This window comes from Rickettsia endosymbiont of Gonocerus acuteangulatus (assembly GCF_964026435.1).
Classification (GTDB): Bacteria; Pseudomonadota; Alphaproteobacteria; order Rickettsiales; family Rickettsiaceae; genus Rickettsia.
In genome coordinates this window covers 1,091,260-1,205,842 of record NZ_OZ032147.1, presented here as the reverse complement: position 1 = coordinate 1,205,842, position 114,583 = coordinate 1,091,260, and the positions used below count along the sequence as shown (strand labels likewise).

Below are 114,583 nucleotides of genomic sequence, written 5' to 3'. Positions count from 1 at the left end.
TATGTTGTTACCAATAACAAAACTCACAAATCTTCTAAAGCTGCACAAGATGAGTGTGGCTTTCGATGGGTAATTGAGAGCATGCACAGAGAAATTAAGCAACTTACGGGATAGAACGTTGTCAATGCAGGAAACAGCGTATTCAACGTAATCATATTAGTTGTGCATTTTTAGTTTGGGCATTTCTCAAAAGGACTGCAAATACAATCGGTAAAACGGTTTACCAAATAAAGTTAGGGCTTTTAGATGACTATATGCAACAACAGCTGCGTTCTCCATCTTTACGATATTTAGAACCAAACATAGCGTAAGTTTTGTTATACAAAACTTACGCTATGTTATAGCAAATATGCTAAAAACCCTTACTACAAAGCTATGTTTTTACAGTGCATCACTTTATAATATCCTTTAATTTATAGGAATTATATCAAACATAGCGTAAGTTTTGTTATAAATAAACGAAGCAAGTACGCAAGAAATCACACGCATATCCATAGGGTCGGATCTGCTGGTTAGAATAATCGGCACTTTAGCTCCAAGTACGATACCAGCCATAACTGCTTGACCTAAATATTTAAGCTGCTTTGCAAGCATGTTACCCGACTCAAGATCCGGAACCACTAATATATCAGCATTTCCTGAAACAGATGAGCTAATGCCTTTTGCCTCTGCCGCAAATAAAGATATAGCATTGTCAAAAGCAAGAGGACCATCAACTATAGCGTTGATAATTTGTCCACGATATACCATCTTAGATAAGCTAGCTGCATCAAGAGTAGTGGGGATTGCGGAAGTAACAGTCTCAACAGCCGATAATACTGCAACTCTAACCTGCTTATCTTCTTTTAGGATATGCATTAAATCTATAGCATTCTGCACTATATCACGCTTATCTTCTAAAGTAGGGCGGATATTAATAGCAGCATCGGTAATAATAAAAGGTTTAGGGAAAGTAGCCACTGCCATTAAGAAAGCATGGCTTATTCGGCGTTCGGTACGCAAGCCGTTTTCTTTATGAACTACTGCTGACATAAGCTCGTCAGTATGCAGAGACCCTTTCATAATGGCAGCAACTTCTCTTTTCTTTGCAAGCTCTACAGCTTTTTTTGCTGCATCGTGACTGAAAATACTATAAGTATAGCATAAATCATTAAGATACTGACAATTTAATAGTATTAAAAACAGCATCATAAAATGTTTCAAAATCTCCTACAACTTTCCTAATTTCATTTTTTATCTTAAACCAGTAATGCTCTATAGGATTTAAATCAGGAGAGTAAGTTGGTAAATACAATATGGTACAACCAACGGATTCAATGAACTCTTTAACTTTAGAATTTTTATGAAAATTAATGTTATCCATAATAACGGTTTGCCCAGGTTGTAATTCTGTAATTAATACATCTCTAATATAAGTTTTAAAGACCTCTGTATTACAATTACCTTCAAATATTACAGGAGCAATAAGATTACCATTACAAAGACCAGCTATCATACTTATTCTAAATTTATGTTGATACACCTTTTCTCCATAACACCTTTGTCCTATAATGCTCCATCCATACTCTTTGCAAGCATTATCCTCTATTCCAGATTCATCAAGATATACTAATTTGTCTTTTGTGATGGTTTGTATCTTTGCTATAAATTCATTTCTTAATTTAATATCTCTTTTCGGATGAAAATGAGTTTTTTTATAGCTATAGCCAAGTTTTCTGATTTGTCTTAAAATAGTTACAGATGCAATATTACCCCATTGCTTTGCTAACTCCTTTGATGTTTTATTCATATTAGCTTTAAAAAATTCTTTAAAAGATTCTGAATCTTTTATCTTATGACTATGTCCTTTCTGATAACCAGTTGCTGCTTCTAAAGTACCTTGCTTATCTTTTAATTTTTTCCATTTATATATAGTATCACGACTTACATTAAATAATTTACTTACCTTACTTATTCGTATCCCTGCTTCTACAGCTTTTATAACTCTTAGTCTTAGTTCTATTGCATATGCTCGTGCCATATCTCTTTACATGCTTGTTAATATTTGCTTACTATAACATGATACTCTCGCTCTGTCAGTACCTTAATGACTTATGCTATAAGTAGAACAGAACCTATTTAAAATAATAAGATTTTAAATAGGTAATGATGAACAGAAAATATAGACACTTATCTCGAGAAGAGAGATATGAGATAAAAAGAATGTATGACCTAGGAGTCAGTATTAATAAGATAGCACAACATCTTACGAGGTCTAAAAGCGCTATTAGTATGGAGCTAAAAAGAAATAAGGTAAAAGATAAGTATATGCCTTGTGTTGCTCAGGAAAAATATGAAAACAGGATGTATCAGCAAGAGTTATTAAAAATAGAAAAGAACCCTATGTTGTTAGATTATATTAAAAATGCTATGATTCGCAAGAAATGGTCGCCGGATGCTATAGCCGGAAAGTTAAAACTAGACAAAAATACAGCTTTGTGTATCAGTACAGAAAGTATATATAGATTTGTTTACACTTCTGCAGTAGCAGCTAAATTAAAGTTATATAGCTATTTACCTTCTAAAAGATATAAAAGGCAAGAAAGAGGGAAGAGGCGTCAAAGGATCATTATACCACAAAGGATCTCAATACATCAGCGTGATGCAATAGCTACGAAAAAGGTAGAAGTAGGGAATTTTGAGGCAGATCTTACATTTCATAAAGGTAATCAAAGTATGAATATTGGTGCACTGGTGGATAAAAAGAGTCAAAAGATTATTTTAGTGCTGAATAACTCCAAGAGAGCTACAACAGTTACCAATGGTTTTTTAAGAAAGATAAAAACTCTTCCAAATAGTGTGAGAAAGACTATTACTATGGATAATGGCAAAGAGTTTGTGGGGCATGTTGCCTATAGACTATCTGGGTTTCAAACTTTCTTTTGTGATCCATACCGCCCTAGACAAAAAGCATTAGTGGAAAAAATGAATTCTATGATTCATAGAATTTTACCTAAAAATACAGATATTACTACCGTTACACAAAGAGGTCTTGACAATGTTGCTGAGATTTTAAATAACATGCCAAGAAAGATTTTTGGTTATAAAACCCCCAATGAAATTTGGGCAGAAAATTTATAGGTTTTGTTCTACTTAGTCCTTGAATTTTCACGGTGTTACTATAAATGAATGCAGTAAAATATTGCGAGCAGCAGGAGCAAAAGAGGTTAAGGTAGTGTCTGTGGCGATGACATAAAACGTCATTGTGAAGAGGCTTGCTTGTGGAGACCACTTTCGTCTCTGTCATCTCGTGGCTCTTATGTCATTCCCGCGTAGGCGGGAATCTAAAATAAAGCGAGATAAATCGAGCTTTATTTTTTAAGTTTTGATGTATTTATATTTATTTTTTTCTGGATTCCCACCGTTGCTAAGAATGACATTGAATTCATACAACAAGACCTTACCTAAGCGGAAATGATATAAGGAAATTAGAATAACAGGAGTAGTTTATGCAAAATGAAATAAAAAAGGTTTGTGTTATCGGTTCAGGGGTGATGGGGTCAGGGATCGCTGCTTTGATTGCTAATTCATCTCATCAAGTTGTATTGCTTGATATTGCTGATAAAAATTCAGATGACCCAAATAAAATATTAAAAATTGCTATAGAGAATTTGCATAAACAAAAACCACCTCCTTTAACTTTTCCTGATAAAGTAAATTTAATTACTATCGGTAATTTAGAGCATAATTTAGATCTAATTAAGGAATGTGATTTAGTAATTGAAGTTATTGTTGAGAAGCTAGAAATCAAACACCAATTATATAACAAAATTATCCCTTATCTTAAAAAAGATGTAATCATAGCCTCTAATACTTCTACTCTGCCGCTTAAGAGGCTAAAAGAAAACTTACCAGAGGATATTAAATCTCGGTTTGTCATTACGCATTTCTTCAATCCGCCAAGATATATGGAGCTTCTTGAGTTAATCATCGACCCAGTAGTAAAACCTGAAATAATAGATAGAGTTTCAGGGTTTTTAATAAAGACCCTTGGTAAGACTATAGTAAAATGTAACGATACGTCTGGCTTTATTGCCAATAGAGTAGGGTGTTTTTTACTTGAGTTAGTAGCCAGAAAAGCAATAGCCGAAAAGCTTGATTTTGTGACTATAGATAAAATTTTTACGTCATGTTTAGGTTTGCCAAGTACTGGAATTTTTGGGCTATATGACCTAATTGGTCATGATGTGATGAAGCTAATTTCTAGCTCGCTGCTAGCTAGCCTGCCTAGCGATGATGCCTATCATAAAATATATGTAAATATTCCTTCACTAGATAAGATGATTGAGCAGAAATTAATAGGGCGTAAAGGTGGAGGCGGTTTTTATCGCTTATCAATAGTAAATGGCAAAAAAACTAAGGAAGTTATAAATATAGGCGATCTATCATATAAGCCTGCCCAGAAAGCTGATATTTCATTTAATAGTCTTGATGAGCTACTTGCTAGTAATTCGGTTTATGGTAAGTTTTTTAATGAGATTATTACAGAATTTTATCTTTATTTAGCAAGCTTAGTGCCATCAGTTACCGATAATATTTATGATATTGATGCGGCTATGAAACTTGGTTATAGCTGGAAATATGGACCATTCGAATTGCTAACTTCACAAGCTAAAAATGGCTGGGATTTAATAGTTAAAAATGCAAATTCAATATCGCTTCCACCATATTTAGTAAATAAAGAATATCAAAAAATCGATAAACAGAAATTTAATGCCCATAAAGATATTTTAAAGGAAAGTAAAATAGTTTTGGAAAATGATTCGGCAAAGCTGTTAAATTATAAAGAAAATCTAGTTTTTGTTATTACTACGAAAATGAATTGTCTAAATCATGATGTGTTCTATTTACTGCAAGAATCAGCAACAAAAGCAGAAGAGCAGGGAAAGCATCTATATATCTACCCGCAAGGTAATAATTTCTCAGCTGGAGCAGATTTAAAGATGCTACTTTCATATATTGAAGATGAAAATTTCCATGATTTAGAGAATTTGCTAAAAGTAGGGCAGCAAACTATGCTACATTTAAAATATTCTGTGGCTCATATTATTAGTGCTGCGAAAGGTGTAGCACTTGGCGGTGGGTGTGAAATATTGCTGCATTTAAGCCATATTGTTGCAAATGTAGATTTAAATGCCGGACTTGTGGAGCTTGGTGTTGGTCTAGTGCCAGGTTGGGGCGGAATTACCGAAATGTTTGTAAGAAGCAAAGGTGATAAAGCTAAATTAATTAGAAATATCAGAAATATTTTAGAGCAAAATAAATCAAGTTCAGCGGATTATTTTAAAGCAGATTACAGTATAGAAAATATCTCTATAAATATGAATAAGCATTATATTTTAGACGAAGCACTAGAGTTAAAATTACCTAAGAAAATAGTGCCAGTTCCTCATAAGCTTACTTTGCCTAAAATAAATTTAGCGAAAGAAATAGATAACTCAAAATATGATGATATGCAAAACAAAGTACTTAGTAAGTTCCAGAATATTATAGATAAGCATAGTGAAATAAATGAAGAAGAATTAATGGAATATGAACGCAAAATATTTTTAGAACTCGCTAAAGACCCTAAGACAATAGAGAAGCTGAAAGTGATTATTTAGAAATATTTCATCATTGTAAGGAGGTTATTTTAATAACCGACGCAGCAATCTCATAAAGCAATATAAAACTCCTGAGATTGCTTCGTCAATTACTTCGTAATTTCCTCGCAATGACGAGTCCGATACTACAAAATATTTTACCTGCTCATACCCGTAGATTTTTGATTAGATGCTTTAATATTTTGTGCATGTGAAATTGTGCGAGCAATACGAACGTTTGATGCAATTAATTTTATTATCGGTTATTCTTTTTTAATATTTTGTCCTTCTTCAGTTTGGGAAAATTGTTTCTTGTAATCTTTATTTGGATATTTAAAAAATTCTTTTGGGGTTAAATATTTTAATTTCTTTTCTTTCTCATCAAACTTAATAAGGCTACGTCCATCTGCGTAATCTTCTATTTTTTTTGTTGATTCACCTGGTCCCCAACGTAAAGAATCATAAATCGCTCCATCTGCTGTTGTTGCTCCACTGCCTAAAATATTTACTGTATCACCAAGTTCTTTTATATTGTTTGCTTTGTGTACCATTAATGCATTTACCGCAGTAGAATGAGTAAAAGTTTTACGATGTATATTATCTGGTCCAGTTATAAATCTTAACCTATGTATTTCACCGGAATTTAAATCATGTTCTAAATAGTAAGATGCATTATGTTTAAATTTATCAACCTGATTTAGGTCAGCTCCTTTATCTTGTAGTAGTTTAATAGTTTCTACTATTTCCTGATTTTTAGGTGATGAAACTAATCCTAGCTGCATTGTTAATACAGTTAATGCTGTAAAACCATATTGATCTGTACCATTAGGATCAAGCCCCCTCATTTAATAATTTTTGTACTAATTCATATTGTTCATGTTTTGCTGCTAAAGTTAATGGAGTATTTATATAGCAATCTGTTCTAACTGAGTTTTTAGTCGGGTCATTATATCTATAATTAATAAAATCTAGAAATTCTTTATCATCAAGCTTTTTACGTGCGTCATCAATTAATAACTCAGCTATTTTATTCTTGTTCGCTGCTATAGCGATAAGTAAACAATTATTGCCAGGAGGATCTTGAAAATCATGATTTATTGAATTAAAGTCATCCGAATAAATTTCTTTATAACATTCTCCGTGTGTATCTTCTGACAAAACTTTTTTTATTTCTTCGATTCCTGATGGGTCATTAGATGAGAGGCTAATTTGTTCTCTAAGCTTAGACATATAGGTGTTTTTTTAATTAATCCTAACTATCAAATTAACTGATAAATAAATTTTGTCAATTTAAATGAAAGAATATTAACTAAATAGTTATATTACATGATTTTTATTTTAATTTTTGATTTGGCAATATATTTTATAATTAGTGTATTTCTTGAAACCTAATTTCTGAGCTAGGCCATTTGCCATAGGTGAGGTTTGTATAACCGCTTTATCAACACCTATTTCTCTTAATATATTAAACCTAGATTTATATAGACTGCTTGAGATTCCACGGCTTCGATATTCCAGTAAGGTTGAGCCATTATAAAAACCTGCAATATTATTTGCAAAAATTATTGAGTCAGTTGCTATAATTTTATCTCTATCATATGCTGCAAGCGGAATAAATATTTTATTATCTCCAATATATTTTAATAATTTATTGAAATATATATCACAAACATCATCACTAAACCCAAAGCTTTGAGCAAGTGCCTGAATCCATTTTTTAAATTCTTTTATTTCAGTAATAACCCTAATGTCTTGATTATCTAGCTGCTCGTAATAATTTCTAAGTTCACAAACCATTCCTGATACATCACTGAAATTAGTATAATTACCGATTTCAAAATGCTTAAGCATTCCAGAAGATAAGTTTTTCTCATCAATCTACCAAGCAAAAGGTAATTTTTGCTTCCTAAATATTTCCTCCATTTGGTCCATCTGATCAGTTGTTACTTGCTCAGGCAATACTACCATATTCCATAAAGGGTGATTGCAACCAGTGTGAATCAAATAATATTTAGCTTTATCTATTTGTTTTTCTTGTAACCCAAAATACTGACACGTTCCTATTAAACTCTGATCTATTAATTTAGCATTATCTAACATAATCCTCTTAAATTTTCTGTGCTATAAATATACTAAACGGCGATATTATTTTCTCATTTATCCAATTATATCCGTCTTGATCAGTCCCTAAAGGCTTATGTATATTTAATATTTTAAAGTTTGCTTGATCTAACATAGATCTATCTCTATTATAAGTATTCTCATTACAAACTAGCATAATAAAGATACCATCGTTTTTTAGAACTCGTGCAATTTCTTTAGCAATCTTTGCTAGCTCCTCTTTGCTTGCTACCTCCATCATAACCCAGCTAGAAAACACTAAATCAAATGTATTTCTTCCGCCGGAATATTACCGCTTTTTATTATATTATATATTCCTACAGGGTCATTAGAGTTTGCTATTTTTATCATCTCTTCATTAATATCGACTCCGGTAACATCTAATCCTAAAGACTTCAAAAAAATAGTAGACTTGCCTGCACCACAACCATAATCTAATACTTTATTACCTATAATATGATTTTTTATTATATCAACAAAACTTACGCTATGTTTAATATAATGCCCATGAATTAAGGGATATTATGAAGTGCTTCACTATAAAACATTGCTGTGTAATAAGAGTTTTTAGCATATTTGCTATAACATAGCGTAAGTTTTGTCAAAACTTACGCTATGTTTGGTTCTAAATATCGTAAAGATGGAGAACGCAGCTGTTGTTGCATATAGTCATCTAAAAGCCCTAACTTTATTTGGTAAACCGTTTTACCGATTGTATTTGCAGTCCTTTTGAGAAATGCCCAAACTAAAAATGCCCAACTAATATGATTACGTTGAATACGCTGTTTCCTGCATTGACAACGTTCTATCCCAGTAAGTTGCTTAATTTCTCTGTGCATGCTCTCAATTACCCATCGAAAGCCACACTCATCTTGTGCAGCTTTAGAAGATTTTTGAGTTTTGTTATTGGTAACAATATACTCAACTCTGTTGGTAGAAACAGTAAATTTAAACAAATTAACATGCTTATTTTTAGCAAAGCCTTTTATATGAATCTCTACTCCATGCCTGATCTCTTCATCTGAAAATGTCAACTCTTTTACAGCTTTATAAGGTTTAGAATCGTGTGTTTTACTAACGTTTCTATTGGCTTTAATAGGGGCATAATAATATTTCCCCAGAGAGTCAACATGTTGCATAATTTTGTGTGTAGAATACCATGTGTCAAAAAGTACTGTTTGAAAAGGAATCTTCTTGCTATAAACAGCATTATTTAACATGTTTAATCTCTTTTGGGTATATTCCCCGCCGCTTGCGGCGTAATATGGCGGAATGAGCAAATATATACATAAAAGTCATAATGTTACGGTACTGCTGTATCACATGGTATTTCCAGCAAAATATCGCCGAGCAGTGTTTGACGTATCAGTTGATCAAGTATTACGAGAAATATGTTTAGAGATAGAAAAGAGATATCAAATAAAATTTTTAGAAATAGGGGTTGATGAAGATCATGTCCATTTTTTGGTACAATCTGTACCAACCTATAGCGTAACAAAAATAGTAACAACAATTAAAAGTGTTACAGCTCGTCAAATATTTAGACAGTGTCCACAGGTAAAGAAACAATTATGGGGTGGAGAATTTTGGACTGATGGATATTTTACGAGTACGGTAGGTAAGCATGGAAATGAGAATATGATAGGAAAATACGTAAAAAACCAAGGCAAGGAATATCAGAAACTGCATGAGGATCATCAGCTAGCTTTCTTCTAAAATACCCCGCTGCTTGCGGCGGGGATTACTTTTATTAGGTGTTCTAGTTTTGTTGCTCCATCATGATCAGGTGCAAAAATTCGATAATCTATTACCCAAAACTTATTAATATCAGGGTTATAATATACCAGACTCACTACTCCTATACCTTTAGTAACTCTACCTGTAGCTCCACTGTACTGCGATCTTGCAATTTCTATTTGCTTCGTATTCCTTTTATTTAAAACCGTATCATCAAATATTGTATATCCATTAGATGAAAAAATAACATCATTCTTGATGTGTTCCCATAACAAAGAAGGTGTATATTTTTTATTCCTTAAAAATCTATTAATAACATCATGACTACATTTCTTTGCATGTTCAGCGTAGTAGGTTAAACTATAATTCTTTTGGCTAACTATTAAAAATTGACAATAATCTGTCCTATTAATTGGTATTGCTTGCAACTTTATCCTCTTTGACATGTTTAATTATTTTTACAATAATTTATCACTTTTTTACTCATAGCGTAAGTTTTGACCTTATAAAGCTGTAAAAGAGTTGACATTTTCAGATGAAGAGATCAGGCATGGAGTAGAGATTCATATAAAAGGCTTTGCTAAAAATAAGCATGTTAATTTGTTTAAATTTACTGTTTCTACCAACAGAGTTGAGTATGTTGTTACCAATAACAAAACTCACAAATCTTCTAAAGCTGCACAAGATGAGTGTGGCTTTCGATGGGTAATTGAGAGCATGCACAGAGAAATTAAGCAACTTACTGGGATAGAACGTTGTCAATGCAGGAAACAGCGTATTCAACGTAATCATATTAGTTGTGCATTTTTAGTTTGGGCATTTCTCAAAAGGACTGCAAATACAATCGGTAAAACGGTTTACCAAATAAAGTTAGGACTTTTAGATGACTATATGCAACAACAGCTGCGTTCTCCATCTTTATGATATTTAGAACCAAATAGCGTAAGTTTTGTTATAATTCCTGCAGAGGCGTTGTCGTATGGGTCAAATATGTCATCCCGTGGCTTGTCCTATAGTACCGGACATTTTTTAAAAAATGTTATATTTTTTTCAGGTATAGGTGACCTTATATGTCATTCCCGACTACGCGGGGATGACATTAAGAGTGTTTCCCAATCCATGCAACAACACCAGACAAGCCACGGGATTGTGACATTGAATATCTTTTTAGAGTCATGCAACAATCTAGGTCAAGCAATAAGGTTTAAGCATACTTCCTCATTAAGCTCTTGTGTAAAAGATAATTCTATATTTAATACGGCAAATATCTGTACTAATGCTATAGATAAGTCGTTAATCATTTCATCGGTATGTGCGGGAGTTGGGATAATTCGGAGACGTTCAGTTCCTCTTGGCACTGTTGGGAAATTGATATGCTGAACGTAAATACCATAATCATTAAGCAGCATGTTAGAAGCTTTGGCAGCCTTGATAGGATCACCTATAATTATTGGCACTATATGGCTTTCATTTTTAAGGTAAGGAATATTAAAACGGTCAAAAGAGCTTTTGAGTTTTGCAATTACTTTTTGATGCGTTTGACGCTCTATATTTGATTCTTTAAGATGCCTAATACTATGCGTTGCAGCAGTAGAAATTACCGGCGGCAATGAGGTAGTAAAAATAAAGCCGGAAGCTGTTAACCTGATAGCATCAATTAGGCTATGGCTTGCGGTGATATAACCGCCAATAGTGCCATATGCTTTGGCAAGCGTTCCTTGGATAATATCGATTTCATCGCTACAATCAAGAAGCTCAGCAATACCTGCACCGGTTTTGCCATATAAACCTACTGTATGAACTTCATCAATAAAGGTTAAAGCATTATATTTTTTAGCTAAATTGATTATATCTTTAATAGGAGAAAAGAAGCCGTCCATGGAATAAGCCGACTCAAAAACGATAATTTTCGGTCTATTAATATCAACCAATTGCAGTAATTCTTCTAAATGCTTAACGTCTAAATGTCTGTATATATGTTTCTCGGCTTTAGAGTCAGTAATACCGGCAATGATCGATGCATGATTTAGCTCATCGGAAAAAAAGACAAGATCAGGCATAATTTTAGCAAGGGTTGCAAGGGTTGTGTCATTTGCCACAAAGCCGGAAGTAAAAACTAAGGAGGCTTCTTTGTTATGCAAACTTGCTAGCTCCTGCTCAAGCTCAAGAATAGCTATATTGTTACCGCCGATATTTCTTGTACCGCCTGAACCAACACCATATTTCAGTACTGCATCTATAGAAGCTTGCACTACTTTTGGATGTTTGCTCATACCTAAATAGTCATTAATACACCACATGACTATTTGTTTATCATCACACATAGCGAAAGGAAAATTATCGGCTTGCCTTTTTAAAGCTTTAAATTCGCGATATCTTCCCTCGCTTTTAATTTTATCTATATGATTGCTAAATATAGTATCGTAATAAGACATTAGATCTATTATCTTGTTTGAAAATGTCACGTGAGGTGTAACGGTTATGTCATTCCCACGTAGGCGGGAATCCATAGTAAAGCGGAATAAATTGAGCTTTTATTTTAAAAACTTGCTGTGTACATATTTTTTATTACTGGATTCCCGCTTTCGCGGGAATGACACCAAAGACGTTTTCTTATACATACAATAACATTGCCGCACGGTTACACCGATTCACATTGCATCCATTCTACATTAAAATAGAATAATTTTAAAGCTATAATATAGCTTTTTGTACAATATCATTAAGTCTTTTTGAGAAAGCCCCTGTATCTGCTACCGGTTCACCCTCTAAAATACAAGCTTGATCAAATATTAACTTAACTAGCTCATCGTTATTTTTATTATTCGCTTTTAAGTCATTAAATATTTTTTCTATGATCTTATTTTTAGGGTTTAGCTCTAAATTTTTAGTAGAAGCATTTGCTATTTGTTTCTGCTCAATTAAAAATCGCTCCATACGAATATCCATAGCGGCTTCACTAACGGCAAGACAAGCAGGGCTTGAAGTCAGCTTTTTAGATATTTTAACATCCTTAACTAAACTCCCTAAAGTCTCTTTAAAATAATCAGTTAATGATTTATATTCATCATCAGATTTTTTCTTATCTTTATCTTTTTCCTCAGATGATAAAGTAGCTTGGTCTACATCAATATCGCTTCTTGTAGCCGATTTAATCGCATGTCCTTTATATTCGCTATTAACATTTACCCAAAAATCATCAACAGTATCGGTAAATAATAACACATCGATATTTTTACTTAATAACCCTTCAATTTGCGGGCTTGAAAGTAGCTTATCAGGATTATCACCACTTAAATAATATATAGTATTCTGTCCCTCTTTAAAGCCTTTTATATATTCATCAAGGCTAATCATTTTATTATGCAAGGCACTTCTAAATATACATACTTCTAATAACTTTTCATGATCGGTGGTAGCTTCACATAACCCCTCTTTTAAAGCTCCGCCGAAATTAGCCCAAAAATTATTATATTCATCAGGCGAATCTTCTTTCTTTTTCTTAAGTTCGCCTAGGACTCTTTTGGTAATAGCGTTTTTAATTTTCTCAAGTACATTATTATGTTGCAACGATTCACGGCTTATATTCAGCGGTAAATCCTCTGAATCTACCACTCCTCGTAAAAACCTTAAATATGATGGGATTAAATCAATATTCTCATCAGAAATAAATACTCTCTTAATATATAATTTCACTCGTCTTTTGCGATCAGGATGGAATAAATCATAAGTTTTGCTTGATGGGATAAATAGTAGGTTCGTAAACTCTATAGCTCCCTCGTTTTTATTATGCATCGTAATCCAAGGATCATCCACAGCATAAGATAAACTTTTATAAAATTCTTTATATTGTTCTTCTGTAATTTCTGACTTTGATCTTGTCCATAAAGCTGAGGCAGAATTTAGCTGTATTTTGTTATTATCCCCCTCATCAAAGAAATATATCGGCACAGCTATATGATCGGAATAACTTTTAACTATATGCTTTAATCTGAAATGATCAAGAAATGTATCCTCTTCTTTTTTAATGTGCAAAGCAATTTCCGTGCCTCTGCTAAATTCTCTGTCAGAGTCTGATACAATATATTCCCCTTCTCCTTCCGATTCCCAAACATATACTTTATCTTCGCCAGCTTTTCTTGAAGTTACAGTGACCTTATCAGCTACCATAAAGCTTGAGTAAAAGCCAACGCCAAACTGACCAATTAGCATATTATCTTTTTTAGAATCACCTAAGAGATTTTTAAGGAAATTTGCCGTACCTGATCTTGCAATAGTGCCTAAATTCTCGATTAAATCCTCTTTATTCATACCGATTCCGTTATCACGTATGATAACCTGACTATTGTTTTTATCGACTTTAACAGTAATCTTAAAGTTAGAGTCACCAGCTACTAATTCAGCTTCACTTTGGGATAGATAACGCAGCTTATCACAAGCATCAGAAGCGTTAGAAATCAACTCCCGCATAAAAATCTCTTTATTACTATAAAGAGAGTGAATCATTAAATTTAAAATCTTGCCAACCTCGGCATCAAATTTCTTTTTTTCTTGTGTCATTACTTAAATCCAATTTAAAAATTCTTGTTTTTAGTTTTGTTATTTAAAAATGTCATTGCGAGCGACTGCAAGGAGCGTGACAATCTCATGAGAGCTCCTGAGATTGCTTCGTCGACGCCTATAGCGTCTCCTCGCAATGACGGTAAAAACAAAACTTTATTTATTTAATATAGGATTTTAAAATTAAATTTAAATACTCTTCGTCAATATTTTTTATTAAAATTGTCTTTAAACTGTTAGTTATCTCAATATTACTTCGCAATAATTGCCATTCTTTTGCTAAAAAATTTATGATTTCTTCGTTAGCTTTGCCTTGTTGTGCATGTGCTTTTATAGATAATTTTAGATAGGGAATATCATTAATTATAATAAATTCTTTAATGTTATTATTTTTTGCAGCCGCCTTAACTTTTATATTTAAAAATGCTAATTTTGATAAAGAATTATAGGTAAAAAATTTCATGGTAAATAACGTAACAGTTGAAAATTATAAAATTTAATTTATAATGCCTTGTGAAAATTCAACTAAATCTATTTATGAGTTCTACAAACAAATATCAAGCACTTATCACTCAATTAGAAAAAAATGATCCTAAACTTGTACATCTTGACCTTAAAGATATAGATTTAACAATATTGCAGTTAGAAGAAATAGCAAGTAAAATTCAGAACAATGATTTTATCGGTAATGTAAGTTGGGGTAAAATGCCCAAGCTTTCAGTTGATTTTGTAGAAAAAATAGAAAGTAAAATCATTTTAAACAATCAAAATTATAAGCAATATCCTAATGATTTTATTCATGGGTTACTTAGTTTGCATTCCTATATAGATTCTAAAGCACAGGAAAAAGTAGCCTTTGAAGAAGCAAAATATAATCAATATTTAGAAGATTGGAAAATATTTAAAATATTTAACGAGCCTAAAATAGGTAGATATTACGCAGTAGCATATGTAAATGAAAAGAAAAAGCAATTAGTACTTGCTCATAGAGGTAATACATTTGAGGGATGGGATTTGCTAAAAACTGATTCCTCAATGAAAAATCATTTTAAGAGCGTTTTAGGAGGGCAGATAGTAGCACAGCAAGCAGCAGCATATCAGGCTACGCAGGAAATCACCGAATATGCTAAAAAGCATGACTATAATCTATCTTTTACGGGTTATTCTTTAGGTGCGTGGTTTGCAGAATTAAGCTTATATTTTGCTTATCAAGATTTTAACTATTCCAAAGCAAAAGCCATAACGTTCGATAGCCCTGGCTCTGCAAAAGTTATGGATAGTTTTAAATCAAATGTACTCAGCCATGAAACTCATTTTGATATAAGAAATTTAGACATAACTACTTATCTATCTGCTCCGAATTTTGTAAATACTAGTAACCCTCATATCCATAAGGCATATAGATTATTTCCTGAAATTACGGCTACCGAGTATAGCAGTAAAATAATAAATGTCCTAAATAAAACCATCCCAATTGTTTCTATATTAACTTTAAGCAGAGATTTACTTGATTCAATGCTGGATGTTTTTGATCCTGAAACAGGAATACCTATAGAATATGAAAAAATATTAGATTGGCCATGCTTACAATATGATTCTACAGGTGACACGCTAGGGGCTAAGTTACTTGATTCTGTACCTGTTGGCGGTAGCATTAAACATTTGACGAGTAATTTAATAAGAAGAGGTATGACGGCAACAACGTTAGGTAGCTTTTTAGAAGTATTTGATCATTTTATAAGCGGTAATGTCGCAATTGAGCAAATTTTAGAATTTTATAAACATTTAGAAGATCCTACACAAACAGAGGGAAAGAAACAATTTGAACTTTTTTATCAAGGACATTACAAATCGCAAAAAGTAAATTTATCTGAAGATATAGTAAATATAGATAATAAAAGAAATGGTGATTGGCATTTATGCCAGTTAGCAGACCTAAACCTTGAAATAAAAGAAATACCAGACTTAGCTAGAAAGCAATTAAAAACCATAAAAGAACAATATAAGATAGAAGAAATAGAGGAAGAAAATCATAAAAACTATATATTTACAAACTCACCTAATATTAATGTTGATGATTTAAGAGAACAAATTCTAAGAGTAGTTAAAGTTAGCAAAGAAGCAAAAAAATATTGAAAGATCGCAATGCTTATTCTGCCAATTATACAAGGAGTATAAACAGTAATTTACCTACTTTATCAGTTTATAACCTTATTCATCGTGAAGCTGTATTTAAACAAATCGATAATGCTTTAAGTAAAAACTCATGTGTAGCAATTAATGCTTTTGCCGGAACGGGTATGACTACTTTAGCTAAAGATTACGGTCGTAAACAAATAGAAGAAGCAAAGAAAATAGTACGCTTTATTAATGCTGATTCTGTCTATAAAATTAAAGAAGCATATAGGCAACTTGCTAAAGAGCTTGCCATTTATATAACAGATAAAAAAGAGGGAGAGATAATAAGATTAGTCTGTAATAAAATTGCAAATTTAAATCTCTTTTGGGTATATTCCCCGCCGCTTGCGGCGTAATATGGCGGAATGAGCAAATATATACATAAAAGTCATAATGTTACGGTACTGCTGTATCACATGGTATTTCCAGCAAAATATCGCCGAGCAGTGTTTGACGTATCAGTTGATCAAGTATTACGAGAAATATGTTTAGAGATAGAAAAGAGATATCAAATAAAATTTTTAGAAATAGGGGTTGATGAAGATCATGTCCATTTTTTGGTACAATCTGTACCAACCTATAGCGTAACAAAAATAGTAACAACAATTAAAAGTGTTACAGCTCGTCAAATATTTAGACAGTGTCCACAGGTAAAGAAACAATTATGGGGTGGAGAATTTTGGACTGATGGATATTTTACGAGTACGGTAGGTAAGCATGGAAATGAGAATATGATAGGAAAATACGTAAAAAACCAAGGCAAGGAATATCAGAAACTGCATGAGGATCATCAGCTAGCTTTCTTCTAAAATACCCCGCTGCTTGCGGCGGGGATTACTTTTATTTCAAATACATTATTTATTTTTGATAATGTCGAAGCATATAAAGATATTGAACTTTATATTAACGGTATAATGAATATACCCAAAGATAAAGTACAAACCATAATTACTACTAAAAATAATAAATTAAGTGAAGATATAGAAAACATTATATTAGAACCTTTTAATAAAGATGAAGCAACATCCTACATAAAAGCATCTTTAGAAAATAGATTAAATGATCAAGATATTAACGATTTAATAAAAGAATTTGGCAGCAAAGATGAAGTATTGCCATATAGCTTGTCCAAAGCGGTAGTATATTTAAAAGAAAATAAATTACTTAAAGTAAACGATTATATCAATTTTATACGTAGTAACAAAGATGAACACCCTGAAACAATATTGCTATTAGAAATATTAAAAAAATCACCGATAGCTTGGCAGATGCTACAATACTCAGCACATTTAGACCCTGACTTTATCAGTATAGATATTTTCAAAGAATTATTTTTATTAGATGAAGAAAAGCTGCAAGAACCTATAAAAAAATTAGACAAAACTTACGCTATGAGTAAAAAAGTGATAAATTATTGTAAAAATAATTAAACATGTCAAAGAGGATAAAGTTGCAAGCAATACCAATTAATAGGACAGATTATTGTCAATTTTTAATAGTTAGCCAAAAGAATTATAGTTTAACCTACTACGCTGAACATGCAAAGAAATGTAGTCATGATGTTATTAATAGATTTTTAAGGAATGAAAAATATACACCTTCTTTGTTATGGGAACACATCAAGAATGATGTTATTTTTTCATCTAATGGATATACAATATTTGATGATACGGTTTTAAATAAAAGGAATACGAAGCAAATAGAAATTGCAAGATCGCAGTACAGTGGAGCTACAGGTAGAGTTACTAAAGGTATAGGAGTAGTGAGTCTGGTATATTATAACCCTGATATTAATAAGTTTTGGGTAATAGATTATCGAATTTTTGCACCTGATCACGATGGAGCAACAAAACTAGAACACCTATTAAACATGTTAAATAATGCTGCAAAACTTACGCTATGTTTGGTTCTAAATATCGTAAAGATGGAGAACGCAGCTGTTGTTGCATATAATCATCTAAAAGCCCTAACTTTATTTGGTAAACCGTTTTACCGATTGTATTTGCAGTCCTTTTGAGAAATGCCCAAACTAAAAATGCACAACTAATATGACAAAACTTACGCTATGTTATAGCAAATATGCTAAAAACTCTTATTACACAGCAATGTTTTATAGTGAAGCACTTCATAATATCCCTTAACTCATGGGCATTATATCAAACATAGCGTAAGTTTTGATGATTACGTTGAATACGCTGTTTCCTGCATTGACAACGTTCTATCCCAGTAAGTTGCTTAATTTCTCTGTGCATGCTCTCAATTACCCATCGAAAGCCACACTCATCTTGTGCAGCTTTAGAAGATTTTTGAGTTTTGTTATTGGTAACAACATACTCAACTCTGTTGGTAGAAACAGTAAATTTAAACAAATTAACATGCTTATTTTTAGCAAAGCCTTTTATATGAATCTCTACTCCATGCCTGATCTCTTCATCTGAAAATGTCAACTCTTTTACAGCTTTATAAGGCAAAACTTACGCTATGTTTGATATAATGCCCATGAATTAAGGGATATTATGAAGTGCTTCACTATAAAACATTGCTGTGTAATAAGAGTTTTTAGCATATTTGCTATAACATAGTGTAAGTTTTGAAGGTTTAGAATCGTGTGTTTTACTAACGTTTCTATTGGCTTTAATAGGGGCATAATAATATTTCCCCAGAGAGTCAACATGTTGCATAATTTTGTGTGTAGAATACCATGTGTCAAAAAGTACTGTTTGAAAAGGAATCTTCTTGCTATAAACAGCATTATTTAACATGTTTAATAGGTGTTCTAGTTTTGTTGCTCCATCATGATCAGGTGCAAAAATTCGATAATCTATTACCCAAAACTTATTAATATCAGGGTTATAATATACCAGACTCACTACTCCTATACCTTTAGTAACTCTACCTGTAGCTCCACTGTACTGCGATCTTGCAATTTCTATTTGCTTCGTATTCCTTTTATTTAAAACCGTATCATCAAATATTGTATATCCATTAGATGAAAAAATAACATCATTCTTGATGTGTTCCCATAACAAAGAAGGTGTATATTTTTCATTCCTTAAAAATCTATTAATAACATCATGACTACATTTCTTTGCATGTTCAGCGTAGTAGGTTAAACTATAATTCTTTTGGCTAACTATTAAAAATTGACAATAATCTGTCCTATTAATTGGTATTGCTTGCAACTTTATCCTCTTTGACATGTTTAATTATTTTTACAATAATTTATCACTTTTTTACTCATAGCGTAAGTTTTGATATTTTTAATCAAAACTTACGCTATGTTTGATATAATGCCCATGAATTAAGGGATATTATGAAGTGCTTCACTATAAAACATTGCTGTGTAATAAGAGTTTTTAGCATATTTGCTATAACATAGCGTAAGTTTTGACTAAATGATAATAGTATTAGCATTGATAATATTACTAAAGTTGATAAACTTAGAAAATCGGTTTATATAATGAATATGTATTATATAACTTTAAGAAATCATTAGAGTATAAACAAGAAGCACTAAAAATATTCCAAGAATTACATCAAGGCAATAACCCTCTCATTGCTAGTTTACTTAATAATGTCGGTATGTCTTATGAACAGTCAGGTAATATTTCCAAAGGACTGAAATATTTAAAAAAAGCATTAAAGATGAAGCAAGCGTTATACCAAGACAACCACTCTGATATTGCTGAATCTCTTAATAATGTCGGTGGATCTTATGAACGATCAGGACAATATTCAAAAGCAGTAAAATTTAGAAAAAGCATTAAAGATGAGGCAAGCGTTATACCAAGGTAATCATCCTAAGATTGCTGAATCTCTTTATAATGTTGGAGCGGTTTATGATACATTAGATTACATTTTTGAAGCACTAAAATATCAAAAAAAAGCATTAAAGATGAGGCAAGCGTTATATCAAGGCAACCATCCTCAGATTGCTAACTCTCTTGGTAATATTGGAGCGGCTTATAATACATTAGGTTACACTTCTGAAGGACTGAAATATACAGAAAAATCTTTAAAGATGTATAAAGCTCTATATCGAGATAATCATCCTAAGATTGCTCTCTCTTTATAGAGTTGGGTTAGTTTACATAAAATCAAAAAATAATCATAAAGGGCTAGAATATTTAAAAGAAGCTCTAAAGTTGTTTCAGGAATTATATAGCTTAATGTGATAAGGTAGTGACTTATAGTATGAGTTGGATTATACTAAATGAAAAACTTATGGCAAAGGCATATTCATACGATTTAAGAATACGAGTAATAAAAAGTTTAATAGATGGTAAAACAATAAAAGAGACTTCAGAGATATACTCTATTAGTAGGAAGACTATAATAGAGTGGAAAAAATTAAAGAAACAAACTGGGGATGTCAAAGCAAAAAGTGGTTATCATACAGGACATCGTAGAATAATAAGAGACATAGAGGGATTTAAAAAATTTATAGAATTAAATTTTGATAAAACCACCATGGAGCTAGCTAATAACTGGAGTCAAAAAGTATCTGCAAGTACGATATCAAGATTGCTTAATAAATTAGGTTATAGTTATAAAAAAAACTTTTCTTCATCCCAAAAGGGATATTGGTCTAAGGAATGAGTTTATATTGAAACTAAAAACTATAGATAAACAAGATTTAGTATTTATCGATGAGTCTGGGATAGAAGATAATAGCTGTAGAGAACACGGGTGGAGCATTATCGGTCAAAGATGTTATGGTGAAAAGGTCTATCAACATAAATCACGGATTAGTATGATTGCTGGGCTGTGTGTCAAAGATATTATTGCCCCAATAATATTTGATGGGATATGTAATAAGGACATTTTTGAAACTTATGTACAAGAGATATTGATCAAGGAATTAAAGGCTGGTCAGATAGTAGTAATGGATAATATTAATTTTCATAAAAGTACAAAAGTGAAAACGTTAATTGAATCTGTTGGTTGCAGTATTTTATTTTTACCAACTTACTCTCCTGACTTAAATCCTATTGAGCATTACTGGTTTAAAATCAAGAATGAAATAAGAAAAACTATTTCTAATTTTGAGCACTTTTTTGATGCTGTTTACTATGCTCTTAAAAAAGTCACTACCTTATCGCATTAAGCTATATCAAAGCAACCATCCTATGATTGCTGAATCTCTTAAAAATATAGGTTTCACTTATTGTCAGTTAAGTGATGTCTCTGAAGGATTAAAATATTTTGAGTTAGCTTTGAAGATAGAGCAACAATTATACCAAGGTAATCACCGTAAAGTTGCTCTCTCTCTCCATAATATTGGTTTTACTTATTATAAATTAGGTAATATCTCTAAAGGAATAAAGTATTTTGAAGATGCATTAAAAATGTATAAAGCTTTATATCAAATTAACCATCCTTATATCGCTACTTCTCTCGATAATATTAGTGTGATTTACCAAGACTTAGGCGATGCAAACAAAGTTGTAGAGCTTAAAAAACAAGCTTACTTGATATTTATTCGAAGTTTAAGTTTAGATCATCTTGTGACTAAACTTATAAAAAGTTATCTAGAAAAGGCTTCCCCAGAATTCATAAAAAACAACGAGACTAGGGAGTTTATATTACAACGGGGGGATTTTGAGGAAGTTACTTTAGAAGTCAAACAAAGAATACAAAAAAAGTTTTAAATAAAATATATACTAATGCTGCTAAAGGCAAGTGGAACTACAAAAGTGAAAATACTCAAATATTAAGTATACGTTCCGTGCATCGCCTTATACTATCCTTGCTATTTGTCATTGCTAAAATAAAAGGGACCAGTAAATTGCACGAAAAAGGGACCAGAGAAGTTGGTGTGACCTAATAAGGTTAATGTGCAATATTCACTAGATAATTAAGCAAGTAAATATCTAGTGATACAATGATAAGAATAAATATGTATACAACAATTATCACCCTTTATAAACAAGGCAATAGTCAAAGGAATATTGCCAAACTAACAAGAACAGACCGCAAAACAGTACGAAAAATAATAAACCGCTATGTAGAGGCTGGTACAGAATCCCCAGCAATCTATGAACGATCTTCAGTTTTGGATTTTTGGCACGAAAAAATAATTGAGTTATTAGAAAAAAATCTGAGTTACATAAGAATTTTTGAGGAGTTAAAAAATCAAGGTTATACAAGCAGTTATACTTCTTTGACCCGTTATATCAAAAAATATAAAATTAAGGATAACAGTTGCATTCGTTTTCATACTTTAGCAGGAGAGGAAACACAAGTAGATTTTGGTGACATAGGCTTACAGTATAATTCTAAAGGGCGTAGAGTTAAAGCATATGTATTTAATATGCGTTTAAGCTATAGTCGCCTTGATTATTATGAAGTAGTGTTTGATCAAAGTTGTCAAACATGGATTCAATGTCATATCAATGCATTTAATTATTTTGCTGGTAGTCCAAAAGTAATAAAACTTGATAATCTTAAAGCTGGAGTAGTAGATGCCAATTTTTATGAGCCAGTATATCAGAAGGAATATAAGTGCTTAGCCGATCATTATGGAATTTTACTTTCTCCTTGTCGAGTGTATCAACCGCAAGAAAAAGGCAAAGTTGAGTCGGGAATAAAATACGTTAAAAATAATTTTTTTGCTGGTCGTAAATTTGATAGATATGAAGAATTAACAAATGGTCTTGCAAATTGGTTAAATAAGGCCAATAGCCGAATACATGGTACTACTAAGAGAATACCTAGAGAACTGTTTGAGCAAGAGGAAAGAAGTAGTTTGATTCCTTTACCATTAGAAACTTTTGATTTGTCATCTTGGCATAATCGAAAAGTAGCAAAAGATTGTCATATTACCATAGATAATAATTATTACTCTGTACCAGCAAAATATATATACAGTGAGGTAATGGTACAATTGTCCCCAAAACTTGTTCAAATATTTTCTATACAAAATGATTTAATAGCAAGACACGTTAGAACAGAGGGCAAGGGGATATTTACCACTAATCCGTCTCATTATGCTAAATACAAACGTCTATGCCCAGGTTTTATAGAATATAGTGAACATTATCAACAACAAATGCAGCAGATAGGGAATAATTGCAGTTTATTATTAGAATCATTACAACAAACAAGAGTGAATGATTGGCAACGTTGTGCACGAGGTATCATTTCTTTACGTAAGGTTTACAATGATGACTTAATAGATAAAGCCTGTCATAGAGCACTACATTATGGTATAAGTTCTTACTCTAAAATTAAGAATATTTTAAATAGTAATGCAGTAAACTTACCATTACCAGAGTTTGGAGGTAATAATGCAGAACTTATTTAATGACCTACGAAGCTTTAGATTATCAGGTATAGTCAATAGTTTAAATGAAAGGATTATTTATGCTCAAAATAATAAACTAGGATTTAAAGAATTTCTATCACTATTATGTGAAGATGAAAAATCTAACCGTAAGGATAATAATTACCGTCGCCGTAAAAGTGCTGCTAAATTGCCGGTAACTAAAAATTTAGAAGACTTTGATTTTAATTTCCAACCAAGTGTTGATGCCAAAGTAATAAGTGATTTATCAACTTGTGATTATATTAATACTAAGGGAAATGTAATATTCATAGGTGATTCAGGAACTGGGAAAACTCATCTTGCCATTGGGCTAGCATTAAAAGCTTTAACACGAGAATACTCTGTATATTTTACTACGGTATCGGATATGCTTTATAATTTACATATTGCAAGAGCAGATAATAGTTATCACAAAAAGGTTAAATTACTCCTATCGTTTGATTTATTAATTCTTGATGAGCTCGGGTTTAAGCAATTGCCAAAACATTCAGTAGAAGACTTTTTTAATATTATTGCTAAACGATATGAAAATAAATCTACCATTATTACCACAAACAAGGATTTTGAAAAATGGAATGAAATATTTGCTGATGAAGTATTAACTCATGCAATTATTGATCGAGTGGTACATCATGCTCATATACTAAACATAAAAGGTAAAAGTTATCGTATTAATAACTATAAATCTGGAGGTAATATGGCATAAAAATTTTTAAATATAGTGGTTCCTTTTTCGTGCAATTTACTGGTCCCTTTTTAATTGACAATGACACTATTTTCCAAATTGATCTTCGTATCTCGCTTTTAGATATTGGAGGGATAAAAGATCATTTATGTGATAAATATTTAGCAAAGCAATTAAGGGATTTATCAAGTGCTCAAAATATAGAAACTGCTAAAATATTATGTTTTGAAGCGATTTGTTTAGGAGCTATTAACCATCCTAATAAAGATTTTATTTGTGCTATAGAATTTACCAAAGCCTATCCTGAACTGACACAAAAAATAACAACCGAGCATCCTGAATATTTTATTGATGGCTCAATATTACGAGCATGCATTAAATGACGAAGCAATTTTGAGTAAATTGCTCCATTCTTTAAATTCTAATGCTTAAAGGCAATTTTTTAAGCAAATTTATGATATTCTAAACTACTGTCAACAGCGGTCGAAAAATGATACAGATTTTTAATATGCAACGGCTGAAAATTGATACAGTATAGCATAAGTCATTAAGGTACTGACAGAGCGAGAGTATCATGTTATAGTAAGCAAATATTAACAAGCATGTAAAGAGATATGGCACGAGCATATGCAATAGAACTAAGACTAAGAGTTATAAAAGCTGTAGAAGCAGGGATACGAATAAGTAAGGTAAGTAAATTATTTAATGTAAGTCGTGATACTATATATAAATGGAAAAAATTAAAAGATAAGCAAGGTACTTTAGAAGCAGCAACTGGTTATCAGAAAGGACATAGTCATAAGATAAAAGATTCAGAATCTTTTAAAGAATTTTTTAAAGCTAATATGAATAAAACATCAAAGGAGTTAGCAAAGCAATGGGGTAATATTGCATCTGTAACTATTTTAAGACAAATCAGAAAACTTGGCTATAGCTATAAAAAAACTCATTTTCATCCGAAAAGAGATATTAAATTAAGAAATGAATTTATAGCAAAGATACAAACCATCACAAAAGACAAATTAGTATATCTTGATGAATCTGGAATAGAGGATAATGCTTGCAAAGAGTATGGATGGAGCATTATAGGACAAAGGTGTTATGGAGAAAAGGTGTATCAACATAAATTTAGAATAAGTATGATAGCTGGTCTTTGTAATGGTAATCTTATTGCTCCTGTAATATTTGAAGGTAATTGTAATACAGAGGTCTTTAAAACTTATATTAGGGATGTATTAATTACAGAATTACAACCTGGGCAAACCGTTATTATGGATAACATTAATTTTCATAAAAATTCTAAAGTTAAAGAGTTAATTGAATCCGTTGGTTGTACCATATTGTATTTACCAACTTACTCTCCTGATTTAAATCCTATAGAGCATTACTGGTTTAAGATAAAAAATGAAATTAGGAAAGTTGTAGGAGATTTTGAAACATTTTATGATGCTGTTTTTAATACTATTAAATTGTCAGTATCTTAATGATTTATGCTATACCGACACAACAAAATGTCCTTGATTAGCAAATTTTTGTGCTTGAATAAAACCATCATCATGATTTGCAGTCTTGATATAACTCCATCCATTTTTTACCCCTTCTGTTTCAAGCCATTCAGCCTGTTTATTTGACAAAGCAGGTATAAATTCCTTATCACCCTCAGGGTGAGGAAGTAGCGACTTATTCGGAAGACCTAATGCCTTAGAAGCAGCATACGCAAAACAACTACAATGTGATAAACGCTTTAACTTGGGAGAGTCGTATTTTTCTGTTTCTGCTAATAAAGTTTCACCTGTCCTACAGTTTATTACTCTACCTTTCTGCCATTTTCTTTCAACATTTAAGGAGTTAATTATCTCTAGATTCTTTTTGGCAGTTTCCGACATATTTTCAGCTTGTGCGGTAATATTAATACCAAGCAAACAAACTATAATTAGCTTAAAAATTTTATGCATTTTCTTTCTCTTATTAATTATGAAACTTTATATACAATATCCGAAATAATAATTCAACTATTAATTATAATTATTTTTATACAAAACTTACGCTATGTTATAGCAAATATGCTAAAAACTCTTATTACACAGCAATGTTTTATAGTGAAGCACTTCATAATATCCCTTAATTCATGGGCATTATATCAAACATAGCGTAAGTTTTGTATATTTTATTGTTTTTTAAGAAATGGAATTATAACATATATTCTTAATAAATGAAAAGTCAGTAGAGGAAGTTTTATTTGGAAAGATTGAGTATAAATCGTTAACCTGAAGTGTTTCTTGACAAACTATAAGCTTTTATATATGCTTCTTTAGGATTTAGCACCCGTAGCTCAATTGGATAGAGTATATGACTACGGATCATAAGGTTAGGGGTTCGACTCCTCTCGGGTGCACCACTCTTCAATTTTTGCTATTTGTACGAATGTATCAAACGGCGGACGTAGCTTAAAATCAAGGTTTTGAGGTTTTAGCATCAGGTTAGTAAATTTGCTTCTTACTTTTATTTGAACATCTAATTATGCTGAATAAGGTATATCTCCTGTAAGCTTATATTCACTATCATCAACAGTATATATATGTATTTTATCAGATGTATTATTACTTAGTTCAATTTCAGGTTCTATAATTACTCTAGCATGCGGTTCTAAAATTATCTCGGATACATTTTCTTTCATACGCTGAGATATTCTAAGCTTATCATTTACTTTAACTTTTACCTTATATTTTATCGGCTCATCATCACTTGTGTGTTGCATAATAAATTCTTTTAAATAGATTAGAAAATTAAAAATGTACTAATATATAAACATATAGAATAAGTCAATCTGAAATTTAATTAGTTTGTAGTTAAATTTAATAATAATTTTTCCTATTTTGCACTGCTATAGTAGAAATAAGTGCCAGAATTATACTTATTACAAAGAAAATACCTAATATTAAAGGAGATTGATATCTCTGTAATAAATAAGAAGCTATGATTGGAATAAAGCTTGCTACTGAATAAGCACTATTATAAATTAATGCTGTAGCCGTATAACGCAATTTAGTAGCAAATAAACGTGACAATATAGGCATATAGCTAGTAAAAAATAGGGCAATAAATAATTGATAGATTATAAAAAATATTTGTAATGACCAAAAAGTACCCTTATTAAGCAAAGTCGGTGATACCAATAGAAATATGGTAAAAAATAATAAAGTTAGCAATAAAATTTTAGATTTTGAAATATAATCCGATAACCAACCAGTAATAATTATAAAAACAAAAGAAGCAATCATGCTAACTGTCATACTACTGTAAATATCAGCTAACTCATAATTAAAATATTTATTGATATAAAAAGGAAAATATAAATTTATAATAACCAAATTAGCATGGAAAAATACTAATCCTAAACCTATAGCTATTGCGGATAAATTTTGTGATAATAATAATTTCAATGGTATTAATAAGTTAGTCTTGGTTCTTTCCTTATCTTTTTCTTGTAAAAATTCAGGAGTTTCGCTTATATTTTTACGAATAAAATAAGAAATTATGGCTAATATTCCTCCTAATATAAAAGGTATTCGCCAAGCCCATTCAATAATTTCTTGATAAGTATAGAGCTTATTTAATATAGCTACCATAACTGTAGCCATTAATGCTCCTATACTGATACTTGATAACATGACGCTACATAATCTACCTAACTTACTTGCCGGAGTATATTCGCTAATAATAGTGGTAGCACCTGGCAGCTCAGCCCCTAATGATATACCTTGACATAAACGAAATATTAATAAGCCTATAGGAGCGAGTATTCCTATTTGCTTATAACTGGGTAATAAGCCGATTCCCATCGTAGAAAATCCCATTGATAACATGACTAAAATAAATGTTTTTTTCCGTCCATAAGTATCAGCTATCATTCCTATAATAGTTCCTCCAAACTGTCTAATTAAATAACCTACGGCAAAAACTATAAAAGTTTGAATCATACTGCTCAGACTATCATTTACAGAAAAGAAAATATCGGATAAATATTTAGCCATCATTCCATATATAACAAAATCATAATACTCAAGACCTGAACCTAAAGAGGTAAATAATGCTACTTTTAATGGAATATTGCCGTTTGTATTTTTTCTGTTTAACATCTTATTAACTTTATTATCTTGGATAAATTATTCTATTTTTTTAACAAAGAATATATTATTAATGAAAGCAGCTCAAGAATTAATTCTAACGCCTAATCTTTTAAATATTGAAATATTAAATTTGATCCTATTTTCTTCCTCTTTTTCTAATATCGGTAATAATTTTGATTCTTATGGATCATTAACATCTAATAATTTAGAAGAACATTCAAAATGCACCCCCGAAAGAATAGCTATCCCTTTATTGCACTTAATTTCCACCATTGCCGGTAGATAATTATTACTTTTTCAATATGATAATATGCTAATACATTTACATCTTTATAAGAGTCAGCAGGCCCTGTTGCAAATAGGAAATATTATAGCATAAATCATTAAGATACTGACAATTTAATAGTATTAAAAACAGCATCATAAAATGTTTCAAAATCTTCTACAACTTTCCTAATTTCATTTTTTATCTTAAACCAGTAATGCTCTATAGGATTTAAATCAGGAGAGTAAGTTGGTAAATACAATATGGTACAACCAACGGATTCAATGAACTCTTTAACTTTAGAATTTTTATGAAAATTAATGTTATCCATAATAACGGTTTGCCCAGGTTGTAATTCTGTAATTAATACATCCCTAATATAAGTTTTAAAGACCTCTGTATTACAATTACCTTCAAATATTACAGGAGCAATAAGATTACCATTACAAAGACCAGCTATCATACTTATTCTAAATTTATGTTGATACACCTTTTCTCCATAACACCTTTGTCCTATAATGCTCCATCCATACTCTTTGCAAGCATTATCCTCTATTCCAGATTCATCAAGATATACTAATTTGTCTTTTGTGATGGTTTGTATCTTTGCTATAAATTCATTTCTTAATTTAATATCTCTTTTCGGATGAAAATGAGTTTTTTTATAGCTATAGCCAAGTTTTCTGATTTGTCTTAAAATAGTTACAGATGCAATATTACCCCATTGCTTTGCTAACTCCTTTGATGTTTTATTCATATTAGCTTTAAAAAATTCTTTAAAAGATTCTGAATCTTTTATCTTATGACTATGTCCTTTCTGATAACCAGTTGCTGCTTCTAAAGTACCTTGCTTATCTTTTAATTTTTTCCATTTATATATACAAAACTTACGCTATGTTATAGCAAATATGCTAAAAACTCTTATTACACAGCAATGTTTTATAGTGAAGCACTTCATAATATCCCTTAATTCATGGGCATTATATCAAACATAGCGTAAGTTTTGTATAGTATCACGACTTACATTAAATCTCTTTTGGGTATATTCCCCGCCGCTTGCGGCGTAATATGGCGGAATGAGCAAATATATACATAAAAGTCATAATGTTACGGTACTGCTGTATCACATGGTATTTCCAGCAAAATATCGCCGAGCAGTGTTTGACGTATCAGTTGATCAAGTATTACGAGAAATATGTTTAGAGATAGAAAAGAGATATCAAATAAAATTTTTAGAAATAGGGGTTGATGAAGATCATGTCCATTTTTTGGTATAATCTGTACCAACCTATAGCGTAACAAAAATAGTAACAACAATTAAAAGTGTTACAGCTCGTCAAATATTTAGACAGTGTCCACAGGTAAAGAAACAATTATGGGGTGGAGAATTTTGGACTGATGGATATTTTACGAGTACGGTAGGTAAGCATGGAAATGAGAATATGATAGGAAAATACGTAAAAAACCAAGGCAAGGAATATCAGAAACTGCATGAGGATCATCAGCTAGCTTTCTTCTAAAATACCCCGCTGCTTGCGGCGGGGATTACTTTTATTAATTTACTTACCTTACTTATTCGTATCCCTGCTTCTACAGCTTTTATAACTCTTAGTCTTAGTTCTATTGCATATGCTCGTGCCATATCTCTTTACATGCTTGTTAATATTTGCTTACTATAACATGATACTCTCGCTCTGTCAGTACCTTAATGACTTATGCTATAGTATATAAGAATAGGGAATAAATTGTTATAGATAAGCTTTATGAATTTTTTTAAGAGACGTCATTTTAAATACGATATAATAATATGGGCAGTAAGGTGGTACTGTAAGTACGGTATTAGCTATCGAGATTTAGAAGAGATGTTAGAGGAAAGAGGTGTAGAGGTAGATCACTCTACAATTTACCGTTGGGTTCAGTATTATGCCCCAAAGATATTAGATAAATTAAAATGGTGCTGGAAGCCTAAGTCAGGGTTTAGTTGGAGAGTAGATGAGACATACATTAAAGTAAAAGGTAAATGGGCATATTTGTATAGAGCTGTAGACAAATATGGGGATACAATTGATTTTTACCTATCATCTACTCGTAATGCTAACGCTGCTAAGCGTTTCCTAGGTAAAGCCTTGAAATCAATCCCAGAATATTCACATCCGGAAACAATTAATACTGATAAGAACCCAGCTTATAGTAAAGCAATTACTCTACTCAAATCAGAAGGCAAATGCTCACAAGAGTTAGAACATCGGCAGATTAAGTATCTGAATAATATAATAGAATCTGATCATGGTAAGCTGAAACGACTGATTAAACCTACTCTTGGTTTTAAATCAATGAAAACAGCTTATGCAACTATTAAAGGATTTGAGATAATGCGAATGTTTAAAAAAGGAAGATTTGAATTATGGAAATATGGTCAAGGTATTCACGGCGAAATCAGAATTATTACTGAAAATCTATTAGCCTTTTAATACATAACATATTTCACTCCCTTCACAAAATACACCCACAATACCTATTTGCAACAGTGCCCAAATATGATAATAAAGTATAATAAATTTTTTATAAACATATGAAAACCTTAGGGAATTAAATTAAGGAAGAGTAAGACTATTTTTTATAAATTGATATCCATATATTATTAATATCACAATATTTCTAATTTTTCAATTAAAAGTTAAATAAAATCTTCTTAAAGCTTAATATTAAAAATCTTTACAAAATTTAGTGAAAAAAGATAAAATCTAATATATTATAGATAATTATATCTTTAGCTCATTACATGGTAATTTTTAGTATAGTTTTTTTTAAAACCGTTTCAGTGTTATTAAGTGTAGTAATCGGGTTTTTAGCGGGTAAATACTCAAATGTTGAAAGGGACAGTATCTCTTCTTTATTATTCTATTTTATATCGCCTATAGTATTCTTTACTATTCCTGCTAGCACAACTTTGACATTTTCAGCATTAAGTGTTACGGTTGTAACCTTTGTAATTGCGACATTGTTGTCATTATTTTCTTACTATTTTTTTGGTAAATTTTGGCAAGATCACACACGTAATATTATAGCTTTATCTGCAGGTACGGCAAATGGTGGATATTTCATGTTGCCTATAGCTGCTGCACTTTTTGATGATTATACGCTAAGTATTTACATGATGGCAGTGATAGGCGTTAATATTTACGAATGTTCAGTAGGCTTTTATATTTGTATGCGAAGCTTTACAAATACTACTGATAGTATATTGAAAGTAGTAAAATTGCCAATTTTGAATGCATTTTTTCTAGGTTGTTTATTTAGTTTTTGTGGTTTTACTTTACCTGATTTCTTAGATGATTTTATATATAATATGAAAGGTTCTTTTTCTATACTAGGTATGGTTATGGTAGGTCTTGCTCTTTCATCACTTCAAAAATTCGAAGTGGATATAAAATTTACTCTAGCTACTTTTGCTGCTAAATTCTTATTTTATCCTTTAGGGGTAGGGCTATTTATCATGTTTGATCATTTTGTAACAAAATGGTATAATAATGATTATTATAATGCGTTAAAGCTTCTTTCTACAGCACCCTTAGCTGCAAATACTATAGTTATAGCAAATTTACAAAAATTTTATCCTGAAAAGGTCGCTGCCACTGTGTTTTTATCACTACTTTTTGTAGTGGTGTATATGCCGACAATGGTCAGTATATTTTTAAGTGATTTAAATTAGTAGGTTTATATGAAAATTAACTCAATTAAAGTTGGTCCATATATTAACTTTCTTCCTCTTCAATATATACCAGAACATAAAATTTCTTATGTAGAATTTGGCGATCCCCAAAATAAAAACGTAATAATATGTGCTCATGGCTTAACAAGAAATGCTCATGATTTTGATAAAATAGCTAGAGAATTAAGTAAAGATTATAGAGTAATCTCTCTAAGCTATCCTGGACGTGGGGATAGTGAAAATTTAAAAAAACCCAGCCATTATAACTATACTACTTATATTAAAGATACGTTACTGTTTTTAAATAAGTTAAAGATAAAAAAAACTATTTGGCTTGGTACTTCAATGGGCGGAATTATAGGTATGGTTCTTGCCAGTAAATTTAAAAATATTTTTAAAGGTTTAATATTAAACGATATAGGAGCATTTATCGATTCTGCTCCTTTAGTAAAAATTGCTGCTTATGCTAAAAAAACTGTCATATTAGAAGATTTAGAAAGTGCAAAAGAACATTTAAAGCTTATTTATGGTCAGTCAGGAATTAAAAATGAAGAAGATTGGGATTATTTAACAAAATATAGCGTCATTTCTACGTTCGGCGGAAAATATAAAATGAATTATGATCCTGCTATAACGAAAGGTATAAAAAATGTCAAAAGCCAAAAAGATGTAGACTTATGGTCTGTATGGAATAAAATAAAATGTAAAATATTACTGATTCACGGTGTTAAATCTCAAGTTCTAACAAAATCCACTGTTGAAAAAATGCAAAAAACAAAGGATTTTGATCTTTACGACATTAAATATGCAGGTCATACTCCCTCCTTAACAAATTCTAATGAAATTGAACATATAAAATCTTGGTTAGAAAAATTATAAAAAGAAAATAAATTATGAAAATTACTACTAAAGTACTAATAATCGGCTCAGGTCCTGCCGGTTTAAGTGCTGCTATTTATGCAGCAAGGGCATCTTTAAATCCAATATTAATTAATGGTATTCAGCCTGGTGGTCAGCTTACTATTACTACCGATGTTGAGAATTATCCAGGATTTGCAGAAAGTGTACAAGGACCTTGGCTAATGGAACAGATGCGGATGCAAGCTGAAAATGTCGGCACTAAAATTGTTAACGATTATGTTGAGAAAGTGGATTTGTCACAAAGACCTTTTAAAGTATTTACAGGTTCTGGGACAGAATACGAAGCTGAAAGTATAATTATTTGTACTGGTGCGGAAGCAAGGTGGCTTGGCATCCCTACAGAGCAAGAATTTATGGGCTTTGGGGTGTCAGCTTGTGCTACTTGTGATGGTTTCTTTTTCAAAAATCAGGAAGTAGTAGTAGTTGGTGGCGGTAATAGTGCTGTTGAAGAGGCTCTATATCTAACTAATCATGCAAGTAAGGTTACTATAGTACATAGACGAGATAGTTTTAGAGCTGAGAAAATATTACAAGAGCGGCTATTTAAAAATCCTAAAATAACTGTGATTTGGGATCATGTAGTAGAAGAGATAGTTGGTAATAATAACCCAAAATCTGTTACCGGAGTTAAAATTCAAAATGTTCATACTAAAGAAACAAGCTTAGTAAATTGTAGTGGCGTATTTGTAGCTATCGGGCATAAACCAAATACTGCTTTATTTGCAGGGCAAGTTACAATGGATAGCGATAATTATATTATTACTACCCCTGGAAGCACTAAAACTAATATAGATGGTGTTTTTGCTGCTGGTGATGTTCAAGATAAAATCTATAGGCAGGCTATAACCGCAGCAGGCACTGGCTGTATGGCTGCCCTTGAAGCAGAGAAATTTTTGAATAAGTGATGCATTCCATGACTGTAAATAGGTTGTTGCATAGCTCTTATGTCATTCCCGCATGAGGCTTGCTTGCGTAGATCGAAAAACGTGATCGATGTCATACCATGGCTTGGGAACTAGATCCAGAAAAAAATAAAAAATACTAATTTTATTAGTATTTTTAACTGGCTCTAGTTCATAAATCACGGAATGACAGAAGAAAAATTGATCCACGCGGGTAAGCCGCCGCGGAAATAACATAAGAGTCATATAGTAAAGTTTACTATTATTCTAAGTCTATAGTCGGTGTATGTTATTCACCCATTAAAGTACCAGCAATAATTATATTGGACAATCCCTATCTGATGTTTTTCAAGTATTGGTTCATCATTTCCATAATAATCAATTAAGTATTTGTAAACCATTTCTCTTTCTTCAGGATATCCCTCATAATCGAACTTAACTATAAACCTGGTAATTTATCAAAATTTTCTTGCTTTAAACCATCGGCTTTTATATTTAAACAGGTAAAACAAAATAATACAACAAAACTTACGCTATGTTATAGCAAATATGCTAAAAACTCTTATTACACAGCAATGTTTTATAGTGAAGCACTTCATAATATCCCTTAATTCATGGGCATTATATCAAACATAGCGTAAGTTTTGACAATAAATATTATACTTTTAATTTGCTTTTTCAATAATTTTTATATTTATTATTTCTACTCTAAGATGACAAAATTAAATTGTCTATAAAATTTTAATAAATTATTTTACTTTATATATTTATATAAACAAAAAACATATATAACTATTTAAAGACCTTGAGATTGTTTTGCTTATTCACTTAAACGATTTTCTAAATTTTCTTTTACTCTAATTCGTATTTTTTTATAACTATAAATTTTATTCAAATTGAATTATTGGGCAGAATTTTATATTTTATGAGTGTACCCACAAATATGATAAATTATGTTAGAACCAGAAGCCACAAGGCAGCAAGAACAAGCGGTTTTAAATAATATAGAATCTACGCCAAATATTATATACATATATAATGATGAGGGGGCAGGTGAAAATTCCGTCAAGTATATTCTTGATACCTTAACAAAAATCGCTACTGCATATAAAATTAATTTTATAAATGCCCAAGATATTTTAGCTAAAGAATGGATTAAAAATGCTGTTTTATTAGTAATGCCCGGTGGTGCAGATATACCTTATACTAAAAAACTTAATGGTGAGAGAAATAAAATTATTAAAGAATATGTAGAAAATGTTGGGGAAGTTATTTAGGATTTTGTGCAGGAGCATATTATGGTTCTAATTTTGTTGAGTTTGATAAAAATGGTAAATTAGAGATTTTAGGTGAAAGGTAGTTAGCATTTTTTCCTGATAAATCTGTCGGTCCTATTCTTGCTAAATATGACTATAAAACAAACAGCGGAGCTAGAACGGCACTACTAAAATTAAATATGCCTGATGATAATGACTTCCCTAATATAAGTGTTTATTATAATGGAGGAGGATACTTTTATAATGCTGACTGGCACTGTTGCAAATAGGTATTGTGGGTGTATTTTGTGAAGGGAGTGAAATATGTTATGTATTAAAAGGCTAATAGATTTTCAGTAATAATTCTGATTTCGCCGTGAATACCTTGACCATATTTCCATAATTCAAATCTTCCTTTTTTAAACATTCGCATTATCTCAAATCCTTTAATAGTTGCATAAGCTGTTTTCATTGATTTAAAACCAAGAGTAGGTTTAATCAGTCGTTTCAGCTTACCATGATCAGATTCTATTATATTATTCAGATACTTAATCTGCCGATGTTCTAACTCTTGTGAGCATTTGCCTTCTGATTTGAGTAGAGTAATTGCTTTACTATAAGCTGGGTTCTTATCAGTATTAATTGTTTCCGGATGTGAATATTCTGGGATTGATTTCAAGGCTTTACCTAGGCAACGCTTAGCAGCGTTAGCATTACGAGTAGATGATAGGTAAAAATCAATTGTATCCCCATATTTGTCTACAGCTCTATACAAATATGCCCATTTACCTTTTACTTCAAAACTTACGCTTGGTTCTAAATATCGTAAAGATGGAGAACGCAGCTGTTGTTGCATATAGTCATCTAAAAGCCCTAACTTTATTTGGTAAACCGTTTTACCGATTATATTTGCAGTCCTTTTGAGAAATGCCCAAACTAAAAATGCACAACTAATATGATTACGTTGAATACGTTGTTTCCTGCATTGACAACGTTCTATCCCAGTAAGTTGCTTAATTTCTCTGTGCATGCTCTCAATTGAAAATACTATAAGTAAGTAGAACAGAACCTATTTAAAATAATAAGATTTTAAATAGGTAATGATGAACAGAAAATATAGACACTTATCTCGAGAAGAGAGATATGAGATAAAAAGAATGTATGACCTAGGAGTCAGTATTAATAAGATAGCACAACATCTTACGAGGTCTAAAAGCGCTATTAGTATGGAGCTAAAAAGAAATAAGGTAAAAGATAAGTATATGCCTTGTGTTGCTCAGGAAAAATATGAAAACAGGATGTATCAGCAAGAGTTATTAAAAATAGAAAAGAACCCTATGTTGTTAGATTATATTAAAAATGCTATGATTCGCAAGAAATGGTCGCCGGATGCTATAGCCGGAAAGTTAAAACTAGACAAAAATACAGCTTTGTGTATCAGTACAGAAAGTATATATAGATTTGTTTACACTTCTGCAGTAGCAGCTAAATTAAAGTTATATAGCTATTTACCTTCTAAAAGATATAAAAGGCAAGAAAGAGGGAAGAGGCGTCAAAGGATCATTATACCACAAAGGATCTCAATACATCAGCGTGATGCAATAGCTACGAAAAAGGTAGAAGTAGGGAATTTTAAGGCAGATCTTACATTTCATAAAGGTAATCAAAGTATGAATATTGGTGCACTGGTGGATAAAAAGAGTCAAAAGATTATTTTAGTGCTGAATAACTCCAAGAGAGCTAAAACAGTTACCAATGGTTTTTTAAGAAAGATAAAAACTCTTCCAAATAGTGTGAGAAAGACTATTACTATGGATAATGGCAAAGAGTTTGTGGGGCATGTTGCCTATAGACTATCTGGGTTTCAAACTTTCTTTTGTGATCCATACCGCCCTAGACAAAAAGCATTAGTGGAAAAAATGAATTCTATGATTCATAGAATTTTACCTAAAAATACAGATATTACTACCGTTACACAAAGAGGTCTTGACAATGTTGCTGAGATTTTAAATAACATGCCAAGAAAGATTTTTGGTTATAAAACCCCCAATGAAATTTGGGCAGAAAATTTATAGGTTTTGTTCTACTTAGTCCTTGAATTTTCATGATCTAGTAGGTGGGAAAATATTAGTCGATTGGTTTGATAAAAACGACAAAACTTACGCTATGAGTAAAAAAGTGATAAATTATTGTAAAAATAATTAAACATGTCAAAGAGGATAAAGTTGCAAGCAATACCAATTAATAGGACAGATTATTGTCAATTTTTAATAGTTAGCCAAAAGAATTATAGTTTAACCTACTACGCTGAACATGCAAAGAAATGTAGTCATGATGTTATTAATAGATTTTTAAGGAATGAAAAATATACACCTTCTTTGTTATGGGAACACATCAAGAATGATGTTATTTTTTCATCTAATGGATATACAATATTTGATGATACGGTTTTAAATAAAAGGAATACGAAGCAAATAGAAATTGCAAGATCGCAGTACAGTGGAGCTACAGGTAGAGTTACTAAAGGTATAGGAGTAGTGAGTCTGGTATATTATAACCCTGATATTAATAACAAAACTTACGCTATGTTTGATATAATGCCCATGAATTAAGGGATATTATGAAGTGCTTCACTATAAAACATTGCTGTGTAATAAGAGTTTTTAGCATATTTGCTATAACATAGCGTAAGTTTTGATAAGTTTTGGGTAATAGATTATCGAATTTTTGCACCTGATCATGATGGAGCAACAAAACTAGAACACCTATTAAACATGTTAAATAATGCTGTTTATAGCAAGAAGATTCCTTTTCAAACAGTACTTTTTGACACATGGTATTCTACACACAAAATTATACAACATGTTGACTCTCTGGGGAAATATTATTATGCCCCTATTAAAGCCAATAGAAACGTTAGTAAAACACACGATTCTAAACCTTATAAAGCTGTAAAAGAGTTGACATTTTCAGATGAAGAGATCAGGCATGGAGTGGAGATTCATATAAAAGGCTTTGCTAAAAATAAGCATGTTAATTTGTTTAAATTTACTGTTTCTACCAACAGAGTTGAGTATGTTGTTACCAATAACAAAACTCAAAAATCTTCTAAAGCTGCACAAGATGAGTGTGGCTTTCGATGGGTAATTGAGAGCATGCACAGAGAAATTAAGCAACTTACTGGGATAGAACGTTGTCAATGCAGGAAACAGCGTATTCAACGTAATCATATTAGTTGTGCATTTTTAGTTTGGGCATTTCTCAAAAGGACTACAAATACAATCGGTAAAACGGTTTACCAAATAAAGTTAGGGCTTTTAGATGACTATATGCAACAATAGCTGCGTTCTCCATCTTTACGATATTTAGAACCAAACATAGCGTAAGTTTTGACGATATAGATGGAAAATATAAATTATGGTTAATGAATAATGAAGAAAAGCGAGTATATGCTGAATATTTAAACTTAATAGGATGGTATTATTTAAAATCTCCTAATTATCAAAGGTCTATAGAATATTTTAGGAAAGCTAATAAAAGTAATCCCCGCCGCAAGCAGCGGGGTATTTTAGAAGAAAGCTAGCTGATGATCCTCATGCAGTTTCTGATATTCCTTGCCTTGGTTTTTTACGTATTTTCCTATCATATTCTCATTTCCATGCTTACCTACCGTACTCGTAAAATATCCATCAGTCCAAAATTCTCCACCCCATAATTGTTTCTTTACCTGTGGACACTGTCTAAATATTTGACGAGCTGTAACACTTTTAATTGTTGTTACTATTTTTGTTACGCTATAGGTTGGTACAGATTGTACCAAAAAATGGACATGATCTTCATCAACCCCTATTTCTAAAAATTTTATTTGATATCTCTTTTCTATCTCTAAACATATTTCTCGTAATACTTGATCAACTGATACGTCAAACACTGCTCGGCGATATTTTGCTGGAAATACCATGTGATACAGCAGTACCGTAACATTATGACTTTTATGTATATATTTGCTCATTCCGCCATATTACGCCGCAAGCGGCGGGGAATATACCCAAAAGAGATTTAAAGGACAATTCTGATAAAACAATGTTATATAGTGCTAAAGCAAAATTACTTTTTTTAGAAGGAAAATATAATGAAGCATTAGAACAAAGCAATCAATCTATTCAAGTTATTATTTCAGTTGGATTATCTCCAGATGCTTTATTTCTCACTGGTAATTATTTAACCAAAGCTGAAATATTAAGTAAACTTGGTAGATACCAAGAAGCTCTTAATCAAGTAGAGCAAGTATATAACATGCAAAAGCGTGTAAAAAAAGAAACGAATATAATATTTGGTAGAATATTTACTCAAAAAGCAATAGCATTATTCGGTTTAGGTGAAAAAGATAAAGCTTTAGAATATGCAAATAAGGCATTAGAGATCTTTAAGAATAATGATAAAAGTTTTATGAGTAGAAGAATGCCTGATGTATTCAACTCTGCAATAGCCATTACATGCACAATAAGAGGGGATATATTATTTGCAAGTAGTAAGCTTGAGGAAGCTTTGGATAGCTATCCTGATTCAATTGAAATGCTTGAATATTGTAAAACTTACGGTATAGGTTTAATTAGTAACAAAGCTTATATAGATAAATCTAAAAAATAGGAAAACTATTTAGAAAGATATTCTAAATATTTACCAAAAATTTAAATATTATTTTATAAGCAGGGAATTTTTTGAAAAAATATGTAATTATATTTTAGCTTCTTTTACCTGTAAACTATAAGGAGTAAAGGGGTTTTTAGGTTGGCGGATAGGGTGGGATTCGAACCCACGGTACGGTTGCCCGTACGCCAGTTTTCAAGACTAGTGCCTTAAACCGCTCGGCCACCTATCCAAAAAGATTCATAGCAAAAAATATAGCATAATTCAAGAAAAATCGTAAAAAATCTTTGACTATGTTCGTTTTTTCTGGATCCCGTGAATAAATCAATAGTACCGGACAGTTTTAAAAAAATGTTATATTTTATTCAGGTGTAGGTAACCTTATATGTCATTCCCGCGTAGGCGGGAATCCAGAAAAATAAACATAAAAGCAGCAAGTTTTTAAAATTAAAAGCTTAGGTATCTCGCTTTACGCTGGATTCCCGCCTACGCGGGAATGACATGCCAGCCATGAATTGACAGTATCACTCTTCATATCACAAATCCAAATTGTTCTTTCAGCTCGTTTACAGTTTCAGACGCTCTAATTCTTGCTTTCTCTGCACCTTGGTGAAGTATTTTGAGTAAATATTCCTGATCATTCATTAACTCTAAATATTTATCACGCATTGGTTGCAGGTTAGTAATAATAATTTCTGCTAAATCTTCTTTAAATTTGACAAAGCCTTGATTTTCATAGTTCTGAATTATATTCTCAAGTTTTTCTTCTGATAAGCTCGTATAGATATCTAATAAATTACTAATCTCTGGTCTTGCTTCTTTATCATAACTAACAAAACTTAAATGATCTGTTTTGGCTTTTTTAATTTTTTGATGAATAAGATCATTATTATCTCTTAAATTAATACGAGAAAAATCTGAGGAGTCGGATTTGCTCATTTTTTTACTGCCATCTCTAAGACTCATAATTCTTGTTCCTGAGCCGCTAATTAAAACATCTGGTACTTTTAAAATTTCCTTATTAAACTTCCTATTAATTACGCCGGCGATATCTCTAGTTAGTTCCAAATGCTGCTTTTGGTCCTCACCAACAGGCACTATATCGGCCTTATATATCAGTATATCAGCAGCCATAAGTACCGGATAGGAAAAAAGCCCAAGGCATGCTTTTTCTTGATCCTTTCCAGCCTTATCCTTAAACTGCGTCATGCGTTTTAACCAGCCGAGCGGTGTCACGCAATTCAGTAACCAAGCAAGTTCAGCATGCTCTTTTACCATACTCTGAGCAAAGATTGTGACTTTATTATGATCAAGCCCAGCTGCTAAATAAATCGCAAGCGTCTCTATAACCGATCTTTTAAGTTCACTAGGTGCTATATCAACAGTAATAGAATGCAGATCAGCCAAAAAGAAAAAACAATTATATTCTTCCTGCATTTTAACCCAGTTTCGAATCGAGCCTAAATAGTTACCAAGATGCAAAGAACCAGTGGCTTGCACACCTGAAAGAACAGTTTTTTTCATTTTATACCTTTATTATTGTATTCATTAACAAATATATGTTATATATACCGCAAATACTTCAAAAGTTGGTAAGTCAAATAAGCGGTGAGTCTGCGGAACGTAGATAAACTACGTGAGCAAAGACGAATCCCGAAATTTGGCTTATACGAAGATCAACTTCATAAAGAGTAATCGGTTCATAAGACGAGGAGCGGCAGCAGTTACTTAATACGTGGCTACCTGCGTACTTATAGAACATTGTCACCAATTTTTGAAGTTCTATCTGAGTATTTACCAAATCTTGAAGTATTAAAGGTATACCAAATTAATATTTAATTTTTACTATATGCTTTGGCGTTTAAGAATTTTATCATTTTACGGATTATTATCGTTATTTACTTTTATATTTTTTCTTATATGTTACATACCCGTAACGTTTTTCAATGTCAACTATCAAATAAGATATAGGATCGCTGTTATCTTTTCTTATGCTTTTGTGTGGCTTGCAAAAATTTGTTGTGGTTTGAAATATGAGGTAGAGGGGCTTGAGAAATTGCCTAAAACCATTTCAATAGTTGTTTCTAACCATCAATCCTTTTGGGATCAGATGTTTATGCAACTTATTATCCCTAAACATTCATGGGTATTAAAACGTGAGTTATTTAATATACCGCTACTTGGTTGGGGACTTCGTATGGTTAAACCGATTGCAGTAAATCGTGGCACTAATAGTTCAGTTGCCCAAATTTTAAGAGAAGGTGAAGAAAAAATCAAGGAAGGTTTATGGTTAATAATATTTCCTGAATCAACAAAAGTTCCGCCTGATAGAACAGTAAAATTTAAGCCAAGTGCTGTAAAGCTTGCTTCTATTACTAAAGTGCCGATAGTAATGATGGCACATAATGCCGGCTTATTTTGGCCTAGAGGCTTTTGGTTTAAACAGCCAGGAACTATAAAGGTAAAAATTATTGGAGTAATAGAAAGGGAAGAAGTAGAACAGACCGAAGTACGTATTCTTAACGATAAGATTGAAGAGATAATTAATAGCGAAAAGCAAAAATTATTAAATTAATACTTACTCAATAGAAAATTACATTAGTAATTTGCTATTTGTATTAAATTAGTCTTGGATTAAGAAATAATTAGTATTATCATACAATTACCAACAATTCTTATGGAGGTATTATGAATAATACAACAGCATTAAAATTAATTGCAGTTATCGATAGTAAGCAAATGATGCTTTACGATGCTCAAGGAGTTAAAATTACTAATAATAAGCCTTTAAAGTTACCTTTAGATTTGGAAGAGCATCACCACCATAGAGAAAAAAGACAGAGTTTATACCAAAATAAATCTACGCCTGCTTCATTGTTTGAGCCTCATACTTCTTTAAAAGATATAGAACATAAAGAAGCAGCAAAAAGCGTTATAAAACATTTAGAAAAAGCAGTATGTCAAGATCAGGCTAAATATAAAGAACTAATTATAGTTGCTGAACCGCAAATGCTCGGTTGCGTTCGTCATGAGCTTAAAAATGGTCTAAAAAAGATGATTACTAAAGAAATAGCGAAAGATTTAGTGCAGCATAATGCTGAGGCAGTCGAGAGGGCAGTGTTCTCTTGATGAGTCGTCATTGCGAGGAGGCATTGCTTATGTGAATAAAAGAATGTTGTCATCCCGTGGCTTGGAAACTAGATCCAGCTTAAAATACTAATAATTTTAGTATTTTTTTACTGGATTGCTTCGTCAAAAATTGTAGTTTTTCCTCGCAATGACGCAAAATTTATTAACAAAAACAAATTAAATATTACAAATAATTATGTCGCGAATTTATTTTAACGGTCCTGAAGGGCGAATCGAAGGAATATATGTAAAAGCAGAAGCATATAATGCTCCTGTTGCATTGGTTCTTCATCCTCATCCTTTGCATGGCGGTGATATGAATAATACAGTAGTGTATAACGCCTATAAAGTTTTATCTGAGCATGGCTATACAGTTTTACGTATTAACTTTAGAGGAGTAGGGCATTCAGAGGGTAACTTTAATAATGGGGTTGGTGAGGTTATAGATGCCGGAACAGCTCTTGATTGGTTACAGCAAAATAATCCAAATGCTCAGTCTAATTTAGTATTAGGGTTTTCATTCGGGGCATGGATAGCTATGCAGCTGGTTATGAGACGCCCTGAAATAAATAATTTTATTGCTATTTCACCTCCAGTAAATAAATATGATTTTTCATTCCTCTCGCCTTGTCCTATTCCAGGATTTGTATTACAAGGTGATAGTGATAGTATAGTTTCAGCTGAAGCGGTAAAAGATTTAGCAAGTAATTTATCTAAACAACAAGCTCATATTAAGGTTGGATGTAAAATTATTAGCAGTGCTGATCATTTCTTCCGTTACAAAATGGAAGAATTGTCTAAAGCAATAGGGGATTATTTGAAAACATTAGATCATGGTTATCCGCAAAATAATAATAATGTAAACGAAGAGTCAAAAAGTCAAAAGAAGTTGTTTTTGTATTAAATGGATGTCATTGCGAGCCACTGAAAGTGGCGTGGCAATCTTATGAAGTAAAATTCTTAAGATTGCTTCGTTGGTTATTACATAACTTTCTCACAATGACAGAAAAATCAAGCCATGCAACAGCAAGAGAACTTAATCAAGACATTAAACAGTTATTATCACTTACAGTGTTTTTACCTGTTACAGTTACTAAATCCTGTTCTTCCTCCAATATCTCAAAAGATGATAACGTTAAATCAGGATATTCAAATTTACAAAAATTCCATTCTTCTTTAAACTGCTTATTACAATTCCTAATGATTTTTTTTAATATCTTCCCCTATACATCTAAAATTAGAATAATAAAATAAGGTATTAGAAGTAATAATAATAGCTAGATCTTCTAACTGTTTATCAAAATATTTAGTATTAGTGATAAGTTGCAAAGGTATATCATTACATATTTCATATTCAAGTTTTCGACCCAGCAAAATAATGTAATCACTGAAGACCAAATCCGGCAAAATACCATAAATAGTACCTTTAGAATAAAGTTGTGCAAGTGGCAAAATAGCTTTTTCTTCGCCAAGCAGCATAGCACAGGTTAGATTTTCAACAGCCGACTCAAATAATAAATTTATCGCTTTTTCAGCATAAGAATCCCAAATTGTCTCAAAAATAGATAATATCTCAACTTGCCGTAGAGCTTTTTTAAGTAACTGATTTTCAGGCATTAAATAGAAAATTTCTTTATTATTTATTTCTACGATTTTCAAAATATACCTTAATAAAAATTATTATATTATTAAACAAGTACATCCTTGTTTATGACCTAATATTGAAGTTTCATCATCATCATTTTCGATATTTATTGTGTTTCGTAGTTCTTGTGTATTAACAAGTTGTTCATGATAATAATTATTGCCTCTTGATACTAAAGTTTTTTCTTCAACCTTTTTAGTAGTAGTAGAGTTATAATTTACTTCGCTTTGTGTTTTTAATATATTAGTAAGTTTGTTGCTTGTTAATACTGAATTTGTTTCTTCATCTTTTTCAAAGTTAATATTATAATCTATTGTACTTTTTGTTTTTTTTATATTAGTAGTTTTTTTATTTTTGAAATCTTTTATATCGCTTTGAGTAGCTCGCCTTACTGTATTAGATGGTTGGTGCGTGGTACTAGGTAAAGGAGCTAAAATTGTAGGAATAATAGTCAAAACTTACGCTATGTTATAGCAAATATGCTAAAAACTCTTATTACACAGCAATGTTTTATAGTGAAGCACTTCATAATATCCCTTAATTCATGGGCATTATATCAAACATAGCGTAAGTTTTGTAGTTGATTCTGAACTATTAAATATGTCTTTTAAATCAGTATTGTTTAAATGTATATTAATAGCTTTTTCTGCATTTAGTTTCATTGTATCATTAATACCTGTTCGGTATACATATCTATTATTAGAAATAGAATTAGCACAAACTGTAACTAATTTTTGGAGGCAATCTGCTAAAATATCTTCACCTTTATAATCGCTATTAGAGCATTTTTTAGATTCAAAATGCTTTCCTATCGCAAGTATAAAATCTCCATAAATAATATTTTTTCCGACCAACCAGCCGTTATAATAAAATTGAGCTAAGTACCAAGCGGCATTTTCTTGACCACAAACTAAAGCTTCTTTTAATTTTACGTATATTTTGGAAATAATATATTTATTATCTTGTGTTATTGTTAATGTGCTATCTTTTGATTGAGTAAGAGGTAATTTTATATTTTCAGAATAATATTGTAGTGCTTCTTGTAATATGTCTAAAGAAGTAGGAAAAAATTTTGGTTCAAATATATTTTTTAATTCAGTATTTTCTAAATTTCTTTTAAAATTAGATTCGGCATTTTTCTTTATTTCGTCAGTAATAATACTATTTATATCTAATTGATATTGATTTTTGGTATTTTTAATAGTTTTAGCACAATCTTTGGCTAAATTTTTTAAATCTTTTGATATGTCACCTTTAAATCCATTATTTGCACATCTTATGGAACCAAGCTTTATTCCTATTGCAATAATAAAATTGCCTATCGTACAATCTTTTTCAAATAACCAACCATTATAATAGAATTGAGCGAGATATAGCTTAATGCGATAAGGTAGTGACTTATAGTATGAGTTGGATTATACTAAATGAAAAACTTATGGCAAAGGCATATTCATACGATTTAAGAATACGAGTAATAAAAAGTTTAACAGATGGTAAAATAATAAAAGAGACTTCAGAGATATACTCTATTAGTAGGAAGACTATAATAGAGTGGAAAAAATTAAAGAAACAAACTGGGGATGTCAAAGCAAAAAGTGGTTATCATACAGGACATCGTAGAATAATAAGAGACATAGAGGGATTTAAAAAATTTATAGAATTAAATTTTGATAAAACCACCATGGAGCTAGCTAATAACTGGAGTCAAAAAGTATCTGCAAGTACGATATCAAGATTGCTTAATAAATTAGGTTATAGTTATAAAAAAAACTTTTCTTCATCCCAAAAGGGATATTGGTCTAAGGAATGAGTTTATATTGAAACTAAAAACTATAGATAAACAAGATTTAGTATTTATCGATGAGTCTGGGATAGAAGATAATAGCTGTAGAGAACACGGGTGGAGCATTATCGGTCAAAGATGTTATGGTGAAAAGGTCTATCAACATAAATCACGGATTAGTATGATTGCTGGGCTGTGTGTCAAAGATATTATTGCCCCAATAATATTTGATGGGACATGTAATAAGGACATTTTTGAAACTTATGTACAAGAGATATTGATCAAGGAATTAAAGGCTGGTCAGATAGTAGTAATGGATAATATTAATTTTCATAAAAGTACAAAAGTGAAAACGTTAATTGAATCTGTTGGTTGCAGTATTTTATTTTTACCAACTTACTCTCCTGACTTAAATCCTATTGAGCATTACTGGTTTAAAATCAAGAATGAAATAAGAAAAACTATTTCTAATTTTGAGCACTTTTTTGATGCTGTTTACTATGCTCTTAAAAAATCACTACCTTATCGCATTAAGCTATACCAAGCTGCTTTTGCTTCGCCATAAACGAATATTTCTTTTAATCTTCTCAATTAGAACTGCTTCATTATGTTGTGTTATTTCTAAATCCTTTGATGTTCTAAGAGGTATTTCAATATATTCATCATAATCGCTTAATGCCTTTTTTATTATTTCGTAAAGATGAGGTAATTTTTCTTTCATCGTTTTCATTCCTTTTTTAAGATATAGTGCAAAGTACTGCACCATCTAGTAAGTCTAGATTTTCTCCCATTAATTTTGTTGATTTGTCATTAAATATTTGTTTTTTCACTACCCCAGAAGCAGTATCGTTAATAAAAGTAATCCCCGCCGCAAGCAGCGGGGTATTTTAGAAGAAAGCTAGCTGATGATCCTCATGCAGTTTCTGATATTCCTTGCCTTGGTTTTTTACGTATTTTCCTATCATATTCTCATTTCCATGCTTACCTACCGTACTCGTAAAATATCCATCAGTCCAAAATTCTCCACCCCATAATTGTTTCTTTACCTGTGGACACTGTCTAAATATTTGACGAGCTGTAACACTTTTAATTGTTGTTACTATTTTTGTTACGCTATAGGTTGGTACAGATTGTACCAAAAAATGGACATGATCTTCATCAACCCCTATTTCTAAAAATTTTATTTGATATCTCTTTTCTATCTCTAAACATATTTCTCGTAATACTTGATCAACTGATACGTCAAACACTGCTCGGCAATATTTTGCTGGAAATACCATGTGATACAGCAGTACCGTAACATTATGACTTTTATGTATATATTTGCTCATTCCGCCATATTACGCCGCAAGCGGCGGGGAATATACCCAAAAGAGATTTAATATAGTGAATGAACTTAATAGCTTTTGCTCTTTTTCTTCTTCTTCCGTTCTATTTTTTTAAATACTTCCTCCCTACCATCAAAAACGCTTATATTAGTAATTAAGTGACCTTCAGGAGGTAAAGGATTATTAAAATCTCTTATAATGGTTGTATATTAGCAAGAATTAAGTACTCAGGAACAGGGATTTTATCCCAGCTTTTGGATGCAATATTAATTATTCCTGTTTCTATAAAAGCTAGCTCTTTAAGATCAGAATCACTGGTTATTCCAAAATTCTTTAAATATATGGAATTTGTCCTATTTATATGATCCGTATATTTTGTTATAGTACTCAGCATTTTTGTTAAATTACTTGCATATTGATTGTCGATTCCTAAATGATTTCTGTTATAAAATGCATTCAAATGCACAAGCATCTTTACTTCCTAAAAGCATAGCTCCTTGAAAATATATTATGGCTTTAAAATAAGTTTCTATGAAAATTCAAGGACTAAGTAGAACAAAACCTATAAATTTTCTGCCCAAATTTCATTGGGGGTTTTATAACCAAAAATCTTTCTTGGCATGTTATTTAAAATCTCAGCAACATTGTCAAGACCTCTTTGTGTAACGGTAGTAATATCTGTATTTTTAGGTAAAATTCTATGAATCATAGAATTCATTTTTTCCATTAATGCTTTTTGTCTAGGGCGGTATGGATCACAAAAGAAAGTTTGAAACCCAGATAGTCTATAGGCAACATGCCCCACAAACTCTTTGCCATTATCCATAGTAATAGTCTTTCTCACACTATTTGGAAGAGTTTTTATCTTTCTTAAAAAACCATTGGTAACTGTTGTAGCTCTCTTGGAGTTATTCAGCACTAAAATAATCTTTTGACTCTTTTTATCCACCAGTGCACCAATATTCATACTTTGATTACCTTTATGAAATGTAAGATCTGCCTCAAAATGCCCTACTTCTACCTTTTTCGTAGCTATTGCATCACGCTGATGTATTGAGATCCTTTGTGGTATAATGATCCTTTGACGCCTCTTCCCTCTTTCTTGCCTTTTATATCTTTTAGAAGGTAAATAGCTATATAACTTTAATTTAGCTGCTACTGCAGAAGTGTAAACAAATCTATATATACTTTCTATACTGATACACAAAGCTGTATTTTTGTCTAGTTTTAACTTTCCGGCTATAGCATCCGGCGACCTGAAAATTCAAGGACTAAGTAGAACAAAACCTATAAATTTTCTGCCCAAATTTCATTAGGGGTTTTATAACCAAAAATCTTTCTTGGCATGTTATTTAAAATCTCAGCAATATTGTCAAGACCTCTTTGTGTAACGGTTGTAATATCTGTATTTTTAGGTAAAATTCTATGAATCATAGAATTCATTTTCTCCACTAGTGCTTTTTGTCTAGGGTGGTATGGATCACAAAAGAAAGTTTGAAACCCAGATAGTCTATAAGCAAGATGCCCTACAAACTCTTTGCCATTATCCATAGTAATAGTCTTTCTAACACTACTTGGCAGCGTTTTGATCTTTTTGAAAAACCCAGTGGTAACTGTTTTAGCTCTCTTGGAGTTATTCAGCACTAAAATAATCTTTTGACTCTTCAAAACTTACGCTATGAGTAAAAAAGTGATAAATTATTGTAAAAATAATTAAACATGTCAAAGAGGATAAAGTTGCAAGCAATACCAATTAATAGGACAGATTATTGTCAATTTTTAATAGTTAGCCAAAAGAATTATAGTTTAACCTACTACGCTGAACATGCAAAGAAATGTAGTCATGATGTTATTAATAGATTTTTAAGGAATGAAAAATATACACCTTCTTTGTTATGGGAACACATCAAGAATGATGTTATTTTTTTCATCTAATGGATATACAATATTTGATGATACGGTTTTAAATAAAAGGAATATGAAGCAAATAGAAATTGCAAGATCGCAGTACAGTGGAGCTACAGGTAGAGTTACTAAAGGTATAGGAGTAGTGAGTCTGGTATATTATAACCCTGATATTAATAAGTTTTGGGTAATAGATTATCGAATTTTTGCACCTGATCATGATGGAGCAACAAAACTAGAACACCTATTAAACATGTTAAATAATGCTGTTTATAGCAAGAAGATTCCTTTTCAAACAGTACTTTTTGACACATGGTATTCTACACACAAAATTATGCAACATGTTGACTCTCTGGGGAAATATTATTATGCCCCTATTAAAGCCAATAGAAACGTTAGTAAAACGCACGATTCTAAACCTTATAAAGCTGTAAAAGAGTTGACATTTTCAGATGAAGAGATCAGGCATGGAGTAGAGATTCATATAAAAGGCTTTGCTAAAAATAAGCATGTTAATTTGTTTAAATTTACTGTTTCTACCAATAGAGTTGAGTATGTTGTTACCAATAACAAAACTCAAAAATCTTCTAAAGCTGCACAAGATGAGTGTGGCTTTCGATGGGTAATTGAGAGCATGCACAGAGAAATTAAGCAACTTACTGGGATAGAACGTTGTCAATGCAGGAAACAGCGTATTCAACGTAATCATATTAGTTGGGCATTTTTAGTTTGGGCATTTCTCAAAAGGACTGCAAATACAATCGGTAAAACGGTTTACCAAATAAAGTTAGGGCTTTTAGATGACTATATGCAACAACAGCTGCGTTCTCCATCTTTACGATATTTAGAACCAAACATAGCGTAAGTTTTGGAATTTTTTAAAGCTAATATGAATAAAACATCAAAGGAGTTAGCAAAGCAATGGGGTAATATTGCATCTGTAACTATTTTAAGACAAATCAGAAAACTTGGCTATAGCTATAAAAAAACTCATTTTCATCCGAAAAGAGATATTAAATTAAGAAATGAATTTATAGCAAAGATACAAACCATCACAAAAGACAAATTAGTATATCTTGATGAATCTGGAATAGAGGATAATGCTTGCAAAGAGTATGGATGGAGCATTATAGGACAAAGGTGTTATGGAGAAAAGGTGTATCAACATAAATTTAGAATAAGTATGATAGCTGGTCTTTGTAATGGTAATCTTATTGCTCCTGTAATATTTGAAGGTAATTGTAATACAGAGGTCTTTAAAACTTATATTAGGGATGTATTAATTACAGAATTACAACCTGGGCAAACCGTTATTATGGATAACATTAATTTTCATAAAAATTCTAAAGTTAAAGAGTTCATTGAATCCGTTGGTTGTACCATATTGTATTTACCAACTTACTCTCCTGATTTAAATCCTATAGAGCATTACTGGTTTAAGATAAAAAATGAAATTAGGAAAGTTGTAGAAGATTTTGAAACATTTTATGATGCTGTTTTTAATACTATTAAATTGTCAGTATCTTAATGATTTATGCTATATGACATGGCTTTTAGTTCTTTAATATCATCAATGTTAGGAGTTGTGCTAAAGTTCAGTTTTTTTATTTTGTTAAATTGTTCGTTATCGTTAGCCTTATTCATAAATATTTGTGAAATAAGATTAGGGTTATTGTTTTGAGGCATATGTTATTACTTTTTAATTAAAGGGCTTAAGCTTTTATTGTTATTGCGAGGAGGCATTGTTACGTGGATCAGAAAATGCTCGCAATGTCATTCCCGCGTAGGCGGGAATCTAGGGTAAAGCGAGATAACATCGAGCTTTTAATTTTAAAAACTTGCTGTTTTTATGTTTATTTTTCTGGATTCCCGCTTCCGCGGGAATGACATAACTAATCCACGCAGGCAATGCCTTGCGAGGGACACAGCGACGAAGCAATCTCAGAAATGTTATATTGCCTTATGAGATTGCTGCGTTGAAACTTGCAGTTTCTTCTCGCAATGACGGAAAAATAATTAACAATAATTAAATTTATAATTTAAATTTAGTAATATTTTTGCTAAAAGGAAAGTTCGGCAGTGGAAAAAGAGAGTATTTTTTTGGAAGGTAGTTGTAATATTATTCTACCTATGGAATCGATACCTTGAAAAGTGCCTGTAACAATGTCATTTTGATATTTAACACTAATATTTTTATGTAACTTATAAGCATGTTTTAGCCATGTTTCTCTAATAAATGAAAAGCCTTCTTTCTCCCAAATTTGATAATATTTTTCAAAATTTTCTATTAATATTTCAAGTAAAGCTTGAGGGGTGATAATGGGGAGTTCTTCAGCTACTAAGCTAGTAGTAGGTTGGTCGATATTTATTGGGTGATAAGTAATATTAATACCAACACCTATAATAAGATAATAAGCATCTTCTACTTTAACCGATTCAAGAAGTATACCGGATATTTTTTTACCACCTACTAGAACATCATTTGGCCATTTGAGATGTATTATGTCATTCCCGCGTAGGCGGGAATCCAGAAATATATTAGAAGAGTTATTATATAAATCTTTATCAGAGTGGCTTTGATTTTTTACTGGATTCCCGCCTACGCGGGAATGACATAGAGTGCTTACACTATCATAAACCGCTAGGGCTGTAACGAAAGACAATTGTGGTAGTAATTCAAGCTCTTTATTTGGCTTAATTAGTAAACTAGCATGTAAATTGCCGGAAGTAGATTGCCAGTTTTTACCGCTTCTGCCACGTCCTTTATTTTGAGATTTAGCAAGTATGATATAATCTCTATCAGGTTTGTTACTTTTAGCTATTCTAATGGCTTCAAGGTTTGTGCTATCTAATTCATCAAAAACAAATAGCTTATATCTATCTAAATTCATTTAAACCTAAGACGAAATAATGAAAGATCCGAAAAGTAAAAACCCTATTACTACAAAATTAATTAATAATAATCCGTAGGAAATAGGTATTTTTGTTGGATTAGGTTTTTCAGCAAAATACATCGTTTTAATTATTTTAAGATAGTAAAAAGCTGCAATGACGCTAGTAAATATACCAAAATAAGCAAGCAGAAACTCTCCTTGGGTAATTGCTTGGTAAAAAAGATAATATTTTCCAAGGAAGCCAGCAAGTGGAGGGATACCTATCATAGAAAACATAATTATACAAATTGCAGCAGCTATAGCTTTATGATTTTCTGCAATTCCTTGTATGCTTTCAAAATTAGCTTTATCTGTCTGTTTTCCGAGTAACATAATTAGGCAAGTAAAGAACCCTATACTTGCTGCTGCATATATCAACATATAGAGCATAGCAGCTTTATTGCCGTCTTCAGTACGCAACAATACGCCGATTAATACATAACCGATATTTAGAATGGTACTATATGCCATTAATCTTTTTAAGGAAGTTTGACGAATAGCACCAAGAGCACCAAATATCATAGATAATAAAGCAATTATTTTTATCAGATTATAGCTAATAGGATGATAGTTTTTAATAATTAAATTTTCGATATTTAATAAAATGGCAACAGCTCCAATTTTTGAAGCCGCTGTAAAATAAGTAACAGAAGCAATAGGCGATCCCTCATATACATCTGGTGCCCAGAAATGCAATGGGGCACTTGAAAGCTTAAAGAAAATACTGCTTAAAAATAGCACTACACCAATTACTAAACCTAAATTTACCGAAGAGCTATCATTTAGCTTATAAAATATATCTGAAAATTGTAAGCTTCCGCCAAATCCATATATAAAAGAAATACCGAATAATGATAAGCAGCTAACTAAACTGCCTAATATAAAATATTTTAATGCTCCCTCTGATGATTTAATATCGCTCAATTTAAAACCAGCAAGTATATAAGAAGTTAGAGCAGTAAGCTCCATAGCACAGAAAAGTAATAAAAAATTCTGTGCTGAAATTGCCACAAAAATCCCAACTGTAGATAATAATATCAAAGTTATAAATTCAAATTTTAGTTGCTCACCGCTACGCACCGAATAATCTCGATAAATTATCATAGGTATTATAGTAAATATCAATATGATAGCCTTATAATTAGCAATATTTGCATTAGTAGTAAACATTACATAATCTAGGTATAATACACTTTCAGAGTAAGAATATTTTAGAATAATGAAAATTGTTAATATGGTAAGTAAAATAGTTATATTAGCAACAATTCTATTTTTACCTTGCAGCATTACGGCAAAGAATTGGCTTAAAAGTGCCGTTAAAGTTAAAGTTATTTCAGGAAGTAGCATATAAAATTAATATTGTTTATCGAAATATAAATATTAGTAAATAAATAATTTTTTATCAATAAACTTATATATAAATTAGACTTTAATACACTAAAAATTTGCAATTTTCTATAATAATACGCTATATTACTGCTGTTTATGTATAAAAGTTTAATAAAATAATGTATCTGTTATCATATATATTAGGAGGATTGAATACATTACTCCGCCAATTACGTCTATCAATTAGCTCTATAGAGTTCTATAAAGACGTATATCAAAAATATCATGGTTATGGAATAAGGTATTTATTTATTGTGTCTTTCATTCCGGCAATAATTTATTGTATCTTTATATTAAATTATTTAATAACCTTGAAAGATAGCTTTAACGGAACAAAACAGACAAAAACGACCGATAATATTGAATATATCATCAATCAATTACCGGAAATGCAATATGCTAATTCACGAATTTCTGTAAAAGATGAAGAACCTATTTATTTATATAATAAAAATAATGATAAAGTAGCTGTTATTGATACAAAAAATCAGGTTTCAATTAGAGAAAAAAGCAAGATACCATTTGTAATTGAGGCAGATAAACTTACAATAAATTTTGCAATAGATAATACTAAAAAAAGCTTTCCTCGTACAATTAATTACTCAAGTTTATTCGATCAAAGTCAGATAACTTTAACTCCTGAAATAATAAAAAAATATTTTGCCGATAATTTAATGCATTTACCAAATTTATTTATTTATCTTGGTATGCCAGCTATTATATTATTTTGGTTTGTAACATTCTTTTTAGAAAGAAGTATTATAATATTATTAGTATGCGTCACATTCAAATTATTATTTAATAAAGTCTCAGTACAAGATGCTACAAGATTAGTAATGTTTTCAAGTGGAGTGCCGATATTACTGCAGCCGGTTGTTCCTTTTGTACCGGTATTAGGTATAATATTGCAAATACTTCAAATATTTACTACTGGTCTATTATTTATTGCTATTTGGCAAATTAATAAGAATAGAAAGTTTTCGAGTTACTTGTAAAAACTCTTCTTCGTTAGAATAGTCTAAAGTTATTTTTTCTTTTATCTGATGCTTAAACCAAGTGATTTGTCTTTTAGCATATCTGCGTGTTCGTGTTTGAGCTAGGTTTAAAGCTTCACCCAAAGTTAGTTTGTTTTCTAGATAAGCCAAAATTTCTTTTATACCTACAGCTTTTAAATTTAGATAATCAGGATTGAATTGTTTTTTCATTAAAGCAATTTCGTCTATTGCACCATATTTAAATATATTAGCTAAACGTTCATCACATATTTTATATAAAAATTTTCTCTCAGGGTTTAAGAAGATAATTTTAAAATTAAATTCAGATAAGATTTGTTCTTTTGGCAAAGTTTGGAAAGAGAAAATAGACTTACCGGTTTGCAGTACTACTTCATAAGCTCTAATTAGCCTTTGAGTGTCTGATTGATTAATTTTAGATGAAGCTAGCGGATCAAGCTTTGTAAGACTATTATGTAGCTCTATATTGCCTATTTCATTATGCAGCTTTCTTACCTGTTGTCGTAAATCATCGGATATATCAGGAATATTATTATATCCAAAAACTAAGGAGTTAATATATAATCCCGTGCCACCTATTAATATAGGAAGCTTACCGCTAGCAGTTACCTGATTTATTTTTTCGGCAGCAAGTTTTAGATATTTTACTACCGAAAAATCTTCAGTGATAGATAAGAAGTTATATAAATGATAAGGAACTTCGCTTTTATAGCTTTCCGGAGGGGAAGCGGTAATAATTAGAATTTCTTTATAAACCTGCATTGAGTCGATATTTATTATTTCCCCGCCGTACGCTTTAGCAAGTGTGTGACCTAAGTAAGATTTTCCACTAGCAGTAGGACCACATAAGATGATTATTTCTTTTTTTTGCACTTAAATATTAGGCCCGTACTTGCTTAAATAATTGATTAATCATCGTTTTTAACTCTTCTAGTTTTTCAGCACTTTTTGATTCAGCTCTTGCGATAATGGCAGATTCAGTATTAGAGCTACGCAATAACCACCAACCATCTTCCGTATTTACTCGTACTCCATCAATATCATTAAACTCTATTTTATCCTTTAGTAATTTTTCTTTGATTTCTTCAATAATTTGTAGTTTTAACTCAGAAGAAACAAAAATTTTAATTTCAGGTGTATTATAGCTTTTTGGTAGCTCATCTATTATTTCGTCTAAAGTTTTGCTTGATCTAGTGAGTAAATCCAAAAATCTTAATGCTGCATAGATTGCGTCGTCAAAACCGAAATATTTATCAGCAAAGAATATATGCCCGCTCATCTCACCAGCTAGTAAAGCCTTTGATTCAGCCATTTTACTTTTAATAAATGGATGACCGGTTCGCCATATTATAGCTTGCCCACCATATAATTTGATTCTATCGGCTATAAGCTGGCTAGCTTTTACATCAAGTATTATAGTAGCATTTGGGTTTTCTTTTAAAATATCCTCAGCAAAAATACATAAAATTTGATCACCAAATAACATCTTACCGCTTGAGCTTACAATGCCAATTCTATCGCCATCGCCATCAAAAGCTATACCAAGATCGCAATTTTGTTCTTTAACTAGTTTAATTAATTCTTGTAAATTATCAGCCTTAGTAGGATCAGGATGATGACTTGGAAAGTTTCCATCAATCTTACTATTAATAATTATGTTTTCATTATTTAAATGATTTTTTAGCTCTTCAATAATGTTTCCGGTTGCTCCGTTACCAGGGTCCCAAGCTACTTTTAGGTTGAAATTTACTGTTATTTTTTCTAGAATACGATTTAGGTATTTTAATTTTATGTCATTCCCGCCTTTCGTGTCATTCCCGCAAAAGCGGGAATCCATATTCATATTAAGCTGGATTCCTGCTTCCGCAGGAATGACATTGAAGTCAGTATTTAAAATCTCTGTTAATAAATCCTGTATTTGAGAACCAAAAAAAGATTTGCCATGTTGTATTATTTTAAAGCCGTTATCATCACGAGGGTTATGTGAACCGGTAACCATAATACTACCAGCTGGGGTAAATTTTTTATCAGCGAAATATAGAACTGGACTTGGGACAACGCCAATATTTATAACCTCAGCTCCTGCATCAATTAAACCCATTTCTAAAGCTTTATAAAGGGTAGGGGAGCTAAGCCGCCCATCCATACCAACGCAGATTTTGTTATTGTTATCCTTTATGGTCATCTTTGCAAAGCAAAAACCAACCTTATAAGCTACTTCTGCTGTTAGATCGGTAAGGCTATTACCTCTTATGTCATAAGCCCTAAAAATGTCTTTGTTAATGTTCATAAATGTATACTCGTTTTATTTGAAAAATTGGCGACAAAGTCTTTTGCTGATAATCCTCACGTATTAAGTATACGCTGCGGTTATCAGCTTCAAGACACCTTGCTCTTTTCCAAATAAAACTGCGTCTACTAACTATTCGTTTATTAGTAGTATATATTTTGTTAATTGAGCAAGCTTTGTTGTATGGCTTCTATGTCATTATATCTTAAAGGCTAAAGCTCTCGCCCAGATAAACCTCTTTAACTTTCTTGCTATTTGCTATTTCTTTGCTACTTCCTTCCAATAACACTTTCCCTTCAAAAATAACATATGCTCGGTCAACTATATCTAAAGTATCACGTACGTTATGATCAGTAATTAGAATACCGATATTGAATTCACGTAAGTAAGTAATTAGATTTTTGATATCGGAAATAGCTAGGGGATCAATACCGGCAAGTGGTTCATCAAGCATGATAAATTTTGGCTCTATTGCAAGCGATCTTGCAATCTCAAGCCTGCGTCTTTCACCGCCCGATAGGCTAGCAGCCGATAGATCCTTTAAATGTATTATAGAAAATTTTTCCAGTAAATTATGAGTTTTTTGCTCAATTATTTCTTTATCATTTTCAGATATTTCAATTATAGCTTTAATATTATCTTCAACCGATAAGCCTCGAAAAATTGAAGGTTCTTGAAGAAGGTAACCAATACCAAGCCTTGCTCTTAAATAAATCGGCAAATTAGTTATATTAATATCATTTAACAATAACTGTCCGGAATCTGCTTTCATTAAGCCAATAATGATGTTAAAACAAGTTGTTTTACCAGCCCCGTTCGGACCAAATAACCCAACTATTTCACCTTGTTTTACATTAAGAGATATATCGCTTAATATGGTTCTCTTTTTATAGGATTTTGATATATTTTTAACTTGTAAGCTGTCCATTTAGTTTATTTTCTTACTATTTTTATTAATAATATCCACATAATAAATAAGTTTATTAGTTTTTAAAATATTATTATTACGTTCTAATACAACATTACCAAGTAAAATGAGTTGTTTATTATCTAAAAAATATTTCCCTGAATCAGCAAGTAATAACTCATTATTAATTTTTTTCTCAACACTCAATTTAGTTGGAACAACTATATAATCAATTGTTTGTTTATTATCTATAGTTTTATAAAAAATATATAATTCTTCTGTTCTAAGTATCGCATTATCAAAATAAACAACGACATTTCCAAGGTATTCTGCCTTTTGTTTCACTCTGTTAATGATTAAAGTATCAGATGTAATATGTAAGTTTGAAACTTCCTTATCGTCAGCATATGTTGAGATACTAATAGTAAAGAATATTACAAGTTTAATAATTCGATAGATCAATAGTTGTGTAGACATTGCCTTTAAAAATTATAATATTATTGTCGTCTTGCGTGTTAAAACTATCTGAAGTAATAGTAGAGTTTTTATGAAATAATGTAGCAGGAGAGTTGCTAATTATGCTTTTATTTATTAAATTGATTCTTGCATTATTAGTGTCAAATATCATATCTTCAAAATAAAATTTTACATCATTTTTTAAATCTAATATATGCGACTCTTCGTTTAAAAACCCTTCTTTTGCATAAACAGTAACTGATTGGTTTTGATTTACGTTATATGTGCCGTTTATTATATCTAATTTATACTTGTTATCCGAATCTTTTATAGCTTGCTCAGCTTTAACTAAATAGCTATTTAAATTTTTATCTACCCCCTCAAAAATTGAATCTTTTAATATAATATTATATTTTAAGTCAAGGTTTTTTTCTGAAGCTTTTTCTACAATATTAGTATTATTTTCTTCGATAGGGTAACTACTTTTAACTAATATATATCCTGCATATAAAATTCCAAGTATAATTAGGAAATTAGTAAATTTCCAAAATTTTTTCCGTCTTTTATAAGAAGAGGGCATATACTAATTGACTCCTGCTCGCAATAAATCATGTATATGAGTAATGCCTATAATGATATTATTGTCAACAATAGGTAAATTAGTAATATTTTTAGCTTTCATTAAATCTAAAACTTCTTTTGCAAATATTGCAGATGAGATATATACAGGATTTTTAGTCATAATATCTGAAGCCGTTTTTAAATGAATTTGATCGTTAATGTGACGACGTAAATCACCATCTGTTATAATCCCTACTAAATTCTCAGTTTTACCTATTACTAGAGTACAACCTAAGCGTTTTTTATTCATAACAATTATAGTTTCAGCAAAAGGTGTGTCTTCATACACTAAAGGTATTTGGTCACCGCTACGCATTAAATGTTTAATTTCTGTCAAATTAGCCCCTATACTACCGCCAGGATGATATGACTTGAAATCATCTTTGGTAAAACCTTTTACTTCATGTATGACAGTCATTAATGCATCGCCAAGTGATAGCATTATTAAAGATGAAACTGTAGGAGCTCCAATTATTGAAGCTTCTGAATATTCAGGCACTATAAGTAAGAAATCACTATTTGCGGCTAAAGTAGAATTTTTATTCATTGTCATTGCAGCAATTTTTACAGAAAAATCTTTGCAATATTTAATGATGTTAAATAATTCCTTAGTTTCACCGGAATTAGAAAGCATAATTACTAAATCATCTTTAGTAATCATTCCAAGGTCGCCGTGACTTGCTTCCGCTGGATGTATATAAAAAGCTGGCATACCAGTTGAAGAAAAGCTTGCGGCTATTTTCTTTGCAATATAACCACTTTTACCTATACCAGTTAAAACTACCCGTCCTTTAAAAGATAGTAAAAACTCTACAATTCGGTTGAAATCTTCAGGGATATATTCAGATAGCTTTTTTAAAGCACTAGCTTCACTAGAAATTACTCTTTTAGCAATATTCTGGTAATTGTTTATAGGGTTCATTGCTTTTATAGTGGTTGAAAAAGTGTTACCTTGTATTTATCCGACCTTGTCATATGGCTCCTATGTCATTCCCGCTTAAGGCTTACCCGTGTGGATCGGAAAACGCCCTAGGTGTTCACCCCGTGGCTTGTCCATGGGGTCCAGAAAATAATAAAATACTAATTTTATTAGTATTTTTAACTGGCTCTAGTTCATAAATCACGGGATGACAATTGGAAAACCGATCCATGCGGGCAAGCCTTAAGCGGGAATGACATCAATATAACAAAATTACTAGGTAAAATATTTACGTTCTGTAACTACTTCAGTCGTTTCAGTATTATTGTCTTCGTTCCAAGCTCTTTTTTTACCATTATCCCGTTTTTCAGGTTCTTGGTGTTCTTTAGGGCTATTTTTTGGTTTTGCACTTGCTGAAGATTTATCTTTATCAGCATTTTTTATAGTTAGTTTTGCTTTACCTTTATTATCGAACCCGATAAGCTTAACTTTTACTATATCACCTTGCTTTAAAACGCTGCCGACTGATTCGATTCTTTCTTCGGCAATTTCGCTAATATGAACAAAACCATCTTTATTGCCTAAATAATTAACAAAAGCACCAGAATCTAATATTTTCATTACAGTGCCGTTAAATACTTCACCTATTTCAGGTTCGATAGCAATAGCCTTAACTTTATCTAAAGCAACTTTTAGCTTATCCTTATCCGGGGCATAAATAGAAACTGTGCCATCATCGCTTATATCAATTTTAGCACCGCTAGTTTCACAAATTTCCTTTATTACTTTACCACCAGGACCGATAATATCTCTGATCTTATCCTTATCAACTTTTAAAGTAGTAGTAGATGGAGCGTTTTTGCTCATCTCATTATTTGGTTTACTAATAACTTTATTCATTTGCTCAAGTATATGCAAATGTCCTGCTCGTGCTTGCTCTAAAGCTATTTTCATTATATCGAAATTTACACCAGATATTTTAATATCCATTTGTAATGCGGTGATACCTTCACTAGTTCCTGCAACCTTAAAGTCCATATCGCCAAAATAATCTTCATCGCTAAGAATATCAGATAATACTGCAAACTTTTCTTTTTCCTTAACAAGACCCATAGCAATACCTGCTACCGGTGCTTTTATTGGAACACCAGCATACATTAAAGCAAGTGAACTACCGCAAACTGTTGCCATTGAAGAAGAGCCATTAGATTCGGTAGTTTCTGCAACTACTCTAATAGAATAAGGGAACTGTGTTTTAGTAGGTAATACTGGATTAACAGCACGCCAAGCAAGTTTACCATGTCCAACTTCACGTCTTCCTGGAGCTTTCATCGGCATTGCTTCATTAACAGAGTAAGGTGGAAAGATATAATTAAGCATAAAGCGTTCTTTATATTCACCCTCAAGGCTATCAATTATTTGTTCATCTAAGCTAGTTCCAAATGTGCTACTTACCAAGCTCTGTGTTTCGCCTCTAGTAAATAAAGCTGAGCCGTGAGCACAAGGTAATAATCCAACTTCACAAGTAATTTGTCTTATATCTGTTGTAGTACGTCCATCTATACGTTTATTTTTTTGTAAAATATTACCACGTAATACATCTGATTCAACAGATTTTAAAGCTGATTCAATTTGGTAATTATTATATTTTTTACTTTCTATATCATCCGCAAAATGCTTAAGTACTTTTTCAGGTATTAGTTCTAAATTAGTACTGCGTTCTTGTTTAGATTTAATCGCAAAAGTTTGCTCAATTTCTTTTGCAAATAATTTTTTGATTTCATTCTTTAATTCAGCAGGGTATAAATCTTGCATTTCAAGCTTTGGCTTTTTAGCTTCAGCTGCAAGTTCTTTAATAATATTTACTATTGGCTGGAAACTATCAAAGCCAAATTTTACAGCAGCAAGCATTTGCTCTTCGGAAAGTAAATGTGCTTCTGATTCAACCATCATTACAGAGTCATTTGTTCCTGCAACAACTAAATCAAGCTGGCTTGTCTTTAATAAGTCAAGAGTTGGATTTAAAACAAATTCCCCATTTATTAACCCTACTTTGCTTGCAGCAACTATTTTTAGATAAGGTGCAGGTGAAAGGCTAAGTGCAGCAGAAGCACCAATAATAGCAAGTATATCAACTGGTGTTTCAGGGTCATATGAAAGAACAGTACAGGTAACAAATGTTTCATTAACAAAAGCAGGGTGGAACAATGGTCTGATCGGTCTATCTATCAGACGTGATACTAAAACTTCCCGATCTGATGCTTTACCTTCACGCTTAAAAAAGCCGCCTGGTATTTTACCAGCAGCATATGCCATTTCTCTGTAATTAATTGTTAGAGGAAAAAAGCCAATACCTTCTTTTGCTTTGGCAGCAGTTACTGCTGTACATAGTAATACAGAATTACCCATTTTAACGGTAACTGCTCCATCAGCTTGGCGAGCTATCTTGCCGGTACTAAGTTCAAGAGTTTTTCCGCCCCATTCAACTGTTTTAATTATCTCATTAAACATCTATATATATCTCTTAATTTGTATTTTATTTAGTTGTCATCCCGCGACTTGACTGGCGTTGTTATGTGGGTCAGGAAATGACCTCAATGTTATCTAGTTGCTTGACTAAGACATCCAGAGAATAAACAAAAAAACTAATTTTATTGGTATTTTTAACTGGATTCCGTGGTCAAGCCACGGGATGACATCAATGCACATAAGCAATTGCTCTTCGCAATAACGATTATGTAATTATTTTATCTTTCTAATACCGAGCTTACTTATTAAATCTAAATACTCGCTCACATTTTTTTTCTTTATATAATTAAGTAATCTACGACGACGTCCGACTAAGATTAATAACCCTCTTCTTGAGGTATGATCTTTATGGTTAGATTTGAAATGCTCAGTTAAGTTATTGATCCGCTCAGTTAAAATAGCACATTGTACTGCACTTGAGCCTGTATCATTATCATTTATAGCATAATTTTTAATTAATTCTTGTTTACGTTCTTGTGTAATCGACATCGATAATTTCTCCTTATTAGTCTATTGCGTTAAATTAAATACTCGTAAAGAATGGAAGCAATTCTTATTTAAGCTACCGATCGCAAGCAGAACGCCTTTATAGCGAACCCACATAAAATCTACGTTTTTGTCATAATCAAATAGGCATTTTTGACCATATTTAATTTTTTGTGCTTGCTCGTCGTTAGCATCAAGAACCAGGATGTCGTCCAGTATTGCTTCTATCTTTATATTTTTTTCCTCAAGGGAAAGTTTGCTAATATCATTAGAAGAGTCAATTCGAATAGAATTTTCTTCTTTAAATATTCCAACTTGAGTACGGCGTAATTCTATCACAAATCCTAAACTTTGCAAGGACAATGCCAAATCTTCTACTAAAGTCCTTATATAAGTACCTTTTGAGCATTCAGCATAGTAAGTAGCAGTAGCATTTTGTTCATCGTAATTAAGACATTTTAGATCATAAATTGTTATATTACGTGGTTTTAGTTCTACTTCTTTACCATCTCGTGCTAATTTATATGCTCGCACTCCATTAACTTTAAGAGCAGAGAAAGCAGGGGGGATTTGTGTTATAGTACCAATAAATTTAGAGCATACAGCATATGCATTTTCTTTCGATGGTATATAATCTGTTGTAGTTATTACTTTGCCGGCATAGTCACCACTATCGGTTTGTTTGCCAAATTTTATAGTAAAAATATAGGTTTTTTTAGCGTCAATCAGTATTTGCACTAATTTTGTAGCTTCACCTACAGCAAGAGGCAGTACTCCTTCAGCTTCAACGTCTAGAGTGCCGCTATGTCCTATCTTAACTTTACCAAGTACTTTTTTTATTATACTAACAAGTTTAGCTGAGCTTATTCCTTTTGGCTTATAAACATTTAACCAATAACTATTCATACATTAATTTTTCTGAAATAAAGAATTATATACGAAGATCAACTTGGAAAAGAGCAAGGAGTCTGTAAGCCGAGGACCGAAGCGTATACTTAATACGTGAGGACCGGAGGACTTACAAAGATGACGTAGCCAATTTTTCAAGTTCAACGAGTATATACTTGACGTGGGTTTAAAAAATCTCTAATATATAATTCTAGCCAATTAGGTTAGACCAAAATCAATGACAATTAACCAAAATAATTCAAACCATACTTTTTCAAGTCATAATTTAGATAATTCCCCTCGTAAAATCAACAAGTTAATAAATAAATTTTCAGACTATATTTGGCCAATAAAACGCCAAGAGCTTTCTAAGTTTTTATTCATTACTTTGTTAATGTTTTGTATTTTATTTATTCAAAATTTAATCAGAGCTTTAAAAGATAGTATAGTTACTACGATGATTGGAGCGGAAACAATTTCCTTTCTAAAATTCTGGGGAGTGATGCCTTGTGCTTTTTTAATGACGGCTATTTATGTGAAGCTTGTCAATAGAATGAAAGCAGAAAATATATTTTATCTGATCATTTCAATATTTTTAGCATTTTTTGCCCTTTTTGCTTATGTTATTTTCCCAAATCATGAGATATTACATTTAAGTCCAATTACTGCTCAAAATTTAATTGCAAGCCTGCCTAATTTAAAATGGTTTATTTTGCTTTTAACGAAATGGAGTTTTTCACTGTTTTATATAATAGCTGAATTATGGCCAAATGTAGCTTTTGCACTGCTTTTTTGGCAATTTGTAAATAATATAACTACTGTTGAAGAATCGAAAAGGTTTTATCCTTTATTTGGATTACTCAGCCAAACAGGGATTTATTTAGCAGGACAGTTTTTAGAAAATTTAAGCCATATTAATGAGTATGTAGCCGCAAAATTTTCACTACAGGCATCTTTTCATACTCTTTCCGTGCAGATTATATTAACCATAGTATTGATTCTAGGGATAGTAGGTATTAAAACTTTTTGGTTGCTTAATCATAAAGTGCTAGATAAAGAACATATGGCATTGTTGCGTTTTAAGGCAAAGAAAAAAACCATGACAATTGCTGAAAGCTTTCAGATGATCCTTTCTTCAAGACATATTAGATTAATTGCAACTTTACTTATTTGTTATGGTATCGCTATAAATTTAGTGGAAGGACCTTGGAAAGCAGCAGCTACTAAAATATACAAAACCCCGACTGAATATGCTGCATTTATCGGTAATTATTTAAGTTATACGGGAGCGTTTACCATTCTTTTTGTTGTACTTGGCTCAAATATAGTTAGAAAACTCGGTTGGTTTACGGCAGCTATTATTACTCCTATAATAGTTTTTACTACAGGTATATTATTTTTTACAGTAAATAATTTTGAAAGCTCTGCTGGTTTGATAGTAGCAAGCTTTATTCTTACCGATCCAGCTTTAATTGCTATAACTATTGGGGCTATTCAAAATGTGCTTAGTAAATCAAGTAAATACACCTTATTTGATTCAACAAAAGAGATGGCTTATGTGCCATTAGATAAGGAAATAAAGATAAAAGGAAAAGCTGCTGCTGACGTGCTCGGTACAAAACTTGGAAAATCAGGAAGTGCATTTTTACAATCTTTAGTTTTTATTATTTTGCCTTCTGCAAGTTATCAATCTATTTCCGTATGTTTAATGTTTATATTTATAATCACCTGTTTAATATGGTTTTGGGCAGTAAAAGAATTAAACAAAGAATATAAAAAATCTGTTAAACTTTCTCAATAAAAAACAATTTTTTTCTTGCTATTACTAACAAACTATTATTAGAATTAATGTAATTTAAAATATAGTCTGGAGGTTTTATGAGTAAAGATCCTAATTTAGAAGAAATTATAAAGGAGCTTGATCCAATAGCAAATAAAGAGTTCACCGAAGCAGAAAAGCAAGAACAAATAAGACAAGAGCAAGAATTATTTGAGTTTGAGGGAGATAGTATTTTTATTAGTAGTACTGACACTGCACCTGCTACTACCACTTCAATATCTTCGCTTTCAGCTAGTGCTTTAGCAGGAGGTATATCAGGAAATGGCTTTATAGATCCAATAACTGAAGCTATTCGAAAAGAAATTCTGGAAAAGCAGCGTGATTTAATAAGAAATCAGTTACTAAAAGAAAATGCAGAAAATCCTGAACTAAAACCTAATTTTGAAAATGACGAAAAATTTAGAGATTTTTTAAAAACTTTAAATGAAGATCCAAATAAAAGAGAATTATACGATAAAGCTTTAGAAAATCCTGATCTTAAAAAGGGATTAGAGAATATAGAAATAGCAGGATATAAAAACGTTCATGCATCACATAGTGCAGAAGTTTATCGTGAAAATAAAATTAAAGAAGAACAAGAAGAGTTATTAAGAAAGTATCTTAATAATGATCCTGCTTATTCAGAAGAAGCAAAAGATCAAGAAAAATTCAGACAATTTCTAGTAAACCTTAATGCGGAAGAAAAACAACGCTTATATGATAAAGCTTTATCTAATGAGCAATTTAAAGGGCAGTATGAAAACATTAGACAAGAATATGCCAATAAATATGTTGGCGGATTTAGGTCAATGCAATGGGAAAATCAAGTAAGTGCAGGCGATCTGAGATCAATAGTAATTAAAAATGATGCCGGTGAAGAAATTTGTACGTTAGCCGAAAAAACTCATAAAACTGCCCCGATGACTGTCTATAAACAAGATGGTACTGCAGTTACAGTTAATTCATATAGAACGATAGACTTTCCTATAGATCTTGAGGGCAAAAGTGGTACGATGCATTTATCGCTTGTTGCACAAAATAAAGACGGTAAATCTAATAATGCACTCCGTTTTACTGCTCACTATGAAGCAGATCCGCATCCTGATGGCACTCCTAAACTCAAAGAAATAAGCTCACCGCAACCTATAAAATTTATGGGGAAAGATGAAAATGCAGTAGGTTATATAGAGCATGGTGGAGAAATTTATACGCTGCCTGTAACACGAGGCAAATATGAAGCCATGATGAAAGAGGTTGCAGTAAATAAAGGGCAGGGTGTTGATGTCTCACAAACTATAGACCAAGATATTTATAGAGTTCAAGGAGGTGAAAAATCTGTATCTTCGCAGCAAATAGATCCAGCAAATGAAAAGCCTATTGAAACTAAAAATACAGAGATACCTGAACCTCAATCGGGGATAGCTTCCAATCAAGTGCCTCCTATAACACCTTTTATTTCAGGGCAAAAGCCTGTGATTTCACAAATGCCCCAACCACAACAAGCTGAAGTTTCACAGCCACAGCCACAAGGAATAGTTGATGCAGCAGCAGGCTTATCGCAAGCTATGCAGAATTTATTAAATCAGTTAAATAAAGATTTAAAAAATGAAAATGAGCCAGCTGGTTTAATCGGTGAGGTAGCAGAGAAAATCTTAGGAGAGAAAGAAGCAAACGTTGACCAAAAACAAGCAGGAATTAATACTTTAGCTAAAAATGTATTAGGTAATAAAGAGCTTTCAGAAGAGGTCAGGATAGAGGGTTTAGGTAAAATATTAGACACAATAAATAAAGATAATGTTTTATCAGAACCACAAAAAGGAGTTCTGCTAAAAGATATGATGACTGCTATTTTAAATACAGATGATATAGGGTTAGCTTCTAAAAAACAATTAGCAAGAAAGTTAACTGACTCTGCTTTAGAGCTTAGTGAGCCAGGTGTAAGATGGGCTATTAATGGCATAATTGATGCTGTACTAGACAGTAACCTTAATAAAGGTGAAAAAGGAGAAATATTTGAAATAGTAAGCAATAGGATAGAAGCTTCGAAGCATCCACTTCAAGAGAAAAGCCAATTAATAAGCGATGTGCTAGATAAAGGTAAGGATGCAGAAATTTTAAGCCCTGAGCAGTTGCACCTAATGCAACAAAATTTAGATAAAATTAAAGAAAAGCAAGCAGCAGAAGAAACAATAAAAAAAGTAAACGGTATTTTATATGATCCTTTATCTGATGCTGTAAAAAAGACGGATACAATAAAAACTATCACCACAGATGTTTTAGATGGTCCAGCTAAAGTGGAAATAAAAGGTGAAATAATTCAAGGAATTACAAAAGAAGTTGCTCAAAGTCCTTTAGATATTAAGGATAAAGTAGGTATTATTGAAGTTGTGGGTGAGGATATAGCTAGTCATAAAACTATGTCTATACCAGACAAAGCTATTGTTGCTTCGTTTGCAGAAGATGGAATTGTAAAAAGCACAGCTGAGCTGAAAGATAAAGAACTAATGACCAAAGGCTTGATAGATGGAATTCATAAAGGTATAGGAAATCAAGGTCCTGAAATAGCATCTGAAATAACTCAAGGCGTTGTTAAAAGCATTAAAGCTAATGCTGTACCTGAAGAGAGATCTACTCTTGAAAACATAGCCAACTCAGCAATAAATGAAGCAATATTAGAGAGAGAAACACAGAATTTAACTCAAGGGTTAAAAGAACAAAATCTAGAACAAGATAAGCCGCCGATAGATCAAACAAAAGAAAATTCAATTAAAGCTGCAGGGAAAACAATGAAAGCTTTAGCAGAGTTTAATGATGCTGCTAAGACAGGATTTGAAAAAGGAGCTGTTGATGATACATCAAAACAGTCAAAAGAACAAACAGAAAAACCTATAGTCTCTGAAGAAGAAAAAGTTGTACAAGAAACTTCGAGTAAGTTAAATGATATATATCAATTTATAAGTAAAAAAGTTAATAACCTCCGTAACCTTCTTGATGAACGCGGAAATCTTAAAACTAATGAAGAAAAGAAAGCTGAATCGGAAAAGCAAGCTAAAGATTTAACTGAAAAGTTTAATGAAAAATCTTCTACTAAAGATCAGTTAGATTTCATACAGGCTAATTTAATTGATAATAAAGATTTATCTAAAGATGCTCGTTTAAAAGCTATAGATAATTTATTACAAGAACAGGTGGAAAAAAGAGGGGCAGCTGTTTCAGGACAATCTCAAGATAAAACAGAAGATGTAAGAACTTTATTAGGAAAGTCTGAATTAAAACCTGTAAGTAAAGACGAGCCGGATATTGAAAAAGCTAAAATGATTGTGGGAAAAGATAAAGTTAATATTAAAGATAATGTAGCAATTATGGCAAAATTGACGGATGCAAAAAATGCTATACAGTTAGAAAATCCTACAGTATCCAGTGTCAAAGCTCCTAATAAAAAAGGACAATCATTTCCATGATGTAAATTTTTAGAATTGTTGCGTGGATAGAAAACACCCTCGGTGTCATGCCGTGGCTTGGCCACGGGCTCCAGAAAAACAACTTCTAATACAATATTAATAATTTTAGTATTTTAAGCTGGATCTAGTTCCCAAGCCACGGCATGACACCGAGGGCGTTTCCCGATCTACGCAGGCAATGCCAAGTCGCAATGACGGTATCATTCATCCCTCTTATAATTTAAAATGGCATAATCCCTAGTTATAACAGGGAAAAAATCTTTGTTAAAAGGTAGTAATTCAGTTATTTTATCTAAAAATTCTACTTCTATTATATCATCAGCACCAAAATTTAGGATGTGTTTAATTTTGCCAATTTTAGTATGATTATTATCTAATATTGGTAAATTATTTAAATCAGTTATATAAAATTCATCTTCTTCTAGTTTTGGTAAACTTGAACGTAAACAAAATAATTTATAGCCTTTTAAATTTTCTGCTTCATTGCGAGTAGATATATCATTAAATTGGCAAATTAATTCACCTTTAGAGTTTTGTTTAATTAGATTAATATTTACTTTCTCACCTGATTCGTTTACTAATTCTTTTTCAGTTATTTTTATAGCAGGATCAGTAAAAGATCTTAAAATTACATGTCCTTTAATCCCATGACATGATTTTATTACACCGACTAAAATTAAATTTTCCAAGGAATCCATTAATTTACCTTTAAATTTTACTAGTTATATATAATAATATATTTAAATAATTTTTTATAGATATGATAAAAAAAATAATTGTTGGCATAATAATTTCTTGCTCCTTATTACTATTTCTTTTTTTTGGTGCATTGTCTCTAGTTAATTATAACTCTGTTGCGAGTAATTTCACTAGCCGTTTAGGAATTGCCAATGAGAATATCGGAAAAATAAAGATAAATAAATTCCCAATACCTTATTTAGCCATTGAATCAGTAAAGGAAGAGGGAAAAGTATATTTAGAAGAAGTTAAAGTCTATTTCTCATTCTGGTCCCTTATAAAATTTAGCCCTCAAATTAGTAGATTAGAAATATTAGACGCTAAGATTTATGCAGATTCTAAGATGCTCAATATTTATAATAATGAAGAGCTGATAGATAAATTTTTTAAATATAAGCTGCAAAATATAAATCTTAATATTACAAATCTCAATATTATTAATAAACAAGATTATTCCATTTTAAATTTTTCTAATTGTTCATTAAAAAAGGAACATTTATCATCTAATTATATATTTAAAATTACAAGTAGCGAATTAGGGACAATTTCAGGCTCAATTAATAAGAGCGAGAATATAGTAAATTTTAGCTTTGATATTGATAATAAAGATTATAATTTTAAATTGTCGCAAGTTTATAAGGATTCTAAACTTGATAGCGGTAGTGGTGAATATAATATCAAAAATCTAGCATTAGCAATGTATAACATACTACCGGATTTAAGCCATATTTTAAATAAGCTGAATCAAACAAGTGTAGTAAATGTTAAGTTTAATATTTTAAATTCAGAAGATGCAGTAGAGCTAAAAGATATAGTTGTAGAATCACCATTTATTACGGGAGGTGGTGCTATTAACATTGCTAAAAATGATAATACTACTGGTACTGTTAATTTAAATTTTTCTAAATTAGATTTAAATTCAATAGTTTCTTCAAATGCTCCGTTAACATTTAATACTGCTCCATCGAATATTAGATTTATTTTTGCTGATAAGTTGCTTAAGATCAATATTGTAATTGATGAAGTAATTTTAAGTAATAATAATACATTGGAGAAAGTAACGTTTACTTCTAGCTTATCAAAAGGTACTTTAAAAATAGATGAATACTCAGGAAGTATTAAACCAGATGGTGAGTTTAAGCTTCTAGGGAATGTAACGCAAAATTTTATTAGAAGTATGTTTGATGGACAAATATATTTAAAGCATAACGATTTTAATTCATTACTAAATATATTAGGATTTGCTGATATCACAGTTAAAGATGCTATACCATTTACTCTATCGTCTGGATTAAAATTAACCTTGATAGATTTGTTTTTTAAAGATTTATCGCTAAAAACAGATAATTTAAGTCTATCAGGAAATTTTTCTGGTAAATTTATTGCTCAAACAGCTCATTTAAATGCTACACTTAGTATATCTTCACTTGATTTAACAAAAAATAGTTATCCAATAATTTCACCTTTTATTGAATTTGTACAAAGCTTGACTAAGGATATGAAGAGCCTAGATTATCCAAGTAAATTTATCCCTATTAGAACAAATCCTTATACAATTAATTTAGATATTTTAGTAGATGGTGTTAAATATAATGATCAAATCTTTGATAAGATGAATCTACTTGCTAAAATTTCACCAGCTAATGTAAAAATTAGTAATTTAGATTTTAAAACAAATAATAACTACTTATCAACTAGCTGGAATTTGGATGCTTCTAGCGTATTACCATCTTTAACTGTCAAAATTAAAGATGGTAGTTTAAGTACTGATTTATTATCACCTGCAAAGTTACTTGATTTAAGGAATAAATTAGTAAATGATTATAGTTTAGATAAAGTTACGCTACAAATATATGGTAATCTATCTAGCTTGTTGCAAAATGATTTAGTATTAAAAAATGTTAAATTCTATGCAGTAAATAATAATAATTTACTACAATTCAATAATATTGAAGCAAATTTATTAGGTGGTAAATTGCAAGGTAGTGGTAATATTTTGTTAGATCCTTACTTTCTTAATTTTGTATATGCATTAAATACAATAGATTTAGATAAAGCTTCAGCACTCTTACCTAAAATATTTGCTGTTTCAGAAGGTGAAATAAGTATCAGTGGTAGTTTTTCCACTAACGGCAATACCCTGCAAAATCAATTATACAACCTTACTAGTAAATCACAATTTGCTATAAATATTATCACGGTTAATAACTTTAATATTGATTCTTTCATACAGAAAATTAATAATTATGATTATAATGCATCGAATCTTGATAAAGATATAAATAGTGCTATAACGACAGGACAACAAAGAATTACGGGTATAAGTGGTAATATTGACTTACAAAAAGGCATTGCTCTTTTAAAAGATATAAATTTTGTTACCCAGTATAGTACAGGGGCTGCATCTTTTGCAGTTAATATATATAATTTTAATATGGATTCATCTAATGTTCTATCTTTTTATATTCCGTCTAGCCTTGTTAAATCTGATACAAAAAACACTAGTTCCAATGCAGATAAAAGTGTTTTAAGCAATCTTAGTTTGAGAGTACAAGGAAATATGTCTGCTCCCAAAAAGACCTTTGATAGTAGTGAATTAAAAAAATTGCTAATATCACCAACAACTACAGAGGCAACTGATTTAGTTAACCATTAAAAATAAAAACATATGACTACCAATAAAAATTTAGACGAAAATATTAGTTTTGAAGAAGCTTTAAGCGAACTTGAAGAAATTGTAAAAAAAATAGATAACGGGCAAGAAACTTTAGAAGTAGCAGTTAATAGTTTTGAGCGTGGTATTTTGCTTAAAAATCACTGTGAAAAGAAACTCAAAGAAGCTCGTTTGAAGATTGAGAAAATTACTAAGCTTGCCGATTCTACAATAACCTTGGAGGAGGTGGAGGTCTAATATATATCGGATATAATAAAATATCCAAATTCTGATAAATATTCTAGTCAAAAAATGTATATAGTTAAATTTAATGAATATGCTTATCTAGTTCCTTTTATTACTGAAGTTGATGGAACAACTTTTCTAAAGACTATTATACCAAGCAGAAAAGCTAACCAAAAATATTTAAAAACAGGCAAAAAGAATGAGGGATAGAAATATAGTACTTGATGCGGAGGAAAAAGAATTATTAGATTCTTTTGAAAATGATGAATGGCAGAGCGTTGAAGATTTTGAGCAAGAAAAAAGTATAGCACAAAATGCAGCTGCTAATTATTTAAAAAAGGATATACGCATAAATATTCGTATTTCCAGTAGTGATTTAACAAGAATAAAACAAAAAGCTGCTTACGAAGGTCTACCTTATCAAACTCTTATTGCTAGTATACTCCATAAATACTCAGCAGGACATGGGTAATACTTTAAATTCAAAGATGTATCTTATTTATGCCTGACCAGATAATTGATTTTATTTATAACGTTCCTAATATTGTCTTATTTCTTATAATCAACATTATTTTAATGGGGTTTTGTAGTATAGCATAAATCATTAAGATATTGGAGTCTTTCTAATTAAGTGTGTAAATTTTTCATAGGGCTTAAATTCTACCTTCAAATTTTATCAAAAAGTGAGCCATAGCTGCGTTCCAGTTTGGAATCGGCATAGCCCATTTCTTGGTCATATAATCAATTGCCAAATATAAGGTCTTAAAAACGGCATTATCATTTGGAAAAACCCGTTTATTCTTGGTAACCTTACGTAATTGGCTATTGACAGATTCTACACTATTTGTTGTGTATATTACTTTCCTTATCGCCTCAGGGTATCCTAGAAAAACCATTAAATTTTCCCAATGAACATACCAAGATTTAGCAATTTGTGGATACTGTTTACTCCATTTAGCTTCAAAAGATTCTAAAGCAAGATGTGCTTCTTCCTCTGTGCTAGCAGTATAAATAGGCTTTAAATCAGCCGCTAATTCTTTTCGGTCTTTATATGATACATATTTTAAACTATTTCTAATCTGATGTACAATACATAATTGATGTTCGGTTTTCGGAAAAACTGCCTCTATCGCCTCAGACATACCGGTTAAATTATCACTGCAAGCAATAAGCATGTCTTGCATACCTCTGTTCTTCATCTCAGTAAAATTACCAAGCCAAAATTTTGCTCCTTCATTTTCACTGATCCACAATCCTAAAATATCCTTCCTGCCAGATAAATCAATACCTAATGCTACATATACAGACTTATTGATAATTCGTTTATCTTGACGTACTTTTACTACTAAACAGTCAAAAAATACTATAGCATATACTCGATCCAATGGTCGGCTTTGCCATATCTTGACATCCTCAATTACATCATCAGTAATTTGACTTATCAAACTTTCGCTAACGTCAGCTCCATACAATTCTTGCATTTGAATCTTAATATCAGATAAGCTCATTCCTTTAGCGTATAACGATATTATTTTATCATCAAATCCTTCAATACGTCTTTGACGCTTTGGAATTAATGCAGGTTCAAATGTACTACTTCTATCCCTTGGAACCTCAATCTCTATAACTCCATTATTTGTTACTAGATTCTTTACATTCTTACCATTACGAACATTATCACTATCAGTATGACAATATTTATCATATCCTAAGTGATTATTCATCTCTGAATGCAATGCCTTCTCTACAAGCCGTTTGGTTAATTGCTTTAATAAACCATCCTCTTTAAGTAATGTTGATATATCTGTATCATTATTTATTAATAAATCTATCGCTTGATTCATTGCTTCATTTTGTTTTTGGTGCATATAATTTCTCCTTTTGTTATATTATATTTTTATATAACCTTTGAGAAATTCCCACACTTATTTGGACAGAGCCAGATATTGACAATTTAATAGTATTAAAAACAGCATCATAAAATGTTTCAAAATCTCCTACAACTTTCCTAATTTCATTTTTTATCTTAAACCAGTAATGCTCTATAGGATTTAAATCAGGAGAGTAAGTTGGTTGAAAATTCAAGGACTAAGTAGAACAAAACCTATAAATTTTCTGCCCAAATTTCATTGGGGGTTTTATAACCAAAAATCTTTCTTGGCATGTTATTTAAAATCTCAGCAATATTGTCAAGACCTCTTTGTGTAACGGTTGTAATATCTGTATTTTTAGGTAAAATTCTATGAATCATAGAATTTATTTTCTCCACTAGTGCTTTTTGTCTAGGGCGGTATGGATTACAAAAGAAAGTTTGAAACCCAGATAGTCTATAAGCAAGATGCCCTACAAACTCTTTGCCATTATCCATAGTAATAGTCTTTCTACTGAAAATACTATAAGTAAGTAGAACAGAACCTATTTAAAATAATAAGATTTTAAATAGGTAATGATGAACAGAAAATATAGACACTTATCTCGAGAAGAGAGATATGAGATAAAAAGAATGTATGACCTAGGAGTCAGTATTAATAAGATAGCACAACATCTTACGAGGTCTAAAAGCGCTATTAGTATGGAGCTAAAAAGAAATAAGGTAAAAGATAAGTATATGCCTTGTGTTGCTCAGGAAAAATATGAAAACAGGATGTATCAGCAAGAGTTATTAAAAATAGAAAAGAACCCTATGTTGTTAGATTATACAAAACTTACGCTATGTTTGGTTCTAAATATCGTAAAGATGGAGAACGCAGCTGTTGTTGCATATAGTCATCTAAAAGCCCTAACTTTATTTGGTAAACCGTTTTACCGATTGTATTTGCAGTCCTTTTGAGAAATGCCCAAACTAAAAATGCACAACTAATATGATTACGTTGAAGACGCTGTTTCCTGCATTGACAACGTTCTATCCCAGTAAGTTGCTTAATTTCTCTATGCATGCTCTCAATTACCCATCGAAAGCCATACTCATCTTGTGCAGCTTTAGAAGATTTTTGAGTTTTGTTATTGGTAACAACATACTCAACTCTGTTGGTAGAAACAGTAAATTTAAACAAATTAACATGCTTATTTTTAGCAAAGCCTTTTATATGAATCTCTACTCCATGCCTGATCTCTTCATCTGAAAATGTCAACTCTTTTACAGCTTTATAAGGTTTAGAATCGTGTGTTTTACTAACGTTTCTATTGGCTTTAATAGGGGCATAATAATATTTCCCCAGAGAGTCAACATGTTGCATAATTTTGTGTGTAGAATACCATGTGTCAAAAAGTACTGTTTGAAAAGGAATCTTCTTGCTATAAACAGCATTATTTAACATGTTTAATAGGTGTTCTAGTTTTGTTGCTCCATCATGATCAGGTGCAAAAATTCGATAATCTATTACCCAAAACTTATTAATATCAGGGTTATAATATACCAGACTCACTACTCCTATACCTTTAGTAACTCTACCTGTAGCTCCACTGTACTGCGATCTTGCAATTTCTATTTGCTTCGTATTCCTTTTATTTAAAACCGTATCATCAAATATTGTATATCCATTAGATGAAAAAATAACATCATTCTTGATGTGTTCCCATAACAAAGAAGGTGTATATTTTTCATTCCTTAAAAATCTATTAATAACATCATGACTACATTTCTTTGCATGTTCAGCGTAGTAGGTTAAACTATAATTCTTTTGGCTAACTATTAAAAATTGACAATAATCTGTCCTATTAATTGGTATTGCTTGCAACTTTATCCTCTTTGACATGTTTAATTATTTTTACAATAATTTATCACTTTTTTACTCATAGCGTAAGTTTTGTATATTAAAAATGCTATGATTCGCAAGAAATGGTCGCCGGATGCTATAGCCGGAAAGTTAAAACTAGACAAAAATACAGCTTTGTGTATCAGTACAGAAAGTATATATAGATTTGTTTACACTTCTGCAGTAGCAGCTAAATTAAAGTTATATAGCTATTTACTGTCATTGCTAAAATAAAAGGGACCAGTAAATTGCACGAAAAAGGGACCAGAGAAGTTGGTGTGACCTAATAAGGTTAATGTGCAATATTCACTAGATAATTAAGCAAGTAAATATCTAGTGATACAATGATAAGAATAAATATGTATACAACAATTATCACCCTTTATAAACAAGGCAATAGTCAAAGGAATATTGCCAAACTAACAAGAACAGACCGCAAAACAGTACGAAAAATAATAAACCGCTATGTAGAGGCTGGTACAGAATCCCCAGCAATCTATGAACGATCTTCAGTTTTGGATTTTTGGCACGAAAAAATAATTGAGTTATTAGAAAAAAATCTGAGTTACATAAGAATTTTTGAGGAGTTAAAAAATCAAGGTTATACAAGCAGTTATACTTCTTTGACCCGTTATATCAAAAAATATAAAATTAAGGATAACAGTTGCATTCGTTTTCATACTTTAGCAGGAGAGGAAGCACAAGTAGATTTTGGTGACATAGGCTTACAGTATAATTCTAAAGGGCGTAGAGTTAAAGCATATGTATTTAATATGCGTTTAAGCTATAGTCGCCTTGATTATTATGAAGTAGTGTTTGATCAAAGTTGTCAAACATGGATTCAATGTCATATCAATGCATTTAATTATTTTGCTGGTAGTCCAAAAGTAATAAAACTTGATAATCTTAAAGCTGGAGTAGTAGATGCCAATTTTTATGAGCCAGTATATCAGAAGGAATATAAGTGCTTAGCCGATCATTATGGAATTTTACTTTCTCCTTGTCGAGTGTATCAACCGCAAGAAAAAGGCAAAGTTGAGTCGGGAATAAAATACGTTAAAAATAATTTTTTTGCTGGTCGTAAATTTGATAGATATGAAGAATTAACAAATGGTCTTGCAAATTGGTTAAATAAGGCCAATAGCCGAATACATGGTACTACTAAGAGAATACCTAGAGAACTGTTTGAGCAAGAGGAAAGAAGTAGTTTGATTCCTTTACCATTAGAAACTTTTGATTTGTCATCTTGGCATAATCGAAAAGTAGCAAAAGATTGTCATATTACCATAGATAATAATTATTACTCTGTACCAGCAAAATATATATACAGTGAGGTAATGGTACAATTGTCCCCAAAACTTGTTCAAATATTTTCTATACAAAATGATTTAATAGCAAGACACGTTAGAACAGAGGGCAAGGGGATATTTACCACTAATCCGTCTCATTATGCTAAATACAAACGTCTATGCCCAGGTTTTATAGAATATAGTGAACATTATCAACAACAAATGCAGCAGATAGGGAATAATTGCAGTTTATTATTAGAATCATTACAACAAACAAGAGTGAATGATTGGCAACGTTGTGCACGAGGTATCATTTCTTTACGTAAGGTTTACAATGATGACTTAATAGATAAAGCCTGTCATAGAGCACTACATTATGGTATAAGTTCTTACTCTAAAATTAAGAATATTTTAAATAGTAATGCAGTAAACTTACCATTACCAGAGTTTGGAGGTAATAATGCAGAACTTATTTAATGACCTACGAAGCTTTAGATTATCAGGTATAGTCAATAGTTTAAATGAAAGGATTATTTATGCTCAAAATAATAAACTAGGATTTAAAGAATTTCTATCACTATTATGTGAAGATGAAAAATCTAACCGTAAGGATAATAATTACCGTCGCCGTAAAAGTGCTGCTAAATTGCCGGTAACTAAAAATTTAGAAGACTTTGATTTTAATTTCCAACCAAGTGTTGATGCCAAAGTAATAAGTGATTTATCAACTTGTGATTATATTAATACTAAGGGAAATGTAATATTCATAGGTGATTCAGGAACTGGGAAAACTCATCTTGCCATTGGGCTAGCATTAAAAGCTTTAACACGAGAATACTCTGTATATTTTACTACGGTATCGGATATGCTTTATAATTTACATATTGCAAGAGCAGATAATAGTTATCACAAAAAGGTTAAATTACTCCTATCGTTTGATTTATTAATTCTTGATGAGCTCGGGTTTAAGCAATTGCCAAAACATTCAGTAGAAGACTTTTTTAATATTATTGCTAAACGATATGAAAATAAATCTACCATTATTACCACAAACAAGGATTTTGAAAAATGGAATGAAATATTTGCTGATGAAGTATTAACTCATGCAATTATTGATCGAGTGGTACATCATGCTCATATACTAAACATAAAAGGTAAAAGTTATCGTATTAATAACTATAAATCTGGAGGTAATATGGCATAAAAATTTTTAAATATAGTGGTTCCTTTTTCGTGCAATTTACTGGTCCCTTTTTAATTGACAATGACAATTTACCTTCTAAAAGATATAAAAGCAAGAAAGAGGGAACAGGCGTCAAAGGATCATTATACCACAAAGGATCTCAATACATCAGCGTGATGCAATAGCTACGAAAAAGGTAGAAATAGGGAATTTTGAGGCAGATCTTACATTTCATAAAGGTAATCAAAGTATGAATATTGGTGCACTGGTGGATAAAAAGAGTCAAAAGATTATTTTAGTGCTGAATAACTCCAAGAGAGCTAAAACAGTTACCACTGGGTTTTTAAAAAAGATCAAAACGCTGCCAAGTAGTGTTAGAAAGACTATTACTATGGATAATGGCAAAGAGTTTGTAGGGCATCTTGCTTATAGACTATCTGGGTTTCAAACTTTCTTTTGTGATCCATACCGCCCTAGACAAAAAGCACTAGTGGAGAAAATGAATTCTATGATTCATAGAATTTTACCTAAAAATACAGATATTACTACCGTTACACAAAGAGGTCTTGACAATGTTGCTGAGATTTTAAATAACATGCCAAGAAAGCTTTTTGGTTATAAAACCCCCAATGAAATTTGGGCAGAAAATTTATAGGTTTTGTTCTACTTAGTCCTTGAATTTTCATAAAATCTCAGCAATATTGTCAAGACCTCTTTGTGTAACGGTTGTAATATCTGTATTTTTAGGTAAAATTCTATGAATCATAGAATTCATTTTCTCCACTAGTGCTTTTTGTCTAGGGCGGTATGGATCACAAAAGAAAGTTTGAAACCCAGATAGTCTATAAGCAAGATGCCCTACAAACTCTTTGCCATTATCCATAGTAATAGTCTTTCTAACACTACTTGGCAGCGTTTTGATCTTTTTTAAAAACCCAGTGGTAACTGTTTTAGCTCTCTTGGAGTTATTCAGCACTAAAATAATCTTTTGACTCTTTTTATCCACCAGCACACCGATATTCATACTTTGATTACCTTTATGAAATGTAAGATCTGCCTCAAAATGCCCTACTTCTAGCTTTTGCATTGCTATTGCATCACGCTGATGTATTGAGATCCTTTGTGGTATAATGATCCTTTGATGCCTTGTCCCCCTTTCTTGCCTTTTATATCTTTTAGACGGTAAATAGCCAAAACTTACGCTATGTTATAGCAAATATGCTAAAAACTCTTATTACACAGCAATGTTTTATAGTGAAGCACTTCATAATATCCCTTAATTCATGGGCATTATATCAAACATAGCGTAAGTTTTGTATACTTATCTGTACTGATACAACAAGCTGTATTTTTGTCCAGTTTTAACTTTCCGGCTATAGCATCCGGTGACCATTTCTTGTGAATCATAGCATTTTTGATATAATTTAACAAAATAGGTAACTTCTCTATTTTTAATAACTCTTGCTGATGCATCCTTTTTTTATATTGTTCCTGAGCAACACAAGGCATATACTTACCTTTTACTTTATTTCTTTTTAGCTCCATACTAATAGTGCTTTTAGACCTCGTAAGATGTTGTGCTATCTTGTTAATACTGACTCCTAGGTCATACATTCTTTTTATTTCATATCTCTCTTCGCGAGATAAGTGTCTATATTTTCTGTTCATCATTACCTATTTAAAATCTTATTATTTTAACAAAACTTACGCTATGTTTGATATAATTCCTATAAATTAAAGGATATTATAAAGTGATGCACTGTAAAAACATAGCTTTGTAGTAAGGGTTTTTAGCATATTTGCTATAACATAGCGTAAGTTTTGTTCTACTTACTTATAGTATTTTCAAAAGAAATGGCCATGCGTTTTGCAAAATTAGATATTGCCGGTGGCCTGCAGTTATTAGAACAGCATAATGGTTTAAAGATTGATCATACGCTAGAAGAATCAATGGCAAGATTAATTAATGATTGGAGCAATAGCAAATTTGCTCTAAATGAGCGTTTAATAATTACCATGCGTAATGCTGAAGTAGATAGTATTAATCAAGGGTCAGGGAGTTACTAAAAGCTAAAGGCTTGCTTACCGGTAAAGAATATAGACGCTATCTACCATCTCAGCAGTATGAAGATTATATGGCAGGAGATCGTATTTTGTTTAAAAGTACTAATAAAGATTTACAAATAGAAAATGGGGAATTTGCAACAATTACTTCAATAAGCAACGATAAGTTTGTTGCTAAAACAGATAGCGGGAAAGAAATAGAATTTAATCCTCAAGATGTAAGCTTTAAACATGGCTATGCTTCTACAGTGTATAAAGCACAATCGGCCTCAATTAAAGATGTCTATGTATTACATAATCTAGCAGGAAATAGTAGAAATTCTTATGTAGCCATGACTAGACATATAGAAGAGGTAAAACTTTACTATAATAGGAAGGCTATCAGGAATATGGCCAGTTTAATATCGCAACTTAGCAAAATAGATAATAGGCTATCTAGCATTAATTTTAAAACTTTAGAAGAATTGGTAGCGATTCAAGGTCAAAAAAATAAGAGTCCTAATATTATAGATAAAGTAGGTAATTGGTTTAAAGGGGTAGTAGAAGATATTAAGGATAGATTACACAGTAATGATAATTATTACCACTTAAGAATAAGCTCAAGACCACCTGCTAAAGTAGCAGAAATCCTAAGAAACACTAGCACAAATCTTGCCACAAGCCATAAAGCCCAAGAAGAGCCAAAAAGCTCTTCTTATAACCTTACGAATTGTAATAAACAAGATACAACAATAAGTGTTAAGTTACAAGAGGATATTATGGCCAAGAATAAAAGTAATCCCCGCCGCAAGCAGCGGGGTATTTTAGAAGAAAGCTAGCTGATGATCCTCATGCAGTTTCTGATATTCCTTGCCTTGGTTTTTTACGTATTTTCCTATCATATTCTCATTTCCATGCTTACCTACCGTACTCGTAAAATATCCATCAGTCCAAAATTCTCCACCCCATAATTGTTTCTTTACCTGTGGACACTGTCTAAATATTTGACGAGCTGTAACACTTTTAATTGTTGTTACTATTTTTGTTACGCTATAGGTTGGTACAGATTGTACCAAAAAATGGACATGATCTTCATCAACCCCTATTTCTAAAAATTTTATTTGATATCTCTTTTCTATCTCTAAACATATTTCTCGTAATACTTGATCAACTGATACGTCAAACACTGCTCGGCGATATTTTGCTGGAAATACCATGTGATACAGCAGTACCGTAACATTATGACTTTTATGTATATATTTGCTCATTCCGCCATATTACGCCGCAAGCGGCGGGGAATATACCCAAAAGAGATTTAAAGCGGAAGAAATAGGTAGAAATTTGCTAGGCAGTCCAAACAAGCATTTATCAAATAGTCAAGTGTTACGCTGGGAGAAAGATGGCAAAATAGTGATGAGGATAGGTGGCAGTAAAGCTGGCAGATGGTATGATTTTAGTAAAGGAGAGGGAGGAGATTTATTTACCTTAGTACAAAGAGAAAAAAATTGTGATTTTGTAGAAGCTAAGAAATATTTACAAGATATGGTTGGTATATCAAACAATAGCAAGTTATTAGAAGATAAGATAAAAGAGCAATTTGACCAAAAAGTTAAGAATCAAGATCAACAAGCGAAATATCTAAGATAAAGAGAGCTGAAGAATTATATGAAAAATCAGATTCTATAATCTATATGACGCCAAATAATATAGCAAAAAGATATTTATCAGAACATCGTGGAATTAAAAAAATATTAACAGGATATCAACTAAATAATGATCTTAAAACCAATATGATGTGGGACAGTAATAGCAAACAATATTATCCTGCATTAATTGCTTTTGCTAGAAATAAAGATGGTAATATTACCGGTGGACAATCAATTTATTTAAACAAAGACACAAATAATAAAGCTGATATTGAGGTTAATAAACGTTCTTTTGGCAGAATCAGAGGTTCTTTTGTTGAGATTAGTAAAAATAATGAACAGCAGAACGTACAAATCAGTAAAGATGACAATAATTCAGTTAGTAATATAACGATTATAGCAGAAGGAGTAGAGACGGCTTTAAGCATTGCGGAAGCTGGTATTAAAGGCAAAATTCTTTGTAGTTTAGGTGTAAGTAACATTAGGAACTATGAGCCTATCAAAGGAGAAAGAATAATAATTGCTGCTGATAATGATGGCAAAGACGCAGTATCAGTGCGTACCATAATTAAGGCTCAGGAAGAATTAATTAGACAAGGAGCGACGGTAATAATAATACAACCACCAGAAAAAGGTGATTTTAATGATATGTTAAAATCCCAAGGAGCAGAATCTATAAACAAGCTTATAGAGCCTGAAATAGCAAAATTAACAGCAGCTAGTAATGTAGCTGAACTTAAATCATCATTGAAAATAAATGATAATAGAAAATCACACATTAAATCTATAAAATTACTATGTTCAAAATTTGCAAATAACGATAATAACGAACTAAATAATTTGCAGCAACAGCAAATAAAAGCTCTAGCAAAGTTTGGCACAGCAGAAAATATTGATACTGCTTTACAAATCTACAGAGCAAAAGGTATAGATTCTTGTATGCTCTACAGTAACAAGATTTGCATAGCAGCAATAGAGCAGAAGATACAGAAAAATTTACAAATTATGAAGAATAAATTTGATCCTAATTATAATCTTGGTGATAAAAAATTTTCTGATATAGTAATATATGATTTTCAAGGCAAAAGCCATCTCATCTTATCCTTGAAGATTACTTAAATGCCATAGGAAAAGATAAACAAGTAATGCAATATGTAAGTCCAAGCTCAGAAATAGCTAAAGAAATAAGAAGTGCAGTAAAGCAAGTATCTGAGATCAAACTAAATCAAGGAATAAGAGTTTAGAGTGTAGTGTAATAATATTTATCAAGTTTAAAAAATGTAAATATATGAGTGAACAAGGAAACCTGCTGGGTGATCCAGATAAGGATAAGAAGAAAGCTAAGCATGATAAGATATTTCGTAAGGCACTGGAGAATCCTCTAGTTGCCCATGAGTTCTTTAATGCACATTTGCCCCCAAATATTAAAAGTTTAATAGATTTTCCTAGTTTAGCAATGGAAAACACCACATTTGTAGAAAACTCTTTAAAAGATTCTATCTCTGATGTTTTATTCTCATGCAAATTTGATAAACAAGATGGCTACTTATTTTTACTTGTCGAGCATCAATCAAAAGCAGATCATTTCATGGCTTTTAGGCTATTTAAATATATGATTAATATTTGTGAGCGACATTTAATACAAAATCCTAAAGCTAAGACTTTGCCATTAATATACCCGATGATATTTTATAATGGTCAGGAGAAATATAATGTTGCAAGGAATTTGTGGGATTTATTTGCCAATAACAAATTAGCAAGAGAATTATGGATTAATGATTACCAGTTAGTGAATGTCCATGAGATTCCTGATGAGGAGTTTAAACAAAGAATATGGTCGGGGATATTAGAATTTTTTCTCAAGCATATACATGAGCGGGAATTATTAAAGAGATGGCAAGAAATATCAGATATATTACCGGAATTAACAAAAATAACGATAGGCTATGATTATCTAGAAATGATATTATATTATACATTGACGAAGATAGAGCAAGATGATAAAATAAAACTAGAGAATTTATTATCAACAAAGTTGAATCCGGAAATAGGAACAAGGCTTATGAGAAGTTTAGCACAGCATTGGCAACAAGAAGGAAAAGAATTAGGTATTTTTGAAGGTTTACAAGTTGGTGAAGCTAAAGGTATCCAAATTGGTGAAGCTAGAGGTGAAGCTAGAGGTGAAGCTAGAGGAAAAGCTGAAGAAAGAGTTGAGATAGCAAAAAGAATGCTATCTCAGGGTTGCAATATTGCTTTAATCTCTAGTGTAACCGGTCTTGATGAAGCTTTTATTAGTTCTTTAGAATAAACATATTTCTTGTAAAATTTACTTTGTTGTTTGAAAAATCATTTATAAAAATTCTGAAATAACAAAAAAGTTTTTTATACGCAGCTTACCTCTAAAACTTGTAATACTAAATTAGCGATTTAAAGGGGCATTATAATAGGATTTTTCTTTATAAGGTAATCCCCCCACTCAAATAATTGAAATCTTTTAAAAATGCCATTAAAATGGTTTGATATTTTTAGATTTAAATCTCTTTTGGGTATATTCCCCGCCGCTTGCGGCGTAATATGGCGGAATGAGCAAATATATACATAAAAGTCATAATGTTACGGTACTGCTGTATCACATGGTATTTCCAGCAAAATATCGCCGAGCAGTGTTTGACGTATCAGTTGATCAAGTATTACGAGAAATATGTTTAGAGATAGAAAAGAGATATCAAATAAAATTTTTAGAAATAGGGGTTGATGAAGATCATGTCCATTTTTTGGTACAATCTGTACCAACCTATAGCGTAACAAAAATAGTAACAACAATTAAAAGTGTTACAGCTCGTCAAATATTTAGACAGTGTCCACAGGTAAAGAAACAATTATGGGGTGGAGAATTTTGGACTGATGGATATTTTACGAGTACGGTAGGTAAGCATGGAAATGAGAATATGATAGGAAAATACGTAAAAAACCAAGGCAAGGAATATCAGAAACTGCATGAGGATCATCAGCTAGCTTTCTTCTAAAATACCCCGCTGCTTGCGGCGGGGATTACTTTTATTCAAGTATTGAAGCTGCTCCTGCATGACCATATATTTCCTCTAATTGATGGATATTCTGCATGCCTGCAACAACGCAGCCACCATATTTTCTGCTTTCAGCTAAAGCTATAGGGAGTGAAGATATCTTTTGTAAAGCTGGCAGCTCATCAATCACAAACCACATATTACTATGAGTATTATTGATGTTCCTATTCATTAATGCTTTTATCGCTATGCTAATCCAGGCAGCAATAAGTGGTCGAAGCATTACTCTTTGATTAGGAGTACTAGTTATAAATAACCAACCTTTGTCCACAGTAAACCACTTTCTAATACTAAAACTACCATCAGGCTTTAAATGTTGCAACACTTCAATATTTTACTAATAGTTGCTTGAATACCTGAAGATGTCTCAGGTGCACTACTGCTAATGATACCGGCTACTGCACTGTTTTTAAAGATCCTAACAAATTCTTTATTATTTGCATAAAGAATAGTATTTACAAGCTTTTTGATGTCTTTGCTATCCTGATATAATCTTAATCCTTCAGCTAACACTAACTCAGCAGTTTTAGCAAAAAAATCATCTAATTTTGGATTATAATTACTAAAACTACTGGCTATATCATTATAATCCCAAACTTCATGACAATCATTCCACGGTAGCCATGCTGAACTATTCTCTTGCAAAGGATTAAGTATCTTATCACATTTTGGATCAAAAAATCTATCAGTAAAGCTACCTGTTAAATCAACAATGATTGCTCTACCTCGTTCTTTTCTAATCTGAGGTAATAGCTCATTTAACATATTAGTTTTACCGCTACCTGTAGTACCGGTAATAAGAATATGCCTTCTCTCACTATTTTTAACTAATGGCAATCCAGAAAAGCAAATATTAGCAGCTTGGTTGTTTTTATAAAGCATTTTTGCTAAAATACCTGCTTCGACAAAATCTGCTCCCCGGATCTTATCTTGAATAACAGCTTTTTTACCTCGATACATAAAAAAGATGATAGCAGTAAACAGACCAATAGTAAAAGTAATAATATGAAAATTCAAGGACTAAGTAGAACAAAACCTATAAATTTTCTGCCCAAATTTCATTGGGGGTTTTATAACCAAAAATCTTTCTTGGCATGTTATTTAAAATCTCAGCAACATTGTCAAGAGCTCTTTGTGTAACGGTAGTAATATCTGTATTTTTAGGTAAAATTCTATGAATCATAGAATTCATTTTTTCCACTAATGCTTTTTGTCTAGGGCGGTATGGATCACAAAAGAAAGTTTGAAACCCAGATAGTCTATAGGCAACATGCCCCACAAACTCTTTGCCATTATCCATAGTAATAGTCTTTCTCACACTATTTGGAAGAGTTTTTATCTTTCTTAAAAAACCATTGGTAACTGTTGTAGCTCTCTTGGAGTTATTCAGCACTAAAATAATCTTTTGACTCTTTTTATCCACCAGTGCACCAATATTCATACTTTGATTACCTTTATGAAATGTAAGATCTGCCTCAAAATGCCCTACTTCTACCTTTTTCGTAGCTATTGCATCACGCTGATGTATTGAGATCCTTTGTGGTATAATGATCCTTTGACGCCTCTTCCCTCTTTTTTGCCTTTTATATCTTTTAGAAGGTAAATAGCTATATAACTTTAATTTAGCTGCTACTGCAGAAGTGTAAACAAATCTATATATACTTTCTGTACTGATACACAAAGCTGTATTTTTGTCTAGTTTTAACTTTCCGGCTATAGCATCCGGCGACCATTTCTTGCGAATCATAGCATTTTTAATATAATCTAACAACATAGGGTTCTTTTCTATTTTTAATAACTCTTGCTGATACATCCTGTTTTCATATTTTTCCTGAGCAATACAAGGCATATACTTATCTTTTACCTTATTTCTTTTTAGCTCCATACTAATAGTGCTTTTAGACCTCGTAAGATGTTGTGCTATCTTATTAATACTGACTCCTAGGTCATACATTCTTTTTATCTCATATCTCTCTTCTCGAGATAAGTGTCTATATTTTCTGTTCATCATTACCTATTTAAAATCTTATTATTTTAAATAGGTTCTGTTCTACTTACTTATAGTATTTTCAATACCTTCTTCTTGCCAAGCTGAATGCAATAAAAATTGCCTAAATTGATTGATATTTTGCGAATGTGGTGTAACATGCCAAAATTTATGCACAAATTCTTCAGCATTACGGTAAACCCAAGCTTTTTGCTCTAAATAATAGAATTTAATACCTATTTGATCTATAGAATAAAAATATTCTCCTATAGCAAGTTTTAATTGTACGTATCGCTCTATGATAAAATAATATAGGCTTATTAAAGATAATTGCTGAGATATTCGTAATATCAGCTAAATTACAGAAAATATTAATCCAGCTATTATAGCATTAATACTGCCTTGCCCAAGCATTCTCATCTGATGAGCAAAAATTTGTGAACCACGAGTAAAATTATTTTGATTTTGGTAGCTCATAAATAAATTATTTGTGTTTTAGGTTTACACTCATGAGATCCATATTACATAACTTCAAGTTTATAAATTATTTTTGAGTATTTGTAATTTTTCTTCCAAATAATCGGCCATACTACTATTACCTAGTTTTCTTAAACCTTTAATTATTTTTTCATATTCCTCTATAAGATTAGGCCTATATTTAAGAGCCAAGTTAAAGTTCTTTGTAGCTTCTTTGTGTTTACCTAAATTAACTAAAACAATGCCTTTTTCAAAATAACTTTCAGCATAATCAGATTTATACTTATAGCTTAATGCGATAAGGTAGTGACTTATAGTATGAGTTGGATTATACTAAATGAAAAACTTATGGCAAAGGCATATTCATACGATTTAAGAATACGAGTAATAAAAAGTTTAACAGATGGTAAAACAATAAAAGAGACTTCAGAGATATACTCTATTAGTAGGAAGACTATAATAGAGTGGAAAAAAATAAAAGTAATCCCCGCCGCAAGCAGCGGGGTATTTTAGAAGAAAGCTAGCTGATGATCCTCATGCAGTTTCTGATATTCCTTGCCTTGGTTTTTTACGTATTTTCCTATCATATTCTCATTTCCATGCTTACCTACCGTACTCGTAAAATATCCATCAGTCCAAAATTCTCCACCCCATAATTGTTTCTTTACCTGTGGACACTGTCTAAATATTTGACGAGCTGTAACACTTTTAATTGTTGTTACTATTTTTGTTACGCTATAGGTTGGTACAGATTGTACCAAAAAATGGACATGATCTTCATCAACCCCTATTTCTAAAAATTTTATTTGATATCTCTTTTCTATCTCTAAACATATTTCTCGTAATACTTGATCAACTGATACGTCAAACACTGCTCGGCGATATTTTGCTGGAAATACCATGTGATACAGCAGTACCGTAACATTATGACTTTTATGTATATATTTGCTCATTCCGCCATATTACGCCGCAAGCGGCGGGGAATATACCCAAAAGAGATTAAAGAAACAAACTGGGGATGTCAAAGCAAAAAGTGGTTATCATACAGGACATCGTAGAATAATAAGAGACATAGAGGGATTTAAAAAATTTATAGAATTAAATTTTGATAAAACCACCATGGAGCTAGCTGTCAACAGCGGTCGAAAAATGATACAGATTTTTAATATGCAACGACTGAAAATTGATACAGTATCATAAAAAAATTATCTGATATTTAAGTCATAAAATTATCCTCCTGTTTATTAGTAATTTCTATTGGCACAAGACCAGCTTTCTTTTTATCCTTAAGCCTGAAACTATCACCTTTAATATTGAGTATAGTGGAGTGATGAAGCAGACGATCTAAGATAGCAGCTGTAAGAGCACTATCCTGAGCAAGACTATTGTGCCATTGTCCAAATGGAAGATTACTTGTAAGAATTATGCTATAGCATAAGTCATTAAGGTACTGACAGAGCGAGAGTATCATGTTATAGTAAGCAAATATTAACAAGCATGTAAAGAGATATGGCACGAGCATATGCAATAGAACTAAGACTAAGAGTTATAAAAGCTGTAGAAGCAGGGATACGAATAAGTAAGGTAAGTAAATTATTTAATGTAAGTCGTGATACTATATATAAATGGAAAAAATTAAAAGATAAGCAAGGTACTTTAGAAGCAGCAACTGGTTATCAGAAAGGACATAGTCATAAGATAAAAGATTCAGAATTTTTTAAAGCTAATATGAATAAAACATCAAAGTAGTTAGCAAAGCAATGGGGTAATATTGCATCTGTAACTATTTTAAGACAAATCAGAAAACTTGGCTATAGCTATAAAAAAAACTCATTTTCATCCGAAAAGAGATATTAAATTAAGAAATGAATTTATAGCAAAGATACAAACCATCACAAAAGACAAATTAGTATATCTTGATGAATCTGGAATAGAGGATAATGCTTGCAAAGAGTATGGATGGAGCATTATAGGACAAAGGTGTTATGGAGAAAAGGTGTATCAACATAAATTTAGAATAAGTATGATAGCTGGTCTTTGTAATGGTAATCTTATTGCTCCTGTAATATTTGAAGGTAATTGTAATACAGAGGTCTTTAAAACTTATATTAGGGATGTATTAATTACAGAATTACAACCTGGGCAAACCGTTATTATGGATAACATTAATTTTCATAAAAATTCTAAAGTTAAAGAGTTAATTGAATCCGTTGGTTGTACCATATTGTATTTACCAACTTACTCTCCTGATTTAAATCCTATAGAGCATTACTGGTTTAAGATAAAAAATGAAATTAGGAAAGTTGTAGGAGATTTTGAAACATTTTATGATGTTGTTTTTAATACTATTAAATTGTCAGTATCTTAATGATTTATGCTATATATCCATTAGATGAAAAAATAACATCATTCTTGATGTGAGTCTTTCTAATTAAGTGTGTAAATTTTTCATAGGGCTTAAATTCTACCTTCAAATTTTATCAAAAAGTGAGCCATAGCTGCGTTCCAGTTTGGAATCGGCATAGCCCATTTCTTGGTCATATAATCAATTGCCAAATATAAGGTCTTAAAAACGGCATTATCATTTGGAAAAACCCGTTTATTCTTGGTAACCTTACGTAATTGGCTATTGACAGATTCTACACTATTTGTTGTGTATATTACTTTCCTTATCGCCTCAGGGTATCCTAGAAAAACCATTAAATTTTCCCAATGAACATACCAAGATTTAGCAATTTGTGGATACTGTTTACTCCATTTAGCTTCAAAAGATTCTAAAGCAAGATGTGCTTCTTCCTCTGTGCTAGCAGTATAAATAGGCTTTAAATCAGCCGCTAATTCTTTTCGGTCTTTATATGATACATATTTTAAACTATTTCTAATCTGATGTACAATACATAATTGATGTTCGGTTTTCGGAAAAACTGCCTCTATCGCCTCAGACATACCGGTTAAATTATCACTGCAAGCAATAAGCATGTCTTGCATACCTCTGTTCTTCATCTCAGTAAAATTACCAAGCCAAAATTTTGCTCCTTCATTTTCACTGATCCACAATCCTAAAATATCCTTCCTGCCAGATAAATCAATACCTAATGCTACATATACAGACTTATTGATAATTCGTTTATCTTGACGTACTTTTACTACTAAACAGTCAAAAAATACTATAGCATATACTCGATCCAATGGTCGGCTTTGCCATATCTTGACATCCTCAATTACATCATCAGTAATTTGACTTATCAAACTTTCGCTAACGTCAGCTCCATACAATTCTTGCATTTGAATCTTAATATCAGATAAGCTCATTCCTTTAGCGTATAACGATATTATTTTATCATCAAATCCTTCAATACGTCTTTGACGCTTTGGAATTAATGCAGGTTCAAATGTACTACTTCTATCCCTTGGAACCTCAATCTCTATAACTCCATTATTTGTTACTAGATTCTTTACATTCTTACCATTACGAACATTATCACTATCAGTATGACAATATTTATCATATCCTAAGTGATTATTCATCTCTGACTGCAATGCCTTCTCTACAAGCCGTTTGGTTAATTGCTTTAATAAACCATCCTCTTTAAGTAATGTTGATATATCTGTATCATTATTTATTAATAAATCTATCGCTTGATTCATTGCTTCATTTTGTTTTTGGTGCATATAATTTCTCCTTTTGTTATATTATATTTTTATATAACCTTTGAGAAATTCCCACACTTATTTGGACAGAGCCCTTGATGTGTTCCCATAACAAAGAAGGTGTATATTTTTCATTCCTTAAAAATCTATTAATAACATCATGACTACATTTCTTTGCATGTTCAGCGTAGTAGGTTAAACTATCAAAACTTACGCTATGTTATAGCAAATATGCTAAAAACTCTTATTACACAGCAATGTTTTATAGTGAAGCACTTCATAATATCCCTTAATTCATGGGCATTATATCAAACATAGCGTAAGTTTTGCTATAATTCTTTTGGCTAACTATTAAAAATTGACAATAATCTGTCCTATTAATTGGTATTGCTTGCAACTTTATCCTCTTTGACATGTTTAATTATTTTTACAATAATTTATCACTTTTTTACTCATAGCGTAAGTTTTGTCAAAATTATCCAGCGTTTTAATAGCAGGAAAACCTGCCATTCTGGTGAGTATTGATTTACTTCTATTCTGTCGTGCCAACAGCTCTGTTTTTAATATTGACTCAAGGAAATCCGTATAACTTGAGTCTTCTTTACTAGAAGATTGTGCAATATCAAAATAATTTTCAGCTATCTGAATAAGGTTTAAAGAGCGGCATAGCTCTTCTATACGTTGGTGCTGTAGGTTCATAATGCCTCCAGTATACTTTGGTATATGCAGAGGGAATGTTGTAAGGAAACTGTAGAAAATCGTTCCCTTTTATCTTCCATAATCTCTAGTGCTGCAGGATGACTACCACTATAATCCAATGGTAGTGGCGGAAGATTGCTCCTTTCAAACTTTAATCTTTCTGCAGGTATTTCGCCTGTTGTTCCATGCACACACCGATTCGCAGTATCACGCAACCATTTTAGCACCTCTGAATTTGCAGTATCCACATCCAACACTAACTCTGCAATTTTTAATTTTGTTGCTAATGGATTATAAAAGCTTTCTCTTATATATCTGTTAAATCGCTCAACCTTGCCCTTAGTTTTTGCTCTATAAGGCCTACACACTTTTAATCGGAAACTGTAATGTTTGGCAAAATCCAGCATACCTTTATTAAAGCGGTGTATGCCAGGACCATATGTATCCCTATCCAGTATTACTGTCTTCATGTTGTCATACAGTACTTCTTCTGGCACTCCGCCAAAATATTCAAATGCCCGCTTATGGCATTCTATTAATGTTACAAGCTTCTCATTAGTAACAAATTCTACATAGCTTGCTCGACTAAATCCTAATGTAGCCACAAAAGCTGATAGAGGACTTTTCCCCTTACGAAATTCTATCCAGTCAACTTGCATCTGTTTGCCAGAAGCAGTCTCAAATCTTATCATATCCTCCTGTTTAGCTGCAGGCTTTATACTCCTTAAATAATCCCTGAGTTGGGTCATCCCGCCTGTATAACCCAACTCCTTTATCTCTTGAAACAGTACCAGATAGTGATACAGGATGGGCTGATTTTATTCTGTCACTCAAGTAGTCTTTATATGGGGCAAGCTTTGTTACCAACTTTGGCCTATCCTTATATTTAGGGGAACCATCATATTTTAAATATTTACGTACTGTATTTACTGATGCACCTACTTCTCTTGCTATACTTCTTAAGCTTTTACCATGTTTATTCAATATTTTTATTTCCATTATTTGCTCCAGTATTATCATTATTCATTACCTCCTTATTCAGAAGATATTACTTTAATACTGTATCAATTTTTATCTGTTGCTCTGTATCATTTTACTTCCGTTGTTAACATTTTCAACCTTGTAAGGAATATTCAGATGATTTAAAGTATAATCATTACAATTATAATGGTAAACACCAGGCTCTATACCACTAACATCAGAAATAGCTAAATAAGCTTCTGTAGGATGTCTTGAAGCTCCTGAAGGTGAAAATACTATAAGTAAGTAGAACAGAACCTATTTAAAATAATAAGATTTTAAATAGGTAATGATGAACAGAAAATATAGACACTTATCTCGAGAAGAGAGATATGAGATAAAAAGAATGTATGACCTAGGAGTCAGTATTAATAAGATAGCACAACATCTTACGAGGTCTAAAAGCGCTATTAGTATGGAGCTAAAAAGAAATAAGGTAAAAGATAAGTATATGCCTTGTGTTGCTCAGGAAAAATATGAAAACAGGATGTATCAGCAAGAGTTATTAAAAATAGAAAAGAACCCTATGTTGTTAGATTATATTAAAAATGCTATGATTCGCAAGAAATGGTCGCCGGATGCTATAGCCGGAAAGTTAAAACTAGACAAAAATACAGCTTTGTGTATCAGTACAGAAAGTATATATAGATTTGTTTACACTTCTGCAGTAGCAGCTAAATTAAAGTTATATAGCTATTTACCTTCTAAAAGATATAAAAGGCAAGAAAGAGGGAAGAGGCGTCAAAGGATCATTATACCACAAAGGATCTCAATACATCAGCGTGATGCAATAGCTACGAAAAAGGTAGAAGTAGGGCATTTTGAGGCAGATCTTACATTTCATAAAGGTAATCAAAGTATGAATATTGGTGCACTGGTGGATAAAAAGACAAAACTTACGCTATGTTTGATATAATGCCCATGAATTAAGGGATATTATGAAGTGCTTCACTATAAAACATTGCTGTGTAATAAAAGTTTTTAGCATATTTGCTATAACATAGCGTAAGTTTTGAAGAGTCAAAAGATTATTTTAGTGCTGAATAACTCCAAGAGAGCTACAACAGTTACCAATGGTTTTTTAAGAAAGATAAAAACTCTTCCAAATAGTGTGAGAAAGACTATTACTATGGATAATGGCAAAGAGTTTGTGGGGCATGTTGCCTATAGACTATCTGGGTTTCAAACTTTCTTTTGTGATCCATACCGCCCTAGACAAAAAGCATTAGTGGAAAAAATGAATTCTATGATTCATAGAATTTTACCTAAAAATACAGATATTACTACCGTTACACAAAGAGGTCTTGACAATGTTGCTGAGATTTTAAATAACATGCCAAGAAAGATTTTTGGTTATAAAACCCCCAATGAAATTTGGGTAGAAAATTTATAGGTTTTGTTCTACTTAGTCCTTGCATTTTCATTTGGATATTCTTTGTATAACGAGAAATTTCTTTTTCTTTTAGATAATATTTTTGCATTCTTTGTTGATCAAGATAATGACCTTCCATTGTACTATAATCTATAAAAGGATAGTCAAGGGTGCTGAAATGATATGATAAACTATTATCCTATCCCATCAATTTTAAATCATTAATTTTTTGTAATAATTTTTCTTCTTCATCGCTTAATTGAGAAGAATATAAAAAATTTTTTTGTATTAATGTATCTATTATTAAATTTATTTCATCAATATTTTTTGCCGAGTTTTGGGAAATAATTTTAACTAATTCATCTTTGCTTGTCTTTGTAACTAATAAAATTAATAATGATGCAGTAAATTTATCAATAAAATAATGTTGATATGAAGGGACAAAATAACACATATATTTTTGTCCCTTGGCTATTGTAACTATTCTTATAAAAGGAGAAGTATAAAGCATGTGTTTTTTACATATTTTGTAGGAGGGCTGCTTCTACTTCTATTTCTTCTATAAAATTTGTTTCTGTTTCTTCTTCTAGTTTAGAAACTATTATATTAGTACTCATAACTTTTACCTTTTATTTTGTTGATAAAATAATAACATAGCTTTTTGTTTTAATAACTTAAAAATTAATAAAGCATAAAGCTATATTAATTAATAATAGTAGAAAAAACTTTTATGTCAACAACTTATAATATAAAATAATTCACAACAATAATATAAGTAGGTATATAGAAGCCGATTATATATTTATTCAAAAAATCTTTAGGCAAATTAGAAAAACCTTTTTTATAAAAATATTAACAGATCTATACACTAAAAATCCCTTGACTACGTTTAATTCCTATAATATCCTGTAATTTACCATTAAATCCCAAGATAACCCAAATAATACCAATGAATATATTTTTATCGAAATTTATCAATAATAATATTGATAAAAAGGGTAGGGTATCAGTACCGGCGAATTACAGAGCGGTATTAGGGAAAGAAGCATTTAATGGGATAATTGCTTATCCGTCCATTAGAAATAATTGTATAGAAGCTTGCGGTATCTCGCATATCGAGAAGCTAAGACAGATGATTGAGTCACTTGATCCATACTCTGAGGAGCGAGATGCTTTTGAGACTATAATATTTGGTGAAGCTGTACAGCTTTCATTTGATGGGGAGGGCAGAGTAATATTGCCTGCATCTTTAATGCAGCATGCAGGTATTGAAGATCAAGTATGTTTTGTAGGTAAAGGAGTGATTTTTGAGATTTGGCAACCGCAGAATTTCAAAGATTATTTAGCTTCTGCTCAAAAACTTGCTCACGAGAAACGTTTAACTTTAAGGAATACGAATTGATGCAACAGCCTCATATACCCGTAATGTTAAACGAAATGCTGAAGTTTTTAGCACCAAAAGCTGGTGAATCCTACTTAGATTGTACGTTTGGAGCAGGCGGTTATAGTAAAGCAATATTAGAAAACCGTGATTGTTATGTCACAGCTTTGGATCGTGATCCAAATGTCATTAAGAAAGCAGAAGAGATAAGACATAATTATAAAGATAGATTTGATTTTGTAGAAACAAATTTTGGTAATTGTTTTGCAAAGCTCGAATCAAAAAAATTTGACGGCATAGTGCTTGATTTAGGTGTTTCTTCTATGCAACTTGATATACCAGATCGTGGATTTTCGTTTTTACATGACGGACCTTTAGATATGCGTATGAGCGGGCAGGGGCTTAGTGCCGAAGAGTTTATAAATACCGCAGAAGAAAAAGAGCTTGCGGATGTAATTTATAAATATGGCGATGAGACTTTTGCCCGAAGGATTGCTAAGAAAATTGTAGAAGTAAGAAAAGCCGCAAGAATTGATAGTACTGGAAAATTAGCTGATATAGTGCGTAGCTGCATAGGTTTTAGAAAAGGTAAAATTGACCCTGCAACTAAGACTTTTCAAGCCATCAGGATTTATATAAATAACGAACTTGGAGAGCTTGAGCAGTTCTTAGCGAATGTAAAAAATATACTAAAAAAAGATGGTCGTTTAGTTATTGTTTCGTTTCATTCGTTAGAAGACAGAATAGTTAAGAATTTTTTTAAAGAAAATTCAGAAAAGCCAGTAGCAAGATCAAAATATGCTAAAGAAGATATTATATTTAACCCAGATAAATGGCTTAAGATTATTACTAATAAAGCGGAAATACCATCAGATAAAGAGATATCTTTAAATGTAAGGGCAAGATCAGCAAAGCTAAGAGCAGCAAAAAAATATAATTATGAGTATTAAGAAATTTCATTATTTAGTATTGCCAGTGATAATTGTAGCAGTTTGCAGCTTGTTTACTATTAAGGAACGAGTTTCAACCCTTGATTATCAATTAAGTAGTGTTTTAAAACAAATAAATAGTGAAAATAATAATATTCATATTTTGAAAGCAGAAAAAGCTTATCTTATCTCGCCAGCAAGGTTAAAAATTCTTGCAACTGCTTATTTAGAATTACAAACGGTGAAACCTTGTCAAATGGTAAGAGATCCATTATCACCGATTACTACCTCAAATATTAGATTTGATCAAGATATTAATATTTTTAAAAGCAATAATAATCGGAGACATAAGAGAATTACAAATAATAAATATATACAGACAGTTTCAAGTAGAGAAAAATAAGCGTCATATGTCATTCCCACAAAGGCTTTGCCCGCATGGATCAATTTTTCCTATGTCATCCCGTGAATAAATCACGGGATGACAAGGTGCTTGAAACAAAACAAATTAATATGAAACAGATTTTAGAAAAGTGGAACCCTGATATTAAAAGTTTAATATTTTGGAATGTTTGTAGTAAAAATACAAAAATCCGATTATTGATAGTTATTGGTGCTTTTTCTGTTCTTTTCTGTACTTTATCTTACAGGCTTATAATAGTTGCTACTAATGTTTATGATAAAAATCTCCACGCTCTAAAAAAAAATAGCCAGTTTAGAAAAGAAATAGTCGACCGTAACGATAATTTGCTTGCTGTAAACTTGCCATCTGCGTCATTATTTGCCAATCCGCAAATAGTAATTGATCCCGAAAATTCCGTAAAAAAAATAGCTGAGATTCTGCCCGATATCAACAAGGCTAAGCTACTTGCTGATCTTAAATCCAATAAAAGTTTTATATGGGTTAAAAGGGATTTATTGCCTAGTCAGCAAGAAAGAATAATGAGCCTTGGGTTGCTTGGTTTTGATTTTGAAGAAGAACAAAAGCGTATTTACACATTTTCTAACTTATCATCTCATATTGTGGGTTATGTTGGTAGGGATATGGTGGGGCTTAGTGGACTCGAACTTGCTTATGATAAATATTTAACAAATTCCGATCTTGATTTGAATAAGCCAGGAAAGCAGAAAGAGCCGCTTAAATTATCGATTGATATTAGGTTACAAAGTATTTTGAGCGAAGAGATCGACAAGACCTTAAAGCAATTTAGTGCTATAGGAGCGGTGGGTATTATTGCGAATCCTAATAATGGTGAGATTCTAGCTTTAGTTAGTAAACCGGATTTTGATCCTCATTATCCAAGTGCTGCAAAGCCTCAACAGCTTTTTAATATGGCAAGTCTTGGGATTTATGAAATAGGTTCGGTGTTTAAGTCTTTGACTATGGCAGTTGGTTTTGATACCGGTGCGATAAATATGAATGATGCTTATGATATAAGCTATATGAAAGTCGGTGGTTTTCAGATTAAGGATTATACCCCAAGACAAGGGTGGCATAGTGTGCCGGATATTTTTCTGCATTCTTCAAATATCGGTGTAAGTCAGATTATGCTTGAAGTAGGTAAAAATAATTTCAGAAAATATTTAAAGAAATTAGGTTTGCTAGATCAATTGCAAATTGAATTGCCGGAGCGAGGTACTCCTCTTTTTCCTTCAGAAAAAAGGTGGAATGAATTAACTAGTGCTACTATGTCTTATGGTTATGGTATTTCAATTAGCCCTTTACATTTTGTTAGGGCAATGCTACCTGTTGTAAATGGCGGTATTTTATATGATCTTACTTTATTAAAAAGAAATAATGATGAAAAAGTTGAGGGGACAAGAGTATTTAGCGAGAATACTTCAAAGCAAATGAGGCAGCTATTTAGAACTGTGGTAAAAGATGGGACAGGTAAAAGGGCAGAAGTGAAAGGATATTTGATTGGCGGAAAAACCGGTACTGCTGAGAAATTATCAAGTAATGCTGGTAAAAAGAAATATCTTAAAAATAGCCGTAATACTTCATTTTTGGGATTACTGCCAGCTTCAAAGCCTGAATATGTTATCTATATTATGATTGATGAGCCAAAACCTACTAAAGAAACATTTGGCTTTGCAACAGCTGGTTGGACTGCTGCACCCACCGCTGGAAGAGTGCTTGAACGCATGATATCACTGTACGGCTTAGAGCCAATAGAGCAAATAGGGGAGGTAGTGGAGTAAAGTAATATATTGCCCCGTGGCGGCATTGTTGTGGCGTGGATCGGGAATCGTCATTGCGAGGAGGCATTGCTCGCGTGGATCATTTTCTCCTGTCATCCCGTGATTTATTCAATAGTGCTGGACAGTTATTATTCTATCTCATTCTTAGCTAGAAGCGGGAATCCAGAAAAATAAACATAAAAGCAGCAAGTTTTTTAAATAAAAAGCTCGATTTATCTCGCTTTATGCTGGATTCCCGCCTACGCGGGAATGACATATAAGGTCACCTATACCTGAAAAAAATATAACATTTTTTTAAAAATGTCCGATACTATAGATTTATTCACGGGAGCCAGCTAAAAAATACTAATAAGATTAGTATTTTTTATTATTTTCTGGATCTAGTTCCCAAGCAACTAGATGATACCGAGAGCGTTTTTCGATACACGCAGGCAATGCCCTCTCGCAATGACGGGGAAACTGAAGCCGAGTCTAATAAACATTTTTTAGAGGTTCATATTTATGCAAAATCAAAATACTGATTATAGCCCTGTTATTGAAGAACTTAAAAAAGCTTATAAGAACTATATTATAACCAAAGATGCATTAATAGAGGTTGGCACATTTGGTATAACTGTTGGAACTTTAGGATTAATTTCGTTTTTCGGAACTGTAATGGTGGGATCATTAATGCTTGGTTCTGTTTTGGCTATAGGGAAAGCTAAAGAGGCATATAAAAAAGAATTATTCAATGCTCTTTCTATGAAAATGCAAGGACTAAGTAGAACAAAACCTATAAATTTTCTGCCCAAATTTCATTGGGGGTTTTATAACCAAAAATCTTTCTTGGCATGTTATTTAAAATCTCAGCAACATTGTCAAGACCTCTTTGTGTAACGGTAGTAATATCTGTATTTTTAGGTAAAATTCTATGAATCATAGAATTCATTTTTTCTACTAATGCTTTTTGTCTAGGGCGGTATGGATCACAAAAGAAAGTTTGAAACCCAGATAGTCTATAGGCAACATGCCCCACAAACTCTTTGCCATTATCCATAGTAATAGTCTTTCTCACACTATTTGGAAGAGTTTTTATCTTTCTTAAAAAACCATTGGTAACTGTTGTAGCTCTCTTGGAGTTATTCAGCACTAAAATAATCTTTTGACTCTTTTTATCCACCAGTGCACCAATATTCATACTTTGATTACCTTTATGAAATGTAAGATCTGCCTCAAAATTCCCTACTTCTACCTTTTTCGTAGCTATTGCATCACGCTGATGTATTGAGATCCTTTGTGGTATAATGATCCTTTGACGCCTCTTCCCTCTTTCTTGCCTTTTATATCTTTTAGAAGGTAAATAGCTATATAACTTTAATTTAGCTGCTACTGCAGAAGTGTAAACAAATCTATATATACTTTCTGTACTGATACACAAAGCTGTATTTTTGTCTAGTTTTAACTTTCCGGCTATAGCATCCGGCGACCATTTCTTGCGAATCATAGCATTTTTAATATAATCTAATAACATAGGGTTCTTTTCTATTTTTAATAACTCAAAACTTACGCTATGAGTAAAAAAGTGATAAATTATTGTAAAAATAATTAAACATGTCAAAGAGGATAAAGTTGCAAGCAATACCAATTAATAGGACAGATTATTGTCAATTTTTAATAGTTAGCCAAAAGAATTATAGTTTAACCTACTACGCTGAACATGCAAAGAAATGTAGTCATGATGTTATTAATAGATTTTTAAAGAATAAAAAATATACACCTTCTTTGTTATGGGAACACATCAAGAATGATGTTATTTTTTCATCTAATGGATATACAATATTTGATGATACGGTTTTAAATAAAAGGAATACGAAGCAAATAGAAATTGCAAGATCGCAGTACAGTGGAGCTACAGGTAGAGTTACTAAAGGTATAGGAGTAGTGAGTCTGGTATATTATAACCCTGATATTAATAAGTTTTGGGTAATAGATTATCGAATTTTTGCACCTGATCATGATGGAGCAACAAAACTAGAACACCTATTAAACATGTTAAATAATGCTGTTTATAGCAAGAAGATTCCTTTTCAAACAGTACTTTTTGACACATGGTATTCTACACACAAAATTATGCAACATGTTGACTCTCTGGGGAAATATTATTATGCCCCTATTAAAGCCAATAGAAACGTTAGTAAAACACACGATTCTAAACCTTATAAAGCTGTAAAAGAGTTGACATTTTCAGATGAAGAGATCAGGCATGGAGTAGAGATTCATATAAAAGGCTTTGCTAAAAATAAGCATGTTAATTTGTTTAAATTTACTGTTCCTACCAACAGAGTTGAGTATGTTGTTACCAATAACAAAACTCAAAAATCTTCTAAAGCTGCACAAGATGAGTGTGGCTTTCGATGGGTAATTGAGAGCATGCACAGAGAAATTAAGCAACTTACTGGGATAGAACGTTGTCAATGCAGGAAACAGCGTATTCAACGTAATCATATTAGTTGGGCATTTTTAGTTTGGGCATTTCTCAAAAGGACTGCAAATACAATCGGTAAAACGGTTTACCAAATAAAGTTAGGGCTTTTAGATGACTATATGCAACAACAGCTGCGTTCTCCATCTTTACGATATTTAGAACCAAACATAGCGTAAGTTTTGTTGTAAATATGCTTGAGGGGATGGTCTATTCTGGGTTATCTGAAGTTACTGCTGAAGATGTAATGCATTTAATGGGGTGTCATTGTCAATTAAAAAGGGACCAGTAAATTGCACGAAAAAGGAACCACTATATTTAAAAATTTTTATGCCATATTACCTCCAGATTTATAGTTATTAATACGATAACTTTTACCTTTTATGTTTAGTATATGAGCATGATGTACCACTCGATCAATAATTGCATGAGTTAATACTTCATCAGCAAATATTTCATTCCATTTTTCAAAATCCTTGTTTGTGGTAATAATGGTAGATTTATTTTCATATCGTTTAGCAATAATATTAAAAAAGTCTTCTACTGAATGTTTTGGCAATTGCTTAAACCCGAGCTCATCAAGAATTAATAAATCAAACGATAGGAGTAATTTAACCTTTTTGTGATAACTATTATCTGCTCTTGCAATATGTAAATTATAAAGCATATCCGATACCGTAGTAAAATATACAGAGTATTCTCGTGTTAAAGCTTTTAATGCTAGCCCAATGGCAAGATGAGTTTTCCCAGTTCCTGAATCACCTATGAATATTACATTTCCCTTAGTATTAATATAATCACAAGTTGATAAATCACTTATTACTTTGGCATCAACACTTGGTTGGAAATTAAAATCAAAGTCTTCTAAATTTTTAGTTACCGGCAATTTAGCAGCACTTTTACGGCGACGGTAATTATTATCCTTACGGTTAGATTTTTCATCTTCACATAATAGTGATAGAAATTCTTTAAATCCTAGTTTATTATTTTGAGCATAAATAATCCTTTCATTTAAACTATTGACTATACCTGATAATCTAAAGCTTCGTAGGTCATTAAATAAGTTCTGCATTATTACCTCCAAACTCTGGTAATGGTAAGTTTACTGCATTACTATTTAAAATATTCTTAATTTTAGAGTAAGAACTTATACCATAATGTAGTGCTCTATGACAGGCTTTATCTATTAAGTCATCATTGTAAACCTTACGTAAAGAAATGATACCTCGTGCACAACGTTGCCAATCATTCACTCTTGTTTGTTGTAATGATTCTAATAATAAACTGCAATTATTCCCTATCTGCTGCATTTGTTGTTGATAATGTTCACTATATTCTATAAAACCTGGGCATAGACGTTTGTATTTAGCATAATGAGACGGATTAGTGGTAAATATCCCCTTGCCCTCTGTTCTAACGTGTCTTGCTATTAAATCATTTTGTATAGAAAATATTTGAACAAGTTTTGGGGACAATTGTACCATTACCTCACTGTATATATATTTTGCTGGTACAGAGTAATAATTATTATCTATGGTAATATGACAATCTTTTGCTACTTTTCGATTATGCCAAGATGACAAATCAAAAGTTTCTAATGGTAAAGGAATCAAACTACTTCTTTCCTCTTGCTCAAACAGTTCTCTAGGTATTCTCTTAGTAGTACCATGTATTCGGCTATTGGCCTTATTTAACCAATTTGCAAGACCATTTGTTAATTCTTCATATCTATCAAATTTACGACCAGCAAAAAAATTATTTTTAACGTATTTTATTCCCGACTCAACTTTGCCTTTTTCTTGCGGTTGATACACTCGACAAGGAGAAAGTAAAATTCCATAATGATCGGCTAAGCACTTATATTCCTTCTGATATACTGGCTCATAAAAATTGGCATCTACTACTCCAGCTTTAAGATTATCAAGTTTTATTACTTTTGGACTACCAGCAAAATAATTAAATGCATTGATATGACATTGAATCCATGTTTGACAACTTTGATCAAACACTACTTCATAATAATCAAGGCGACTATAGCTTAAACGCATATTAAATACATATGCTTTAACTCTACGCCCTTTAGAATTATACTGTAAGCCTATGTCACCAAAATCTACTTGTGCTTCCTCTCCTGCTAAAGTATGAAAACGAATGCAACTGTTATCCTTAATTTTATATTTTTTGATATAACGGGTCAAAGAAGTATAACTGCTTGTATAACCTTGATTTTTTAACTCCTCAAAAATTCTTATGTAACTCAGATTTTTTTCTAATAACTCAATTATTTTTTCGTGCCAAAAATCCAAAACTGAAGATCGTTCATAGATTGCTGGGGATTCTGTACCAGCCTCTACATAGCGGTTTATTATTTTTCGTACTGTTTTGCGGTCTGTTCTTGTTAGTTTGGCAATATTCCTTTGACTATTGCCTTGTTTATAAAGGGTGATAATTGTTGTATACATATTTATTCTTATCATTGTATCACTAGATATTTACTTGCTTAATTATCTAGTGAATATTGCACATTAACCTTATTAGGTCACACCAACTTCTCTGGTCCCTTTTTCGTGCAATTTACTGGTCCCTTTTATTTTAGCAATGACAATGGGGCATGAAAGTATAGTTGTGTAAAGTGTTATCAGTGTCATGCCATGGCTTGGAAACTAGATTCTAATGTCATTCCCGCGTAGGCGGGAATCCAGAAATAAAAAACATAAATACAGCAAGTTTTAAAAATTAAAAGCTTAGGTATCTCGCTTTATGCTGGATTCCCGCCTACGCGGGAATGACATTAGAGCTGCAACAACCTGGGTACAAGCAACTAAATGACACCGATATACTTCTCAATCTATGCGAGAATGACCTCTTTCTAAACCTTAACCAATATATGTCTTTTCTTACCAGCGGAGAGTTTAATAATATTATTCTCAAGTAAGAAAGTAGTATTAATTACCATATTTTCATCTGTAACTAATTCATCGTTTATCTTAGCTCCTTTTCCTCTTATAAGCTTACGTGCTTCAGATTTAGAGGTAGCAAGCCCAGCTTCATGAAATAGCTCAAATGCAGTAATGCCTGCTTGTAACATTTCCGGCTCTAAAACTATTGTAGTTAAATTTTCGTCAATTTGTCCTTGTTCAAATATTTTTACTGCAGTCTCTAAAGTGGTCTTGGCTTCTTGCTCTCCATGACAAAGTTTAGTCAATTCATAAGCAAGTTGCTTTTTAGCGGCATTAATATCCGTATTTGCTAAATTTTCAAATGCTGTAAGCTCTTCACTTGTTAGCTCACTATATAATTTAGCAAATCTAACCACGTCAGCATCTTCGCAATTACGCCAATATTGGTAATAATCATATGGGCTTAGCATATCTTCGTTAAGCCATACAGCACCTGCAGCCGTCTTACCCATTTTAGTACCTGAAGCGGTTGTAAGTAACGGCGTTGTCATACCAAACACTTCTTTGCTACTTATTTTGCGAGTTAAATCCGCCCCCATTACGATATTACCCCACTGATCACTACCACCAAGTTGCAGACTACAATTATAATGTTTGCTTAAATAGTAAAAATCATAGGCTTGCAGCAACATATAGTTAAACTCCAAAAAACTTAAATGTTGCTCCCGCTCTAGCCTTAACTTTACTGAATCCATAGTTAGCATGCGGTTGACAGAAAAATGGCTGCCGAAATCTCGCAGGAAATCTAGATAATGAAGTGAATCTAACCACTCTGCATTATCTAGCATGATAGCATCGCTTTCACCATCACCAAATCTAATAAATTTTGACAAGGATTTTTTGATACCTTCAGCATTTTTTGCTATATCTTCTTTAGTTATAGTTTTACGTGCTTCATCTTTGCCTGATGGATCACCGATTTTACTCGTACCACCGCCTATAATCACTATTGGCTTATGCCCGTGTTTCTGAAGTAATCGCAGTATCATTATCTGCATTAAATTACCAATATGTAGCGATGTTGCAGTGCAGTCAAAGCCAATATAAGCAGCGATCTTACTTTCTTTAGTTATACTGGTTAAACGCTCTAAATCGGTACATTGGTGGAAATATCCTTTATTTATAAATTCTTCTATAAAAGTCATATTATTAATTTCAAAAGCCATTAAACCACGCAGTTTGGTATATATTAAGTAAATTGTCAATATTCAAGAGTGTCATTTAGTTAATAATTTTATATTTATAATATATTTTAACTTAAATTAATTTTAATTAACTTGTTAGCATTTTTAAATAATGATTTAATTAAATAAACTTAATAAGGAATTTTGATATGTCAAAAGATAGTGATGGAAAAGGAAATACGCTTACTAAGGAACAAAAAGAAAAAATTATCTTAGAAAGATTAGAATATGTTGAAAAAGATATAAAAAATTTAGAAAATTTTGCAGCAGGTCAATTTGCAAATAAAGTTAAAGCTAACAAAAAACCAATCGACGTAAAGGATGAAGAGTTTCAAAAGGAATTAAACGCAACAATAGAAAAGGAAAAGAATCAGCAAAGTAAAACTGGAGGGGTAAATGCGGTAATAAGCCTTAAAGCAACTTTAACAGATTTGAGGGAGTATTTAGTAGAAAAAGGCGTTCTTCCAGCGGTTTCTGATGGAAAAGATTTTGAAGAATTTCCTGCAATAAAAGAAAGAATAAATAATTATGATAAAGAATTTAGAGAAAAGTTTTCAACTAATGAAAAAGTGAATGCCGCAGTAAAAAATCGTGTTGAATATGAAATTATAAATGAATCTTTGGATTTTAAAGAATTGAAAAATGATCAATATATACCATTAGATAAAGAAGCCAATAAAATACTTACTAATCAAATATCTAATGAAGTAAAAATACCTGAAGAGCTTTATGAAAAAATCATGAAAGGTAATGAACAACTTAGATCAAAATTAATATATCAAATAATTAGACCTGAAGTAGAAAAAGCTTTTGGTAATCCTAAATTTAATTTTACTCAAGATGGTTATGATTATGAAATAACCACTTTAGATAATTCCAAATTAACGCCAGAAAATATAACAAATTTTAAAAACTCATTAAATGATAAACTTGAAAAAGTCAATGATAAGTTAATGGCGACAGAAAAATTAATGGATAACGTTAAGGCACAAAATCCTGATCTTACCGATACTCAGATTGAGCAATTTGAAAAAGCTTTATCTAAATTAGACACCAAAAATTTAACCCAGCATAAAGATACATTGGTAAATACGATAAATGAAACAAGTAAAACCAAACTTGGATTTGCTGAAAAAATTTACACCATGGTTACCGGAAAAGATCAAGAAGTATATCTAAACAATAAAATAGATGAAATATTGAATAAGAGACTTTCTAGCATTATTAGCTCTCAAACTCCTAGTGTTCAAAGTCCAAGTTCTCAAAGTGCTAATATTAAGCAAGTTTTAAACAGCCCAACAAGTAATTTTACCAAAACAAAAGAAATGCAAAAATCCATGAATAGAGGGAGTATTATAACTATAACCTAATTTATTAAGCAATCTTGATATCGTACTTGCAGATACTTTTTGACTCCAGTTATTAGCTAGCTCCATGGTGGTTTTATCAAAATTTAATTCTATAAATTTTTTAAATCCCTCTATGTCTCTTATATTCTACGATGTCCTGTATGATAACCACTTTTTGCTTTGACATCCCCAGTTTGTTTCTTTAATTTTTTCCACTCTATTATAGTCTTCCTACTAATAGAGTATATCTCTGAAGTCTCTTTTATTGTTTTACCATCTGTTAAACTTTTTATTACTCGTATTCTTAAATCGTATGAATATGCCTTTGCCATAAGTTTTTCATTTAGTATAATCCAACTCATACTATAAGTCACTACCTTATCGCATTAAGCTATACTTCTCTAGTGCTTCAAAACATTTTGCAAATGCTGGTCAAGCTGCAGCAAATTGTGGTATTTACGCTGGTTTAACAGCTACTTATGGTGGTAAAGCAATGTTTCAAGGTGTACTTGGGCTTTGTGCTTATAAAGAATTTGCTGGTGAAGTAATGACCGGTCATGCTTTTGGTTTTGCTATGCCTAAAGTTTTAAGTGGATTAGTAGCAGGTGTTGCTGGGGCAATTTACCATCACCCAACAGCTTGTTATGGCAACTTTTGTTACAGCAGCAATTTTAACTTCACCAGAAAATGCATACGAAACTGTAAAAAATGCAGCATTTACAGGTTTAGAAGCAGCACATTTCGTATACGAAATACTGCAGGTATAGCATAAGTCATTAAGGTACTGACAGAGCGAGAGTATCATGTTATAGTAAGCAAATATTAACAAGCATGTAAAGAGATATGGCACGAGCATATGCAATAGAACTAAGACTAAGAGTTATAAAAGCTGTAGAAGCAGGGATACGAATAAGTAAGGTAAGTAAATTATTTAATGTAAGTCGTGATACTATATATAAATGGAAAAAATTAAAAGATAAGCAAGGTACTTTAGAAGCAGCAACTGGTTATCAGAAAGGACATAGTCATAAGATAAAAGATTCAGAATCTTTTAAAGAATTTTTTAAAGCTAATATGAATAAAACATCAAAGGAGTTAGCAAAGCAATGGGGTAATATTGCATCTGTAACTATTTTAAGACAAATCAGAAAACTTGGCTATAGCTATAAACAAAACTCATTTTCATCCGAAAAGAGATATTAAATCTCTTTTGGGTATATTCCCCGCCGCTTGCGGCGTAATATGGCGGAATGAGCAAATATATACATAAAAGTCATAATGTTACGGTACTGCTGTATCACATGGTATTTCCAGCAAAATATCGCCGAGCAGTGTTTGACGTATCAGTTGATCAAGTATTACGAGAAATATGTTTAGAGATAGAAAAGAGATATCAAATAAAATTTTTAGAAATAGGGGTTGATGAAGATCATGTCCATTTTTTGGTACAATCTGTACCAACCTATAGCGTAACAAAAATAGTAACAACAATTAAAAGTGTTACAGCTCGTCAAATATTTAGACAGTGTCCACAGGTAAAGAAACAATTATGGGGTGGAGAATTTTGGACTGATGGATATTTTACGAGTACGGTAGGTAAGCATTGAAATGAGAATATGATAGGAAAATACGTAAAAAACCAAGGCAAGGAATATCAGAAACTGCATGAGGATCATCAGCTAGCTTTCTTCTAAAATACCCCGCTGCTTGCGGCGGGGATTACTTTTATTTAAGAAATGAATTTATAGCAAAGATACAAACCATCACAAAAGACAAATTAGTATATCTTGATGAATCTGGAATAGAGGATAATGCTTGCAAAGAGTATGGATGGAGCATTATAGGACAAAGGTGTTATGGAGAAAAGGTGTATCAACATAAATTTAGAATAAGTATGATAGCTGGTCTTTGTAATGGTAATCTTATTGCTCCTGTAATATTTGAAGGTAATTGTAATACAGAAGTCTTTAAAACTTATATTAGGGATGTATTAATTACAGAATTACAACCTGGGCAAACCGTTATTATGGATAACATTAATTTTCATAAAAATTCTAAAGTTAAAGAGTTCATTGAATCCGTTGGTTGTACCATATTGTATTTACCAACTTACTCTCCTGATTTAAATCCTATAGAGCATTACTGGTTTAAGATAAAAAATGAAATTAGGAAAGTTGTAGGAGATTTTGAAACATTTTATGATGCTGTTTTTAATACTATTAAATTGTCAGTATCTTAATGATTTATGCTATATAGCAAACGGAGTAGCAGGAATATGTAATCTTGTTTACGAAAACTTACCAAGCCACAGTGAAGTATCTACTATAGCATATGTAATAGACAGTAATGCACTAGAATTAGTTGGTAATGGTATGCTTGAGTATAACGTATAATAACAATATAGTAATCTTATAATCGCTGTTTAAGCTCAGCGATTATAAGAAACGTATTATTTCCTTATCGTCATTGTAAGAAGAAACTGAAAGTTCGACGAAGCAATCTCAGGAGTAATTAGTACTGTTTCATGAGATTGCCACGTCGTCTATGACTCCTCGCAATGACGATTTGGAAGCTACTTAAGTCTTCACAATCCTTTTAATCTCTTAGTCACTTCAACTATTCTTTTTCCAAATAAATTAGCAGTTAGTAAATCACCTTTTGTAGGAGCGATATTAGGGGTGGATTTATGATTTGATTGTGTCATAAGACCGGACCAGCTACCTAATCGGTTAGTTTTATCATGGTCAGGCATCTCATGATCAGCAAATTGTGGGGCAGATTCAGCTTGTCCAACCCAAATCATACAATGTTGCATTGCAAAATGAAATAGCTGCTGGATACTGCAAAGTTTATCGCCTGAATAAGAAGCAGAATTAGTAAAGCCTGCTGCTATTTTGTTTTTCCATTTTTTATCGTTCCATTTTATCGAAGTAGAATCCATAAATGTTTTAAACGGACCTGTTAAGTGAAAATACTATAAGTAAGTAGAACAAAACTTATTTAAAATAATAAGATTTTAAATAGGTAATGATGAACAGAAAATATAGACACTTATCTCGCGAAGAGAGATATGAAATAAAAAGAATGTATGACCTAGGAGTCAGTATTAACAAGATAGCACAACATCTTACGAGGTCTAAAAGCACTATTAGTATGGAGCTAAAAAGAAATAAAGTAAAAGGTAAGTATATGCCTTGTGTTGCTCAGGAACAATATAAAAAAAGGATGCATCAGCAAGAGTTATTAAAAATAGAGAAGTTACCTATTTTGTTAAATTATATCAAAAATGCTATGATTCACAAGAAATGGTCACCGGATGCTATAGTCGGAAAGTTAAAACTGGACAAAAATACAGCTTGTTGTATCAGTACAGAAAGTATATATAGATTCGTCTACACTTCTGCAGTAGCAGCTAAATTAAAGTTATATAGCTATTTACCGTCTAAAAGATATAAAAGGCAAGAAAGGGGGACAAGGCATCAAAGGATCATTATACCACAAAGGATCTCAATACATCAGCGTGATGCAATAGCAATGCAAAAGCTAGAAGTAGGGCATTTTGAGGCAGATCTTACATTTCATAAAGGTAATCAAAGTATGAATATCGGTGTGCTGGTGGATAAAAAGAGTCAAAAGATTATTTTAGTGCTGAATAACTCCAAGAGAGCTAAAACAGTTATCACTGGGTTTTTAAAAAAGATCAAAACGCTGCCAAGTAGTGTTAGAAAGACTATTACTATGGATAATGGCAAAGAGTTTGTAGGGCATCTTGCTTATAGACTATCTGGGTTTCAAACTTTCTTTTGTGATCCATACCGCCCTAGACAAAAAGCACTAGTGGAGAAAATGAATTCTATGATTCATAGAATTTTACCTAAAAATACAGATATTACAACCGTTACACAAAGAGGTCTTGACAATATTGCTGAGATTTTAAATAACATGCCAAGAAAGATTTTTGGTTATAAAACCCCCAATGAAATTTGGGCAGAAAATTTATAGGTTTTGTTCTACTTAGTCCTTGAATTTTCAAAGCTTCCCATATAAGTCGGAGCTCCAAAAATAATAGCATCTGCATTATCTAATAAACTCCAATCTACATTATCGGGTTTATCTTTGCTTATTTGAATTAAAGAGGTTTCTGCTCCTGCTTCTTTTACGCTTTTATTTATTTCTTCGGCTACTTTAACAGTATGACCATATCCGCTATAATATACGATAGCTACTTTAACCATTCTATTCTCCTTTAAGTGTTAATGACTCCGATGTGTCATTCCGTGGCTTGTCTAGCGTTGTTGCGTGACTCCTATGTCATTCCTAGCTAAAAGCGGGAATCCAGAAAAAAACATAAATACGACAAGTTTTTAGAATTAAAAGCTCGATTCTATATCGCTTTATGCCTGGATTCCCGCCTACGCGGGAATGACACCGAAAACGCTCCTTGACCCATGCAACAAGCCACGGGGTAACAATGGACGTTCTATAAATTCACTACAAATTCGGCTTCCGTTTTGGATCTTATTTCTTCAACAGTAACGTCTTCAGCTTTTTTAGAAAGTATCATCTCTTTATCAATATCAAAAATTCCAAGATCGGTAATTACTCTATTAACTACTCTAGCACCTGTTAACGGAAAGTTACATTCTTTTAATAATTTAGCACCGCCATTTTTGGCATTATGTTCCATTATAACCAAAACTTACGCTATGTTTGGTTCTAAATATCGTAAAGATGGAGAACGCAGCTGTTGTTGCATATAGTCATCTAAAAGCCCTAACTTTATTTGGTAAACCGTTTTACCGATTGTATTTGCAGTCCTTTTGAGAAATGCCCAAACTAAAAATGCCCAACTAATATGATTACGTTGAATACGCTGTTTCCTGCATTGACAACGTTCTATCCCAGTAAGTTGCTTAATTTCTCTGTGCATGCTCTCAATTACCCATCGAAAGCCACACTCATCTTGTGCAGCTTTAGAAGATTTGTGAGTTTTGTTATTGGTAACAACATACTCAACTCTGTTGGTAGAAACAGTAAATTTAAACAAATTAACATGCTTATTTTTAGCAAAGCCTTTTATATGAATCTCTACTCCATGCCTGATCTCTTCATCTGAAAATGTCAACTCTTTTACAGCTTTATAAGGTTTAGAATCGTGTGTTTTACTAACGTTTCTATTGGCTTTAATAGGGGCATAATAATATTTCCCCAGAGAGTCAACATGTTGCATAATTTTGTGTGTAGAATACCATGTGTCAAAAAGTACTGTTTGAAAAGGAATCTTCTTGCTATAAACAGCATTATTTAACATGTTTAATAGGTGTTCTAGTTTTGTTGCTCCATCATGATCAGGTGCAAAAATTCGATAATCTATTACCCAAAACTTATTAATATCAGGGTTATAATATACCAGACTCACTACTCCTATACCTTTAGTAACTCTACCTGTAGCTCCACTGTACTGCGATCTTGCAATTTCTATTTGCTTCGTATTCCTTTTATTTAAAACCGTATCATCAAATATTGTATATCCATTAGATGAAAAAATAACATCATTCTTGATGTGTTCCCATAACAAAGAAGGTGTATATTTTTCATTCCTTAAAAATCTATTAATAACATCATGACTACATTTCTTTGCATGTTCAGCGTAGTAGGTTAAACTATAATTCTTTTGGCTAACTATTAAAAATTGACAATAATCTGTCCTATTAATTGGTATTGCTTGCAACTTTATCCTCTTTGACATGTTTAATTATTTTTACAATAATTTATCACTTTTTTACTCATAGCGTAAGTTTTGATTATTTTAAATAAGTTTTGTTCTACTTACTTATAGTATTTTCAGTTGGTTCAGGCGGTTATAAAACAGCAGGATTTATAGAGGGTATGCCTTTAAAATCTTCAGCTATAGTTAGAGCAGGTCTAAAACTGGATTTATAAGCCTTTTCTTTTAAAAGTAGTATTACATACTCCTTTTAAAAGAAGATTAAAATAATGAGTACCAGAGATGAAAAGCGGTTTCCATCTCTGGTACAAATTAAATAATTATTTTTTATTATTCTTAAGTGGTATATATAATCATAATATTAAATAATGATATATAATTATATATGCTAACTATTCTAGAGAAATTTTTATTTTCCCCCATCAAAGCTTTTATTAATATTCGTGAAGATACTGCAGCTGCCCTTAAAAGGCTTGGTATTAGTAATATTCGTGATTTGCTATTTTATTCTCCTGTTTCTTATCAAACAAAAACATTATCACCTAATCTAACAGAGGTTAAAGAGGGGGATTTAATCCAAGTAGAAGTAATAATTGAAAGCGTTAATCTACCTAATAAAAGCCATCAGCCGCTAAGAATTACAGCAAGTAATGATACAGGTTCATTTCTATTAGTATTTTTTCATAAACCACCACCATTTATTTTTAATAAACTGAAAGTTGGAACTAAGCATATTATTAGTGGTAAAGTACAGTTTTTTGATCATCACTTACAAATTTCTCATCCTGAATTTATTGTTAATCCTAAGCTTACAAAGGAACTAGAGCCTATTTATTCTTTGACATATTTAATTAGTAATAAACAGTTATATTCATATATCATAAAAGCAATAGATATGTTTGAAGAGAAATGTAAGAATGTGCAGGATAAAGAGGTAAAGGAATATTTGGATGAAGTGCTAGAGAGTTTAAAGGGGTT

Annotated in this window: 121 protein-coding genes, 2 tRNA genes and 21 pseudogenes (2 of these 144 running past the window's edge); 74 read left to right on the top strand and 70 right to left on the bottom strand. The window is 31.6% G+C overall.

Annotated features, from left to right (window positions below):
• Positions 1–114: the 3' portion of a transposase gene (locus tag AAGD55_RS07380; RefSeq protein ID WP_341790997.1), read on the top strand. Its footprint begins 738 nt before the window's first position; only the last 114 of its 852 coding nucleotides appear in the window; its start codon lies off the left edge, out of view; it ends in the stop codon at positions 112–114.
• 294 nt (positions 115–408) lie between these two features.
• Here the strand turns inward: AAGD55_RS07380 and AAGD55_RS07375 are convergent.
• A pseudogene (locus tag AAGD55_RS07375) lies at positions 409–1,122 on the bottom strand (bifunctional enoyl-CoA hydratase/phosphate acetyltransferase); the annotation flags it as partial.
• A 28-nt stretch (positions 1,123–1,150) separates the two neighbouring features.
• On the bottom strand, positions 1,151–2,020 hold the full coding sequence (locus AAGD55_RS07370) for an IS630 family transposase (RefSeq protein WP_341790833.1): 870 nt from the start codon (positions 2,018–2,020) through the stop codon (positions 1,151–1,153).
• A 125-nt stretch (positions 2,021–2,145) separates the two neighbouring features.
• Between AAGD55_RS07370 and AAGD55_RS07365 the strand changes: the two genes are divergently transcribed.
• Positions 2,146–3,120 carry an IS30 family transposase gene (locus AAGD55_RS07365; protein WP_341790996.1) on the top strand — a complete coding sequence of 325 codons (975 nt, stop codon included), beginning with the start codon at positions 2,146–2,148 and terminating at the stop codon, positions 3,118–3,120.
• A gap of 368 nt (positions 3,121–3,488) precedes the next feature.
• Entirely contained in the window at positions 3,489–5,642 is a 2,154-nt protein-coding gene (locus AAGD55_RS07360; protein WP_341790995.1) for a 3-hydroxyacyl-CoA dehydrogenase/enoyl-CoA hydratase family protein, read from the top strand.
• A gap of 242 nt (positions 5,643–5,884) precedes the next feature.
• On the opposite strand, the gene AAGD55_RS07355 is transcribed toward AAGD55_RS07360, so the two are convergent.
• From AAGD55_RS07355 to AAGD55_RS07325, 7 genes are all read right to left on the bottom strand, one after another.
• On the bottom strand, positions 5,885–6,466 hold the full coding sequence (locus tag AAGD55_RS07355) for a hypothetical protein (protein ID WP_341790994.1): 582 nt from the start codon (positions 6,464–6,466) through the stop codon (positions 5,885–5,887).
• The gene (locus AAGD55_RS07350; RefSeq protein WP_341790993.1) at positions 6,453–6,851 is read right to left on the bottom strand and encodes an ankyrin repeat domain-containing protein; all 399 of its coding nucleotides are present in this window, start codon (positions 6,849–6,851) and stop codon (positions 6,453–6,455) included. The genes AAGD55_RS07355 and AAGD55_RS07350 overlap by 14 nt, the downstream gene beginning before the upstream one ends.
• Positions 6,852–6,959: 108 nt before the next feature.
• Positions 6,960–7,472: an acetyltransferase gene (locus AAGD55_RS07345; protein WP_341790992.1), complete on the bottom strand. Its 513-nt coding sequence runs from the start codon at positions 7,470–7,472 to the stop codon at positions 6,960–6,962.
• Between the two features lie 27 nt (positions 7,473–7,499).
• Positions 7,500–7,721 carry a hypothetical protein gene (locus AAGD55_RS07340; protein WP_341790991.1) on the bottom strand — a complete coding sequence of 74 codons (222 nt, stop codon included), beginning with the start codon at positions 7,719–7,721 and terminating at the stop codon, positions 7,500–7,502.
• A 7-nt stretch (positions 7,722–7,728) separates the two neighbouring features.
• Complete coding sequence (locus AAGD55_RS07335) at positions 7,729–7,983, bottom strand: hypothetical protein (RefSeq protein ID WP_341790990.1); 255 nt, start codon at positions 7,981–7,983, stop codon at positions 7,729–7,731.
• Positions 7,984–8,000: 17 nt separating this feature from the next.
• Positions 8,001–8,141, bottom strand: a complete 141-nt coding sequence (locus tag AAGD55_RS07330) for a hypothetical protein (RefSeq protein WP_341790989.1) — start codon at positions 8,139–8,141, stop codon at positions 8,001–8,003.
• Between the two features lie 209 nt (positions 8,142–8,350).
• A complete protein-coding gene (locus AAGD55_RS07325) occupies positions 8,351–9,022 on the bottom strand; it encodes a transposase (RefSeq protein WP_341790988.1) in 672 nt (223 codons plus the stop codon).
• On the opposite strand from AAGD55_RS07325, the gene tnpA (AAGD55_RS07320) reads away from it, so the two are divergent.
• Positions 9,015–9,458, top strand: coding sequence for an IS200/IS605 family transposase (tnpA, locus tag AAGD55_RS07320; protein WP_341790826.1), 444 nt, complete (start codon positions 9,015–9,017; stop codon positions 9,456–9,458). The genes AAGD55_RS07325 and tnpA (AAGD55_RS07320) overlap by 8 nt on opposite strands.
• Here tnpA (AAGD55_RS07320) and AAGD55_RS07315 read toward each other — a convergent pair.
• Positions 9,455–9,925: a hypothetical protein gene (locus AAGD55_RS07315; RefSeq protein ID WP_341790987.1), complete on the bottom strand. Its 471-nt coding sequence runs from the start codon at positions 9,923–9,925 to the stop codon at positions 9,455–9,457. The two genes, tnpA (AAGD55_RS07320) and AAGD55_RS07315, sit on opposite strands and share 4 nt — an antisense overlap.
• A gap of 76 nt (positions 9,926–10,001) precedes the next feature.
• On the opposite strand from AAGD55_RS07315, the gene AAGD55_RS07310 reads away from it, so the two are divergent.
• A complete protein-coding gene (locus tag AAGD55_RS07310) occupies positions 10,002–10,403 on the top strand; it encodes a transposase (RefSeq protein WP_341790986.1) in 402 nt (133 codons plus the stop codon).
• A 266-nt stretch (positions 10,404–10,669) separates the two neighbouring features.
• Here AAGD55_RS07310 and hemA read toward each other — a convergent pair whose 3' ends face one another.
• The 3 genes from hemA to AAGD55_RS07295 all read right to left on the bottom strand — a co-directional run bounded on the left by hemA (position 10,670) and on the right by AAGD55_RS07295 (position 14,502).
• Positions 10,670–11,914 (bottom strand): 5-aminolevulinate synthase, encoded by a 1,245-nt coding sequence (gene hemA / locus AAGD55_RS07305; protein WP_341790985.1) that lies wholly within the window; start codon positions 11,912–11,914, stop codon positions 10,670–10,672.
• Positions 11,915–12,173: 259 nt separating this feature from the next.
• A complete protein-coding gene (htpG, locus tag AAGD55_RS07300; RefSeq protein ID WP_341790984.1) occupies positions 12,174–14,039 on the bottom strand; it encodes a molecular chaperone HtpG in 1,866 nt (621 codons plus the stop codon).
• A 160-nt stretch (positions 14,040–14,199) separates the two neighbouring features.
• Entirely contained in the window at positions 14,200–14,502 is a 303-nt protein-coding gene (locus AAGD55_RS07295; protein ID WP_341790983.1) for a DUF167 family protein, read from the bottom strand.
• 74 nt (positions 14,503–14,576) lie between these two features.
• On the opposite strand from AAGD55_RS07295, the gene AAGD55_RS07290 reads away from it, so the two are divergent.
• The 5 genes from AAGD55_RS07290 (at position 14,577) to AAGD55_RS07270 (ending at position 18,234) form a co-directional block, all read left to right on the top strand.
• A complete protein-coding gene (locus AAGD55_RS07290; protein WP_341790982.1) occupies positions 14,577–16,175 on the top strand; it encodes a lipase family protein in 1,599 nt (532 codons plus the stop codon).
• On the top strand, positions 16,172–16,573 hold the full coding sequence (locus AAGD55_RS07285; protein ID WP_341790981.1) for an NTPase: 402 nt from the start codon (positions 16,172–16,174) through the stop codon (positions 16,571–16,573). Before AAGD55_RS07290 ends, AAGD55_RS07285 begins: the two co-directional genes overlap by 4 nt.
• A 9-nt stretch (positions 16,574–16,582) precedes the next feature.
• Positions 16,583–17,026 carry an IS200/IS605 family transposase gene (tnpA, locus tag AAGD55_RS07280; protein ID WP_341790826.1) on the top strand — a complete coding sequence of 148 codons (444 nt, stop codon included), beginning with the start codon at positions 16,583–16,585 and terminating at the stop codon, positions 17,024–17,026.
• Between the two features lie 105 nt (positions 17,027–17,131).
• Complete coding sequence (locus tag AAGD55_RS07275; RefSeq protein WP_341790980.1) at positions 17,132–17,647, top strand: hypothetical protein; 516 nt, start codon at positions 17,132–17,134, stop codon at positions 17,645–17,647.
• Positions 17,648–17,649: 2 nt separating this feature from the next.
• Complete coding sequence (locus tag AAGD55_RS07270) at positions 17,650–18,234, top strand: hypothetical protein (protein WP_341790979.1); 585 nt, start codon at positions 17,650–17,652, stop codon at positions 18,232–18,234.
• Between the two features lie 139 nt (positions 18,235–18,373).
• Here the strand turns inward: AAGD55_RS07270 and AAGD55_RS07265 are convergent, their stop codons facing one another.
• Both AAGD55_RS07265 and AAGD55_RS07260 read right to left on the bottom strand, forming a co-directional pair.
• Positions 18,374–18,688, bottom strand: coding sequence for a hypothetical protein (locus AAGD55_RS07265; protein ID WP_341792608.1), 315 nt, complete (start codon positions 18,686–18,688; stop codon positions 18,374–18,376).
• 33 nt (positions 18,689–18,721) lie between these two features.
• A complete protein-coding gene (locus AAGD55_RS07260) occupies positions 18,722–19,417 on the bottom strand; it encodes a transposase (RefSeq protein WP_341790978.1) in 696 nt (231 codons plus the stop codon).
• Positions 19,418–19,664: 247 nt separating this feature from the next.
• On the opposite strand from AAGD55_RS07260, the gene AAGD55_RS07255 reads away from it, so the two are divergent.
• From AAGD55_RS07255 to AAGD55_RS07220, 8 genes are all read left to right on the top strand, one after another.
• Positions 19,665–20,012, top strand: coding sequence for a tetratricopeptide repeat protein (locus AAGD55_RS07255; RefSeq protein ID WP_341792550.1), 348 nt, complete (start codon positions 19,665–19,667; stop codon positions 20,010–20,012).
• Positions 19,987–20,292 carry a tetratricopeptide repeat protein gene (locus AAGD55_RS07250; protein WP_341790977.1) on the top strand — a complete coding sequence of 102 codons (306 nt, stop codon included), beginning with the start codon at positions 19,987–19,989 and terminating at the stop codon, positions 20,290–20,292. Before AAGD55_RS07255 ends, AAGD55_RS07250 begins: the two co-directional genes overlap by 26 nt.
• Before the next feature lie 149 nt (positions 20,293–20,441).
• A protein-coding gene (locus AAGD55_RS07245) for an IS630 family transposase (RefSeq protein WP_341792549.1) occupies positions 20,442–21,324 on the top strand; the annotation gives its coding sequence in 2 pieces (ribosomal slippage) (positions 20,442–20,768 and positions 20,770–21,324; 882 coding nt in all).
• Positions 21,278–21,868 carry a tetratricopeptide repeat protein gene (locus AAGD55_RS07240; RefSeq protein WP_341792548.1) on the top strand — a complete coding sequence of 197 codons (591 nt, stop codon included), beginning with the start codon at positions 21,278–21,280 and terminating at the stop codon, positions 21,866–21,868. The genes AAGD55_RS07245 and AAGD55_RS07240 overlap by 47 nt, the downstream gene beginning before the upstream one ends.
• Before the next feature lie 248 nt (positions 21,869–22,116).
• Positions 22,117–23,523, top strand: coding sequence for an IS21 family transposase (gene istA / locus AAGD55_RS07235; protein ID WP_341790976.1), 1,407 nt, complete (start codon positions 22,117–22,119; stop codon positions 23,521–23,523).
• Positions 23,507–24,250: an IS21-like element helper ATPase IstB gene (gene istB, locus AAGD55_RS07230; RefSeq protein ID WP_341790851.1), complete on the top strand. Its 744-nt coding sequence runs from the start codon at positions 23,507–23,509 to the stop codon at positions 24,248–24,250. The genes istA (AAGD55_RS07235) and istB (AAGD55_RS07230) overlap by 17 nt, the downstream gene beginning before the upstream one ends.
• Positions 24,251–24,279: 29 nt before the next feature.
• A complete protein-coding gene (locus tag AAGD55_RS07225) occupies positions 24,280–24,612 on the top strand; it encodes a hypothetical protein (RefSeq protein ID WP_341790975.1) in 333 nt (110 codons plus the stop codon).
• 231 nt (positions 24,613–24,843) lie between these two features.
• Positions 24,844–25,713: an IS630 family transposase gene (locus AAGD55_RS07220; protein WP_341790894.1), complete on the top strand. Its 870-nt coding sequence runs from the start codon at positions 24,844–24,846 to the stop codon at positions 25,711–25,713.
• A gap of 9 nt (positions 25,714–25,722) precedes the next feature.
• On the opposite strand, the gene AAGD55_RS07215 is transcribed toward AAGD55_RS07220, so the two are convergent.
• Complete coding sequence (locus AAGD55_RS07215; RefSeq protein WP_341790974.1) at positions 25,723–26,184, bottom strand: hypothetical protein; 462 nt, start codon at positions 26,182–26,184, stop codon at positions 25,723–25,725.
• Positions 26,185–26,550: 366 nt separating this feature from the next.
• Here AAGD55_RS07215 and AAGD55_RS07210 point away from each other — a divergent pair.
• Positions 26,551–26,627 (top strand) — tRNA-Arg (locus AAGD55_RS07210).
• 120 nt (positions 26,628–26,747) lie between these two features.
• On the opposite strand, the gene AAGD55_RS07205 is transcribed toward AAGD55_RS07210, so the two are convergent.
• Together AAGD55_RS07205 and AAGD55_RS07200 are read right to left on the bottom strand one after the other, a co-directional pair.
• Entirely contained in the window at positions 26,748–26,987 is a 240-nt protein-coding gene (locus tag AAGD55_RS07205) for a hypothetical protein (protein ID WP_341790973.1), read from the bottom strand.
• A gap of 97 nt (positions 26,988–27,084) precedes the next feature.
• The gene (locus AAGD55_RS07200; RefSeq protein ID WP_341790972.1) at positions 27,085–28,368 is read right to left on the bottom strand and encodes an MFS transporter; all 1,284 of its coding nucleotides are present in this window, start codon (positions 28,366–28,368) and stop codon (positions 27,085–27,087) included.
• A gap of 61 nt (positions 28,369–28,429) precedes the next feature.
• On the opposite strand from AAGD55_RS07200, the gene AAGD55_RS07195 reads away from it, so the two are divergent.
• Positions 28,430–28,645 carry a hypothetical protein gene (locus AAGD55_RS07195; RefSeq protein ID WP_341790971.1) on the top strand — a complete coding sequence of 72 codons (216 nt, stop codon included), beginning with the start codon at positions 28,430–28,432 and terminating at the stop codon, positions 28,643–28,645.
• A gap of 97 nt (positions 28,646–28,742) precedes the next feature.
• On the opposite strand, the pseudogene AAGD55_RS07190 reads toward AAGD55_RS07195, so the two are convergent.
• Positions 28,743–29,504 (bottom strand): annotated as a pseudogene (locus AAGD55_RS07190) (IS630 family transposase); the annotation flags it as partial.
• Between the two features lie 196 nt (positions 29,505–29,700).
• On the opposite strand from AAGD55_RS07190, the pseudogene tnpA (AAGD55_RS07185) reads away from it, so the two are divergent.
• Positions 29,701–30,144 (top strand): annotated as a pseudogene (gene tnpA / locus AAGD55_RS07185) (IS200/IS605 family transposase).
• Here tnpA (AAGD55_RS07185) and AAGD55_RS07180 read toward each other — a convergent pair.
• Entirely contained in the window at positions 30,141–30,266 is a 126-nt protein-coding gene (locus AAGD55_RS07180) for an IS630 transposase-related protein (RefSeq protein WP_341790970.1), read from the bottom strand. The pseudogene tnpA (AAGD55_RS07185) and the gene AAGD55_RS07180 overlap by 4 nt on opposite strands.
• Positions 30,267–30,387: 121 nt before the next feature.
• On the opposite strand from AAGD55_RS07180, the gene AAGD55_RS07175 reads away from it, so the two are divergent.
• The 6 genes and pseudogenes from AAGD55_RS07175 (at position 30,388) to AAGD55_RS12405 (ending at position 35,705) form a co-directional block, all read left to right on the top strand.
• Complete coding sequence (locus tag AAGD55_RS07175; protein WP_341790969.1) at positions 30,388–31,095, top strand: IS6 family transposase; 708 nt, start codon at positions 30,388–30,390, stop codon at positions 31,093–31,095.
• Between the two features lie 311 nt (positions 31,096–31,406).
• Positions 31,407–32,336, top strand: coding sequence for an AEC family transporter (locus AAGD55_RS07170; RefSeq protein WP_341790968.1), 930 nt, complete (start codon positions 31,407–31,409; stop codon positions 32,334–32,336).
• A 9-nt stretch (positions 32,337–32,345) separates the two neighbouring features.
• On the top strand, positions 32,346–33,215 hold the full coding sequence (locus tag AAGD55_RS07165) for an alpha/beta hydrolase (protein WP_341790967.1): 870 nt from the start codon (positions 32,346–32,348) through the stop codon (positions 33,213–33,215).
• A 14-nt stretch (positions 33,216–33,229) separates the two neighbouring features.
• On the top strand, positions 33,230–34,162 hold the full coding sequence (gene trxB / locus AAGD55_RS07160) for a thioredoxin-disulfide reductase (RefSeq protein WP_341790966.1): 933 nt from the start codon (positions 33,230–33,232) through the stop codon (positions 34,160–34,162).
• A 950-nt stretch (positions 34,163–35,112) separates the two neighbouring features.
• Positions 35,113–35,436 (top strand): BPL-N domain-containing protein, encoded by a 324-nt coding sequence (locus AAGD55_RS07155; RefSeq protein WP_341790965.1) that lies wholly within the window; start codon positions 35,113–35,115, stop codon positions 35,434–35,436.
• Positions 35,406–35,705 (top strand): annotated as a pseudogene (locus tag AAGD55_RS12405) (BPL-N domain-containing protein). The gene AAGD55_RS07155 and the pseudogene AAGD55_RS12405 overlap by 31 nt, the downstream one beginning before the upstream one ends.
• 44 nt (positions 35,706–35,749) lie before the next feature.
• On the opposite strand, the pseudogene AAGD55_RS07140 reads toward AAGD55_RS12405, so the two are convergent.
• Positions 35,750–36,214, bottom strand: a pseudogene (locus tag AAGD55_RS07140) (IS6 family transposase); the annotation flags it as partial.
• Positions 36,215–36,515: 301 nt separating this feature from the next.
• Between AAGD55_RS07140 and AAGD55_RS07135 the strand changes: the two are divergent.
• The 3 genes from AAGD55_RS07135 (at position 36,516) to AAGD55_RS07125 (ending at position 38,756) form a co-directional block, all read left to right on the top strand.
• The gene (locus AAGD55_RS07135) at positions 36,516–37,490 is read left to right on the top strand and encodes an IS30 family transposase (protein WP_341790964.1); all 975 of its coding nucleotides are present in this window, start codon (positions 36,516–36,518) and stop codon (positions 37,488–37,490) included.
• Between the two features lie 132 nt (positions 37,491–37,622).
• Complete coding sequence (locus tag AAGD55_RS07130; protein WP_341790963.1) at positions 37,623–38,027, top strand: hypothetical protein; 405 nt, start codon at positions 37,623–37,625, stop codon at positions 38,025–38,027.
• 162 nt (positions 38,028–38,189) lie between these two features.
• Positions 38,190–38,756, top strand: coding sequence for a transposase (locus AAGD55_RS07125; protein WP_341790962.1), 567 nt, complete (start codon positions 38,190–38,192; stop codon positions 38,754–38,756).
• A 227-nt stretch (positions 38,757–38,983) separates the two neighbouring features.
• On the opposite strand, the gene tnpA (AAGD55_RS07120) is transcribed toward AAGD55_RS07125, so the two are convergent.
• Positions 38,984–39,427: an IS200/IS605 family transposase gene (gene tnpA, locus AAGD55_RS07120; RefSeq protein ID WP_341790826.1), complete on the bottom strand. Its 444-nt coding sequence runs from the start codon at positions 39,425–39,427 to the stop codon at positions 38,984–38,986.
• A 71-nt stretch (positions 39,428–39,498) separates the two neighbouring features.
• Between tnpA (AAGD55_RS07120) and AAGD55_RS07115 the strand changes: the two genes are divergently transcribed.
• Entirely contained in the window at positions 39,499–40,065 is a 567-nt protein-coding gene (locus tag AAGD55_RS07115; RefSeq protein WP_341790961.1) for a tetratricopeptide repeat protein, read from the top strand.
• Between the two features lie 142 nt (positions 40,066–40,207).
• Here the strand turns inward: AAGD55_RS07115 and AAGD55_RS07110 are convergent.
• Positions 40,208–40,297, bottom strand: a tRNA-Ser gene (locus AAGD55_RS07110).
• A gap of 299 nt (positions 40,298–40,596) precedes the next feature.
• A complete protein-coding gene (gene trpS, locus AAGD55_RS07105) occupies positions 40,597–41,589 on the bottom strand; it encodes a tryptophan--tRNA ligase (protein WP_341790960.1) in 993 nt (330 codons plus the stop codon).
• A 325-nt stretch (positions 41,590–41,914) separates the two neighbouring features.
• Here trpS and AAGD55_RS07100 point away from each other — a divergent pair, with 325 nt between their 5' ends.
• The 3 genes from AAGD55_RS07100 (at position 41,915) to AAGD55_RS07090 (ending at position 44,098) form a co-directional block, all read left to right on the top strand.
• Entirely contained in the window at positions 41,915–42,640 is a 726-nt protein-coding gene (locus AAGD55_RS07100) for a lysophospholipid acyltransferase family protein (protein ID WP_341790959.1), read from the top strand.
• 113 nt (positions 42,641–42,753) lie between these two features.
• Positions 42,754–43,194: a host attachment protein gene (locus tag AAGD55_RS07095; protein ID WP_341790958.1), complete on the top strand. Its 441-nt coding sequence runs from the start codon at positions 42,754–42,756 to the stop codon at positions 43,192–43,194.
• Between the two features lie 196 nt (positions 43,195–43,390).
• On the top strand, positions 43,391–44,098 hold the full coding sequence (locus tag AAGD55_RS07090) for an alpha/beta hydrolase (RefSeq protein ID WP_341790957.1): 708 nt from the start codon (positions 43,391–43,393) through the stop codon (positions 44,096–44,098).
• Between the two features lie 293 nt (positions 44,099–44,391).
• Here the strand turns inward: AAGD55_RS07090 and AAGD55_RS07085 are convergent, their stop codons facing one another.
• The 3 genes from AAGD55_RS07085 to AAGD55_RS07075 form a co-directional block, all read right to left on the bottom strand.
• Complete coding sequence (locus AAGD55_RS07085; RefSeq protein ID WP_341790956.1) at positions 44,392–44,853, bottom strand: hypothetical protein; 462 nt, start codon at positions 44,851–44,853, stop codon at positions 44,392–44,394.
• A 21-nt stretch (positions 44,854–44,874) separates the two neighbouring features.
• A complete protein-coding gene (locus tag AAGD55_RS07080; RefSeq protein WP_341790955.1) occupies positions 44,875–45,294 on the bottom strand; it encodes a hypothetical protein in 420 nt (139 codons plus the stop codon).
• 96 nt (positions 45,295–45,390) lie between these two features.
• Positions 45,391–45,693, bottom strand: coding sequence for a hypothetical protein (locus AAGD55_RS07075; RefSeq protein WP_341790954.1), 303 nt, complete (start codon positions 45,691–45,693; stop codon positions 45,391–45,393).
• A 334-nt stretch (positions 45,694–46,027) separates the two neighbouring features.
• Here AAGD55_RS07075 and AAGD55_RS07070 point away from each other — a divergent pair, with 334 nt between their 5' ends.
• Both AAGD55_RS07070 and AAGD55_RS07065 read left to right on the top strand, forming a co-directional pair.
• On the top strand, positions 46,028–46,195 hold the full coding sequence (locus AAGD55_RS07070; protein WP_341790953.1) for a hypothetical protein: 168 nt from the start codon (positions 46,028–46,030) through the stop codon (positions 46,193–46,195).
• A 79-nt stretch (positions 46,196–46,274) separates the two neighbouring features.
• Positions 46,275–47,187, top strand: a protein-coding gene (locus tag AAGD55_RS07065) for an IS630 family transposase (RefSeq protein WP_341792545.1) whose coding sequence is annotated in 2 segments (ribosomal slippage) — positions 46,275–46,601 and positions 46,603–47,187 — 912 coding nt in all. Because the reading frame shifts where the segments join, the coding sequence is not laid out codon by codon here.
• Here AAGD55_RS07065 and AAGD55_RS07060 read toward each other — a convergent pair.
• Positions 47,158–47,343 (bottom strand): hypothetical protein, encoded by a 186-nt coding sequence (locus tag AAGD55_RS07060; RefSeq protein WP_341790952.1) that lies wholly within the window; start codon positions 47,341–47,343, stop codon positions 47,158–47,160. The genes AAGD55_RS07065 and AAGD55_RS07060 overlap by 30 nt on opposite strands.
• Positions 47,344–47,369: 26 nt before the next feature.
• Here AAGD55_RS07060 and AAGD55_RS07055 point away from each other — a divergent pair, with 26 nt between their 5' ends.
• Positions 47,370–47,513, top strand: a complete 144-nt coding sequence (locus AAGD55_RS07055; RefSeq protein WP_341790951.1) for a hypothetical protein — start codon at positions 47,370–47,372, stop codon at positions 47,511–47,513.
• Here AAGD55_RS07055 and tnpA (AAGD55_RS07050) read toward each other — a convergent pair.
• The 4 genes from tnpA (AAGD55_RS07050) to AAGD55_RS07035 form a co-directional block, all read right to left on the bottom strand.
• Complete coding sequence (gene tnpA, locus AAGD55_RS07050) at positions 47,510–47,953, bottom strand: IS200/IS605 family transposase (RefSeq protein WP_341790950.1); 444 nt, start codon at positions 47,951–47,953, stop codon at positions 47,510–47,512. The genes AAGD55_RS07055 and tnpA (AAGD55_RS07050) overlap by 4 nt on opposite strands.
• Positions 47,954–48,143: 190 nt before the next feature.
• Positions 48,144–48,422: a hypothetical protein gene (locus tag AAGD55_RS07045; RefSeq protein ID WP_341790949.1), complete on the bottom strand. Its 279-nt coding sequence runs from the start codon at positions 48,420–48,422 to the stop codon at positions 48,144–48,146.
• 90 nt (positions 48,423–48,512) lie between these two features.
• Entirely contained in the window at positions 48,513–49,157 is a 645-nt protein-coding gene (locus tag AAGD55_RS07040; protein WP_341790948.1) for an IS30 family transposase, read from the bottom strand.
• An 80-nt stretch (positions 49,158–49,237) separates the two neighbouring features.
• Positions 49,238–49,618: an IS30 family transposase gene (locus AAGD55_RS07035; RefSeq protein ID WP_341790947.1), complete on the bottom strand. Its 381-nt coding sequence runs from the start codon at positions 49,616–49,618 to the stop codon at positions 49,238–49,240.
• Between the two features lie 51 nt (positions 49,619–49,669).
• On the opposite strand from AAGD55_RS07035, the gene AAGD55_RS07030 reads away from it, so the two are divergent.
• The 3 genes and pseudogenes from AAGD55_RS07030 to AAGD55_RS07020 all read left to right on the top strand — a co-directional run.
• Positions 49,670–49,885, top strand: a complete 216-nt coding sequence (locus AAGD55_RS07030) for a hypothetical protein (RefSeq protein ID WP_341790946.1) — start codon at positions 49,670–49,672, stop codon at positions 49,883–49,885.
• Complete coding sequence (locus tag AAGD55_RS07025) at positions 49,866–50,720, top strand: transposase (protein WP_341790945.1); 855 nt, start codon at positions 49,866–49,868, stop codon at positions 50,718–50,720. Before AAGD55_RS07030 ends, AAGD55_RS07025 begins: the two co-directional genes overlap by 20 nt.
• Before the next feature lie 27 nt (positions 50,721–50,747).
• Positions 50,748–51,383: pseudogene (locus tag AAGD55_RS07020) on the top strand (IS630 family transposase); the annotation flags it as partial.
• A 532-nt stretch (positions 51,384–51,915) separates the two neighbouring features.
• Here the strand turns inward: AAGD55_RS07020 and AAGD55_RS07015 are convergent.
• Complete coding sequence (locus tag AAGD55_RS07015) at positions 51,916–52,746, bottom strand: biotin--[acetyl-CoA-carboxylase] ligase (RefSeq protein WP_341790944.1); 831 nt, start codon at positions 52,744–52,746, stop codon at positions 51,916–51,918.
• A 6-nt stretch (positions 52,747–52,752) separates the two neighbouring features.
• Positions 52,753–54,135 (bottom strand): NADH-quinone oxidoreductase subunit NuoN, encoded by a 1,383-nt coding sequence (nuoN, locus tag AAGD55_RS07010; RefSeq protein WP_341790943.1) that lies wholly within the window; start codon positions 54,133–54,135, stop codon positions 52,753–52,755.
• 161 nt (positions 54,136–54,296) lie between these two features.
• On the opposite strand from nuoN, the gene AAGD55_RS07005 reads away from it, so the two are divergent.
• Positions 54,297–55,172 carry a DUF1189 family protein gene (locus AAGD55_RS07005; protein WP_341790942.1) on the top strand — a complete coding sequence of 292 codons (876 nt, stop codon included), beginning with the start codon at positions 54,297–54,299 and terminating at the stop codon, positions 55,170–55,172.
• On the opposite strand, the gene miaA is transcribed toward AAGD55_RS07005, so the two are convergent.
• The 9 genes and pseudogenes from miaA to truB all read right to left on the bottom strand — a co-directional run bounded on the left by miaA (position 55,116) and on the right by truB (position 64,304).
• Positions 55,116–56,063 (bottom strand): tRNA (adenosine(37)-N6)-dimethylallyltransferase MiaA, encoded by a 948-nt coding sequence (gene miaA, locus AAGD55_RS07000; RefSeq protein ID WP_341790941.1) that lies wholly within the window; start codon positions 56,061–56,063, stop codon positions 55,116–55,118. The two genes, AAGD55_RS07005 and miaA, sit on opposite strands and share 57 nt — an antisense overlap.
• Positions 56,064–57,480, bottom strand: a pseudogene (locus AAGD55_RS06995) (phosphomannomutase/phosphoglucomutase).
• Positions 57,481–57,685: 205 nt separating this feature from the next.
• Complete coding sequence (lptB, locus tag AAGD55_RS06990; RefSeq protein WP_341788141.1) at positions 57,686–58,408, bottom strand: LPS export ABC transporter ATP-binding protein; 723 nt, start codon at positions 58,406–58,408, stop codon at positions 57,686–57,688.
• The gene (locus AAGD55_RS06985) at positions 58,409–58,864 is read right to left on the bottom strand and encodes an LptA/OstA family protein (RefSeq protein ID WP_341790940.1); all 456 of its coding nucleotides are present in this window, start codon (positions 58,862–58,864) and stop codon (positions 58,409–58,411) included.
• Positions 58,830–59,423, bottom strand: a complete 594-nt coding sequence (lptC, locus tag AAGD55_RS06980) for an LPS export ABC transporter periplasmic protein LptC (protein ID WP_341790939.1) — start codon at positions 59,421–59,423, stop codon at positions 58,830–58,832. The genes AAGD55_RS06985 and lptC overlap by 35 nt, the downstream gene beginning before the upstream one ends.
• Positions 59,424–59,426: 3 nt before the next feature.
• A complete protein-coding gene (locus AAGD55_RS06975) occupies positions 59,427–60,386 on the bottom strand; it encodes a KpsF/GutQ family sugar-phosphate isomerase (protein WP_341790938.1) in 960 nt (319 codons plus the stop codon).
• Positions 60,387–60,659: 273 nt separating this feature from the next.
• On the bottom strand, positions 60,660–62,894 hold the full coding sequence (gene pnp, locus AAGD55_RS06970; protein ID WP_341790937.1) for a polyribonucleotide nucleotidyltransferase: 2,235 nt from the start codon (positions 62,892–62,894) through the stop codon (positions 60,660–60,662).
• A gap of 231 nt (positions 62,895–63,125) precedes the next feature.
• Positions 63,126–63,401 (bottom strand): 30S ribosomal protein S15, encoded by a 276-nt coding sequence (gene rpsO / locus AAGD55_RS06965; protein WP_011477440.1) that lies wholly within the window; start codon positions 63,399–63,401, stop codon positions 63,126–63,128.
• Positions 63,402–63,422: 21 nt separating this feature from the next.
• On the bottom strand, positions 63,423–64,304 hold the full coding sequence (gene truB / locus AAGD55_RS06960; protein ID WP_341790936.1) for a tRNA pseudouridine(55) synthase TruB: 882 nt from the start codon (positions 64,302–64,304) through the stop codon (positions 63,423–63,425).
• A 220-nt stretch (positions 64,305–64,524) separates the two neighbouring features.
• Here truB and tlc4 point away from each other — a divergent pair, with 220 nt between their 5' ends.
• Positions 64,525–66,087 (top strand): NTP/NDP exchange transporter Tlc4, encoded by a 1,563-nt coding sequence (gene tlc4 / locus AAGD55_RS06950; RefSeq protein ID WP_341790935.1) that lies wholly within the window; start codon positions 64,525–64,527, stop codon positions 66,085–66,087.
• A gap of 77 nt (positions 66,088–66,164) precedes the next feature.
• Positions 66,165–69,566, top strand: a complete 3,402-nt coding sequence (locus tag AAGD55_RS06945; protein ID WP_341790934.1) for a Sca4 family spreading effector — start codon at positions 66,165–66,167, stop codon at positions 69,564–69,566.
• A gap of 200 nt (positions 69,567–69,766) precedes the next feature.
• Here the strand turns inward: AAGD55_RS06945 and rimM are convergent, their stop codons facing one another.
• Positions 69,767–70,264 (bottom strand): ribosome maturation factor RimM, encoded by a 498-nt coding sequence (gene rimM, locus AAGD55_RS06940; protein WP_341790933.1) that lies wholly within the window; start codon positions 70,262–70,264, stop codon positions 69,767–69,769.
• Positions 70,265–70,326: 62 nt separating this feature from the next.
• On the opposite strand from rimM, the gene AAGD55_RS06935 reads away from it, so the two are divergent.
• From AAGD55_RS06935 to AAGD55_RS06920, 4 genes are read left to right on the top strand one after another with little or no spacing between them, the layout of a single operon-like run.
• The gene (locus AAGD55_RS06935; protein WP_341790932.1) at positions 70,327–72,960 is read left to right on the top strand and encodes an AsmA-like C-terminal region-containing protein; all 2,634 of its coding nucleotides are present in this window, start codon (positions 70,327–70,329) and stop codon (positions 72,958–72,960) included.
• A gap of 12 nt (positions 72,961–72,972) precedes the next feature.
• On the top strand, positions 72,973–73,215 hold the full coding sequence (locus tag AAGD55_RS06930; protein WP_341790931.1) for an exodeoxyribonuclease VII small subunit: 243 nt from the start codon (positions 72,973–72,975) through the stop codon (positions 73,213–73,215).
• A 54-nt stretch (positions 73,216–73,269) separates the two neighbouring features.
• The gene (locus tag AAGD55_RS06925; protein WP_341790930.1) at positions 73,270–73,413 is read left to right on the top strand and encodes a hypothetical protein; all 144 of its coding nucleotides are present in this window, start codon (positions 73,270–73,272) and stop codon (positions 73,411–73,413) included.
• Positions 73,403–73,675: a CopG family antitoxin gene (locus AAGD55_RS06920; RefSeq protein WP_341790929.1), complete on the top strand. Its 273-nt coding sequence runs from the start codon at positions 73,403–73,405 to the stop codon at positions 73,673–73,675. The genes AAGD55_RS06925 and AAGD55_RS06920 overlap by 11 nt, the downstream gene beginning before the upstream one ends.
• A 181-nt stretch (positions 73,676–73,856) precedes the next feature.
• Here AAGD55_RS06920 and AAGD55_RS06915 read toward each other — a convergent pair whose 3' ends face one another.
• The 3 genes and pseudogenes from AAGD55_RS06915 to AAGD55_RS06905 all read right to left on the bottom strand — a co-directional run bounded on the left by AAGD55_RS06915 (position 73,857) and on the right by AAGD55_RS06905 (position 75,571).
• Entirely contained in the window at positions 73,857–75,071 is a 1,215-nt protein-coding gene (locus tag AAGD55_RS06915) for an IS256 family transposase (protein WP_341790928.1), read from the bottom strand.
• Positions 75,072–75,087: 16 nt separating this feature from the next.
• A pseudogene (locus AAGD55_RS06910) lies at positions 75,088–75,291 on the bottom strand (transposase); the annotation flags it as partial.
• Positions 75,292–75,307: 16 nt separating this feature from the next.
• Positions 75,308–75,571, bottom strand: a complete 264-nt coding sequence (locus AAGD55_RS06905; protein ID WP_341790927.1) for a hypothetical protein — start codon at positions 75,569–75,571, stop codon at positions 75,308–75,310.
• Between the two features lie 78 nt (positions 75,572–75,649).
• On the opposite strand from AAGD55_RS06905, the pseudogene AAGD55_RS06900 reads away from it, so the two are divergent.
• Positions 75,650–75,733, top strand: a pseudogene (locus tag AAGD55_RS06900) (hypothetical protein); the annotation flags it as partial.
• A 175-nt stretch (positions 75,734–75,908) separates the two neighbouring features.
• Here the strand turns inward: AAGD55_RS06900 and AAGD55_RS06895 are convergent.
• Positions 75,909–76,958 (bottom strand): transposase, encoded by a 1,050-nt coding sequence (locus AAGD55_RS06895; RefSeq protein ID WP_341790926.1) that lies wholly within the window; start codon positions 76,956–76,958, stop codon positions 75,909–75,911.
• A gap of 51 nt (positions 76,959–77,009) precedes the next feature.
• Here AAGD55_RS06895 and AAGD55_RS06890 point away from each other — a divergent pair, with 51 nt between their 5' ends.
• The 4 genes from AAGD55_RS06890 (at position 77,010) to AAGD55_RS06875 (ending at position 80,085) form a co-directional block, all read left to right on the top strand.
• Positions 77,010–77,192: a hypothetical protein gene (locus AAGD55_RS06890; protein ID WP_341790925.1), complete on the top strand. Its 183-nt coding sequence runs from the start codon at positions 77,010–77,012 to the stop codon at positions 77,190–77,192.
• Positions 77,193–77,317: 125 nt separating this feature from the next.
• On the top strand, positions 77,318–78,724 hold the full coding sequence (istA, locus tag AAGD55_RS06885; RefSeq protein WP_341790850.1) for an IS21 family transposase: 1,407 nt from the start codon (positions 77,318–77,320) through the stop codon (positions 78,722–78,724).
• Positions 78,708–79,451, top strand: coding sequence for an IS21-like element helper ATPase IstB (gene istB, locus AAGD55_RS06880; RefSeq protein WP_341790851.1), 744 nt, complete (start codon positions 78,708–78,710; stop codon positions 79,449–79,451). The genes istA (AAGD55_RS06885) and istB (AAGD55_RS06880) overlap by 17 nt, the downstream gene beginning before the upstream one ends.
• A 118-nt stretch (positions 79,452–79,569) precedes the next feature.
• Entirely contained in the window at positions 79,570–80,085 is a 516-nt protein-coding gene (locus tag AAGD55_RS06875; protein WP_341792543.1) for an IS30 family transposase, read from the top strand.
• Positions 80,086–80,112: 27 nt separating this feature from the next.
• Here the strand turns inward: AAGD55_RS06875 and AAGD55_RS06870 are convergent, their stop codons facing one another.
• Together AAGD55_RS06870 and AAGD55_RS06865 are read right to left on the bottom strand one after the other, a co-directional pair.
• Positions 80,113–80,559, bottom strand: coding sequence for an IS30 family transposase (locus AAGD55_RS06870; RefSeq protein ID WP_341792542.1), 447 nt, complete (start codon positions 80,557–80,559; stop codon positions 80,113–80,115).
• 161 nt (positions 80,560–80,720) lie between these two features.
• Positions 80,721–81,101 carry a helix-turn-helix domain-containing protein gene (locus tag AAGD55_RS06865; RefSeq protein ID WP_341790924.1) on the bottom strand — a complete coding sequence of 127 codons (381 nt, stop codon included), beginning with the start codon at positions 81,099–81,101 and terminating at the stop codon, positions 80,721–80,723.
• Between the two features lie 279 nt (positions 81,102–81,380).
• Here AAGD55_RS06865 and AAGD55_RS06860 point away from each other — a divergent pair.
• Positions 81,381–82,273 (top strand): annotated as a pseudogene (locus tag AAGD55_RS06860) (conjugal transfer protein TraA); the annotation flags it as partial.
• Between the two features lie 24 nt (positions 82,274–82,297).
• On the opposite strand, the gene tnpA (AAGD55_RS06855) reads toward AAGD55_RS06860, so the two are convergent.
• The gene (gene tnpA, locus AAGD55_RS06855; RefSeq protein ID WP_341790826.1) at positions 82,298–82,741 is read right to left on the bottom strand and encodes an IS200/IS605 family transposase; all 444 of its coding nucleotides are present in this window, start codon (positions 82,739–82,741) and stop codon (positions 82,298–82,300) included.
• 46 nt (positions 82,742–82,787) lie between these two features.
• Here tnpA (AAGD55_RS06855) and AAGD55_RS06850 point away from each other — a divergent pair.
• The 3 genes and pseudogenes from AAGD55_RS06850 to tnpA (AAGD55_RS06840) form a co-directional block, all read left to right on the top strand.
• Positions 82,788–84,363, top strand: a pseudogene (locus AAGD55_RS06850) (toprim domain-containing protein); the annotation flags it as partial.
• A 44-nt stretch (positions 84,364–84,407) separates the two neighbouring features.
• Entirely contained in the window at positions 84,408–85,427 is a 1,020-nt protein-coding gene (locus AAGD55_RS06845; RefSeq protein WP_341790923.1) for an Rpn family recombination-promoting nuclease/putative transposase, read from the top strand.
• A gap of 274 nt (positions 85,428–85,701) precedes the next feature.
• Entirely contained in the window at positions 85,702–86,145 is a 444-nt protein-coding gene (gene tnpA / locus AAGD55_RS06840) for an IS200/IS605 family transposase (RefSeq protein WP_341790826.1), read from the top strand.
• A 34-nt stretch (positions 86,146–86,179) separates the two neighbouring features.
• On the opposite strand, the pseudogene AAGD55_RS06835 reads toward tnpA (AAGD55_RS06840), so the two are convergent.
• The 3 genes and pseudogenes from AAGD55_RS06835 to AAGD55_RS06825 form a co-directional block, all read right to left on the bottom strand.
• Positions 86,180–87,210 (bottom strand): annotated as a pseudogene (locus AAGD55_RS06835) (type IV secretion system DNA-binding domain-containing protein); the annotation flags it as partial.
• Positions 87,211–87,241: 31 nt separating this feature from the next.
• Positions 87,242–88,216: an IS30 family transposase gene (locus tag AAGD55_RS06830; protein ID WP_341790922.1), complete on the bottom strand. Its 975-nt coding sequence runs from the start codon at positions 88,214–88,216 to the stop codon at positions 87,242–87,244.
• 69 nt (positions 88,217–88,285) lie between these two features.
• Positions 88,286–88,669, bottom strand: a pseudogene (locus AAGD55_RS06825) (TraD N-terminal domain-containing protein); the annotation flags it as partial.
• Positions 88,670–88,987: 318 nt separating this feature from the next.
• On the opposite strand from AAGD55_RS06825, the gene AAGD55_RS06820 reads away from it, so the two are divergent.
• Positions 88,988–89,182 (top strand): IS630 transposase-related protein, encoded by a 195-nt coding sequence (locus tag AAGD55_RS06820; protein WP_341790921.1) that lies wholly within the window; start codon positions 88,988–88,990, stop codon positions 89,180–89,182.
• On the opposite strand, the gene tnpA (AAGD55_RS06815) is transcribed toward AAGD55_RS06820, so the two are convergent.
• On the bottom strand, positions 89,179–89,622 hold the full coding sequence (gene tnpA / locus AAGD55_RS06815; RefSeq protein WP_341790826.1) for an IS200/IS605 family transposase: 444 nt from the start codon (positions 89,620–89,622) through the stop codon (positions 89,179–89,181). The genes AAGD55_RS06820 and tnpA (AAGD55_RS06815) overlap by 4 nt on opposite strands.
• On the opposite strand from tnpA (AAGD55_RS06815), the gene AAGD55_RS06810 reads away from it, so the two are divergent.
• Positions 89,615–89,869: a hypothetical protein gene (locus AAGD55_RS06810; protein ID WP_341790920.1), complete on the top strand. Its 255-nt coding sequence runs from the start codon at positions 89,615–89,617 to the stop codon at positions 89,867–89,869. The genes tnpA (AAGD55_RS06815) and AAGD55_RS06810 overlap by 8 nt on opposite strands.
• A gap of 16 nt (positions 89,870–89,885) precedes the next feature.
• On the opposite strand, the pseudogene AAGD55_RS06805 reads toward AAGD55_RS06810, so the two are convergent.
• Positions 89,886–90,098, bottom strand: a pseudogene (locus AAGD55_RS06805) (ATP-binding protein); the annotation flags it as partial.
• A gap of 80 nt (positions 90,099–90,178) precedes the next feature.
• Here AAGD55_RS06805 and AAGD55_RS06800 point away from each other — a divergent pair.
• Positions 90,179–91,037: pseudogene (locus tag AAGD55_RS06800) on the top strand (IS630 family transposase).
• Positions 91,038–91,126: 89 nt separating this feature from the next.
• Here the strand turns inward: AAGD55_RS06800 and AAGD55_RS06795 are convergent.
• The 4 genes and pseudogenes from AAGD55_RS06795 to istA (AAGD55_RS06780) all read right to left on the bottom strand — a co-directional run bounded on the left by AAGD55_RS06795 (position 91,127) and on the right by istA (AAGD55_RS06780) (position 94,018).
• A complete protein-coding gene (locus tag AAGD55_RS06795) occupies positions 91,127–92,341 on the bottom strand; it encodes an IS256 family transposase (RefSeq protein WP_341790919.1) in 1,215 nt (404 codons plus the stop codon).
• Positions 92,342–92,609: 268 nt separating this feature from the next.
• The gene (locus AAGD55_RS06790) at positions 92,610–92,735 is read right to left on the bottom strand and encodes a hypothetical protein (protein ID WP_341790918.1); all 126 of its coding nucleotides are present in this window, start codon (positions 92,733–92,735) and stop codon (positions 92,610–92,612) included.
• 2 nt (positions 92,736–92,737) lie between these two features.
• On the bottom strand, positions 92,738–93,019 hold the full coding sequence (locus AAGD55_RS06785) for an ATP-binding protein (protein ID WP_341790917.1): 282 nt from the start codon (positions 93,017–93,019) through the stop codon (positions 92,738–92,740).
• Positions 93,016–94,018, bottom strand: a pseudogene (istA, locus tag AAGD55_RS06780) (IS21 family transposase). The gene AAGD55_RS06785 and the pseudogene istA (AAGD55_RS06780) overlap by 4 nt, the downstream one beginning before the upstream one ends.
• 310 nt (positions 94,019–94,328) lie before the next feature.
• On the opposite strand from istA (AAGD55_RS06780), the pseudogene AAGD55_RS12400 reads away from it, so the two are divergent.
• A pseudogene (locus AAGD55_RS12400) lies at positions 94,329–95,432 on the top strand (IS30 family transposase).
• Positions 95,433–95,610: 178 nt separating this feature from the next.
• Here the strand turns inward: AAGD55_RS12400 and AAGD55_RS06765 are convergent.
• Positions 95,611–95,922 (bottom strand): hypothetical protein, encoded by a 312-nt coding sequence (locus AAGD55_RS06765; RefSeq protein WP_341790914.1) that lies wholly within the window; start codon positions 95,920–95,922, stop codon positions 95,611–95,613.
• A 438-nt stretch (positions 95,923–96,360) separates the two neighbouring features.
• Here AAGD55_RS06765 and mraZ point away from each other — a divergent pair, with 438 nt between their 5' ends.
• The 5 genes from mraZ to AAGD55_RS06740 all read left to right on the top strand — a co-directional run bounded on the left by mraZ (position 96,361) and on the right by AAGD55_RS06740 (position 100,799).
• A complete protein-coding gene (gene mraZ / locus AAGD55_RS06760) occupies positions 96,361–96,813 on the top strand; it encodes a division/cell wall cluster transcriptional repressor MraZ (RefSeq protein WP_011477211.1) in 453 nt (150 codons plus the stop codon).
• Positions 96,813–97,742 (top strand): 16S rRNA (cytosine(1402)-N(4))-methyltransferase RsmH, encoded by a 930-nt coding sequence (rsmH, locus tag AAGD55_RS06755; RefSeq protein ID WP_341792541.1) that lies wholly within the window; start codon positions 96,813–96,815, stop codon positions 97,740–97,742. The genes mraZ and rsmH overlap by 1 nt, the downstream gene beginning before the upstream one ends.
• The gene (locus tag AAGD55_RS06750) at positions 97,732–98,124 is read left to right on the top strand and encodes a hypothetical protein (RefSeq protein WP_341790913.1); all 393 of its coding nucleotides are present in this window, start codon (positions 97,732–97,734) and stop codon (positions 98,122–98,124) included. The genes rsmH and AAGD55_RS06750 overlap by 11 nt, the downstream gene beginning before the upstream one ends.
• Positions 98,125–98,234: 110 nt before the next feature.
• Positions 98,235–99,923, top strand: a complete 1,689-nt coding sequence (locus tag AAGD55_RS06745) for a penicillin-binding protein 2 (RefSeq protein WP_341792540.1) — start codon at positions 98,235–98,237, stop codon at positions 99,921–99,923.
• Between the two features lie 501 nt (positions 99,924–100,424).
• The gene (locus AAGD55_RS06740) at positions 100,425–100,799 is read left to right on the top strand and encodes a hypothetical protein (protein ID WP_341790912.1); all 375 of its coding nucleotides are present in this window, start codon (positions 100,425–100,427) and stop codon (positions 100,797–100,799) included.
• On the opposite strand, the gene AAGD55_RS06735 is transcribed toward AAGD55_RS06740, so the two are convergent.
• Entirely contained in the window at positions 100,696–101,547 is an 852-nt protein-coding gene (locus AAGD55_RS06735; RefSeq protein ID WP_341790911.1) for an IS30 family transposase, read from the bottom strand. The genes AAGD55_RS06740 and AAGD55_RS06735 overlap by 104 nt on opposite strands.
• Here AAGD55_RS06735 and AAGD55_RS06730 point away from each other — a divergent pair.
• Positions 101,514–102,563, top strand: a complete 1,050-nt coding sequence (locus AAGD55_RS06730) for a transposase (protein WP_341790910.1) — start codon at positions 101,514–101,516, stop codon at positions 102,561–102,563. The genes AAGD55_RS06735 and AAGD55_RS06730 overlap by 34 nt on opposite strands.
• Before the next feature lie 149 nt (positions 102,564–102,712).
• On the opposite strand, the gene istB (AAGD55_RS06725) is transcribed toward AAGD55_RS06730, so the two are convergent.
• The 3 genes from istB (AAGD55_RS06725) to tyrS form a co-directional block, all read right to left on the bottom strand.
• Positions 102,713–103,456, bottom strand: a complete 744-nt coding sequence (gene istB / locus AAGD55_RS06725) for an IS21-like element helper ATPase IstB (protein WP_341790851.1) — start codon at positions 103,454–103,456, stop codon at positions 102,713–102,715.
• Entirely contained in the window at positions 103,440–104,846 is a 1,407-nt protein-coding gene (istA, locus tag AAGD55_RS06720; RefSeq protein ID WP_341790850.1) for an IS21 family transposase, read from the bottom strand. The genes istB (AAGD55_RS06725) and istA (AAGD55_RS06720) overlap by 17 nt, the downstream gene beginning before the upstream one ends.
• 407 nt (positions 104,847–105,253) lie before the next feature.
• Positions 105,254–106,489 (bottom strand): tyrosine--tRNA ligase, encoded by a 1,236-nt coding sequence (gene tyrS, locus AAGD55_RS06715; protein WP_341792539.1) that lies wholly within the window; start codon positions 106,487–106,489, stop codon positions 105,254–105,256.
• Positions 106,490–106,677: 188 nt separating this feature from the next.
• Between tyrS and AAGD55_RS06710 the strand changes: the two genes are divergently transcribed.
• Positions 106,678–107,898, top strand: a complete 1,221-nt coding sequence (locus AAGD55_RS06710) for a hypothetical protein (protein WP_341790909.1) — start codon at positions 106,678–106,680, stop codon at positions 107,896–107,898.
• 119 nt (positions 107,899–108,017) lie between these two features.
• On the opposite strand, the gene AAGD55_RS06705 is transcribed toward AAGD55_RS06710, so the two are convergent.
• Positions 108,018–108,239, bottom strand: a complete 222-nt coding sequence (locus AAGD55_RS06705) for an IS630 transposase-related protein (RefSeq protein WP_341790908.1) — start codon at positions 108,237–108,239, stop codon at positions 108,018–108,020.
• A gap of 131 nt (positions 108,240–108,370) precedes the next feature.
• Between AAGD55_RS06705 and AAGD55_RS06700 the strand changes: the two genes are divergently transcribed.
• From AAGD55_RS06700 to AAGD55_RS06685, 4 genes and pseudogenes are all read left to right on the top strand, one after another.
• Complete coding sequence (locus AAGD55_RS06700) at positions 108,371–108,649, top strand: hypothetical protein (protein WP_341790907.1); 279 nt, start codon at positions 108,371–108,373, stop codon at positions 108,647–108,649.
• Between the two features lie 71 nt (positions 108,650–108,720).
• Complete coding sequence (locus AAGD55_RS06695; protein WP_341790906.1) at positions 108,721–109,080, top strand: IS630 transposase-related protein; 360 nt, start codon at positions 108,721–108,723, stop codon at positions 109,078–109,080.
• Positions 109,081–109,127: 47 nt separating this feature from the next.
• Positions 109,128–109,571 (top strand): annotated as a pseudogene (gene tnpA / locus AAGD55_RS06690) (IS200/IS605 family transposase).
• Between the two features lie 35 nt (positions 109,572–109,606).
• Positions 109,607–110,116, top strand: a pseudogene (locus tag AAGD55_RS06685) (IS630 family transposase); the annotation flags it as partial.
• A gap of 345 nt (positions 110,117–110,461) precedes the next feature.
• On the opposite strand, the gene AAGD55_RS06680 reads toward AAGD55_RS06685, so the two are convergent.
• Positions 110,462–110,680 carry a transcriptional regulator gene (locus AAGD55_RS06680; protein WP_341792538.1) on the bottom strand — a complete coding sequence of 73 codons (219 nt, stop codon included), beginning with the start codon at positions 110,678–110,680 and terminating at the stop codon, positions 110,462–110,464.
• Between the two features lie 224 nt (positions 110,681–110,904).
• Here AAGD55_RS06680 and AAGD55_RS06670 point away from each other — a divergent pair, with 224 nt between their 5' ends.
• Complete coding sequence (locus AAGD55_RS06670) at positions 110,905–111,879, top strand: IS30 family transposase (protein ID WP_341790905.1); 975 nt, start codon at positions 110,905–110,907, stop codon at positions 111,877–111,879.
• Positions 111,880–111,887: 8 nt separating this feature from the next.
• Here the strand turns inward: AAGD55_RS06670 and AAGD55_RS06665 are convergent, their stop codons facing one another.
• From AAGD55_RS06665 to AAGD55_RS06655, 3 genes and pseudogenes are all read right to left on the bottom strand, one after another.
• Positions 111,888–112,112 (bottom strand): flavodoxin family protein, encoded by a 225-nt coding sequence (locus tag AAGD55_RS06665; protein ID WP_341790904.1) that lies wholly within the window; start codon positions 112,110–112,112, stop codon positions 111,888–111,890.
• 245 nt (positions 112,113–112,357) lie between these two features.
• A pseudogene (locus AAGD55_RS06660) lies at positions 112,358–112,576 on the bottom strand (CoA-transferase); the annotation flags it as partial.
• Positions 112,577–113,626: a transposase gene (locus AAGD55_RS06655; RefSeq protein ID WP_341790834.1), complete on the bottom strand. Its 1,050-nt coding sequence runs from the start codon at positions 113,624–113,626 to the stop codon at positions 112,577–112,579. It lies immediately after the preceding pseudogene.
• Positions 113,627–113,697: 71 nt separating this feature from the next.
• On the opposite strand from AAGD55_RS06655, the gene AAGD55_RS06650 reads away from it, so the two are divergent.
• Positions 113,698–113,820 carry a hypothetical protein gene (locus AAGD55_RS06650; protein WP_341790903.1) on the top strand — a complete coding sequence of 41 codons (123 nt, stop codon included), beginning with the start codon at positions 113,698–113,700 and terminating at the stop codon, positions 113,818–113,820.
• 170 nt (positions 113,821–113,990) lie between these two features.
• A pseudogene (locus AAGD55_RS06645) lies at positions 113,991–114,583 on the top strand (ATP-dependent DNA helicase RecG); it runs 1,552 nt beyond the window's last position.

Excerpts from the sequence above, each read along its gene's own strand:
- AAGD55_RS07295 (WP_341790983.1), bottom strand. The coding sequence starts at position 14,502 with ATGAAATTTTTTACCTATAATTCTTTATCAAAATTAGCATTTTTAAAT.
- AAGD55_RS07290 (WP_341790982.1), top strand. The coding sequence starts at position 14,577 with ATGAGTTCTACAAACAAATATCAAGCACTTATCACTCAATTAGAAAAA.
- AAGD55_RS07170 (WP_341790968.1), top strand. The coding sequence starts at position 31,407 with ATGGTAATTTTTAGTATAGTTTTTTTTAAAACCGTTTCAGTGTTATTA.
- tnpA (WP_341790826.1), top strand. The coding sequence starts at position 9,015 with ATGAGCAAATATATACATAAAAGTCATAATGTTACGGTACTGCTGTAT.
- AAGD55_RS07090 (WP_341790957.1), top strand. The coding sequence starts at position 43,391 with ATGTCGCGAATTTATTTTAACGGTCCTGAAGGGCGAATCGAAGGAATA.
- AAGD55_RS07200 (WP_341790972.1), bottom strand. The coding sequence starts at position 28,368 with ATGTTAAACAGAAAAAATACAAACGGCAATATTCCATTAAAAGTAGCA.
- AAGD55_RS06785 (WP_341790917.1), bottom strand. The coding sequence starts at position 93,019 with ATGAACCTACAGCACCAACGTATAGAAGAGCTATGCCGCTCTTTAAAC.
- nuoN (WP_341790943.1), bottom strand. The coding sequence starts at position 54,135 with ATGCTACTTCCTGAAATAACTTTAACTTTAACGGCACTTTTAAGCCAA.
- AAGD55_RS06975 (WP_341790938.1), bottom strand. The coding sequence starts at position 60,386 with ATGAACCCTATAAACAATTACCAGAATATTGCTAAAAGAGTAATTTCT.
- AAGD55_RS07015 (WP_341790944.1), bottom strand. The coding sequence starts at position 52,746 with ATGAATTTAGATAGATATAAGCTATTTGTTTTTGATGAATTAGATAGC.
- tnpA (WP_341790826.1), top strand. The coding sequence starts at position 16,583 with ATGAGCAAATATATACATAAAAGTCATAATGTTACGGTACTGCTGTAT.
- AAGD55_RS06830 (WP_341790922.1), bottom strand. The coding sequence starts at position 88,216 with ATGATGAACAGAAAATATAGACACTTATCTCGAGAAGAGAGATATGAG.
- AAGD55_RS07155 (WP_341790965.1), top strand. The coding sequence starts at position 35,113 with ATGTTAGAACCAGAAGCCACAAGGCAGCAAGAACAAGCGGTTTTAAAT.
- AAGD55_RS07355 (WP_341790994.1), bottom strand. The coding sequence starts at position 6,466 with ATGAGGGGGCTTGATCCTAATGGTACAGATCAATATGGTTTTACAGCA.
- AAGD55_RS07180 (WP_341790970.1), bottom strand. The coding sequence starts at position 30,266 with ATGGCACGAGCATATGCAATAGAACTAAGACTAAGAGTTATAAAAGCT.
- AAGD55_RS07220 (WP_341790894.1), top strand. The coding sequence starts at position 24,844 with ATGGCACGAGCATATGCAATAGAACTAAGACTAAGAGTTATAAAAGCT.
- AAGD55_RS07095 (WP_341790958.1), top strand. The coding sequence starts at position 42,754 with ATGAATAATACAACAGCATTAAAATTAATTGCAGTTATCGATAGTAAG.
- lptB (WP_341788141.1), bottom strand. The coding sequence starts at position 58,408 with ATGGACAGCTTACAAGTTAAAAATATATCAAAATCCTATAAAAAGAGA.
- tnpA (WP_341790826.1), top strand. The coding sequence starts at position 85,702 with ATGAGCAAATATATACATAAAAGTCATAATGTTACGGTACTGCTGTAT.
- istB (WP_341790851.1), top strand. The coding sequence starts at position 78,708 with ATGCAGAACTTATTTAATGACCTACGAAGCTTTAGATTATCAGGTATA.
- AAGD55_RS07115 (WP_341790961.1), top strand. The coding sequence starts at position 39,499 with ATGTTATATAGTGCTAAAGCAAAATTACTTTTTTTAGAAGGAAAATAT.
- hemA (WP_341790985.1), bottom strand. The coding sequence starts at position 11,914 with ATGTCTTATTACGATACTATATTTAGCAATCATATAGATAAAATTAAA.
- AAGD55_RS07165 (WP_341790967.1), top strand. The coding sequence starts at position 32,346 with ATGAAAATTAACTCAATTAAAGTTGGTCCATATATTAACTTTCTTCCT.
- AAGD55_RS06865 (WP_341790924.1), bottom strand. The coding sequence starts at position 81,101 with ATGATGAACAGAAAATATAGACACTTATCTCGCGAAGAGAGATATGAA.
- trpS (WP_341790960.1), bottom strand. The coding sequence starts at position 41,589 with ATGAAAAAAACTGTTCTTTCAGGTGTGCAAGCCACTGGTTCTTTGCAT.
- truB (WP_341790936.1), bottom strand. The coding sequence starts at position 64,304 with ATGAATAGTTATTGGTTAAATGTTTATAAGCCAAAAGGAATAAGCTCA.
- AAGD55_RS06795 (WP_341790919.1), bottom strand. The coding sequence starts at position 92,341 with ATGCACCAAAAACAAAATGAAGCAATGAATCAAGCGATAGATTTATTA.
- AAGD55_RS06925 (WP_341790930.1), top strand. The coding sequence starts at position 73,270 with ATGTATATAGTTAAATTTAATGAATATGCTTATCTAGTTCCTTTTATT.
- AAGD55_RS07215 (WP_341790974.1), bottom strand. The coding sequence starts at position 26,184 with ATGCATAAAATTTTTAAGCTAATTATAGTTTGTTTGCTTGGTATTAAT.
- AAGD55_RS06695 (WP_341790906.1), top strand. The coding sequence starts at position 108,721 with ATGGCACGAGCATATGCAATAGAACTAAGACTAAGAGTTATAAAAGCT.
- AAGD55_RS07365 (WP_341790996.1), top strand. The coding sequence starts at position 2,146 with ATGATGAACAGAAAATATAGACACTTATCTCGAGAAGAGAGATATGAG.
- istA (WP_341790976.1), top strand. The coding sequence starts at position 22,117 with ATGTATACAACAATTATCACCCTTTATAAACAAGGCAATAGTCAAAGG.
- AAGD55_RS07005 (WP_341790942.1), top strand. The coding sequence starts at position 54,297 with ATGTATCTGTTATCATATATATTAGGAGGATTGAATACATTACTCCGC.
- AAGD55_RS07100 (WP_341790959.1), top strand. The coding sequence starts at position 41,915 with ATGCTTTGGCGTTTAAGAATTTTATCATTTTACGGATTATTATCGTTA.
- htpG (WP_341790984.1), bottom strand. The coding sequence starts at position 14,039 with ATGACACAAGAAAAAAAGAAATTTGATGCCGAGGTTGGCAAGATTTTA.
- AAGD55_RS06895 (WP_341790926.1), bottom strand. The coding sequence starts at position 76,958 with ATGTCAAAGAGGATAAAGTTGCAAGCAATACCAATTAATAGGACAGAT.
- AAGD55_RS07195 (WP_341790971.1), top strand. The coding sequence starts at position 28,430 with ATGAAAGCAGCTCAAGAATTAATTCTAACGCCTAATCTTTTAAATATT.
- tnpA (WP_341790826.1), bottom strand. The coding sequence starts at position 82,741 with ATGAGCAAATATATACATAAAAGTCATAATGTTACGGTACTGCTGTAT.
- tnpA (WP_341790950.1), bottom strand. The coding sequence starts at position 47,953 with ATGAGCAAATATATACATAAAAGTCATAATGTTACGGTACTGCTGTAT.
- AAGD55_RS06905 (WP_341790927.1), bottom strand. The coding sequence starts at position 75,571 with ATGGATAATGGCAAAGAGTTTGTAGGGCATCTTGCTTATAGACTATCT.
- AAGD55_RS06730 (WP_341790910.1), top strand. The coding sequence starts at position 101,514 with ATGTCAAAGAGGATAAAGTTGCAAGCAATACCAATTAATAGGACAGAT.
- AAGD55_RS06745 (WP_341792540.1), top strand. The coding sequence starts at position 98,235 with ATGAAACAGATTTTAGAAAAGTGGAACCCTGATATTAAAAGTTTAATA.
- lptC (WP_341790939.1), bottom strand. The coding sequence starts at position 59,423 with ATGCCCTCTTCTTATAAAAGACGGAAAAAATTTTGGAAATTTACTAAT.
- AAGD55_RS06705 (WP_341790908.1), bottom strand. The coding sequence starts at position 108,239 with ATGAGTTGGATTATACTAAATGAAAAACTTATGGCAAAGGCATATTCA.
- AAGD55_RS07030 (WP_341790946.1), top strand. The coding sequence starts at position 49,670 with ATGTCAAAGAGGATAAAGTTGCAAGCAATACCAATTAATAGGACAGAT.
- AAGD55_RS06765 (WP_341790914.1), bottom strand. The coding sequence starts at position 95,922 with ATGCTTTATACTTCTCCTTTTATAAGAATAGTTACAATAGCCAAGGGA.
- AAGD55_RS07045 (WP_341790949.1), bottom strand. The coding sequence starts at position 48,422 with ATGCTTGTGCATTTGAATGCATTTTATAACAGAAATCATTTAGGAATC.
- AAGD55_RS07260 (WP_341790978.1), bottom strand. The coding sequence starts at position 19,417 with ATGTCAAAGAGGATAAAGTTGCAAGCAATACCAATTAATAGGACAGAT.
- AAGD55_RS06740 (WP_341790912.1), top strand. The coding sequence starts at position 100,425 with ATGCAAAATCAAAATACTGATTATAGCCCTGTTATTGAAGAACTTAAA.
- AAGD55_RS06920 (WP_341790929.1), top strand. The coding sequence starts at position 73,403 with ATGAGGGATAGAAATATAGTACTTGATGCGGAGGAAAAAGAATTATTA.
- AAGD55_RS07025 (WP_341790945.1), top strand. The coding sequence starts at position 49,866 with ATGTTATTTTTTTCATCTAATGGATATACAATATTTGATGATACGGTT.
- AAGD55_RS07345 (WP_341790992.1), bottom strand. The coding sequence starts at position 7,472 with ATGCTTAAGCATTTTGAAATCGGTAATTATACTAATTTCAGTGATGTA.
- AAGD55_RS07335 (WP_341790990.1), bottom strand. The coding sequence starts at position 7,983 with ATGATGGAGGTAGCAAGCAAAGAGGAGCTAGCAAAGATTGCTAAAGAA.
- AAGD55_RS07315 (WP_341790987.1), bottom strand. The coding sequence starts at position 9,925 with ATGTCAAAGAGGATAAAGTTGCAAGCAATACCAATTAATAGGACAGAT.
- tnpA (WP_341790826.1), bottom strand. The coding sequence starts at position 89,622 with ATGAGCAAATATATACATAAAAGTCATAATGTTACGGTACTGCTGTAT.
- AAGD55_RS06700 (WP_341790907.1), top strand. The coding sequence starts at position 108,371 with ATGTTTCAAGGTGTACTTGGGCTTTGTGCTTATAAAGAATTTGCTGGT.
- rpsO (WP_011477440.1), bottom strand. The coding sequence starts at position 63,401 with ATGTCGATTACACAAGAACGTAAACAAGAATTAATTAAAAATTATGCT.
- istB (WP_341790851.1), top strand. The coding sequence starts at position 23,507 with ATGCAGAACTTATTTAATGACCTACGAAGCTTTAGATTATCAGGTATA.
- istB (WP_341790851.1), bottom strand. The coding sequence starts at position 103,456 with ATGCAGAACTTATTTAATGACCTACGAAGCTTTAGATTATCAGGTATA.
- AAGD55_RS06655 (WP_341790834.1), bottom strand. The coding sequence starts at position 113,626 with ATGTCAAAGAGGATAAAGTTGCAAGCAATACCAATTAATAGGACAGAT.
- rimM (WP_341790933.1), bottom strand. The coding sequence starts at position 70,264 with ATGGATTCCTTGGAAAATTTAATTTTAGTCGGTGTAATAAAATCATGT.
- AAGD55_RS07250 (WP_341790977.1), top strand. The coding sequence starts at position 19,987 with ATGAGGCAAGCGTTATACCAAGGTAATCATCCTAAGATTGCTGAATCT.
- AAGD55_RS07240 (WP_341792548.1), top strand. The coding sequence starts at position 21,278 with ATGCTGTTTACTATGCTCTTAAAAAAGTCACTACCTTATCGCATTAAG.
- AAGD55_RS07350 (WP_341790993.1), bottom strand. The coding sequence starts at position 6,851 with ATGTCTAAGCTTAGAGAACAAATTAGCCTCTCATCTAATGACCCATCA.
- AAGD55_RS07360 (WP_341790995.1), top strand. The coding sequence starts at position 3,489 with ATGCAAAATGAAATAAAAAAGGTTTGTGTTATCGGTTCAGGGGTGATG.
- rsmH (WP_341792541.1), top strand. The coding sequence starts at position 96,813 with ATGCAACAGCCTCATATACCCGTAATGTTAAACGAAATGCTGAAGTTT.
- AAGD55_RS07270 (WP_341790979.1), top strand. The coding sequence starts at position 17,650 with ATGTCAAAGAGGATAAAGTTGCAAGCAATACCAATTAATAGGACAGAT.
- AAGD55_RS06945 (WP_341790934.1), top strand. The coding sequence starts at position 66,165 with ATGAGTAAAGATCCTAATTTAGAAGAAATTATAAAGGAGCTTGATCCA.
- AAGD55_RS07130 (WP_341790963.1), top strand. The coding sequence starts at position 37,623 with ATGTCAAAGAGGATAAAGTTGCAAGCAATACCAATTAATAGGACAGAT.
- AAGD55_RS06820 (WP_341790921.1), top strand. The coding sequence starts at position 88,988 with ATGAGTTGGATTATACTAAATGAAAAACTTATGGCAAAGGCATATTCA.
- trxB (WP_341790966.1), top strand. The coding sequence starts at position 33,230 with ATGAAAATTACTACTAAAGTACTAATAATCGGCTCAGGTCCTGCCGGT.
- istA (WP_341790850.1), bottom strand. The coding sequence starts at position 104,846 with ATGTATACAACAATTATCACCCTTTATAAACAAGGCAATAGTCAAAGG.
- AAGD55_RS06665 (WP_341790904.1), bottom strand. The coding sequence starts at position 112,112 with ATGGTTAAAGTAGCTATCGTATATTATAGCGGATATGGTCATACTGTT.
- AAGD55_RS07275 (WP_341790980.1), top strand. The coding sequence starts at position 17,132 with ATGAATATACCCAAAGATAAAGTACAAACCATAATTACTACTAAAAAT.
- AAGD55_RS07340 (WP_341790991.1), bottom strand. The coding sequence starts at position 7,721 with ATGTTAGATAATGCTAAATTAATAGATCAGAGTTTAATAGGAACGTGT.
- AAGD55_RS06750 (WP_341790913.1), top strand. The coding sequence starts at position 97,732 with ATGAGTATTAAGAAATTTCATTATTTAGTATTGCCAGTGATAATTGTA.
- AAGD55_RS07175 (WP_341790969.1), top strand. The coding sequence starts at position 30,388 with ATGAATTTTTTTAAGAGACGTCATTTTAAATACGATATAATAATATGG.
- AAGD55_RS07125 (WP_341790962.1), top strand. The coding sequence starts at position 38,190 with ATGTTAAATAATGCTGTTTATAGCAAGAAGATTCCTTTTCAAACAGTA.
- AAGD55_RS06680 (WP_341792538.1), bottom strand. The coding sequence starts at position 110,680 with ATGATTTGGGTTGGACAAGCTGAATCTGCCCCACAATTTGCTGATCAT.
- AAGD55_RS07370 (WP_341790833.1), bottom strand. The coding sequence starts at position 2,020 with ATGGCACGAGCATATGCAATAGAACTAAGACTAAGAGTTATAAAAGCT.
- AAGD55_RS07060 (WP_341790952.1), bottom strand. The coding sequence starts at position 47,343 with ATGAAAGAAAAATTACCTCATCTTTACGAAATAATAAAAAAGGCATTA.
- AAGD55_RS07135 (WP_341790964.1), top strand. The coding sequence starts at position 36,516 with ATGATGAACAGAAAATATAGACACTTATCTCGAGAAGAGAGATATGAG.
- AAGD55_RS06930 (WP_341790931.1), top strand. The coding sequence starts at position 72,973 with ATGACTACCAATAAAAATTTAGACGAAAATATTAGTTTTGAAGAAGCT.
- tyrS (WP_341792539.1), bottom strand. The coding sequence starts at position 106,489 with ATGACTTTTATAGAAGAATTTATAAATAAAGGATATTTCCACCAATGT.
- AAGD55_RS06710 (WP_341790909.1), top strand. The coding sequence starts at position 106,678 with ATGTCAAAAGATAGTGATGGAAAAGGAAATACGCTTACTAAGGAACAA.
- AAGD55_RS06845 (WP_341790923.1), top strand. The coding sequence starts at position 84,408 with ATGAGTGAACAAGGAAACCTGCTGGGTGATCCAGATAAGGATAAGAAG.
- tnpA (WP_341790826.1), bottom strand. The coding sequence starts at position 39,427 with ATGAGCAAATATATACATAAAAGTCATAATGTTACGGTACTGCTGTAT.
- pnp (WP_341790937.1), bottom strand. The coding sequence starts at position 62,894 with ATGTTTAATGAGATAATTAAAACAGTTGAATGGGGCGGAAAAACTCTT.
- tlc4 (WP_341790935.1), top strand. The coding sequence starts at position 64,525 with ATGACAATTAACCAAAATAATTCAAACCATACTTTTTCAAGTCATAAT.
- AAGD55_RS06670 (WP_341790905.1), top strand. The coding sequence starts at position 110,905 with ATGATGAACAGAAAATATAGACACTTATCTCGCGAAGAGAGATATGAA.
- istA (WP_341790850.1), top strand. The coding sequence starts at position 77,318 with ATGTATACAACAATTATCACCCTTTATAAACAAGGCAATAGTCAAAGG.
- AAGD55_RS06915 (WP_341790928.1), bottom strand. The coding sequence starts at position 75,071 with ATGCACCAAAAACAAAATGAAGCAATGAATCAAGCGATAGATTTATTA.
- AAGD55_RS06935 (WP_341790932.1), top strand. The coding sequence starts at position 70,327 with ATGATAAAAAAAATAATTGTTGGCATAATAATTTCTTGCTCCTTATTA.
- AAGD55_RS06985 (WP_341790940.1), bottom strand. The coding sequence starts at position 58,864 with ATGTCTACACAACTATTGATCTATCGAATTATTAAACTTGTAATATTC.
- AAGD55_RS06790 (WP_341790918.1), bottom strand. The coding sequence starts at position 92,735 with ATGTCAAAGAGGATAAAGTTGCAAGCAATACCAATTAATAGGACAGAT.
- AAGD55_RS07205 (WP_341790973.1), bottom strand. The coding sequence starts at position 26,987 with ATGCAACACACAAGTGATGATGAGCCGATAAAATATAAGGTAAAAGTT.
- mraZ (WP_011477211.1), top strand. The coding sequence starts at position 96,361 with ATGAATATATTTTTATCGAAATTTATCAATAATAATATTGATAAAAAG.